The sequence below is a fragment of the Kocuria sp. CNJ-770 genome, from assembly GCF_001942375.1.
In the GTDB taxonomy this organism is placed as follows: domain Bacteria; phylum Actinomycetota; class Actinomycetes; order Actinomycetales; family Micrococcaceae; genus Kocuria; species Kocuria oceani.
In genome coordinates this window covers 1-96,543 of sequence record NZ_MKJW01000089.1, presented here as the reverse complement: position 1 = coordinate 96,543, position 96,543 = coordinate 1, and the positions used below count along the sequence as shown (strand labels likewise).

The following is a 96,543-nucleotide window of genomic DNA, read 5'->3' as shown; positions in this document are numbered from 1 at the left end:
GTGTAGATGAACTTGCGTCCGTATCGGTCGCCCAGCGGGCCGCCGATCATCGCGCCCAGGGCCGCGCCGAAGGCGTTTGGCGCTGAGCGCGGCCACGAGCCGACGGCGAGGTTGGTGAAGCCGAAGTACTCCTGCCACAGCCCCAGGCTGGTGGCCAGGGCGATGATGGACCCCGCTTCGATGTAGTTGGACATGGAGACCGCGATGGTGGCCTTCCAGCCTCCGAGCTTGGTGGTGGTCATGGGTGATCCTTCGACGACGATGACGGTGGTGGCGCGGAGCGCAGGACGGGCGGTGGCGGCCGGGTCAGGCCAGGTGGAAGTACTGCAGCAGCGGTTCCGGCTGCGAGCCCTCGACGAAGTACTGGGCCATCTCGGCCTGCCAGCGCGTGTTGACGGGGTGCTCGGCCATGCGCTGCTCGGTCGCGGCGGTGTCCTCGGCCTCGAAGCAGCCCACGACCAGCCCGTCCTCCGGGCGCAGGAAGAGGGAGTAGTTCCGCCAGCCCGTCTCGTGCAGCGCGTCGAGCATCTCGGGCCAGACCCGCTGGTGCACCTCCACGTACTCGGCCAGCTTCTCGGGACGGACGTGGAGGAGGAAGCACCGGCGGGTGCGTGTGGTCTCCTCGGGCAGCCGGATCAGTTCCTGCAGCTCCGCAGAAGAGGCGTGGGTGCCCATGCGGGACTCCTTCGTGGTGGACGGCCGGAGGGGCCGGAACGGCATGGGAGGCGGTGGTGCTCGCCGGCGGGCCGGGCATCGGACGACCCGCGGCATGTGAGCTGCCTCTCAGTACGCCGCCATCGTAGCGAGTTTTTGAGACGTTTCAATAGCTCGGCATGATCTCTCTTGCACGCCGTAGCGCGAAGCGCCAACGAATCACGCAAGTGATCGGAAGACCGCGCCTTGACGTGACTCAGCTCACGACTTACCGTAGTGAAACGATTCAAGCACGCATCGCGGCCCCGCAGGTCGCGTTCCCGCCTCTCGCACGGAAGACGTGAAGGTCATGACTGCATTCGACGACATCGCGCCCCAGCTCGCCGCCCAGGCCATCGAGCTGCCCTCCTGGGCGTTCGGCAACTCCGGGACCCGGTTCAAGGTGTTCTCCACGCCCGGCACGCCGCGCACGGTGGAGGAGAAGGTCGCCGACGCCGCCGTGGTGCACCGGCTGACCGGGCTCGCGCCGTCCGTGGCGCTGCACATCCCGTGGGACCGGGTCGACGACTACGCGGGCCTGGCCCGGTACGCCGCCGACCAGGGGGTGGCCGTCGGGACGATCAACTCCAACACCTTCCAGGACGACGTCTACAAGTTCGGCTCCCTCACCCACACCGACCCCGCGGTGCGGCGGACGGCGATCGAGCACCACCTCGAGTGCCTGGAGGTCATGGACGCCACGGGCTCGCGGGACCTGAAGATCTGGCTGGCCGACGGCACGAACTACGCCGGCCAGCAGGACATGCGGGGCCGCCAGGACCGGCTGGCCGAGTCCCTGGCGGAGATCTACGCCCAGGTCGGCGCGGAGCAGCGGCTGGTGCTGGAGTACAAGTTCTTCGAGCCGGCGTTCTACCACACCGACGTGCCGGACTGGGGGACGGCCTACGCCCAGGTCGCCGCCCTGGGGGAGCGGGCCGTGGTCTGCCTCGACACCGGACACCACGCCCCCGGCACCAACATCGAGTTCATCGTGATGCAGCTGCTGCGGCTGGGCAAGCTCGGGTCCTTCGACTTCAACTCCCGCAACTACGCCGACGACGACCTCATCGTCGGCGCGGCCGACCCCTTCCAGCTCTTCCGGATCATGGTCGAGGTCGTCCGCGGCGGCGGGCTCGATCCCGCCGCCGGGGTGGCGTTCATGCTCGACCAGTGCCACAACGTGGAGGAGAAGATCCCCGGCCAGATCCGCTCCGTGCTCAACGTCCAGGAGATGACCGCCCGGGCGCTGCTGCTGGACCGGGCGTCGCTGACGGCCGCCCAGGAGGCCGGGGACGTGCTGGGGGCGCACCAGGTCCTGATGGACGCCTTCTACACCGACGTCCGGCCGGCCCTCGCCGCCTGGCGGGAGTCCCGGGGCCTGCCGGCCGACCCGATGGCCGCCTACGCCGCCTCCGGGTACCAGCAGCGCATCAGCGCCGAGCGGGTCGGCGGCACGCAGGCCTCCTGGGCCTCCTGAGCGGCGACCCGGCTCGGGCGAGTTGGTGCCGCCGAGGACGCATGAGCCTGCTGTTCCGACCGTCCTGATCGGCCGATGACTCGATCGGTCTGATTCCTTCACTCCGTCTGATCCATTTGAGCCACTCTCCGAGGAGCATCCTCCCCATGAACGCCCAGCAAACCACCACGAAGACCACTGCGCAGCCCGTCGTCGCCGATCTCATCGCCCGCTCCAACCGGCTGGGCGCCGACCCGAAGAACACCAACTACGCCGGCGGGAACACCTCCGCCCAGGGCACAGCCACGGACCCGGTGACCGGCGCGGACGTCGAGCTGCTGTGGGTCAAGGGCTCCGGCGGGGACCTCGGCACGCTCACCGAGCAGGGCCTGGCCACCCTGCGGCTGGACCGCCTGCGGGCCCTGGTGGACGTCTACCCCGGGGTGGAGCGCGAGGACGAGATGGTCGCCGCCTTCGACTACTGCCTGCACGGCAAGGGCGGGGCCGCCCCGTCCATCGACACGGCCATGCACGGGCTGGTCGAGGCCGCCCACGTGGACCACCTGCACCCGGACTCCGGGATCGCGGTCGCCACCGCCGCCGACGGCGAGCGGCTCACCGCCGAGATCTTCGGCGGGAAGGTCGTGTGGGTGCCCTGGCGCCGTCCCGGCTTCCAGCTGGGCCTGGACATCGCCGCGGTCAAGGAGGCCCACCCGGAGGCGATCGGCTGCATCCTGGGCGGCCACGGGATCACCGCCTGGGGCGACACCAGTGAGGAGGCCGAGGCGAACTCGCTGTGGATCATCCGCACCGCCGAGGCCCATCTCGACCAGTACTCGGTGCCGGAGCCCTTCGGCCCGGTCCTGGAGGGCTTCCAGGCGCTGCCGGAGGGGGAGCGCCGGGCCAAGGCCGCGGCCCTGGCCCCGGTGATCCGGGGGCTCGCCTCGCACGACCGCCCGCAGGTGGGCCACTTCACCGACGACCCCCGGGTGCTGGAGTTCCTGGCCGCCGCCGAGCACCCCCGCCTGGCCGCCCTGGGCACCTCCTGCCCGGACCACTTCCTGCGCACCAAGGTCAAGCCCCTGGCCCTCGACCTGCCGGCCGGCGCCCCCGTGGAGGAGTGCGTGGCCCGGCTCAAGGAGCTGCACGAGGCCTACCGTGCCGACTACCAGGCCTACTACGACCGCCACGCCGGCCCGGACTCGCCGGCGATCCGCGGGGCCGATCCGGCGATCGTGCTCGTGCCCGGGGTGGGGATGTTCTCCTTCGGCAAGGACAAGCAGACCGCCCGGGTGGCCGGGGAGTTCTACCTCAACGCGATCAACGTCATGCGCGGGGCGGAGGGCATCTCCGCCTACGCGCCGATCGACGAGGCCGAGAAGTTCCGCATCGAGTACTGGGCGCTGGAGGAGGCCAAGCTGGCCCGCATGCCGAAGCCGAAGCCCCTGGCCACCCGGATCGCCCTGGTCACCGGGGCGGCCTCGGGCATCGGCAAGGCGATCGCCGCCCGCCTGGCCGCCGAGGGCGCCTGCGTGGTGATCGCCGACCTCGACCTCGAGAAGGCCCGCGCGGCCGCCGCCGAGCTCGGCGGGCCGGACGTGACCGTCGGGGTGGCCGTCAACGTCGCCGACGAGGCCGCCGTGCAGACGGCCGTCGACGAGACGGTGCTGGCCTTCGGCGGGCTGGACCTGGTGGTCAACAACGCCGGGCTGTCGCTGTCCAAGCCGCTGCTGGAGACCACCGAGGCCGACTGGGACCTCCAGCACGACGTGATGGCCAAGGGCTCCTTCCTCGTCTCGAAGGCCGCGGCCAGGACCATGATCGCCCAGGACATGGGCGGGGACATCGTCTACATCTCCTCGAAGAACTCCGTCTTCGCCGGGCCGAACAACATCGCCTACTCCGCCACCAAGGCCGACCAGGCCCACCAGGTCCGCCTGCTGGCCGCCGAGCTGGGCGAGCACCAGATCCGGGTCAACGGCATCAACCCCGACGGGGTGGTCCGCGGCTCGGGGATCTTCGCCGGCGGCTGGGGCGCCAAGCGAGCCGCGGTCTACGGGGTGCCGGAGGAGGAGCTGGGCAAGTTCTACGCCCAGCGCACCCTGCTCAAGCGCGAGGTGCTGCCCGAGAACGTCGCCAACGCGGTGTTCGCCCTCACCGCCGGGGACCTCTCGCACACCACCGGTCTGCACGTGCCCGTCGACGCCGGCGTGGCCGCCGCCTTCCTGCGCTGATGCGCGCCCGGCAGCGGAGGCGACGACCATGACGAGGACCGTGGCGGCGGTGGACCTGGGCGCCACCAGCGGACGGGTGATGCTCGGCGGGATCGAGGACGGGCGGCTGCGGCTGCGCCACGTCGCCCGCTTCCCCAACCGGCCCGTCCGTCTGCACGAAGGGGACCGGGACGGGCTGCACTGGAACATCACCGAGCTCCACCGGTCCCTGACCGCCGGGCTGGCCCAGGCGGTGCGGGAGGACCCCGGGGTGGCCTCGATCGGGGTCGACTCCTGGGCCGTGGACTACGCCCTGCTGCGGGACGGGCGGATGCTCGGGGTGCCCTACTCCTACCGCGACGAGCGCACCGCCGCCGGGGTGGATGCCGTGCACGGGCGGATCCCGCCGGAGGAGCTGCACGCCCGCACCGGGCTGCAGCACCTGCCCTTCAACACGGTCTACCAGCTGGCCGTCGACCGGGTCCGCGGCGACCTGGACGTGGCCGACCGGATGCTCCTGATCCCGGACCTGATCGGCTACTGGCTCACCGGCCGGCAGGTCGCCGAGGCCACCAACGCCTCCACCACCGGGCTGCTCGACGCCCGCACAAGGCAGTGGGACACCCGGTTGATGGACCGGCTCGGCTACCCCCGCGAGCTCTTCGCCCCCGTCGTCGTCCCCGGCACCACGATCGGGGAGCTGCTGCCGGATGTCGCCGTCGAGCTCGGGGCGGCACCGGGGCTCGCGGTGACCGCCGTGGGCTCCCACGACACCGCCTCGGCCGTGGTCGCCGTGCCCGCCGTCGACGGCGAGTCGGCGTTCATCTCCTCGGGCACGTGGTCGCTGGTCGGGATCGAGCTGGACGCCCCGGTCCTGACCCCGGAGAGCCGCGCGGCCAACTTCACGAACGAAGGGGGAGTCGACGGCCGGGTGCGCTTCCTGAAGAACGTCTCGGGGCTGTGGCTGCTCTCCGAGTCGATGCGCACCTGGGACGGCCCCGGCACCACCGACGCCCAGCGCAGCAGCGACCTCGCCGCGCTGCTGGCCGAGGCCGCCGCGGTGGTCCGGCCCGTGCAAGTGGTCGACGCCACCGACGAGCGCTTCACCGCCCCCGGGGACATGCCCGCCCGGATCGTAGCCTGGTGCCGGGAGCACGACGTGGAGCCCCCGCGCACCCGTGCCGAGGTGGTGCGCTGCATCCTGGAGTCGCTGGCGGCCGCCTACGCCGTCACGATCGAGCAGGCCGAGTGGCTGTCGGGGCGGGCGATCCGCACGATCCACGTCGTCGGCGGCGGGTCCCAGAACGGCCTGCTGTGCCAGCTCACCGCCGACCGCACCGGCCGCACCGTCGTCGCCGGACCGGTGGAGGCCACCGCGATCGGCAACGTCCTGGTCCAGGCCCGCGCCGCGGGCCTGGTGAGGGGCGACCTCGAGGCGCTGCGCGGCATCGTGGCCACCACCTTCGAGCCCGTCCGCTACCAGCCGAGGACCGTGACGGCCACCGCGCGCTGAGCAGTCCGCGCCGAGGGCCGGCCCTCGGCGCGGGCTCCGAGTCCTCAGACGCGCGCCGGGACCTGCGGATCGGCGGCGGGTTCGACGCCGGGCCCGGCCGCCGCGCCCGCGCGGACGCGCGGGGTGAACCCCGAGGGCGTCTGCTCTCGGTAGAGGCGGTACAGCTCCAGCCGCTGCGTGTCCGTCTCCGCCTGGGGCCGGGCGGCGGTGAGACCCACGAGCACGTAGGTCAGCCAGCCCAGGGCGCCGGCCAGCAGGGTCGCCCAGCCGTCGAAGGCGCTGGTGACCAGGGTGTTCTCGAGGTGGAAGAGCTCGTTGGGGGCGCCGTAGATCGTGGGCGTCAGCGCGAGGAACACCAGCCGGCTGGTCAGGCCGACGCCCGCCGCGGCCAGGGCGGCGCGGGCGCCGGGCCGCTTCCAGAAGGTGCCCAGGATGAAGGACGCCGACAGGCTCGCCAGCATCAGGTCGAAGGCCAGGGTCAGCAGGATCCCGGTCTGGCTGACCCGCACGGCCAGCAGGATCCCGGTGAGCACCACCGGGAGCATGGCCAGCCGCGTCCAGCGCAGCAGCGGGTCCTGCGCGCCGGTGATCTCGGTGCGCCGCACGTTGAAGACGTTGCGCACGGTCACGGCCGAGGTCGCCAGGATGGCGCCGGAGGCCGTGGAGAAGGAAGCCGCCACGATGCCGGAGAGCACCAGCACCGCGAGCAGCGGCGGAGCGTACTCGCCCAGCAGGGTGTAGAGGATGGGCCCGTCCGCGGCGGAGAGCCCCAGCACGGAGGAGGCGGTGAGGGCCACGAGGGCGAAGATCGTGCCGATCACGGCCGTGGTGCCGGCCGCCAGGAAGCAGGAGCGCTGCGCCACGCGCGGGCTCCTGGCGCCGAATATCCGCTGCATGAAGTCGATCGCCACGAGGTCGCCGATGCCGAGGGCGATCAGTGTGGCCCAGTTGATCGGGGCGCCGGCCTCGGAGCTGGTGAGCTGCTCCAGGTCGAACGGGCCCATCCCCTCCGGCACCACGATGCCGTAGGTCAGCGCCACCCACACGATCAGCGCCACCGCGGCCACCACGGTGATCACGGTCTGCAGCACCGCGGTGTAGGCGTCGGAGAACAGCCCGCCCGCCAGGGTGTAGCTGAGCACCAGGGCGCTGGCCACCAGCACGCCGGCCGCGTACGGCACGTGCGCGAAGTACTCGAGCAGGAACCCGCAGGCCACGAGGTTGCCGGCCAGCAGGAACGTGAAGGCGAAGATCATGATGAGGGACGCCAGGGTCTCCGTGCGCCGGCCGTAGCGGATCCGGAAGAAGTCCCCGAGGGTGAGCAGCCGCATCCGGTTCATGGGCTTGGCCAGGAAGAGCCCGGCCAGCAGGAGGCACACCGCCAGGCCCAGGGCCAGGGACGCCCCGGCCCAGAAGCCGTAGCCGGAGGTGAGGTCCGTGTTGCCCACGGTGGCGTTCGAGTCCACCGCCGCGGCGGTGAGCGAGACCGCGACCAGCGGCATGCCCAGCTGGCGTCCCGCCACGAGATAGTTGGTGCTGTCCCCGTCGACCTTGCGCGCCACCAGCACGCCGATGACGAGCACCGCCAGGACGGTGGTGCCGACCCCGAGAATGATCATGTGCTTCTCCCCGCCTGGACCCCGCCCGAGCGGAGTTTCTGTCAACTGACAGGTAAAGCATGTCGGCGGGGTGCGGCGCCGGAGTTTCCCTTCCGTAACGGTCGTGTTTAACCGCCCGGGGGCGGTCAGCGGGCCGCTGTCCGCCCGTCCGGTGCCTCGGCCCGCGGGTCCCCGGCGACGGGGGAGGTCAGGCGCGGGCGGGGTCGAGCAGCCACGTCTCGAGGGCGGCACCCGTGTCCCGGTACCAGGGCCGGGAGTCCTCGTAGCCGGCCCAGCCGTCCGTCATCACCACGACGACGTGCTCCCGGCCGTCCAGGGTGAGCAGGCCCGCGTCGTGGGAGACGTCCTCGAGCAGGCCGGTCTTGTGCGCGAAGGCCGTGCCCGGCGAGAACCCGGAGGGCAGGGCGTAGTCCAGCTGCTGGTCCTCCAGCAGCTGCCGGAAGAGGGCGGTGGAGGCGGGGGACAGCAGCTCGCCGCGGCGCAGGCGCTCCAGCAGCGCCGCGACGTCGGCCGGGGTGGTCGTCATGGCCACCCGGTCCGCGTCCCCGGTGTCCGGGTCGAAGGTCGTCGCCGGGAAGCCGTGCCCGTGCGCGAACTCCTCCAGCTCGGCCCAGCCGAGCCACCGGCCCAGGGCGGCGCCCGAGGGGTTGTCCGACCAGCTGATCATCGCGGCCAGCGCGGTCCCCACGGTCAGCGCGCTGCCCGGCACCGGGTCGTCGAGGGCGAGCTCGCCCCGGTCCACGCGCTCGAGCACGGCGTGGGCGACGAAGAGCTTGTAGAAGCTGGCGCTCGTGAACGGGCGGTCGGCGGCACGGGACGCCAGCTCGTTCCCGTCCGGGCCCAGCAGGACGAGGCCGAGCTCGCCGGGCACGCCGAGGGCGAGCTGCTCGAGGTCGTCGGCGAGCGTGGGCTCCGCCGCGACCGCCCCGGCGTCCGTGGCGGTGCCGGCCCCCGGCTCCGCGGCGCATCCGGTGATCAGGAGCAGCGCGGTCAGCGCCGCCGCTCCCGCGGCGGGTCCGCGCGGCGGGAGCGGCGTGCTCGGGCGTCGTCGGTCGGGCACGGGGAGCTCCGATCCTGGAGGGCGGAATGGCCGCCCTCCAGCCTCCCCGCCCGTGCCCGGCCGCCAGACGCCGTTGTGGGGGCACCACGGGTGCCGCACAGCGCGCCGCCGCCCGCGTGCGGGGCACGCGGGCGGCGGCGGTGGGAGGGGCGGGTGCCGGGGCGGTCACACGTCCCGGCGGGACCGGTTCACGATCTTGGAGCGCACGGTCAGCGCCAGCACGACGAACAGCAGGCCGTAGAGCACCAGCGGGATGGGCCCGGTCACGAAGATCGAGTAGTCGCCGTTGGAGGAGAGCAGGGCGTCGCGCATGCTCGTCTCGGCCAGCGGCCCCAGGACCATGCCGATCAGCAGCGGGGCCACCGGCACGCCGTGGCGGCGCATGACGAAGCCCAGCACGCCCAGGCCCAGCAGCAGCAGCAGGTCGAAGATCGCGCCCGAGGTCGCGTAGATGCCCAGGCCGCAGAACACCATGATGCCGGCGTACAGGTACTGGCTGGGGATCAGCAGCAGCTTGGCCCAGTACCGGGCGAAGGGCAGGTTGATGACCAGCAGCACGACCATGGCGATGAAGAAGCTGGCCAGCAGGGCCCAGACGAGCTCGGGTGCGCGGTCGAACAGCAGCGGGCCCGGCTGCAGGCCGTACTGCTGGAACGCCGCGAGCATGATCGCCGCGGTCGCCGAGACCGGCAGGCCCAGGGCCAGCAGCGCGCCCATGGCGGTGCCGGTGGTGGCGTTGCCGGCGGCCTCCGGGGCGGCCAGGCCACGGATGGCGCCCTTGCCGAACATCGGGTTCGGGCGGCGGCGGTCGATGCGCCGCTCGAGGTCGTAGGACATGAAGGTCGGGACCTCGGCGCCGCCGACCGGGATGACGCCGAAGGGCAGGCCGATGGCGGTGCCGCGGGCCCAGGCCGGGGCGGCCTCCTTCAGCTCGGCCCGGGACAGGAACGGGCGCCCGCTGAACTTCATCTCGTGGGCCGCGGGGTCGCGCCGGATCCGGGAGGCCACGTGCAGCACCTCGCCCAGGGCCAGGACCGCCACGGAGACGGTGACCAGGGAGATCCCGTCGAACAGGTTCGGGGAGCCGTAGGTGAAGCGCTCCGAGCCGGAGATCGCGTCGATGCCCACCGTTGCGATGCCCAGGCCCAGCACCAGGGACGCCAGGCCCTTGGGCACGGAGTCGGAGACCACCGAGGAGGTCGCGACGAAGGCGAACAGGGCCAGGGCGAAGTACTCGGCCGGGCCGAAGTTCGCGGAGAAGTCGGCGAGCCGGGGCGCCAGGAAGACCACGACCACGGAGGCGACCATGCCGCCGATGAACGCGCCGATCGCGGCGGTGGCCAGGGCCTGCGGGGCCCGGCCGTCCTTGGCCATCTTGTGGCCCTCGAACGTGGAGGCGATCGCGGAGCCCTGCCCCGGGGTGTTCATCAGGATGGCCATGGTCGAGTCGCCGAACAGGCCGCCGAAGTAGACGCCGGCGAAGAGGATGAACGCCGCGGTGGGGTCCAGGGCGAACGTCATGGGCAGCAGCAGGGCCACGGCCATCGAGGAGCCCAGGCCGGGCAGCACGCCCACCGCGGTGCCGAGCAGACAGCCCACCACGACCCACAGGAGGTTCATCGGCGTCAGCGCGCCGGCGAACCCGTCCATCAACAGGTTGAGTGCGTCCATGTCAGAAACCGCCTCCCAGGAGGCCGGACGGGAGGCTCAGTCCCAGGCCGACCGTGAATGCCAGGTAGATCGCGCTGCTCACGAGCAGGGCGAGCGAGATATCGAAGAGGGTCCGGCGGCTGCCGAAGCCACGGGCCACGGCCCAGAAGAGCAGCGCGGCGGCGAGGATCCAGCCGAGCAGCTCGATGCTGAGCGCGAAGGCCAGGAAGCCGCCCGCGCACCACAGCACCGCGGACCAGTCCGAGTGGGTCCGCCAGGTGCGCGCCGAGAGCTCCTCCGGGTGCTCGGGGTGGCGCAGGTAGTGGAGCACCAGCAGCGCGGACAGCACGTAGCCGGCGGCCACCAGGATCAGCGGGTAGAAGGTGGGGCCGGGGAAGTCCGTGCCTCCGGGATCTCCATGGTCAGGGTGCCGACCAGCAGGTAGGTGCTGAACGCGGCCACCACCGCGGGCACCACGAGGCCGCTGCGCCCGCTCCACCAGGACTTCTGCGTCTCCGGCCCGGCCCACGGGGGCTGCGTGCCGGTCTGGTGCTCTCCCGCCGCGGCGGTGTGCGAGGACGTGGGGGTGCTCATCAGGAGATCTCCTCTACCAGCATGGCGATGCGCTCCTGCTCCGAGGCCAGGAACTCGTCGAACTCCTCGCCCGCGAGATACACCTCGGTCCACTTGTTGCGCTCGATGGCCTTCTGCCACTCCGGGGTGGCCACGGACTCCTCGAGCAGCGTGCGCAGCTCGGCGAACTCCTCGTCGGTAATCCCCGGCGGGGCCAGCACCGCGCGCCAGTTCGCCAGGTCCACCTCGTATCCCTGCTCGGTGAGGGTCGGGATCTCCACGCCCTCCAGGCGCTCCGGGGCGGCCATGCCCAGGGCCTTGAGGCGGCCGGCCTCGATCTGGTCCGCGACGTCCATGTAGCCGGAGGTCGCCGCGTCCGCGGTGCCGGTGATCAGCGCCTGGGTGGCCTCGCCGCCGCCGGACTTGGGGATGTAGGTGGTCTCGGACGGCTCGATGCCGGCCGCGAGCGCGAGCTCGGTCATCACGAGCTGGTCGAAGGTGCCGCCCCCGGTCCAGGCCACCTCGGCCGGGTTCGCCCGCCAGGCCTGCACGAGCTCGTCGATCGTCTCGTAGGGCGAGTCGGCGGGGACCACGACGACGTCGTACTCCTCGACCACCCGGGCGATCGGGCGCACGTCGTCGTGCGTCACGGCGGAGTCCAGCTGCGCCACCCCGGCGACGAGCCCGGCGCCGGTGACCATCAGGGTGTTCGCCTGGCCCTCCATGGTGGAGAGCTGGCCCAGGCCGATGGTGCCCGCCGCGCCCGGGATGTTGACCACCTGGGTGTTGTTCACCAGGCTGTTGGCCCGCATCGCCTGCTGCTGCTCCCGCATGAAGGTGTCCCAGCCGCCGCCGGCACCGGCCGGGGCGATGAGCGTCAGGTTCGAGCGGATGTCCGAGCCCGCGGTCGCGGACTGGAAGGAGAAGAAGGCGGCCAGGCCGATCACTGCGGCGGCCACGATGCCGTAGACGGCCATGACGACCGGGTGCTTGCGGCGGGTGCCGGACCGGGTCTGATCTGGTGGTGAACTCACGGGATCAACTGTCCTTGGTCGAGGATGGGGAACACGGGGCTCTGGACGAGCCGCTCACCCGACGATAAGTGACCCCCGTCACGTGGCCGGCGTTGATCGCGCTTTCGTGCGTACTGATCGTTGTGCAGGTTCTGCGCATTCTGCTCACGCCCGGAGAGATGCGCGTCACAGGTTCGGCCGTAGGGTGGACCTCGCTCTGTCCGTCCACCCCACCCACCACGGAGGCCCCCATGACCGTCGTCGTTGCCCGTACCAGCACCCCCGAGGGCGGGGCCGCGCTCGCGGCCTCCATCGAGGAGGCCCGGCGCCGCCAGGAGGACCTGCTGGTCTTCAACCTCGAGGGCGCCCAGCTCGACCCCGAGGGCAGCGAGCTCGACGGCGTGCCGGTCACCTTCCGCACGCCCGACGCCCGCAACCGGGACGCCGTGGGCGAGCTGCTCGACGCCGCCGAGCAGGTGGACGCCTCCGCCGTGGTGATCGGCGTGAAGCACCGCAGCCCCGTGGGCAAGCTGCTGCTCGGCAGCGCGGCCCAGCAGATCCTGCTCGAGGCCAGCGCCCCGGTGATCGCGGTCAAGCCCCGGCGCGACTGAGGGATGCCGGCGTCCTCGGGGCCGCGCTCCGGGGCCTGGCTGTGGTTCCTCGTGGCCGGTGCTCTGCTCACGCAGACCGCGCTGAACCTGGTCCGGCCCGTCACCACCTACAAGCTGCTCGCCCTGGACGCCGACTCGGTGACGGTCGGGCTGGTCACGGCCGCCTACGCGGTGCTGCCCCTGGCCACCGCGATGTGGCTGGGGCGGATGACCGACCGGGTGCGGGACCTGCGGACCATGGTGATCGCCGGCGCCTGGTCCTGGCCCTTGGGGCCATGGGCCTGGCGGTGGCTCCCACGGTGGCCCTGGTCGCCGCGGCGAGCGCCCTGCTGGGGATGGGGCACCTGCTGTTCACCATCGCGGGGCAGTCCGCGGTCGCCCGGTTCTCCCCGGAGGACCAGCTGGACAAGGGCTTCGGCTGGTTCACCGCCGCGTTCTCCGCAGGGCAGCTGCTGGGCCCGCTGCTGGCCGGCCTGCTGCTGGGCACGGGCAGCGACGTCGCCTCCCCCCAGCGGGTCGCCGACATCACCCTGTCGCTGTGGATCGGGGCCGGCCTGTCCCTGCTCGTGGTGCCGCTGATGCTCCTGCGCCTGCGCGCAACGGGCGCGGAACGCGGCCGGGCCCGGCCCGACGACGCCGCGCCCGGTCCCGCCACCGGGGAGCTGGAGGTGGTCGAGGACCCGGTGCCGCGGGCCTCGATGGTGCGGATCCTGCGGGTGCCGGGGATCCCGTCCCACATGCTGGCCTCGCTGGCCCTGCTGGCGATGCTCGACATCCTCACCGCGTTCCTGCCGCTGGTGGGGGAGCGGGCGGGGATCTCCCCGGCGTGGGTGGGCGTGCTCCTGGCCGTGCGCGGCGGCGCGTCGATCCTCTCCCGCGTGCTGCTGCCGTGGCTCGCCCACCGCATGTCCCGGAGGGCCCTGCTGCTGGTGAGCCTCTACGGCGCCGGCCTGGCCCTGGCCGCGCCTCCCCTGGTGATCACCGTGCCGTGGCTGGCGGCGCTGTGCCTGTTCGTGGGCGGGTTCTGCCTGGGGCTGGGTCAGCCGATCACCATGACGCTGGTGTCCACCGCGGTGCCGTCCGCGTGGCGGGGCTCGGCCCTGGCGGTCCGGCTCGTCGGCAACCGGGTGGGGCAGGTGGCCATGCCCCTGCTGGCCGGGCTGGTCGCGGCGCCGCTGGGCCCGGCCGGAGCCATCTGGTCCACCTGCGCGGTGCTGCTGGTCAGCGGGCTGGAGAAGTCGGCGCGGCGGTAGGCCGGCGCACCGGCCCGTCCGGGCCGGCCGCCTCGACAACCGCGGCACAGGATCGCCACAACGGCGGCACAATCGTGCCTGGTCGGATGGAGGACGAGGGCCCGAGGGCCCGGGCCGGCGGGCCGCACCCGCCGGTACGTCCGACCGAAGGAACGCACCAGCATGGCCAACGTCCACCACCCTGTCCCCGGGGCGCCGCCGTCAGCAGAGGGGCCGGGGCTGCCCCTGCTCCGGAAGCCGCGGCTCGTGGGGGTGGACGCCGCACGGGGGCTGGCCCTGATCGGGATGATGTCGATCCACATCCTGCCCGCCTGGAACCCCGAGACCTACGAGCCCACCCTCCAGTGGCAGCTGTTCGCCGGTCGGGCCGCCGCCCTGTTCGCCCTGCTCGCCGGGGTGGGCCTGGGCTTCTCCTCCGGCGGGCGCACGCCCCACCGGGGCCGGGCGATGACCGGCGACCGCGCGGGGCTGCTCGTCCGCGCCGTGCTTGTCACCGCGCTCGGGCTGCTCGTCAACCAGGTGATGCCGGAGGACCCGCCCGCCTACGACATCCTGCTGTACTACGGGATGTTCTTCCTGCTAACCGTCCCGTTCCTGCACCTGCCCGTCCGGACCCTGTTCGTCCTCGCCGGGGTGGCTGCCGTGGCCGGGCCCGTGCTGATGCAGGCGCTGCGGGGCGTGCTCCCCGCGCAGGAGACCTACAACCCCACCCTCACCGGGGTGCTGTCCGACCCCGGGACCGTGCTCTCCCAGGTGCTGCTCACCGGCACCTACCCCGCGGTCCCGTACCTGACCTACCTGCTCGCGGGAATGGGCATCGGCCGGCTCAACCTGCGGTCGCTGCACGTCCAGGCCCGGCTGCTCGGGGCCGGCCTGGTCCTGGCCGTGGGGGCGTGGCTGGTCTACTGGGTGCTGATCCTCCGGTCCGGCGGCTACGACCGGCTGATGAGCTCCACCCCCTGGCTGGGTGAGGACGGGATCGACGAGATCATCGTCTGGGGCCCCGACCCCGTCCTGCCCGACACGTCGTGGTGGTGGCTGCTGATCCCCGGTCCGCACACGAACACACCGGTGGCCCTGCTGTACGACCTCGGCTCCGGCGCGGCCGTGCTGGGGGGCCTGCTCCTGCTCGCGCGCGTCATCGGAGCGTGGCTGCTGCCCCTGAGCGCCATGGGCTCCATGACCCTGACCCTCTACACGGCGCACCTGCTGGCCCTGGCCGCCATGCTGCACTACGAGGTGCCCCTGCTGTGGTTCCTCATCCACGCCGGCGTCGCCGCCCTGTTCGCGGTGGCGTGGCAGCGCGCCTACGGGCGGGGTCCGCTCGAGCGCGTCGTCGCCCGGGTGGCCGGCGCCGCGCGCGGCCGCGTCCTGGCCCCCGGGCGCGGGTCCGCTCCGGGCGGTGAGCCAGGCCCGGGCGGTGGGGCCGGCGAGTCACGGCGGGGTCGCCCATCGGCCGTCCCCGCCCGGGTGGCCGGCGCCGGATGTTCTCGGCGGGCAGTGCCGGCCGGGCCGCCGGATCGGCGAGCACGTCGACGACGTCGACCGGCGGACGCGGGTCAGGCGATGTGCAGCGGCAGGCGGACGGTGAAGAGGGTGCGGCCGGGGCGGGAGTCCACGGTGACGTCCCCGCCGTGGGCGGTGACCACGGAGCGGACGATGGACAGACCCAGTCCGGTGCTGCCCTCCCGGGAGGTGCGGGAGTTGTCCAGGCGGCTGAAGCGCTCGAAGAGCTGGTCCTGGAACGCCGCCGGGATGCCCGGGCCCTCGTCGAGCACGCCGGCCCGGGCCCACCCGTCGTCGGTGGTGCTGACCGTGGCGGTGACCGCGGTGCCGGCCGGGGTGTGCTTGCGGGCGTTGGAGAGCAGGTTGGCCAGCACCTGGCCCAGCTGGGCGGCGTCGGCGCGCACCGGCACGGGCCCGGAGGGGACGTCCAGGAACCAGCGGTGGTCGGGCCCGGCGGCGGAGGCGTCGGTGAGGGCCTCGGCCATGAGCTCGGCCAGGTCGGTCTCACGCAGCTGCGGGGGCCGGCCCTCGTCCAGGCGGGCGAGCAGCAGCAGGTCCTCCACCAGGGCGGTCATCCGCAGGGTCTGCTGCTCGACCCGGGTCAGGGACGCCCGGCCGTTGTCCGTGAGAGGCTCGGTCAGCCGGAGCATGTCGGTGTAGCCGCGCACCGCGGCCAGGGGGGTGCGCAGCTCGTGGGAGGCGTCGGCGACGAACCGGCGCAGCCGGGTCTCGGAGCGCTGGCGGGCGGCCAGGGCGGAGTCGACGTTGTCCAGCAGGCTGTTCAGGGCGTGGCCGACCTCCCCGACCTCGGTGCCGGGCTCGGCCAGGCCCCGCGGCACCTGCTGGTCGGCCAGCGACACCTCCCCGGAGGCCAGGGGCAGGCGGGCGACGCGGGCGGCCGCGGCCGAGACCTGCTCCAGCGGCCGCAGCGACCGGCGCACCACCACCGTGCCGGCCACCGCCGTGGTCAGCAGCGCCAGGACGCTGCCGCCGGCCATGGTGGCCACCAGCTCTCCGACGGTCTCGTCCACGGACGCGGTGGGCAGCCCGACCACGAGCACCTGCTCGGTGCCCCTGCGGGTCCGGGCGACCGACTCCACCCGGTACTCGCCCACCGACAGCTCCACCGTGGTCAGCCGGCCCTGCTCCGTGCCCACGGAGCGGGCCCGGTCCCCGAAGCCGCGCTCGTCCGGGGTCTCGGCCTCGAAGGCGCCCGCCGTGCGCAGGGCCTCGACGTCCGCCTCGGGCAGCGGCTCGGCCTCCCCGGACTCGGCCCGGTAGGACGCCGCGCTCAGCTCGCCCTCCTGGGCGGCCACCACCAGCACGCCCACCGGCTGACCGGGGGCGTCGAGCGGATCCCGGTCCTGGGGCCCGTCGGGGCGGGTGAAGGTGATCGCGCGGCCGGTGGCCTGGCGCAGGGACCCGTCGAGCCGTTCGGCGAGGTCCTGGCGGGTCAGCTCCACGATGGTCGCGCCGAGCACGAGCAGCACCACCGCCAGGATCGTCAGGACGCCGGCGATCAGCCGGGTGGCCAGGCGGCGGCGGGGGGCCGGTGCGGTGCGGTGGCCGGCCGCCATCAGGGGGCGGGCTTGATGACGTAGCCGGCCCCGCGCACGGTGTGGATCATCGGGGCCCGGCCGGCGTCGATCCGCTTGCGCAGATAGGAGATGTAGAGCTCCACGATGTTGGCCTGCCCCGAGAAGTCGTAGTGCCACACCGCGTCCAGGATCTGCGCCTTGGACAGCACCCGGCGCGGGTTCTCCATCAGGTAGCGCAGCAGCTCGAACTGCGTGGCCGTCAGCTCGACCGGCGCGCCGGCCCGGGTGACCTCGCGGCTGTCGATGTTCAGCACGAGGTCGCCCACCACCAGGGTGGCGCTGTCCTGGGCGGCGGCGCCGGAGCGCTGGACCAGCCGGTGCAGCCGGATCAGCACCTCCTCGATCGAGAAGGGCTTGGTCACGTAGTCGTCCCCGCCCGAGGCCAGCCCCTCGATCCGGTCCTCGACGCTGTCCTTGGCCGTGAGGAACAGCACCGGCACCTCCGGGAAGGACTGGCGGATCCTCGACAGGACCTGCAGCCCGTCGAGTCCCGGCAGCATCCGGTCCAGCACCAGCACGTCCGGGGCGAACTCCCGGGCCTGGGTCACGGCGTCGTAGCCCTCGTGGGAGATCCTCGCCTCCCAGCCGCACATGCCCACGCCCATGGCCACGAGGTCGGCCAGGGCGGGCTCGTCGTCCACGACCAGGGCGCGGATGGGCGAGCCGTCCGGGTGGGTCAGGCGGGGCAGGACCTCGGTGAGGACGGTGAAGCTGGAGGCGTAGGACATGGCGGGCTCCCGGTTCCGGGCGGACGGCGGTGACGGTCCCACTCTGCGCCACCAGCGTAGGCGCAGCTCCTGTGCAAGCTGTGTCTCAGCTGTGTCGTGGTGCGCCCGGCCCCGGTCGATCCAGGGACGGGAGGCACGGGCTTCCGAGGGCGGAGCGCGGGGCTCAGCCCGCCGGGAGCGACTGCTGCCGGCGCCGCTGGACGGCGTAGGAGAGGATGAGCAGCCCGGCCAGGGCCAGGCCCACGCCCACCCCGGCCGGGCGCGGTAGCCCCACCCGGCGGAGATCACGGCCCCGCCGAGGAAGGCGCCCACGGCGTTGGCCAGGTTGAAGGCCGCGTGGTTCATGGCGGCGGTGAGGGAGGGGGCGTCCTTGGCCTCGCGCAGCAGGCGCACCTGCAGGGAGGTCGTGAAGATCGAGCCCATGATGCCGATCCACAGCGCGCCGATCACGGCCGCCGCCGGGACGTGGACGAACAGCGCGAAGAAGGCCAGGGCGAGCCCCGAGACGGCGCCGGCGCCCAGGGCGGTCCTCTCGATCGAGCGGTCCACCAGCGGGCCGGCCAGCAGGGAGCCCACGGTCATGCCCACGCCGAACACGGCCAGCACCCACGGGACGGTGCCGATGTCCAGGCCGGAGAGCTCGGTGAGGGTGGGGGAGATGTAGGTGTAGACCGCGAACATCCCGCCGAAGCCCACGGAGCCGGCCAGCAGCGTCAGGGCCACCTGCGGGCGGGCCAGGGCCCGGATCTCCTGGGCCGGGGAGGCCATGCCCTCGTTGCGCGTGCGCGGGACCCAGAGGGCCAGCGCCGCCACGGTCAGGGCGCCCAGCAGCACCACCAGCAGATAGGCGGAGCGCCAGCCCAGGGCCCCTCCGAGGGCCGCCGCGAACGGCACGCCCACGATGTTGGCGATCGTCAGTCCGAGCATCACCCGGGCCACCGCGGTGCCGCGCCGATCGCGCGCCACCAGGGAGGAGGCCACCACCGCGGCCACCCCGAAGTAGGCCCCGTGCGGCAGCCCGGAGAGGAACCGGGCCACGAACAGCCACTCGAGGGAGGGCGCGGCCGCGGAGAGCCCGTTGCCCACGACGAACGTGAGCATCAGCCCCAGCAGCAGCGTCTTGCGCTCCACCCGGGCGGCGAGCGCCGTGATCAGCGGTGCGCCCACCACCACGCCCAGCGCGTAGAGGGAGATGGACTGGCCCACGGCCGGGATCGAGGCGCCGAGGTCCTCGGCGATGAAGGGCAGCAGGCCCATCGAGGCGAACTCGGTGGTGCCCACGCCGAATCCGCCCATGGCCAGGGCGAAGAGCGCGAGGCGGGTGCCGGCGGGACCGGGGGCGTTGACCACCTGGAGCAGAGCGGTGCGGGGTGCGGACACGGAGGGACCTTCCGGAGGGCGGCGGTTCGGGCGACGAGCGCGTCATCGAGCCCGCGACGGAGTGGCGGAACTCTCGATGCTACGCGTGCGTCCCCGGGGCCTCCCAGGGCTTCCGGTGTGATCTTCGTCAGTCCGCCCGGCGGCGGGTGCTCAGCGGAAGGCCGCGTGCCCGGTCAGGTGCTGGCCCAGGATCAGGGTGTGCACCTCGTCGGTGCCCTCGTAGGTGCGCACGGACTCCAGGTTGTTGGCGTGCCGCAGCGGGGAGTGGTCGAGGGTGACCCCGTTGCCGCCCAGCATCGTCCGGGCCTCCCGGCACACCTCGATCGCCACCCGGCAGTTGTTGAGCTTGCCCGCGGAGATCATGTGGTTCTCCAGCCGGCCCTCGTCCTTGAGCCGTCCGATGCGCAGGGCCAGCAGCTGTCCCTTCTGGATCTCCAGGGCCATGTTCACCAGCTTCTGCTGGGAGAGCTGGTAGGCCGCCAGGGGCTTGTCGAACTGGATGCGCTGCTGCGCGTAGGCCAGGGCGGCCTCGAAGCTGTCGCGCGCGGCGCCCAGGGCGCCCCACACGATGCCGTAGCGGGCCTCGTTGAGGCAGGAGAAGGGGCCCCGCAGCCCGGGGTTCTCCGGCAGGAGCGCGTCGGCCGGGAGCCGCACGTCCTCGAGGGTGATGTCGCACTGGATGGAGGCGCGCATCGACAGCTTCGGCTCGATCGGGACGGCCGTGAACCCGGGGGTGCCGGTGGGCACCAGGAAGCCCCGGACCCGCGCCTTCCCGCTCTCGTCCACGGCCTTGGCCCAGATCACGGCCACGTGGGCGATGGAGGCCAGGCCGATCCAGCGCTTGGCGCCGTTGAGCACCCACTCGTCGCCCTCGCGCACCGCGGTGGTCGCCATCGTGGAGGGGTCGGAGCCGGCGGTGGGCTCGGTGAGCCCGAAGCAGCCGATGATCTCGCCGGCGGCCATGCCGGGCAGCCAGCGCTGCTTCTGCTCCTCGGAGCCGTGCTTGGCGATCGCGGACATCGCGAGCGAGCCCTGCACGGAGACGAACGTGCGCAGCCCGGAGTCCCCGGCCTCGAGCTCCTGCATCGCGATGCCGTACTGCACCGCGGACCTCCCCGCGCACCCGTAGCCCTGGATGTGCATGCCCAGCAGACCCAGCTGCGCCATCTCGGGCACGATCTCCTGCGGGAAGACGGCGTCGGCGTACCACCCGGCGATGTTCGGGCGGATCCGGCGGTCCACGAACTCGCGGACGCTGTCGCGGGTCTCGAGCTCCTCGGGGCCGAGGTCCGCGTCGACGTTGAGCAGATCGGTCGCGGCGGCGGTCATGGGTCCTCCTGGGGTGCGGGTGTGCGGCGGGTGCCTCTGTCGAGGATGTCGTACGTGTGACGGGGGCAACACCCACTTCCCGATATTTCCTTCATAGGTATCACTTGGGCACGGATTAGGTATTTGAGGTTTCACAGTGGGTCTGCAAATGTGATGTGCACTACACCCCGACGTTCGGAGGACCCCCGTGCCGGAGCCGCACTCCACCGCCCTCGAGGCCCCGCCGCAGGTGCGCGTCGAGCGTGCCGGCGCCGTGGCCGTCGTGACCCTGGACGACGAGCGCCGCCGCAACGTGCTCGGTGCCGAGCTGCGCGACCGGCTGCGCGCCGTCCTGGCGGAGCTCGCGGTGGACCCCGCGGTGGGCGCCGTGGTGCTCACCGGCGCGGGCGGCTGCTTCAGCGGCGGCGGGGACCTCGCCTCGATGCCCCCGGCCGGCCCCGCGGAGGCGGCCGGCCGGATGGCGGAGATCGCGGGCCTCGTGCGGCAGCTGGCCGCGCTGGACAAGCCCGTCGTCGCCGCGGTGAGCGGACCCGCCGCCGGTGTGGCCGTCGGCCTCGTGTGCCTCTGCGACGTCGTGGTGGCCGGGGAGTCCGCCCGGTTCCTGTTCCCCTTCACCCGCCTCGGGCTGGTTCCCGACGGGGGCCTGGTGCACTCGCTGGCCCAGCGCGTGGGTCCCGGGCGGGCCCGGGCGGTCCTGCTCGAGGGCGCGCCGGTGGGTGCGCGGGACGCCCTGGCCGCCGGGCTCGCCGACCGCGTGGTGGCGGATCCCGGCGTGCTGGACGCCGCGATCGCCGCCGCACAGGACCTCGCGCAGCGGGCGCCGCTGGCGGTCGCCGCGCTCAAGCGGGGCCTGCGGGAGTCCTCCGGCTCCCTCGGGGCGGCCCTCGCCTTCGAGCGGGAGCACCAGCCCGCGCTCTTCGGGACCGCCGACTTCCGGGAGGGCAAGCAGGCCTTCCTCGAGCGGCGCGAGCCCTCCTTCTCCGGGCGCTGAGCGCCCCCACCGCACGACGAAAGGCCGTCATGAGGACAACGAGAACACGGTTCGCCGCCCTGGGCGCCGTCGCCCTGCTGGGCCTGACCGGCTGCGGCGCCGCCGTCGGGGAGGAGCCGGTGGGCCCCAACGGGCTGCCGCAGCAGCTGGTGTGGTCCACCTACAACGTGGGCACCGGCACGTACAACGACCTCGCGGCGATCGCGAACACGCTCACCAACGAGGAGGGCGTGCAGGTGCGCCTGATGACCGCGGACACCGGCATCGGCCGGCTGGCCCCGCTGGTCAACGGCACCGTGGACTACTCCCGGGCCGGGGACGAGTACTACTACGCCTTCGAGGGCGACTACGAGTACGCCAGCCCGGAGTGGGGGCCCCAGGACCTCCGGATGGTGTGGGCGCCGCTGGGCAACTACGGCCTGCTGGTGCGCGAGGACAGCGGGATCGACTCCTTCGCCGACCTGGAGGGCAAGCGGTTCCCGGAGCTGACCGCCAACACCTCGATCAACAACAAGATGGAGGCTTCCTCAACTACGGCGGCCTGACCGGGAGGACGTGCAGAAGGTCCCCGTCTCCTACGGCGAGCAGATCGCCGCTCTGGAGGCCGGGCAGATCGACGCCCTGTACCAGAACGTGGTGGGCTCCAACATCGACGAGCTCGCCTCCACGCACGACGTGAAGTGGCTGGGCTTCGACGACCCGGACCCGGCCCGCTACGAGACCTGGGAGGAGCTCATGCCCATGGTCTCGGTCGGCGAGGTCACCGACGGCGCCGGGATGGAGAAGGGGGAGAGCGCCCGCGTGCTCGAGTACACGATCCCGCTCACCACCCTGGCCTCCCGGGACGCCGACGAGGTCTACCACCTCGTGAAGTCGATGGTGGAGCACTACGAGCGCTACGGGACCACCACCCCGGACACCCACCGGTTCTCCTTCGACGCCGTCCTGAAGGAGCCTCTCGTGGTCCCGTTCCACGAGGGCACCGTGCGCTACTTCGAGGAGCGCGGCGTGTGGACCGAGGAGCTCGAGCGGAAGAACCAGGAGCTCGTCGAGCGCGGCGAGCGGATGCGGGAGGGGTGGCCCGGCGTCGTCGAGTCCTCCTCGGAGGAGACGCTCGCGCAGGACTGGGCGGAGTGGAAGAAGACCGAGCTGGACACCGAGCCGACCGAGGGGACCGACGATGAGAACTGACACCCGGGTGACGACCCCGTGGCGGGCCGCCGTGATCGTGCTGACCGTCCTGGGCGTGCTGCTGGCCATGAACCAGGTCTTCTTCTGGAACGTGGGCGGGCTGTCCCTGCTCACCAACTCCTACCTCTATCTGATCCTGGCCGCCTTCCTGCCGGTCGTGTTCATCGTCAACCCGCTGCGCAAGGTGCCCCTGGCCGCGAAGGTCGGGGCCGGCCGGGACGACGACGACGCACCCGTGCCGCACGAGTCCCCGGTCCGCTGGTACGACGTGCTGCTCATGGTGGTCGCGGCGGCGGTGTGCGTGTACTTCGCGGTCAACGGCACCCGGATCAAGAACTTCGGCTGGGAGTTCATGGCGCCGACCACGGCCACGGTGGCAGCCTTCGTGCTGTGGCTCGTGGTCCTGGAGGCCCTGCGCCGCACCGGCGGGACGGTGGTCACCGTGATCGCCCTGCTCTTCTCGCTCTATCCGCTGGTCGCCGAGAACCTGCCGATCGGGGTGCTGCAGGGCGTGACCTACGACCTGCCCACGCTGGCGCAGGTGCACATCATGGGCGCCGAGGGCGTGCTGGGCCTGCCGATCCAGACCGCGGCGACCATCCTCGTGGGCTTCCTGGTCTTCGGCGTGGCCCTGCAGCACACCGGCGGCGCGGACTTCTTCCACAACCTGTCGATGTCGATCTTCGGCCGCTACCGCGGCGGCTCCGCCAAGGTGTCCGTGGCCAGCAGCGCCGCGATGGGCATGATGAGCGGCAGCGCGGTGTCCAACGTGCTGACCACCGGGCCCATGACCATCCCGGCCATGAAGCGCTCCGGGTTCAGCCCCACCTACGCCGGCGGGATCGAGGCCACGGCCTCCTCCGGCGGGTCCATCACCCCGCCGATCATGGGCACCGCGGCCTTCCTGATGGTCTCCTTCGTGGGGGTGCCCTACACGGAGATCCTGGTGGCCGCCACCATCCCCGCCGTCCTGTACTTCCTGGGCATCTACCTGCAGGTCGACGGGTACGCGGCCCGCAAGGGGCTGAAGGGCGTGCCCGTGAGCATGCTGCCCCGGACCCTCGCCACCCTGGTGCAGGGCTGGCCCTACGTCCTGGCGCTGGCCCTGCTCACCGGGATGCTGTTCCTCACCGGCTCCGAGGCGCAGGTGCCCTACTGGGTGATCCTGGTGCTGCTCGTGGTGGCCGTCCTGCGCCCGGGCCAGACGTTCGGCCTGCGGGAGTTCACCGACTTCCTGGTCGACTCCGGCCGGACGCTGGGCAACATCATCGGGATCATCGCCGGAGTGGGCCTGATCGTCGGCGGGCTCACCGCTACCGGCGTGAGCCTGTCCCTGGCCCGCGAGCTGGTCTCGCTGGTCGGCGACAACGTGATGCTCATCCTCATCGCCGGCGCGGTCACCTGCTTCGTCCTCGGGATGGGCATGACGATCTCCGCCGCCTACGTGTTCCTGGCGATCGTCATGGTCCCGGCGGTGATCGACCTCGGGGTGAACCCGCTCGCGGCGCACCTGTTCGTCATCTACTGGGCGTCCGTCTCCTACATCACCCCGCCCGTGGGCCTGGCCGCCTTCGCCGCGGCGGGCCTGGCCAAGGCCCCCGCCATGGCCACCAGCGTGGCGGCCATGAAGCTGGGCGCGGTGAAGTACATCGTCCCGTTCGGCTTCGCCCTCAACCCGGCGCTGGTCGCCCAGGACTCGCCCGGGCGAATCCTGCTGGCCTTCGCGCTGAGCTTCGTGGGCGTCTACGCCCTGGCCTCGGCGATCGAGGGCTGGACGGTCGGCTTCGACCGCCGGATGCCCGCGCTGTTCCGGGTCGCCGCGGCCGTCGGCGGGTTCCTGCTCTTCCTGCCCACCCCGCTCACCGCCGTCGTCGGCCTGGCCCTCGTGGCCGGGAGCGTGCTGCTGACCTTCCTCACCGTGAGGACCGGGCCCACCGACGACGACGCCCCTGCGGCCCGGGCCGATGCGCCCGCGACCGCGAACGCCTGACCGGAAGGACCAGCCATGAGCGAGACCACCACGGACACGACCACCGGCACGGACGCGGACACCACCACCGGCACGGACGCCGGCACGACCACCGGCGCCGACCCAGCCGCGGACACCACCACCGGCACGACCACCGGCGCCGACCCGGCCGCGGACACCACCACGGGCACCGGAGCGGACACCAGCACCGGCACGGACGCCGGCATCGAGACGGGGACGGGCACCGTCGTCGTCGAGCTGCGGGGCCGCGTCGCCGTCGTCACCGTGACCCGGCCCGACGTGCGCAACGCCCTGAACCTCGGGGTGCTGGACGGGATCGAGGCCGCCCTCGACGCGTGCGAGCGGCGGGCCGACGTCGACGCGGTCGTCTTCACCGGCGCGGGGGAGAAGTCCTTCGTGGCCGGCGCGGACATCTCCCAGCTGGTCGGCTACACGCTGCAGGACGGGCTGCGGGCCCGGATGCAGCGCCTCTGGGACCGGATCCAGGACCTCGAGCTGCCCACGATCGCCGCCGTCAACGGCGTGGCCCTGGGCGGGGGCAACGAGCTGGCGATGTCCTGCGACATCCGGATCGCCGCCGACCGCGCCCGGTTCGGGCTGCCCGAGGCCGGCCTCGGCATCCTCCCGGGCGCCGGAGGCACCCAGCGGCTCTCCCGGCTCGTGGGCCTGGGCCGGGCCCAGGAGATGATCCTCACCGGCCGGATCATCGACGCCGAGGAGGCCCTGCGGATCGGCCTGGTCACCAGCGTGGTGCCCCCCGAGGAGCTGCTCGACGCCGCGCTCGGCACCGCGGGCACGATCCTGGCCAAGGGGCCGCTGGCCGTGCGCCTGGCCAAGCTCGTGGTGCGCGGCGGCGCCGAGACGGACCAGCGCACCGGGCTGCTGCTGGAGCGCCTGGCCCAGTCCCTGCTCTACGCCGCCGACGAGAAGGCCGAGGGCGCGAGCGCCTTCCTGGAGAAGCGGCCCGCGCGCTTCCGCGACGCCTGAGACACCCCACGGCCGGCACCACGGCCGAACCCACCGACCACGATCCACCACCCGAGGCCCCGCGCGGCCTCTCGAAGGAGCCACCATGAACCCCCAGCCGAGCATCGACGCCGTCCACGACGTCCTCGTGGTGGGATCCGGGGCCATGGGCACCCAGATCGGGGCGGTCTTCGCCCTGGCCGGCTATCCCGTCACCACCAGCGACCTCGACCCCGCCGCCCTCGAGCGGTCCCGGGACGAGGTGCACCGCCGCCTCGACCGGCTCGCCGAGAAGGGCCGCCGCAGCCGCGAGGAGGTCGACGCCGCCCTGGCCCGGATGGCCTACACCACCGACTCACTGGAGGCCGCCCGCACCGCCGACTTCGTGCTCGAGGCCGCCGTGGAGCGGCTGGACATCAAGCGGCAGCTCTTCGCCGACCTGGACGAGGCCGCCCCCGAGCACGCGATCCTGGCGACCAACTCCTCCACCATCCCCTCCTCCCTGCTGATGGACGCCACCGGGCGCGGGGACCGGGTGTGCAACATGCACTTCTTCAACCCGGCGCTGGTCATGGCCTGCGTCGAGGTGGTGCGCAACCCGCTGACCTCGGACGCGACCGTGGAGACCACCCTCGAACTGGCCCGCCGGCTCGGCAAGCAGCCGGTGCGGCTCAACCAGGAGGTGCCCGGCTTCGTGGCCAACCGCCTGCTGGGGGCCCTGCGGGACGAGGCGCTGCGGCTGGAGGCCGACGGCGTGGCCAGCTTCGAGGACATCGACGTGGCCGCTCGCACCGCCCTGGGCCACCCGATGGGCCCCTTCGAGCTCATGGACCTGGTGGGCATCGACGTGTCCTACCTGATCCGCCTGTCCGAGCACGAGCAGAGCGGGGACCCCGCGGACCTGCCGCACCCCTCCGTGCAGAAGCTCTACGAGCAGGGCCGCTACGGCCGCAAGACCGGCCGCGGCTGGTACGAGTACGCCGGCTGAGCGCCACCCGCGCGCCGCACCCACCGAACCACGAGGAGAGACGACATGAGCCAGTTCGAGGACCTGCGCGTCCTGCAGGAGACCTTCGGCCGCCCCGGCACCGGCCCGCTCGCCGGGGTGGTGGTCGCGGACCTCAGCCGGGTGCTCGCCGGGCCCTACTGCACCATGCTCCTGGCGGACATGGGCGCCACCGTGATCAAGGTGGAGTCCACCGCCGGGGACGACGCCCGTGCGTGGGTGCCGCCGCACCGGGACGGGGAGAGCACCTTCTTCCTCTCGGTCAACCGGAACAAGCACTCGATCGCCCTGGACTTCGCCGACCCGGAGCAGCTCCAGGTCGTGGAGCAGATCGTCGCCCGGGCGGACATCCTCGTGGAGAACTTCAAGCCCGGCGGGCTGGCCCGCTACGGCCTCGACTACGAGAGCGTCAGCGCGTGGCGCCCGGACCTCGTCTACGCCTCGATCACCGGCTTCGGCACCGCCGGCGGCGCGGACCTGCCCGGCTACGACCTGCTGGCCCAGGCCCTCTCCGGGATGATGAGCCTCACCGGCAGCCAGGACGGTGAGCCGTACCGGGCCGGCGTGGCCCTGTTCGACGTCATCACGGGCCTGCACGCGGCCACCGGCATCCTGGGCGCCTTCCACGAGCGCCAGGCCTCCGGTGCGGGCCAGCACGTGGAGCTGAACCTGCTCACCTCGGCCCTGTCCGGGCTGGTCAACCAGTCCGCCGCCTACGTGGCCGGCGGCAGCGTGCCCACCCGGATGGGCAACGAGCACCCCAGCCTCTACCCCTACGAGCCGTTCCCCGCCCGGGACAAGGACATCGTCATCGCCGTGGGCAACAACGGGCAGTTCGCCCGGCTCTGCCGGTGCCTCGGGGCCCCGGAGCTGGCCGAGGACGAGCGGTTCCGCACGGTGTCCGCGCGCAACGCGAACCGGGTGGAGCTGCGCCGGCTGATGATCGAGCGGCTCGCTGCCCGGGACGCCGAGGACTGGTTCGAGCGGCTCAAGGCCGTGCAGGTGCCCTGCGCCCCGATCCTCGGGGTGGACGAGGGCGTCCGGTTCGCGGAGGGGCTCGGCCTGGACCCGGTGGTCCTCGCCGGGTCCGGGGACCGCGAGATCCCCACGGTCCGCCACCCGGTGGAGTTCAGCCGCACCCCGGTCGACTACACGCAGGCCCCGCCGCGGCTCGACGGCGACCGGGACCGGGTCCTGGCCTGGCTCGAGCGCGGGCGGCCCGCGGTCCGGGAGGCGTCATGAGCGCCGTGCACCGCACCGTGCTGCCCGTGCGCTGGTCCGACCAGGACCTCAACCGGCACGTCAACAACGCCCGCGTGGTGACCCTGATCGAGGAGGCCCGGCTCTCGGCCGTCGCCGCCTGGCTGGGGGAGGACGGCGTCCCGGACCCCGCCCGCCCCCGGGTGGTGGTGTCCCTGTCCCTGGACTACCTGCGGCCCATCGACCACGGCCCGGAGCTCACCGCCCACGTCTGGGTGGCCCGGCTCGGCCGCTCCTCCTACACCGTGGCCTACGAGCTGCGCCAGCACGGCCGGGCCGCGGCCCGGGCCCGCACCGTGCTCGTGCAGACGGACCCGGCCACCGGACGGTCCGTGCCGCTGCCGGAGGGGGTGCGCACGGTCCTGGAGGGCCTGGTCGTCCCGGACCCGGAGCAGGATTCGGAGCGGTCCTCCGGGGCGGACCCGGACCCGGAGCGCGGCCCAGCACCGTCCCCGGGATCGGAGCCGGCCCGGGAACCGGAGCAGCGGGCCGCAGCGGTCCGGGAGTCCGGGCCGGCCCCGGGGACGGGGCGCGGGCCGGCGCCGGATCCCGCCCCGGCGCCGGGCTCCGTGACCGCACGTGCATGAGCGCCGCGGCGGGGCCCGGACGGGGCGCGGGGCGGATCGCCTATCCGGCGCTGCTGGCCACCACCGCGCTGGGGACCATGTCCTCGAACGTCATCAACGCCCCGCTGTGGGTGATCCGCACGGATCTGGGCATGACGGCCCAGCAGTCCGTCCTGGCCGTGAGCGCCTTCACGATCGCCATGGCCACGGCGGTGCCGCTGGCCGGCTGGCTCGGCGACCGGCTCGGGGTGAAGGTCTTCCTCATCGCAGCGCTCGGGGTGATGGTGCTCGCGGAGCTCACGGCGGCCTCGGCCACCGGCCTGGAGACCCTGGTCTCCGCCCGCGCGGTGCAGGGCGCGGCGTGCAGCGCGATCCCGCCGTGCGTGCAGGCCGCCCTCGTCAGCACCTGGCCGGAGCGCACGGCGCAGACCATGGGCGCGTGGGCCTCGGCCATCGGCGTGGGCCAGGCCGTGGGGCCGCCCTTCGGCGGGCTCCTCACCGAGGCGCTGGGCTGGCGCTGGGTCTTCCTCGTGCACGCCGGCTGGTGCTCGTGCTGATGGCCCTGCTCGCGGCGTCCATGCCGAGGGTCGGGCGGCGCCGCCCGCCCATGCACGTGGCCGCGATGGCCTGGCTCGTGGTGGGCGGCGGCTCCACGGCCACCGCCGTGCTGCTGGCCGGGCAGACCGGCCCGTGGACCGCGGTGGCGCTGCTCGCGGCCTGCGCGGTGCTCGGCTGGTGGCTGTTCGCCCACCTCTCCCGGCGCCGGGCCCGCCGGTCGGCGGCGGACGGCACGGCGCCCCGGCCCCTGCTGGACCCCGCCCTGCTGCGGGACCCGGCCTACCTCACGGCCGCGGCCGGGGCGGGGCTGGCCATGGGGACCCTGGCGGTGGCCATCGTGGCCGTGCCGCTGTTCCTCGGCGCCGAGCTGCGGCTGGGCCCGGCGCAGATCGGCGTCGTGGTCTTCACGCTCGCGCTCGCGATGACGGCCACCGGCCCCGCCGCCGCGCGGATCGGCCGGCGGCTGGGCAGCCGGGTGCAGCTGGGCCGCGGCGTCGCGCTGGTCGTGCTGGCCGCCCCCGTGGTCACCGTGGCCATGGCGACCTCCGGACTGGGCGTGGCCCGCTGGGTGGTCGTGTCCCTGGTGGTGCTGGGCCTCGTGCTCGCCGGGATCGGCATCGCCCTCGCCCAGAGCGCGGCGGCCACGGAGCTCGTCCTCTCGCCCGCCGGCCGCTCCGGCGCCGCCGTGGGCATCCACAACATGATCCGCTTCCTCTCCATGGCCGCCGGCTACTCCGCGGTCTCCCTGGCCTGGGCCACCGGCGCCTCCCTGTTCGTCTTTCCCGCGCTCGCCGTGGCCGCCCTGGGCCTGCTCCTGCTGCTGCGGGTCACCCGGGGCCCTGAGCCGGCCCCGGCGCCCCCGCCCCTTCCCACCACCGCGGGTCCTGCGACCCGCCGACGAAAGGACCGACCATGACCACCACCTCCAGCGCTCCCTCGACCGCGTCCCCGGAGGCCGTTCCCGCCGGCACCGCGACCTCCGACTACTTCCGGCTCGACGACGACCTCAGCCCCGAGGAGATCGCCGTGCGCGACCGCGTGCGCGCCTTCGCCGAGCAGCAGGTGCTGCCCCTGATCAACGACTACTGGGAGCGTGCCGAGTTCCCGTGGGAGCTGCTGCCCGGCCTGGCCGAGCTGGGCATCATCGGCACCACCATCCAGGGCCACGGCTGCCCGGGGATGAGCCGGAAAGCCGCCGGGATGGTCGCCCGCGAGATGGCGCGGGTGGACGGCAGCATCAACACGTTCCTGGGCGTGCACGGCAACCTGTGCATGGGCGCGCTGAACATGCTCGGGTCCGAGGAGCAGAAGGACCGCTGGCTGCCGGCCATGGCCCGGCTGGAGAAGACCGGGGCGTTCGCCCTCACCGAGCCCGAGCACGGCTCCGACTCGGTGGCCCTGGAGACCACCGCCCGCCGGGACGGGGACTGCTGGGTGATCGACGGGCACAAGCGCTGGATCGGCAACGGGCACGCGGCCGACGTCGTCGTGCTGTTCGCGCGCAGCACCGAGGACGGGAAGGTCAACGCCTTCGTCGTCGAGAAGACCGACGCCGGCGAGCACCCGGCCGGCTACCGGCCCGAGGTCATCACCGGCAAGGTCGGCAAGCGGGCGATCCAGCAGGCCGACATCGTGCTGGAGGGCCTGCGGGTGCCCGCGGCCAACCGGCTGGAGCACTGCCGGTCCTTCAAGGACGTCTCCCGCGTGCTGCAGGCCACCCGCGGCGGCGCCGCCTGGGAGGCCGTGGGCCACGCGATGGCCGCGTTCGAGATCGCCGCCGACTACGCCTCCCGCCGCAAGCAGTTCGGCCACGCGATCGGCAGCTACCAGCTCGTGCAGTCCCGGCTGGCGAACATGCTCAGCGAGCTCACCGCCATGCAGCTGCTGTGCAACCGGATGGCCGAGCTCGCCGACCGGGGGCAGCTGTCCAACGCGCAGGCCTCGATGGTGAAGATGGCCACCGCGCAGAAGGGCAAGTGGATCTGCAACGAGGCCCGCGACCTGCTCGCCGGCAACGGGCTGCTGCTGGAGAACCACGTCGTCCGGCACATGACGGACATGGAGGTCGTCTCCACCTACGAGGGCACCGACTTCATCCAGGCGCTGCTCGTGGGCCGGGACATCACCGGGATCTCGGCCTTCAGCTGAGCCGCCCGGCACGGGGCCACGGTGCCGGAGTCCCCGGCGGCGCGGCCCCGTGCCGTGTCCCCCGGTGTCGTGTCCCCCGAGCGGGGGGGTCACGGCGCCGGGAGCGGGTCCTCCGGGACCGAGGAGTCGGCCGGTGCGGGGAACACCGTCTCGGAGATCTCGATGACCGACTGCAGGGCGGGATTGGCATCCCCTCGGCGCCAGATGAGCCGGACCTCCACGGGCTTCTGCTCCCGGGTCAGCGGCTTGTAGACCACACCCCGGGAGGGCACGTTGTCCCGCACGCTGGAGAGGATCAGGGAGATGCCCATCCCGGCGCCCACCAGCACCACCAGCGTCCAGGAGTCCGGGGCCACCTGCACGATCCGCGGGACGAAGCCGGCGTTCATCGCCAGGGTGTTCAGCCGGTTGGGCAGCGTGGCCCCGGCCCCTCCGGGCAGGACGATCCAGGCCTCCTCGGCCAGGTCCTCGACGTCGACGGTCTCGCGGTCGGCCAGCGGGTGGCTCTCCGGCAGCGCGATGAGCAGCTCCTCGAGGGCGACCAGCCGGGAGTCGACCTCCGCGGGCAGGAAGTCCCAGCGGCCGATCACCAGGTCGAGGGAGTCGTCCAGGACCTTCTGCAGGCCGAGGTGGGAGAACTGCGAGCTGTAGAGCTCCAGGCTGATCCCCGGGCGCAGCCGGCGGACCTGCCGCGCCAGCTCGCCCACCGCCTGGTTCACGGAGGCCCCGGCGAAGCCGAGCCGGGCCCGCCCGATCTCGCCCTGCTGGGACTTGCGGACCACGTCCTTGATCCGCCGGGCCAGCATGACCAGCTCCCGGGCCGGTTCGAGGAGGGCCTCGCCCTGGGGCGTGAGCGTCACGTGGCGGGTGCTGCGCTCGAACAGGGTGGCGCCCAGTTCGGCCTCCAGCTGCCGGATCAGCCGGCTCAGGGGTGGCTGCGCCATGTGCAGGCGCTGGGCCGCCCGGCCGAAGTGCAGCTCCTCGGCGACGGCGAGGAACGCCTGGGCCTTGTGGACTTCCATCCCGCCAGACTATGGCGTGCCGCGGAGGCGGAAGGGCCGCCTCCTCGTCGCAATCGTCATCTATGGGGCTTGTGCGCCGGTCCGTGGCATGCTTCGTCTCGTTATGGGCGCCGTCACGTCTCGGAAACGTCCCGTGCCCGGTGCAGTAACACGGCTTTCCTACAGTTCGGAGCAGCACCCGCCCCGCCCCCAAGGAGCACCCATGACCGAGCACGCCGGACCAGGACCCGCGCCCTCCCTGCCGCACGCGCGGCGGCGGGCGCTCCGCGTGGTGGGCGGCACCGCGGTGGAACCCGCCGGCACCGTGGAACCCGCCGGCACCGAGGAGGAGCGGGCGCGGGCCCGTGCCGCCGCCGCGCGCGCCGCGCACCCGTCCTCCGGGATCGGCGTGCCCGGGTTCCGGCGTCCCGAGCCTGCCGCCACGGTTCCCGGCGCCCCGGACGTCCCGCCCGCCCCCGCGCCGTACCCGGCGCAGGAGCACGAGGACATCCCCGCCCTCGACGGCGCCGGCCCGCACCTCGCCACGGGCCGGGCGTTCCTCGCCGCCGCCCGGCCCGGGGACGTGCTGCGGGTCGAGGTGCTGGGCCTGGCCGGCGGGAGCGCACCGCTGGAATCCGGATGCACCGCCTACCTGCCGGTCCGCACGCAGGGCACGGCCTTCTGTCCCCGAGAGCTCTGCCGGGCCCTGGGCTCGGCCGAGGGAGACCCGCAGGGCTCCTTCCGTCTCACCGTGTGCCCGGCCGGCACGCAGGACCTGCCCTCCGTGGCCCACCGGCACCCGTTCGCCGAGACCGACGAGCACTGGATCGTCGTCGGGCACTCGCGCGTCGAGGCGCCCGAGGAGCCGGCGGGTCAGGCCGGAGCCGGGGACGACGCGCGGTCCTTCTGCATGACCACGGCCATGCACCGGGCGGTGAGCGCCGGGGTGGAGTTCCTGCAGCGGGACCGCGGCCTGGACCGGCCGATCGCCCACGCCTACCTCTCGGCCACCGCCCAGTTCGCCGTCACCCGTCTGGGGGACGGCACGGTCGGCGCGCACGGACGGATCCGCAAGGCCGACTTCGCCTGAGACCGCCGGAACACGCGCCGATTCCTCGGCGTGTGCAGTTGCAATGGTCATATTGCGCATGCACTCACCACGACCGCGCCCGAGCCCCTACTGTGGGTGACGCAGGTCACGCGGGCGTCCGTGCGCGGTTCCGACGACGAGGTCGGGCTGCCTGCCGCCGGTCGGAGCACCACGGCCGGGGCGCCCGGTGACCTGTCCAACCCCCGCGCCGTCACGGTGCCGAAACACGGGGGCGCCGAACCCGTAACACCGTCTCCCTAAGGTCGTAGTCATTCGACGCACCCGCATCCGACCTCGGGAGACCACCCATGCGTGAGCACCTGGCACGACGAGCCGCCGACGAACTCCAGCGCGGCCTCGGGCGGCGCACCTTCTTCCGGGCGGCCGCCGGCGTGGCCGCCGCCGGCGCCGACGAACTCCAGCGCGGCCTCGGGCGGGTGCCCACCATCAGCACACCGGTGCTGCAGACCGGGACCTCCGTGGAGTTCTTCGGCCGTGTCGGCCCGCTCCGCTTCCCCTACGTCACGATCGTCTCCGCACAGGAACCGGGGCGGAAGCTGGCGCTCCGGACCACCCGGGGGATCGTGGATCTCCTGGCGGTCACCACGTGGGCGGCGGTGGACGGGGGCACCGAGGTGCGGACCACCGTCGACGGCCGGCTCACCGCGGCGAGGGCCGGCCTCGCCGCGTGGGCCGAGCGGATCGTGCGCCGCAACCTGGGCGCCGAGCTCGGGGACCTCAAACGGCTGCTGGAGACGGGGCAGTTCGAGTTCACCGTGCCGTCCCAGCTCACGGCGCACCCGCCCCGCTGCACGCTCGAGACCCCACCCGACTTCTTCTGAGCCCCGGCACGGCGCGCCCGCGGGCACCGTACGCTGGTGGCGGAACCTCCTTGACCCCTGCGCGCGCGCGGGACGAGTGTGGAACCACACGACAGCTATCGAAAGGTTTCTCCTATGGCCGAGAAGTACACCCTTCCCGATCTCCCCTACGACTACGCGGCGCTCGAGCCCCACATCTCCGCGAAGATCATGGAGCTGCACCACGACAAGCACCACGCCACCTACGTGGCCGGTGCGAACACGGCCCTCGAGAAGATGGCCGAGGCCCGCGCCAACGACGACGGCGCCGGTGCGGCGAAGCTGTCCAAGGACCTCCAGTTCAACCTCGGCGGCCACGTCAACCACTCGATCTTCTGGAACAACCTCTCCCCGGAGGGCGGCGACAAGCCGACCGGTGAGCTGGCCGCGGCGATCGACGACCACTTCGGGTCCTTCGACGCCTTCCGCGCCCACTTCACCTCCGCGGCGACCACGATCCAGGGCTCCGGCTGGGCGATCCTCGCCTTCGAGCCCATCGGCGGCAACCTCGTCATCGAGCAGATGTACGACCAGCAGAACGGCGTGCCCGTCGCCACGATCCCGCTGCTGCAGCTGGACATGTGGGAGCACGCCTTCTACCTCGACTACCAGAACGTCAAGGCCGACTACGTCAAGGCCTTCTGGAACATCGTGAACTGGGCCGACGTCCAGCAGCGCTTCGAGAAGGCGCGCACCGGAGGCACGTCGATCGTCTGATCCCCACCCCGCTCGGTCGGCGCGGAGCGCGCCGCCCACCGCGAGCAGGACCCCCGGACCGCACGGTCCGGGGGTCCTGTGCTGTCTGCGCGGCCCCGGCCGGGCCCACGGACCCCGGCCGGGCTCCGCCTCTCCCGCCGGAGGCGCGCCCCGCGGCCGGTCGTCCCCGGGCGCGGCCGCACGGCCGGGCATGTCGTCCCATGTCATGGCGGGGTCACAGGTCGATCACGGAACTCGATCCACCCCCGCCCATCCATTAGCGTTCGGAAAGGCGCCGGGGGAGCGGCGCCGGGGACCAGGGGAGACGGGGCGGCACATGCAGAAGGTCATCGCGGTACTGGCGGCCCTGGCGGGGGTGGCCCTCGGGGCGGCGGCGCCGCCGTGGGCGGACGCGGGACTGCGCGAGGACGGCACGGGGTTCGTGACCGGGAACGCCGTCCGGGCCGCGCTGGGCTGGGACGACGCGACCCTGCGGGCCGAAGCCCCGTCGCTGGAGTTCGTCGCCGAGTCCGAGTCGGTCACCGGCATCTCCTGGTCGTGCGTCCACACCGGGACGGCGGAGGTCGTCCCGCAGCGGACGGACCTGGTCGTCACCGAGTCCCGGGCGGTCACGAGCCGGCCGCAGACCACGTGGTGGGGGGCGGTCACCGGCTTCCGGCTGCAGGGCTTCGACGGCCGCGGCGCCTCGAGTGCCGTGCCCGAGGGGCCGGCTCCCGGCTCCTGTCCCACGGGTCCGTGGTCACCGGTCGAGGGCAGCACGCGGACCGTGGAGACGACCGGCGAACCGGTGCTCATGGTGCGCCACGACGGGGCGCAGCACCCGGTGCCGGTGGGCTCAGCCGCGGGCTCAGCCGTGCGGTGAGCCCAGTCGTCGCACGACGTCCCGCGTGGCCGCGACGATCCCGTCCACCTGCTCCGGCGTGATGTCGGCGGAGAGGGTGAAGCGCACCGCGGTGGTGGCGACCTCCGGCGGGTAGCCCATCGCCGTGAGCACGTGCGAGGGCGCGGTGTCCCCGGCCGAGCAGGCCGACCCCGAGGAGACGAGCAGCCCCCGCGACTCCAGGTCCACCAGGACCGTCTCGCCGTTGACCCCGGGGAAGCAGAAGGACGCGTGCCCGGGCAACCGGGACTCCGGGTGCTCCCGCGGGTCGGGGCCGGTCAGGAGGGCCGTGGGCACCTCGGCCAGGACCCCGGTGATCAGCCGGTCCCGCAGCCCGGCCAGGCGCACCGCCTTCGCCGGCCGCTCCTCGGCGGACAGCCGCAGGGCCGTGGCGAGACCGACGGCGCCCGCCACGTCGGAGGTGCCCGAACGCCGGCCGCGCTCGTGCCCGCCTCCGCTCATCAGAGGGCGCAGGGGCGTGCCCCGGCGCACGTAGAGCGCTCCGACGCCCTTCGGCGCCCCGATCTTGTGCCCCGCGAGGCTCAGCGCCGCCACGTCGAGCGCTTGTACGTCCAGCTCCAGCGACCCGGCCGCCTGGACCGCATCCGTATGGAACGGGACTCCCCGAGCCCGAGCCACCGCAGCCAGCTCGGCGACCGCCTGGACCGCACCCGTCTCGTTGTTCGCATGCATCACGGATACCACCGCCGTGCCCGGACGAACAGCCCCGGCCAGGTCGGCGGGGTCGACGAGGCCCTCGGCCGAGACGCCCAGCTCGGTCACCTCGAAGCCGTCCCAGCGGGCCAGGTCGCGCCCGGAGTCCAGCACGGCGTGGTGCTCCACGGCGCTCGTCACCACGTGGGTCGTCGAGGCGTCCCGGTCCCGGCGGGCCAGGGCGATGCCCTTGACCGCCAGGTTGTCCGCCTCGGTCCCCCCTGAGGTGAAGACCACCTCCGCGGGCCGGCAGTTGAGCACCTCGGCCACGGCCTGCCGAGCCGCGTCCAGCCCGGCCCGTGCCCGGCGGCCCACCTCGTGGTGGCTGGAGGCGTTGCCGAACTCCTGGGTGAGGTAGGGCCACATGGCCTCCAGGACCTCACGCCGCACGGGAGTGGTCGCGGCCGCGTCGAGGTACAGCACGGTCAGCCCTCCCGGACGTCCAGGACGACGTCGAGTCCCAGGTCCAGATTGCGGGCCGAGTGGGTGAGCGCGCCCACCGAGATGACGTCGACCCCGGTGGCGGCGATCTCCCCGACGGTCTCCAGACTCACCCCGCCGGAGGCTCCACCGTCGCGCGGCCGTCGATGATCGCCACGCCGCTCACGAGGTCGTCCACCGAGAAGTTGTCCAGCAGCACGGTGTCCGCGCCTCCGGCCAGTACGGCCTCGATCTGGTCCAGCCGGTCGACCTCGACCTCGAGGTGCACCGTGTGGGGCAGACGACGGCGCAGCTGCCGCAGCGCGCCGGTCAGGTCGGTCCCGTCGGCGGTGAGCAGCGCCAGGTGGTTGTCCTTGGCCATCACGGCGTCGGAGAGCGAGTGCCGGTGGTTGTGCCCGCCGCCGCTGCGCACGGCGTGCTTCTCCAGCGCCCGGAGCCCCGGGGTGGTCTTGCGGGTGTCCGCCACCCGGGTCCGGGTGATCGTGCCGGGCGGGAGGTTCGCCGCCTGCTCGACGCGGGAGACGGTCTCCTCGACGGCGGCGACGTAGCGGGCCGTCAGCGTGGCGATCCCGCACATCCGCTGGGTGAGGTTCAGGGCCACGCGCTCGCCGGTCAGCACGGACCGGGCGGGGCCGGCCACCACGGCCAGCGTGTCCCCCGCGGCGAAGGAGTCCCCGTCGGCGGGGATCAGCTCCACGGCCACGGCAGGGTCCACGGCGGCGAACGCCGCGGCGAAGACCTGGCCGCCGGAGAAGACGCCGTCCTCGCGCGCGACGAGCTCGGCCCGCGCGAGGGCGGTGGCGGGAATGAGCAGCTCGGACGTGATGTCGCCCCAGGGCGCGTCCTCGGCGAGGCCCCGTTCCACGACCTCGGTGATGGCGGCTCGGGTCAGCATGCGGAGATCCTCTCGAACATGTCGTTGTGCGTATATGAACTCGGAGTGGTCAGATGGCCGTTGCGGGGTGCCGACCGCGCCCGGCGCCAGAAGGTGCGCCCGGCGCGGGCGGGCTCGGGAACCGGGCAGTCCTCCCGGAAGTGGGCGCCCCGGGACTCGGTGCGGTGCAGGGCCGCGGCGGCCACGGCGCGTCCCACGGTGAGCAGGTTCCGGTCCTCGACCGCGGGGCGGGAGAGCGCGCCCGGCGGCCGGAGCGCGGCCAGCCGGTGGACCAGCGCCTCGAGGCCGGAGCCGTCCCGCAGGACGCCGGCGCCGGCCCACATCGCGGCCTGGAAGGCCTGCCGGTCGAACGGCACGCCCGCCCCGGCGGGGTCCGGCAGGGTCAGCACGCCACCGGGCGCGAGCCGGGCGGGGTGCCGCCGGACACCGCGGGTCGGAGCGGGATGCGTCCGGTCGGTGCCGTCGGCCCGGAGGTCCGCGGTCGCCGCGGCGCCCGCCCGGGTCGGGCGCGGCCGGGTCCAGTGCGGCCGACGGACGTCGTCGGGCCGCAGGTCCCCGGCCAGGGCCTCGGCGGTGCGGGCACCGAACACGGCGCCCTCCAGCAGCGAGTTGGAGGCCAGCCGGTTGGCGCCGTGCACGCCCGTGGCCGCGCACTCGCCCACGGCGTACAGGCCCGGGACGCTCGTGCGGCCGCGGTCGTCGGTCGCGATCCCGCCCATCAGGTAGTGCGCCGCCGGGGTGACGGGCACCGGTTCCCGGGACCAGTCCAGGCCGTGCGCCCGCACGGCGGCGTCGATCGTGGGGAAGCGGCGCGCCAGGTGCTCGGCGGTGTCCGGCTCCGCGTGCCCGGCGCCGGCCGGAGCGGTCATGGCGGTGCAGTCGAGCAGCACCGGCAGGCCTCCCTGGGCGAGCGACCGGCGGACGATCTCCCGGGCCACCACGTCCCGCGGGGCGAGCTCGGCGAGCGGGTGCGCGCCCTCCAGGAAGCGCCGTCCGGTGGCGTCCCGCAGCACCGCCCCTTCACCGCGCACGGCCTCGGAGACCAGGAAGCAACCGGGAGCGGCGAGGGCGGTGGGGTGGAACTGCACGAACTCGAGGTCCGCGACGACGGCTCCCGCGCGCAGGGCCGCGGCGATGCCGTCGCCCGTGGCCACCGCGGGATTGGTGGTGTGGGGATAGAGCTGCCCGGCACCGCCGGTGGCCAGCACCACGGCGTCCGCCCGCAGCTCGCGCAGCCGGTCGCCGTCGAGGACGAGCGCCCCCCGTACGCTCCCGTGGTGGTCCGCGACCAGGTCCACGAGCATCGTGTGCCGGAGGACGTCCAGGCGCCCGGAGGCCTCGGCGTCCAGCGTCGCCGCCACGAGGGCGCGCTGGATCTCCCGCCCGGTCGCGTCCCCGCCGGCGTGCAGGATGCGGGGCACGGAGTGGGCACCCTCGAGGCCCTCGACCCACGGGGAGTCCGGGCCGTCAGCGCGGTCGAACGCGACGCCGTGCTGCACCAGGGCGGTGACGGCGGCGGCCGAGTCCTGCACGAGCACGCGCACGGCGTCGTCGTCGCAGGTGCCGGCCCCGGCTCCGAGGGTGTCCCGGACGTGCAGGGCCACGGAGTCCCGGACCTGCCCGCCTGGCAGGTCCGCCGTCATGGCGGCGATGCCGCCCTGGGCTCGGACGGTGTTCGTCTCGTCCAGGACGTCCTTGCTCAGCAGCACCACGTCGAGCCCGCGGCCGGCGGCCGCGAGGGCGGTGGTGAGCCCGGCGATGCCGCTGCCCACCACGAGCACGCGCGGGAACGGGGGCGTGCTCACCGCGGAAGCGCCGCCAGCATGCGCTCGAGCGCCACCTCGGCGTCCCGAGCGGTCGCGGCGTCCACCGCGATCCGGTTGATCACCCGGCCGGCCACGAGCTCCTCGAGCACCCAGGCGAGATAGCCGGGGTGGATCCGGTACATCGTGGAGCACGGGCAGATCACCGGGTCCAGGCAGAAGATGGTGTGCTCGGGGTGCTCGTCGGCGAGCCGGTTGACCAGGTTGATCTCGGTGCCGATCGCGAAGGTGCTGCCGGGCTCGGCGGCCTCGACCGCCTTGCGGATGTGGTCCGTGGAGCCGGACTCGTCCGCGGCGTCGACCACGGGCATGGGGCACTCCGGGTGCACGATCACCCGCACGTCCGGGTGCTCGGCGCGGGCCTGCTCGATCTGGGCCACGGTGAAGCGGCGGTGCACCGAGCAGAAGCCGTGCCACAGGATGACCTTGGCGTCGGCCAGCTGGTCCGCGGTGCTGCCGCCCAGGTCGTGGCGGGGGTTCCACATCGGCATCTGCTCCAGCGGGATCCCCATGGCCTTGGCGGTGTTGCGGCCCAGGTGCTGGTCCGGGAAGAAGAGCACCCGCCGGCCGCGCTGGAACGCCCACTCCAGCACGGTGGCGGCGTTGGAGGAGGTGCAGACGATGCCGCCGTGGCGGCCGCAGAACGCCTTGAGCGCCGCGGACGAGTTCATGTAGGTCACCGGGATCACGCTCTGCCGACCGTCGTCGTCGGTCTCCCCGAGCACGTCCATGAGCTGCTCCCAGGCCTCCTCGACGGAGTCCTCGTCGGCCATGTCCGCCATGGAGCAGCCGGCGGCGAGGTTGGGCAGGATCACGGACTGGTGGTCGCCGGAGAGGATGTCGGCGGTCTCGGCCATGAAGTGCACGCCGCAGAAGACGATGGCCTCCGCCTCGGGGCGGCTGCGCGCGGCGCGGGCCAGCTGGAAGGAGTCGCCGAGGAAGTCGGCGTGCTTGACCACCTCGTCGCGCTGGTAGAAGTGGCCGAGCACCACCACGCGGTCGCCGAGGGTGGCCTTGGCGGCGGCGATGCGGCGGTCGAGCTCCTCCGCGGACGCCTGCTGGTACTCGGCGGGGATGACCGGCTGGGCGGGCGAGCCGGCGGGCACGGCGTCGTCCTGGGACGCGCCGGGGCCGTAGCCGGCCGAGACGGTGGGGGCGAAGTCCCACGGGCTCGTCCCGAGGGCGGTGCTGCACGTGCTCGGGGCCGGGGTGGCGCCGGGCAGGTTCGCGGGCTTCTCGGTCAGCAGGTCGATGCGGGTGGCGACGGAGGTCATGTCTGCTCCTGGGTGCTGCGGCCGGCCGGGGTGCGGTCGGCGAGGTCGAGGTCGGAGTCGTGGCGGTAGAGCCGGGGCGGGCGGTGCCGGGTGCCCTCCAGGCGGGTGCCGGTGTCGAGGACGGCGCCGGAGGCCAGCACCTGGCGCCGGAAGTTGGCGGGGTCCAGGACGGTGCCGAGGATGGCCTCGTGCACCTCCCGGAGCTCGGCGAGGGTGAACGTCTCGCCGAGGAACGAGTGGGCCACGCGGCTGTAGGTGATCTTGTTGCGCAGCCGGTAGATCGCGTAGTCCACGATGTCGCTGTGGTCGAAGGCCAGCGGCGGCAGGTCCGCCACGCGCATCCACGTGACGTTGAGGTCGACGTGCAGGTCGGCGGCCTGGTCGGCGCGGATCGAGGCCCAGTAGACGATCGAGACCACCCGTTCCTCGGCGCTGGCCGAGCGGGTGAGCCCGCCGAAGGCGTAGAGCTGCTCGAGGTAGCCCGGTTGCAGGCCGGTGGTGAGCTGCAGGGAGCGGGCGGCGGAGGCCTCGAGGTCCTCGTGCTCCTGGAGCGGTCCGCCGGGCAGGGCCCACATGCCCCGGAAGGGGTCACGGATGCGGCGGACCAGGGGCAGCCAGAGCTCCTTGCGGCCGTCGGGTCCGGTGTCCCGGGCGGCGAAGATGACGGTCGACACGGCCAGGGCCACGTTCTGCGCGGTCAACATCACCTCCAAGCACCTCGAACCTTCAGGTTGCAGTGACTATAACACCGTTCTGGTCAGTCTGACGTTAACGGAGCTGTGACCATATCGCTCCTGACCAGGCCGCATGCAAACGCGTCTTGATTGCCTCCACAGGGGTTGCTCGAGCACAGCGCGCGCGGTCTAGCATCTGACCCATCCGACCGGGGCGTCCGGCCACGGCACAGCGAAGCGGGGAATCCATGGTGCGGTCCTGTCCACTCCCGGCGGCAGCCGGCGGAGCCCTCCTCGTGGCCCTCGTCCTCACCGGCTGCGTCCCCGACGACGACGGCGCCGCGGCGTCGCCTTCCAGCCCGGCATCGGCAGGTGTCGCCGCGGAGGAGACGGGCGGTGGTTCGCCGCCACCGTCGTCCACGTCCGGCCCCGCCGACGCGTCCGCCGAGTACGTGCCCGCCTCGCTGGACGGGCCGGCGCAGAACGTGCCGAAACCGGTCATGCCCGAGCTCGCGCGGGAGGAGTCCCGGGAGGGGGCGCAGGCATTCCTCGACTACTGGTCCGACGCGATGTGGTACGCGAATCAAACCGGCGATACAACGTATGTGCGTGCCATAGTGAGTGAATCGTGTGAAGTGTGTATCGACCAGTTCAATGTAGTCGAAGATGTTTATGAGCAAGGGGCGTGGTTTGTCGGAGGCAGGGAAAGCATATTATTGCAGGAATCGGTTATCACACCAACGAGTGACGGAGTTTACAAGCCTATTGCTTTGTCTGATTCCGAAGGCATAAAGCTGGTTGAACAGGGGCGGGTGACTTATGAGGCTCAGCCGCGAACGGGGAAGGGAGATCCATTTCCGATCTACCTTGACTTCGACCAGGATGCTTGGATCTACATCACTGCGGCAAATATGCCCGGAGTAGGCGTGTCAGATGAATAGACCTTTTCATGTCTGGGTTCTCTTGATGGGCCTCATGTGTATTCCTGTCGATTTAGCCTCGGCGAACTCTGCACCTCCGTCAGAACTGGCAGATCGAGTATCTCGGGCAGGGAGCGGTCATTCCGTTCCCAGTCAGCGCGGCGTAGACCTGTCGAGGGAGACGACGGCTGTTGCGGACGGAAATAAGATGAAATTGGAAGTCAGAATCGAGGAGGGGCCCCCGGTTGTCGCCGACAGCAGCGAAGAGGCCGTAGTCGCAGTGGGAGCCGGCCCGGTCGCCTATGACCCCGACGAAGATCCTGCCTTCCAGAAAGCGCTCCGCCAGTACCTGAGCGACCAAGGGATCGACCGGCCGTTCAACCCGGACACGATCGCGCAGTCGAAGTCGCAGACGTTCGGCCTGCAGAACCCGTGCACCAACCGGAGGGGCGCGGTCCTCGACGACTGCCTCGCCGAGCGGGTCTGCACCACGGACGGGGGTGGCGAAGGCGTCTACATGAACGTCGTCGTGCGCCAGGGGGAGGGCCCCAGCACACCGTGGGGAGAGCCCATGTGCGTGGCGGCCGCCGAGGCGGAGGGCGACGAGGAGATCGTGGAGCTGCCGACCTTCACCCTGCAGGATTTCAGGACGCTCGCCGTCGCGCCTGCGGCCAGCGCGGTCCAGCCGGCGCCGGACACCTTGAAGGGCATGCACACCAATGTCTACGCGGAGGCCCAGGGCCAGCAGTTCGCGACCGAACTGGGTGGTTTCCCCGTGCAGGTGCGTGCCGTCCCGGTGCAGTACGCCTGGGACTACGGGGACGGGGGCGCGCTCGGGCCCACCGAGCTGAGCGGCGCCCCGCTCGAAGAGGGGGCGTGGGACGTCGAGACCGACACGAGCCACGTCTACACCGAGACCGGGGACTACGCGGTCACGCTGACCACCTGGTTCTACGGCGAGTACTCCGTGGCGGGTGGGCCGTGGTTGCCCGTGGCCGGGTTGAACGACGTCGCGAGCGCCCCCGTCCCGATCAGCGTCTGGCGCTCCACGGTGCGCAACTACGCGGACGACTGCCTGCAGAACCCGCAGGGCGCCGGCTGCTGATTCCAGATCCGAGACGGGTCGCCGCCCCACGGCCGGATCACCGCGGCCGTGGGGCGTCCGCTGCTAGGCCCGCGCGCGGAAGCGCTCGAGCAGGTCGAGGTCGATGCCCGCGTGCCGCCGCGCCAGGTGCCCGGCGGCATCGGCGTCACGGGCGGTGATCAGTGCCACCAGCTGTTCGTGGTCCTGCAGGGCGCGCTCTTCCATGTCGGCCTGGTCCTGAGGATCGCCCCACAGGTGCACCGGCGCCGAGAGGGCGAGCTGCTGCTCGGCCCGGAAGAGGATGTCGGCCAGCACCGGGTTGCCGGCGGCCTCTGCGATCGCGAGGTGGAGAGCGGCGTCGGCGGCCTGCTTGGCGCGCCCGGACGGTGCGGCGCGGAACTCCTCGAGCCGCTCGTGCAGCAGGTGCACGTGCTCCTCGGTGCGGTTCTCGGCAGCGGCGCGCACGATCGTGTCCTGGAGGCGGCACATCGCATCGGAGGCGTGCACCAGGTCCTGCCAGGACGTGCCCAGGACACGGACCGCGACGTCGCGGAACTGCTCGTGGGAGTTGCCGGTCTCGGCCACGAAGGAGCCACCCGTCCTGCCGAGACGCTTGATGAGCACGCCGGTCTCCTCGAGCTGGGCCATGGCCTCGCGGAGGGTGGCCCGGCTGACTCCGAGGGTCTGCGCCAGGTCACGCTCGGGGGGCAGCTTGGTGCCAGGAAGGTACTGGCCGACCGCGATGGCAGTGATCAGGCGCTCGCGGACCGCGTCCGCTTTGCACTGCGGGGCCAGTGGCCTGTCCAGGGGGCCGGGGGCGCCCGGGCTGGATCCGGTCATGCCACCTCTTTCAGGGCTCGATGCTCGACGGAACACAGATTTAACAAAAAGGTCTACTTTTCAGACCTTTTGGTGGCTACGATGACCGCAACGAAAGGAGGGACGCTGTGTCTGTTGTCACCTCACTGGACGTTCCGTTCACCGACGGGTCCACCTGGGTCCAGGTTACGACCCCGGATGCTCCCCGACCGGGGGCCCTCCCACTGGTCGTCCTGCATGGAGGGCCAGGCTTCTGTCACGACTACCTGCGCAGCCTCTCCGCGCTCGCGGACGAGACCGGCCGGACGGTTGTCCTGTACGACCAGTTCGGGTGCGGCCGATCCTCCCACCGCCCGGAAGCTTCCCCGGACTTCTGGACTCCCCAGCTGTTCGTGGACGAGTTCTTCACGGTGATCGATCATCTCGGTCTGGAGGCCTACCACGTGCTCGGGCAGTCCTGGGGCGGGATGCTCGGGGCCGAGATCGCCGTGCGTCGTCCCCAGGGCCTGGCAGGTCTCGCAATCTGCAACTCTCCGGCCTCCATGGAGCTGTGGGCGCAGGCGGCTGAGCGCCTGCGGGCCGACCTGCCCGACGACGTCCGCACTGCGCTGGAGTCCCACGAGGCGACCGGGGCCTTCGACCACCCTGACTATGTCACGGCCACCAAGGAGTACGACCGCCGCCACGTGCATCGGACGGCGGAGGTGCCCGAGGACTATCTGGACTCGGAGCGCCTCGTGGAGCAGGACCCGACCGTCTACCACACCATGAACGGCCCCAACGAGTTCCATGTCATCGGGACCCTGCGGAACTGGTCGATCATCGACCGTCTTGCTTCCGTCGACGCGCCCACTCTCGTGGTCGCCGGGGAGTTCGACGAGGCAGCTCCCGAGACGTGGGCACCGTTCGTCGAGCGCATCCCAGATGTTCGTTCGCACGTGTTCGCCGGGGCGAGCCACTGCACGCACCTCGAGCAACCACAGGAGTTCCGGGCGCTGATCGCCGAGTTCCTGAAGGAGCACGACGCGCCCCCGGAGTGATCCTCCGCCCGTTGCTCAGCGGTTCTCCGCACACCTCTTCCTGTTCTTCCTCGTACTCCTCCTCTGTTCTAGGAGCCTGCCGTGTCCGAACCCGTCATCTCCACCGCGCTCTCCTCGCAGCAGCAGCTCGAGCGCCTCGGCTACAAGCAGGAGCTCAGCCGCTCCGTCACCACCTTCGACCTCCTCGTCTACGGCCTGATCTTCATGGTTCCGATCGCTCCTTGGGCGATCTTCGGCACCGTCTACAACGAGGCCCAGGGCATGGTGCCGCTGGTCTACCTCGTCGGACTGGTCGCCATGATCTTCACGGCGCTGTCCTACGCCCAGATGGCCAAGGCCATCCCGCTCGCCGGATCCGTCTTCTCGTACGTCGGCAAGGGGATCCACCCCAACCTGGGCTTCTTCGCCGGCTGGCTCATGCTCCTGGACTACCTCCTGGTGCCCACGCTGCTGTACGTCTTCGCCGCGGAATCCATGATCGGCATCTTTCCCGGCAGCGAGCGCTGGATGTGGGCGCTGCTCTTCGTGGCCGTCAACGTGGTGATCAACATGTCGGGAGTCAGCTCACTGAAGTGGATGAACCGGGTCTTCCTCGTCATGGAGCTCGCCTTCATCGTGGCCTTCTTCGTGATCGGCATCCGTGCCCTGACCGACGGGGCGACTCCGGGCTCCTCGTTCAGCATCACGCCGCTGTGGGATCCCGCGACCGTCAGCGCACCGCTGCTGGCCACGGCCCTGTCGATCGCCGTGCTCAGTTTTCTCGGCTTCGACGGGATCTCCACCATGGCGGAGGAGTCCACCGGTGGACGCGGCTCCGCCGGCCGCGCCATGGTCCTCGCCCTGGTCATCGTCGCGACCCTGTTCATCACCCAGACCTGGCTGGCCAGCCTGCTCGCCGGGCCGTACCAGCCCATCCCCGAGGACCGGGTCGGCAACGCCTTCTTCGACATCATCGGCACCATCGCCTCCACCCCGGTGATGAACGCGTTCTTCGTCTGCAACGTCCTGGCGGTCGGCATCGCCAACGCCATGGCCGCCCAGGCCGCCACGAGCCGTCTGCTGTACTCGATGAGCCGCGACGGCCAGCTGCCGAAGTTCCTGCGGCACATCAACACCCGCAAGGTCCCCAGCTACGCGATCCTCTTCGTCGGCGGTCTCTCTGCCGTGCTCGTGCTGTTCTTCGTGGGCCAGATCAGCCTGATCTCCTCCATGGTGAACTTCGGCGCGCTCACCGGATTCCTGCTGCTCCACCTGTCCGTGGTCGTCTTCTGGATCGGCCGGCGGAAGTCCCGGAACTACCTCGTCCACCTGGCCTTCCCGGTGATCGGGTTCGCCATCATCGGCTACGTCCTGCTCAACGCGGAGACCCAGGCCAAGATCGCGGGGCTCGTGTGGATCGGGGTGGGCGCGCTCGTCTTCGCCTACTACCGCAGGACCGGGCGCAGCACCGAGCTCGCCGAGGACCACGAGGACATCACCGTGTCCAGCCACTGACGCCCACGACGACGACCCCTCAGCACGAAAGGCACCCTCTCATGGACCACTTCCTCAGCAAGGCGCACGGCCGAACCTCCTTCTCCGCCGAGCACGAACCGGTGCTGCGGGTCCGTCCGGGCACGGGCGAGGTGATCGGGTTCGAGACCAATGACGCCGAGTACGAGGAGATGGACCGGTTCAAGGACCTCGACAAGGTCACCACTCCGTTCAATCCCGTCACGGGCCCGGTCCACGTCGAAGGCGCGCAGCCCGGTGACGCGCTCGCCGTCACGGTGCACGGCATCGACTTCAAGGAGTACGGCTGGTCGGTGTCCATCCCGGGTTCCGGGGCGCTGACGGACGTGATGGGCGAGGAGATCTTCACCCGGAAGATCCCCATCGACGAGGCCGGTGCTCACCTGACGGACACGCACGTGGTTCCACTGGCTCCCATGATCGGCTGCATCGGCACCGCTCCCGCCACCGGGGGCAACGACACCGTGATGCCGTCCTACGCGGAGGGCGGGAACATCGACATCACGGACGTCGGGCCGGGATCGACCGTCTACCTGCCCGTGCGGGTGGAGGGGGCGTACCTGTTCGTCGGAGACCTCCACGCCGTGATGGCCCAGGGGGAGTCGACCTTCGTGGCCATCGAGACCGAGGGGGTGGCCAAGGTCAGCGTCGACGTGGTGAAGGACCTGCCGCTGCGCGCACCGCGGATCGAGACGGCGACCGAATGGATCTTCGTGGGCATCGGAGACACGGTGCAGGAGAGCATCAAGCGCGGTTACGAGGACGCGTTCTGCTTCCTCACACAGGAGCACGGCTTCAGCAAGGAGGACACGTACGTGCTCATGAGCGCCACTGTGCACTCCCAACTCGGTGGGCCCACGGGATCGCAGGACCCGGACCCGCTGCACCCCTTCCAGGCGATCGGCAGCGTGACCATCCACCGGGTGCCCAAGAGCATCCTCTGAGTTCCCACGGCGGGGCAGGGCGCCGGCTGCTGACCCACGCGGCGGCTGTTGGGCCGTCCGACCCGAGTGGCACGATCGGTGCACAGCGGTTCCCGGCCCCGCCGACGAACCGGTGATCGGCCCCCGGGCGGACGCCCGGGGGCCGCCACGGCGACGCAGTGGTGCCACGGGTGGCGAGGTCCAGTGACCGGCAGCCGCTCCAGCACTCCTGTGCCACAGGAGGAAAGGGGTGGGACGGTGGCGATCTCCGGTACCTGGGTGCTCCACTACAGCTGGGGCTGCACCGGGAACTACGGGCGGACGAGCCTGGACTTCCGAACCGAGGGCACCTTCTCGGGCGGCGGCTGCTCGGGTTCCTGGCGGCAGCTGGACGGGATCCTGCTGCTCCGCTTCACCGACGGGCCGGCCCAGTACGGCGGGACGGTCACCGGCCGTGTGGGCACGGGCGCCATGTCCACCCTCGACGGTTCGCTGAACGGCTGCTGGTACCTGATCGAGCAGGGCGCGGCGGAGCCGTCGGACCGCGGCGCCGAGCAGCCCGCCGACGTCGCCGGCCGGAGGGCCGAGCCCGGCGAGGCCGCACCCGGCGAGCTGGACGCCGCGGGGAACCGGATCTGATGCGCGAGCGTCGGGAGGAGAGCGCGATGCAGCACGCACACGGAGCCCTCTGCGGTGTCATTCCGCCGTTCGTGCACGAGCACATGGCCGAGCACGGTGACGAGCAGACCCGCAGGAACGCCTTGTCCGCCCTGTCCGTGGACACGACCGTCCGGGCCGAGCGGCTGATCACCGATCTGACCGCGGGCGGTGTCGTGGCGCGGGTGGCGGCCCACACGGGGCGCACGGTCCACACGGCCCGCAACACCGGGGAACTGCCGGGCACCCCGGTGCGCTCCGAGGGGGAGCCGCCCACCGGGGACCTCGCCGTCGACGAGGCGTACGACGGGCTGGGTGCCACGGTCGACCTGCTGCGCGAGGTCTTCGGGCGCCACTCGCTCGACGACGCCGGCATGCCGCTGCTCGCCACGGTCCACTACCGGGAGAGGTACAACAACGCGGCCTGGGACGGTCGGCAGATGATCTTCGGCGACGGGGACGGCCAGTACTTCAACCGCTTCACGGCCGCTGTGGACGTCATCGGCCACGAGCTGGGCCACGGTGTCACCACGCACGAGTCCGACCTCCTGTACATGCACCAGCCGGGCGCTCAACGAGCACTTCTCCGACGTCATCGGGGCCATGGTCAAGCAGTACGTCGCGGTGCCCCGGCAGACCGCCGCGGAGGCCGACTGGGTCATCGGGGCCGGGCTGTTCACGAGCGCCGTCAACGGCGTCGGCCTGCGCTCCATGAAGGCGCCCGGAACGGCGTTCGACGACGCGGTGCTCGGCAAGGACCCCCAGCCGGACCACATGTCCCGTTTCGTGGAGACGCTCAGCGACAACGGCGGCGTGCACATCAACTCGGGCATCCCCAACCGGGCCTTCTACCTGGCCGCGGCCGGGCTGGGCGGATACACCTGGGAGAAGGCCGGTCGCATCTGGTACGCCGCGATGCGGGACCTCGAGCTGCGGCGCCTGCGCCGGGTCGCCCGCTTCCAGGACTTCGCGCGGCTCACGATCAAGCACGCCGCCGCGCTGCACGGACCCGCCGAGCGGGCGGTGGTGGAGGGCGCCTGGCAGCAGGTCGGCATCGCGGCGGAGATCGCGCCCGCCGCGGAACCGGCCGCGGACGTGTGGGTGCTGCACTACAGCTGGGGCTGCACGGGCTCCTACGCACGCGCGTCCCTGGCGTTCCACGAGGACGGCTCCTTCAGCGGTGATCTCACGGGCAGATGGCACCAGCAGGACGGCACGCTGCTGCTGCGCTTCGACGACGGTCCGGCCCAGTACGCCGGCACCCTGGCCGGTGACGCCGCCACCGGTGCCATGTCCACCTTCACGGGGGCGGACGGGTGCTGGCACCTGACCCGGCAGGGTGCCGCGAGTAGACTCGGGAAGTGATCCGGCCCGCGCTCGCCGGCCTTCCACGGGGAGGCGCCGGGCCCCATCCGCGTCCGAGGAAGGGACGGTGCCCTCCATGGCGAGAGTGCGCTACCACGTGGAAGGCGGCATCGCCTACTTCCCGGGCCTGGCCGCGGAGCGGGCCTTCGAGACGGAAGCCCTGCCCCCGGCCCGGCGCGACGAGCTGCTCGGCCTCTTCGACACCGTCTGCACGCACCGGCTGTCGTCGGCCGGCCCGACCATCCCGGACGGCGCGGCCGACCAGCAGACCTATGTCATCGAGATCCAGGAGGACTCCGGGGTGCGACGCCTCGTGGTGGGCGAGTTCGACCAGGACCCCGTGGCCCGGGAGCTCCTGGCGCGGCTGCGCGACTGCGCCGACCAGTGCGAGGCCGGCGGCGAGCAGTGAGGCGGTCCCGGACGGCCCGGCGCACCAGCGTGTGCACCACCTCCGGACACCACTGCTGCGCCAGGCAGCCGCCCATGCAGTAGAACGGGGTCATGACTTCCTTGGACCTGCCCCCTGACCTCGTCGACGACCTCGGCGTCGGCCGCGCGCGCCCGCTCGGCGGCGGCGACACCGCCGCCGCGTTCCGCCTCGAGACGGCCCGCGGTCCCCTGTTCGCGAAGACGATGGCGGACCCGCCCGCCGGGATGATGGCGGTGGAGGTCGCCGGGCTGCAGGCCCTGCGGGAGCACGCACCGGAGTCCCTCGGGGTGCCGGAGGTGGTGCGCTGGTCGGAGGACGGCATCGTCCTCGAGTGGATCGAGGAGTCGACCGGCCCCCGCGGGGCCGGGACCGAGGAGGCCTTCGGGCGGGGTCTGGCGGACCTGCACCGCGTCCACGGACCAGCATTCGGCGCGCTGGCCCCGGAGCTGCCCGGGCGGATCGGCTCCTTCGAGGTGGACCTGTCCCCGACGCAGGACTGGGCGGAGTTCCTGCTCGAGCGGCGGATCCGTCCGCTGATGCAGGACGCGGTCGCGTCCGGCCGGATCGACAAGCGTGCCGCTGACCTCCTGGAGGAGCTCGCGCCGCGGGCCCGCGAGTTCGCCGGGCCAGAGGAGCCGCCGACGCTCGTGCACGGCGACCTCTGGGCCGGCAACCGGCTCGTGGACGCCGCAGGGCGCAACTGGCTGATCGACCCGTCGGCGTACTGGGGGCACCGGGAGATCGACATCGCGATGATGCTGCTCTTCGGCGGCTTCGGCGAGGACTGCCTGGCCGCCTACCACGCGCAGCACCCGCTCGCCCCGGGCTGGGAGGACCGGGTGCCGTGGTACCAGCTGCCCCCGCTGCTGGTGCACGCCGTGCGGTTCGGCGGTGGGTACGGGGACGCGACGACGAGGGCGCTGCTGCGGCTGCGCGGCTGAGCCGCGGCGTGGCAGGAGACCCGTGACGTGCCGCTTCAGGTGCGCTTCAGCCCGCGGTGGTTGTCTGGGTCCTGCGGGGTTCCCGGGACACCAGGGAGTGCTGGTGGTCGCCGATCGCGGGCTGGAGGGCCGGTGGCCGGTGATGCGTCCCGGGAACCGGGCCCCGTGGGCGGTGCTGAGGAGTCCGCGCACGGGGCCCGGACCCGGTGCCCGGCGGAAGGGCCCGGTGCCCCGCGCCCCCGCCCGGACACGATGTGCCCGGGAACGGGTGTCGGGGTCACTCCTGGCCGGAGGATGCCGCCCACTCGGCCACGCGAGCGTTGCTCTCCTCGTCGGAGAGGTCCTCGACGCGCGTCATGATCGACCAGCGGATGCCGAACGGGTCGCGGATGCTGCCGTACCGGTCCCCGGAGACGAACGTGCTGACGGGTTCGCGCACCGTGGCGCCGGCCGCGACGGCACGGGCCACCACGTCGTCGACGTCCGGGACGTAGAGGCCCAGCGAGCAGCACGCCTCGTCGCCGCCCGGCGGCGGGACGAGGTGGAAGGCGGGGTTCGCCTCGCCGAGCTGGAAGCGCCCGTTGCCGAGGTCGAGGGTCGCGTGCACCACGACGGGCGTCCCGTCCGGGCCGGGCATGTCGGTGCGGTCGACGAGGACGGCCCCGAAGACGCTGGTGCAGAAGTCGATCGCCGCGGCGGCGTCCACCACGGCGAGGAACGGGGTGAGGGACGTGAAACCGTGCGGAGTGCCGTCGGTCGTGTGCGTCCCGGTGACGCCGCGGACGCTCTGTTCTGTGCTCATGCCGCGAGCCTAGGACGCGGGTCCGGCGCGGTCTTGAAGATTCCCGACATCCCGGAGGGAGCGGTGGCTACGCTCGGGTCATGAGCGAGCCGCCCACCACGCGGGGCCACCTCACCCCGGGACCGCACGCCACGGTGGCGCGCCTTCCCGCGCCCGACGACGTCGCCCACCTCGTCCGGCAGCTGTGGATCCCGGAGTGGAGCCTGCCGCCGGGGGAGCGCGTCGAGCAGCTGGTGCTGGGGTATCCGGCGAGCAACGTGGTGGTCGAACCCGACGGGGTGGCGCTGCACGGGCCCACGACCCGCGCGTCCACCCGGGTGCTGACCGGGCAGGGCTGGGCGGTCGGCGCGCTGCTGCGCCCGGCGGGGGTCCTGCTGTTCACGGAGCGCCCGGCCGGTCTGCTCGACGGGTCGGTGCCGCTCGAGGCGCCGGGACTGCACCGTGCCGTGGCGGAGTCGATGGCCGGTGCGGGGCCGGGCCGGGACGCCGCCGCCCGGCGGGAGCGCGCCGCGGCGCTGGTCGTGGAGCACGTCCGTGCCCGGGCGGCGGGACTGCCCTCGGAGGCCGCGCGGGACGGCGTCCTGGCCAACCGGCTGGTGGATCTGGTCGAGTCGGGCACCGGGGCACGGAGCCCGGACGACCTGGCGCGGGAGCTGCACGTGTCCGTGCGCTCGCTGCAACGGCTCGCGGCCCGGTTCGTGGGGATGCCGCCGCAGCTGCTGCTGCGCCGTCGTCGGCTCCAGGAGGCCGCCGAACGGATGCGCGCGGACCCGGACACGGACCTGGGGGTGCTCGCCGCGGAGCTCGGGTTCGCGGACCAGGCCCATCTCACCCGGGAGTTCCGCTCGGTCCTGGGGGCCACGCCGCGCGGCTACGGCCGATCGCGCGCGGGATAGGACGTGTTCGCGGCGTCGCACCCCGCCGGAGTCCGCCCCCGGTGACGGTCGCCGACCGGGAATGTGAGGCAGGAGACACCGGAGGCGAAAATATCTGGGCCCCCGATCCCGTTGACACGGAAAGAAGCAGTTCCCTGATGAAAGGTTTCCCCGTGCCGAAGTCCTCCCTGACCACCCCGCTCGATCTCGGTTCCCTGCGGCTGCCGAACCGTCTCGTCATGGCCCCGTTGACCCGGATGCGCTCCGGCCGCGACGGCGTCCCCGGCGAGCTCAACGTGGAGCACTACACCCAGCGCGCCTCGATGGGCCTCATCGTCACCGAGGGCACCTACCCCGACGTGGTCGGGCAGGGCTTTGCCTTCCAGCCCGGCATCCAGACGCCCGAGCAGGTCGAGGGCTGGCGGCGCGTGGCCGACAGCGTGCACGACGCCGACGGGCGGATCTTCATGCAGGTCATGCACGCCGGCCGGGTCTCCCACCCGGACCTCAACGGCGGCGCCCAGCCGGTCGCGCCCAGCGCGGTCGCCATCGAGGGCGAGATCCGCACCTACCGCGGCAAGTCCGCGCTGCCCGTGCCGCACGCCCTCACCACCGAGGAGCTGCCCGGCGTGGTGGACTCCTTCGTGCGGGCCGCCCGCAACGCGGTCGAGGCCGGGCTGGACGGAGTGGAGCTCCACGGCGCCAACGGCTACCTGCTGCACGAGTTCCTCGCCCCGGGCGCCAACCAGCGCACCGACGAGTACGGGGGCACCCCCGAGAACCGCGCGCGCTTCGTGCTCGAGGTGGTGCGTGCCGTGGTCGACGAGATCGGCGCGGAGCGGGTCGGCCTGCGGATCTCCCCGGAGCACAACATCCAGGACGCCTGGGAGCTCGAGCACGAGGACGTCGTGGCCACCTACACCGCCCTGGCGACCGGCCTGGCCGATCTGGGCCTGGCGTACCTCTCGGTCCTGCACCGTGAGCCGGAGGGCGAGCTGGTGCAGGGGCTGCGCCGCGCCTTCGGCGGGGTGTTCCTCGCCAACAGCGGCTTCGGGACCCCCACCAGTCGTGAGGAGGGTGTCCGGCTGCTCGAGGAGGACGTGGCGGACGGCGTCGTCGTCGGCCGTCCCGCGATCGCCAATCCCGATCTGGTCCGCCGGTGGGCCGAGGGCCTCGCCGAGAACGAGCCGAACCCGCGGACCTTCTACTCCCAGGGCGCCGAGGGCTACACCGACTACCCGTTCGCGGAGGCCTGAGCCGGAGGCGGCGCCCGCCCTGTGACGGGCCGGCGCCGCTGAGCCTCTCCGTTCGGTGAGGCGGATCGCGGCTCGGGCTGTCCGAGCGGCCTGGGACCATGAACCATGACCAGCACCACCGCCGGGCAGCGGAGCCTGGAGAACGCCCTCCGCGAGGAGACGGACCTGGCCGAGATCGGCCGGGAGTTCTCCGAAGGAGTGCAGGAACCGGTCGAGGAGTCCCGTGCCGGTACCAGGAGCCGTCCCACCGGGAGAGGAGCCTCTCGTGACCACCCCGTCGCCCGCCGAGATGCGCTCGGTGCTGCTCGATCTGGTGCGCCGGCGCGGCGCGGAGAAGACCGTCTGCCCCTCCGAGGCGGCTCGAGCACTGGCCCCCGTCGGCTGGCGGGACCTGATGGAGGACGTGCGTCAGGAGGCGTACCGGTTGGCCGACGACGGGCTCGTGGACATCACTCAGCAGGGCCGCGTGGTCGACGGCCGGTCGGCTCGCGGACCGATCCGCGTCCGTCTCCGCTGACCGCCCGGGCGTCCACCGCGGGTACCGTGTGCCCATGACGACCGTCCCCATCAGTGCCCTGCTCGGTTCCGCACTCCGCGTGCCGTTCGTCCTGCTCAAGCAGTTCCGGCCGCAGCGGCCCATCCACTCCGAAGGCGTCGGACTCGAGGGGGTCCTGACCCGCACCGGCGGCGGATCCAGCGGCATCCGCTGGATCGACGAGGCCGGCGAGGACCCCGTGCGCGTCCGGTTCTCCCGCTCCGCCGGCCTCCCGCACGGGTGGCCCGACATCCTGGGCCTCGCCCTGCGCTGCCCCGTGCCGCCCTCCGGCCAGATCGACGGCCGCAGCGACGGCCGCGCCGACATCCTTCTCGCCACCGCCGGCAGCGGGCGGCTCTCCCGGTTCGCGCCGACTCTCCACCGGTACGTCCCGGAGAGCCCGTTCACGTCCTTCATGCCCTACCGCGGCCTGAAGGGCCCGGTCCTGCTGGCCGCGCACCCCGAGCCCCGTGCGGAGCGGCTTCCTGCCCGCCCCGACCGGTTCCGGGCCTCCGTCACGGCCGAGCCGTGGCGACTCGGCCTGTCCTGGGCCACCCCTCTCGGTCCGTGGCGCCGCTTCGCCACCGTGGAGCTCTCTCCGGGCGTGCCGTTCGGGGACGACGAGCGCTTCGACCCCTTGCTCAACGTCCCCGCGGGCGCCGAGAACTACGACTGGACCTGCCGCCTGCGGGAACCGTCCTACAGCCTCGCCCGCAAGCCGCGGGAGGAATTGCGTGCGACATAGAATTGCGCCATGGGACTGAGACTGAGCCCGGCATCTTCCGCCTCGACCACCCGCCGCCATGCGCTGGTGGAGTCACCCATCGGCCCGCTGGCTCTCGTGGAGGAGAACGGTGCGCTTGCAGCGCTGTCCGTCGAGGGGGCGCGGCAGGGGCCCGTCCCCGACTCCTTCGGTGCCCGGGACGACGACGTGCTGCCGCACGTGCGCGAACAGCTGGACGACTACTTCGCCGGCCGGCTGCAGGAGTTCGACGCCGATGTCGTGCTCCACGGCACCCCGTTCCAGGTGCGGGTGTGGAACGCCCTCGCGCAGGTCCCGTACGGGACGACCGGCACCTATGGACAGCTCGCCCGCACGATCGGCGCGCCCAGGGCGGCCCAGGCGGTGGGCGCGGCGAACGGCCGCAATCCCGTCAGCCTGCTCGTCCCCTGCCACCGGATCATCGGCGCCAACGGCCGGCTCACCGGCTACGCCGGAGGCATGGCACGCAAGGAATACCTGTTGCGCCTCGAGGGCGCTCTGCTCTGACCACGCCCGGCCGCCGCCCCACCAGGAGGACCCATGCCCCGCCTCGACGACCTTGTCGGCACCAACCTGGCGAAGGCCCGCACGGCCGGCAGCGGACGCAGCACGGAACTGGTGGTCCACGACGGCGTCCTGCGCCAGACGATCATGGCGCTGTGCGCCGGCCGGGAGCTCGCCGAGCACGTGGCCCCACCGGCCGCGACGCTCCAGCTGCTGCGCGGGCGGATCCGGGTGCTCAAGCGCGGCCAGCTCGCCGAGGAGCTCACCTCCGGGGACCTGCTGTCCCTCACCGACTCGCGGCACTCCGTGGAGGCCCTGGAGGACTCGGTGTTCCTGCTGACCACGGTCTCCCGGCCCTCGGACGGCTACGACCCCCGGGTCGCCTGACGCCGGGTCGCTCCCGGCGCCAGAGGCTCGGCACGCGCAGCTCAGAACGCGTAGCGGACCTCGCAGTACGGCAGCCTGTGGTGCAGCAGGTCGAGGAACTGCTCCAGGCAGCGCTGTTTGTCCCGGAACCGGTAGCGCACGTTCAGCGCCCCGTTCTGTGACCGCTTCGCCTCCTGGAGGTCCGGGCGCCACAGCACCTCCTCGGCCTTGGGGTGCCACTGCGTGTTGACCTCGTGCAGCTGGGCGTTGTGGGTCAGGAAGATGACCTCCGAGGCGAGCTGCTCCTTGGCCGCCGGGCCCAGGCCGGCGTCGAGCTGGTCGAAGAGCTCGGCCCAGTCCTCCAGCCAGGTGTCCGTGACGATCACCGGGGAGAAGTTCACGTGCACCTCGTACCCGGCCGCCACGAAGTCGTCGATCGCCGCGATCCGTTCGGGCACCGGGGTCGTGCGGATGTCCGTGAGCTTGGCCAGACGCTCCGGCATCAGCGAGAACCGCACCCGGGTCCGTCCCTGCGGGTCCCAGTCCAGCAGCTCGCGGTTGACGTACTTCGTGGCGAACGAGGCCTTCGCCGTGGGGTGGCCGCGGAACAGGTCCACGAGGTCGTGCACGTTGTCGCTGAACAGCGCGTCCGCCGAGCAGTCGCTGTTCTCCCCCAGGTCGTAGACCCACGCGGCCGGATCGCACTGGTTGGGCTCCGGCTTCACGCCCTGCCGGCGGATGTGCCGGTCCAGGTATCCGCTGATCTGCTCGATGTTGGCGAAGACCGTCACCGGGTTGCTGTACCCCTTGCGGCGGGGCACGTAGCAGTAGGCGCAGGCCATGGCGCACCCGTTGGCCGTGGACGGCGCGATGAAGTCCGCCGACCGGCCGTTGGGCCGCGCCGCCAGCGACTTCTTCACGCCCAGGACCAGTGCCTCGCGCTTGATCCGCACCCACCGCCGCACGTTGGTCTCGTCCCCGTGCAGCTCCGGGATCTGCCAGTGGCTGGGCACCTCCACCAGGGTGGCGTCCGGCCACCGTTCGAGCACCTCCCGGCCGCGGGGCAGCTCGGCCGCCGCCGGTTCGTAGTAGATGCGGGTGATGTCGACCAGTGACGGATCCGGGGGCATGCGGACGAGTCTAGGGACCCCCTCCGACAGTGGACTTACCACTCCGAGGCGGACAGGATGGCACCATGGCCGCCCGCGAGAACGGCCGTGCCGTCCGCACGGCCTCCTCACGGGCGCCGCGCCGACCCGGGGCCGGCCGCCCCGCGGCCCGTCCGCCGACCCGCACCGACCAGAGGGAGCAACCCCATGAAATCCGTATGGCTCGACACGTACGAGGTCCCGTCCGCGGCGTCGGACCAGTTCGTCCCCGGCGCGCACTACGACACCGTCGTCGCCGGTGCCGGGCTGACCGGGCTGACCACCGCGGTCCTGCTGGCCCGCGCGGGTCAGCGCGTCGCCGTCCTCGAGGCGCGCTCCGTGGGCGCCGTGACCACGGGCAACACCACGGCGAAGCTGTCCCTGCTGCAGGGCACCACGCTCTCCCAGATCCGCCGGCACCAGTCCGACAAGGTGCTCCGCGCCTACGTGGAGGGCAACCGGGAGGGCCAGTCCTGGCTGGTCCGCTATCTGGAGGAGCGCGGCGTCCCCTTCCAGCGCCGTGCCGCCTACACCTACGCCACGACGTCGCAGGGCGCCGAGCAGCTCCGCAAGGAGCTCGAAGCCGCCCGTGCGGCGGACCTGCACGTGAACTGGACCAGCGACACCGGTCTGCCCTACGAGGTCTCCGGGGCGATCACGCTGCCGGACCAGATCCAGTTCCACCCCATGGAGGTGCTCGGCGCCCTCGTCGCCGAGCTGCGGGAACGCGGCGGCACGCTCGTGGAGGGCGTCCGGATCACGGGCGCGGGACTCCGCTCGCCCCTGACCGTGCGCACCTCGGAGGGCTCGGTCCGGGCCGACCGGCTCGTGCTCGCCACCGGCATCCCGGTCCTGGACCGCGGCGCGTACTTCGCGAAGGTGTCCCCGAACCGGTCCTACGCCCTGACCTACCGGGTCCCCGGCGCGCCGGGCTCCATCCCGGAGGGGATGTACATTACCGCGGACAGCCCCACCCGCACGCTGCGCACCGTGCCGATCGACGGCCAGGAGCTGCTGCTCGTGGGCGGCAACGACCACGTGGTGGGACGTTCCGCCTCTCCGCAGGCGGCGGTCGACGACCTCGAGGAGTGGACCCAGCGGCACTTCCCGGGCGCCGAGCGCACCCACGCGTGGGCCGCCCAGGACTACGAGTCGATCAACGTCATCCCGTTCATCGGCGCCCTGCCGCGCGGCGGCGGCAACATCTACCTGGCCACGGGCTACAACAAGTGGGGGATGAGCAACGCCGTCGCCGCCGCGATCGCGCTCAGCAGCGAGATCCTCGGCGGGAACGTCCCGTGGGCACGGACCCTCGGCCGGCGGGTGACCTCGCCGTCGGACGTGCTCACCGCCCTGAAGTTCAACGCGAGCGTGGGCTTCAACGCCCCGAAGGACTGGCTCAAGGCCGAGCTGAAGGAACTGCCCACGGAGACGCCGGCGGAGGGCGCCGGCGTCGTCGGCCGTGAGGGCGGGCGGCCCGTGGCCGTGTCCACGGTCGACGGGACCACCTGCCGGATCTCCGGGGTGTGCACCCACCTCGGCGGTGTGCTGCGCTGGAACGACGCCGAACGGTCCTGGGACTGCCCGCTGCACGGCTCCCGCTTCGCCGCCGACGGCGCCCTGCTGGAGGGCCCCGCGGTCAAGGACCTCCCGCGGATCGACGGCTGACGCCCTCGCGCGGACACGACGACGGCCCCCACCTCGCTCGGTGGGGGCCGTCGGTGCTCCTGCGGGCGGCGGGAACGGTGCCGCGCCGGACGGGGAGCCTACTTCTTGGAGGAGCTCTCCTCGAGCTTCAGGGCGATGCCGATCGCGAAGAAGGTCGGCGTCCACTCGCCCACGAACAGGCCCCAGCGGTCGGCCTGCGGCTTGGACTTGCTCTTGCCGAGGCTGGCTGCCCAGGACAGGACGGACAGGCCGATGGACGCGAAGCCTGCCGCGTAGGCGTGCTCGCTGCGGACACCAAGGTTCTGGATCGTGCTGATCATGGAAATACCTCTTTCCTGTGGTGGTCACCATCGAGGGTGAGCTCGTCGAGCCGTGTTCGCCCAGTCTCACACGAAACAGGTGAATAGGAAAGCAGGCTGACGATAAAAGTGGTGGCCGCCCGCGGGGTCCACCCCGGTTGTGGACAGTTTTGTGGTCCCCGGAAACCCCGTTAACCGATGCAAAAATGTGTTTCCTCATGCAAACTGATCGGTACCCGACGCACCGGTCACCACCGGCGTCGGGTGGACGCCGAACCGGTCGGGGGGCCGGTGGCGTCGACGGCCCGGGCGCGACGGAGTGCCCGGGTCGCGCTGATGATCTCTGGGGGGAAACATGCTGCCATCCGTCGTGGGCGCTCTGCTGAGTGCCATCGTCCTCGCCTACGTGCTGCCGGACGCGAACTACAAGCGCCACAAGCGTTTCATCGTCGGCGCCAGGGGGCTGCGCCGGGCGATCGTGATCGTCTACTCCGTGCTGCTGGCGCTGAACCTGTGGTGCGCCACGATCATGCCCGTGACGCTGGTCTGCGACGCGATCGCGGTCTCCACGCTGGTCGCCACCGGCGTCTTCGGCTTCGCCATCGCCGAGCGGCGGATCCCGGCGGCCACCGTGGTGCAGCGCCGCCGGGTGCTGGCCGTGGGCGCGCACCCGGACGACCTCGAGCTGGCCTGCGGGGCGACCCTGGCCAAGCTGGTCGACACCGGCCACGAGGTCCGCGGACTGGTGATGAGCTCCGGGGAGGTCGGCGGCAACGCCGGCCTGCGCCCGGCCGAGGCCCAGCGCGGCGCCTCGTTCCTCGGGCTGTCGGGACTGCGGGTGCACGACTTCCCGGACACGAAGCTGGAGACGGTGACCAACGACCTGGTGCGCGCGATCGAGGCCGCGATCAAGGAGTTCCAGCCCGACGTGATCTTCACCCACTCGGCCCACGACCAGCACCAGGACCACTACGCGGTGCACCAGGCCACCCTGCGCGCCGCACGGGCCCACCACTCGATCCTGTGCTTCGAGTCCCCCTCGGTGACCCGCGACTTCGACCCGTCCGTGTTCGTGGACATCGACGGCTACGTGGACGTGAAGGTCGAGGCCGTGCTCTCCCACCGCGACCAAGCGGGCAAGCCCTACATGACCCCGGGACGGGTGCGGGGCATGGCCGCCTTCCGCGGCGCTCAGGCGAAGAACACCAACGCCGAGGCCTTCGAGCCGGTCCGCCTGCTCGGCTCCGCCATCGGCGACCTGTGACCGGGTCTTCCGGGCGGTGAGATCCGGGCCGGCCCTCAGACCGGCCCGGAGCTGCCCGCGGGGTAGTCGAGCAGCGGCACGCGGCCGTCCTCGAAGGCGGCCAGCACCTCGTCGACGATCCGCCACCCCTGCTCGGCCGCGTCACCGCGGACACTGAAGGTGTGGTCGCCCTCGAGGATGCCGCGCAGCACGCTGCCGTAGGCGGTCAGTCCCGGCCGGGCCATCCCCGAGGAGAGCGTCACCCGCGTCATCCCGCGGGAGTCGAAGGGCCCGCCCACGTTCAGCCCCAGGGACAGCTGCTCCTCCTCGAGACCCATGCGCAGCACGTTCGGCGCGACGTCCCCGGAGTGCGGCAGCTGCTCGTAGTCGTGCGGCGGGCGGCGGAACGTGATGGCGATCTCCTGGCGCGGGTTGCCCACGGCCTTGCCCGAGCGCAGGGTGACCGGCACGCCGTTCCAGCGCCAGGTGTCGACCTCGAGGACGACCTGGGCGAACGTCTCCGTGCCGCGGCTCGGGTCCACCCCCTCCTCGGCCGTGTAGTCGGGCAGCTCCCGGCCGTCCACGGTGCCGGCGGTGTACCGGCCGCGGACCGCGGCCCCGGCGGGGTCGCCCCGCCAGGGCTTCGCCGCCCGCAGCACGTGGCTGGTCAGCGTGGGGATCTCGACCTGGTCGAAGGAGGACGGCGGCTCCATCATGACCAGGGCCATCACCTGCAGCAGATGGGACTGGACCATGTCCCGCAGCGCCCCCGTGGAGTCGTAGAACCCCGCGCGCCCCTCCAGGCCCAGGGTCTCGTCGAACACGATCTCCACGGACTCCACGTGCTCCCGGCTCATCAGCGGCTCCAGCAGCCGGTTGGCGAAGCGCAGCCCCACGAAGTTGAGCACCGCCGGCATGCCGAGGAAGTGGTCCACCCGGAAGGTGCGCTCCTCGGGCACGAGCCGGCCCACGAGACGGTTCAGCTCCCGGGCGGTCTCCGTGTCCGAGCCGATCGGCTTCTCCAGGGCCAGCACCAGGTCGTCCGGCAGGTCCATCCCGGCCATGGCCTCGCAGGCCCGGGCGGTGACGGCCGGCGGCAGGGCGAAGTACAGGCAGACCGGGCCCTCCGCGTCGTCGAGCAGAGCGGCGAGGTCCCCGGCGTCGGTGACGTCGCCCGCCACGTAGCGGGCCGTCTCCCGGGTGTGCGCGGCGGCGGGCCCGGAGGCGCCGACGGCGTCGAAGGCCTCCGCCACCACCTGCGCCCACCCGTCCTCGGACTGGCGGGAGGAGCCGACGACGTCGATCCGCAGCTCCGGCTGCGAACTGAGCAGCGTGCCCAGCCCCGGCAGGAGCAGACGGGAGGTGAGGTCGCCGGTGGCGCCGAGAATGATCAGGGTCCTGATGGGCGTCATACCAGCACGCTACCCCGGCGCCGCGCGGTCACGCCTCCACGGCCACGTCCGCGGCGAGGTCCCGCTTGCGGATCTTGCCCGTGGCCGTCTTCGGCAGCTCGGCGAGGACGACGACCTCCCGGGGGTACTTGTAGGCGGCCAGCGAGCGCCGGGCGTGCGCCACGATCTCCTCCGCGCTGACGGCCGTGCCGGGGCGGGGGCTGACGACCGCGACGATCTCCTGTCCGTGCCGGGGGTGCGGCCTGCCGACCACGGCCACCTCGGACACCGCGGGATGCGCGGCGATCACCTCCTCGACCTCCCGGGGGTAGACGTTGTACCCGCCGCGGATGATGAGCTCCTTCTTGCGGTCCACCACGAAGACGAAGCCGTCCTCGTCCATCCAGCCCAGGTCCCCGGTGTGCAGCCACCCGTCCCGCAGCGCCGCCGCCGTGGCCTCGGGGTCCCCGTAGTAGCCCTTCATGATCGTGGGCCCCCTGTAGAGCAGCTCGCCGACGTGCTCGGGGCCGGGAGGCAGGACGGCGCCCTCGTCGTCGACCACGCGGCACTGCGTGCCCCACAGGGGCCTGCCGATGGAGAGCGCCTTGCGCTCCTCCCGCGAGACGTTGACGGAGACGGAGCTCGTGGACTCGGACAGCCCGTAGCCCTCCAGGACCGTGGCGTTCGGGAACTCGGCCTCGAAGCGGCGCAGGACCTCACCCGGCAGGGCGGCGCCCCCGGAGGTCACCCGCTCCACGCTGGAGAGGTCCCGGCCCGCGGTGCCCGCCTCCAGCATGGCGATCAGCATGGTGGGGACGGCGGAGAACCGCACCACCCGGTGCCGCTCGATCAGGTCCATCGCCGCGACGGGATCGAACCGCGGCAGCAGGACCAGCGTCACCCCGTGGCGCACCCCGATGTTGAGCACGCTGGTGAGCCCGTACACGTGGAAGAACGGCAGGACCGCCAGCACCGTGCCGTCCGGGTCCACGGGCACGCGCTCCGCGGAGGCCGTGGAGTTCATGTAGATCCCGAAGTGGGTCAGCTCCGCGCCCTTGGGCGCGCCGGTCGTCCCGCTCGTGAAGACGATCACCGCCGTGTCGTCGGCCGCGGTCGCCGCCGTGTCCACGGGCGGGCGGCGCTCGAGCAGCTCGGCGAAGTCGCGGGTGCCCTCCGGGCGGGGACCCGCACCGGTGCCCACGACGTACACGGCGACGTCCCCGGCCCCGCGGGCACCGGCGAGGGCCTCGGCGGCCACCGCGTCCGTGGTCACCAGCAGCTCGCAGTCCGCGGTGCGCAGCTGGTGGGCGACCTCGCGGGCCGTGAGCAGCGGGTTCATGGGGACCATGACGCAGCCCGCCCGGGTGATCCCGAAGTACGCGAAGAGGAACTGCGGGACGTTGGGCAGCTGGACCCCGACCGCCGTGCCCGGTGCGAGCCCGAGGGCGCGCAGGTTCGCGGCCACGAGGTCGGCGGCCGCGTCCACCTCGCGGAAGCTCCAGCTGCGCCGCCCGAGCACCACGCACGCCTTCTCGGGCGTGGCCGTCGCGGTCTCGCGCAGCATCACGGACACGTTGAAGCTCATCGGCTGCTCCTGACGTCGGTCGAGGGATCGGTCACGGGCGCAGCAGCGAGACGATCTCCGCCACGCAGGCGGGCCGGTCGGAGTCCTCGACCTCGACCGTGACCCGCACGGTGGCCCGCGCTCCCTGGGGGCCGCGCTCGAGGCCGATCAGCTCCGCGCCCGCGCGGACCCGGCAGCCCACGGGCACCGGGCGGGGGAATCGGACCGTGTCGGAGCCGTAGTTGACCACCATGGACAGGCCCTCCACCCGGTAGATCTCGCGCAGGAACGCCGGCACCAGCGAGAGGGTGAGGTATCCGTGCGCGATCGGCCCGCCGAAGGGCCCGGACCGGGCCCGCTCCGGGTCGGTGTGGATCCACTGGTGGTCGTCGGTGGCGTCGGCGAAGAGGTCCACCTGCTCCTGCGTGACGGTCCGCCACGGGCTGTGGCCCAGGTGCGTGCCGAGCGCCGCGGCGTACTCGTCGATCCCGGTGTAGGTCTGCATCTGCTCTCTCCTGCTGTCTGGACAGTGTGTCGTCTGGACGGTCTGCCGGTGGCACGGCCTGCGACCGGTGCCGCGGTGGTCGGTGCCGCTGCGGCCGGGGGCCGGTCGTCAGGCGCGGGGCCCGCCGGCGACGTAGAGCACCTGCCCGGAGACGAAGGACGCGTCCTCGCGGGCGAAGAAGGACGCCGCCGCGGCGATGTCCTCGGGGGTGCCCGTCCGGGCCACCGGGATCTGCTGGGCGGCCTTCTCGACGAACTGCTCGTAGGGCACGCCCATCCGCTCCGCGGTGGTCCGCGTCATCGCGGTCTCGATCAGCCCCGGGGCGATCGCGTTGACGGTGACGCCGAACTTCCCGAGCTCGATCGCGAGGGTCTTCGTGAAGCCCTGGATGCCGGCCTTGGCGGCCGCGTAGTTGGCCTGCCCGCGGTTGCCCAGGGCCGAGGTCGAGGAGATGTTGACGATCCGCCCCCAGCCCTGCTCCGTCATGTGCGCCTGCACGGCGCGGGACATGAGGAAGTGCCCGCGCAGGTGCACGTTCATCACCGTGTCCCAGTCGTCGGCGCTCATCCGGAACAGCAGGTTGTCCCGCAGCACGCCGGCGTTGTTGACGAGCACGGTGGGCGGGCCGAGCTCGGCGGCCACGGCCTCGACGAGCCCGGCGACGGACGCCTCGTCGGCGACGTCCGCGGCGTAGGCCCGGGCCGTGCCCCCGGCCGAGGTGATGGCCTCGACGACGTCGGAGCATGCCTCGGCGGAGAGGTCGACGGCGGCGACGGCCATCCCGTCGGCGGCGAGCCGCTGTGCGAGCGCGGCGCCGATGCCGCGGGCCGCGCCGGTGACGACGGCGGTGCGCTGGTGCGTGGTCATGGGTCCTCCTGGAGTCGGCCGGACGTGCCGGTCGGGTGGGTCCGTCGGTTGAGTCCGGCGGGTGGGTCCGGCATGGTGGTCCGGCGGGGTGGTCCGGCGGGGTGGTCCGGCCGGACGACCGCGGTGGTCGATCGGCGCGGTGCGGGCGCTCAGAGCGGGCCGTTGAGGCCCGATCCGCCGTCGAGCACGAGGGTGCGCCCGGTGATCCAGGACGCGTCCTCGGAGAGCAGGAAGGCGGTGGCGGCGGCGACGTCTTCGGGGGTGCCGATCCGGCCGAGGGGATAGCCCGCGGCGACCTGCTCCTCGCCCCCGGCCAGCAGCGCCGCCGCGAACCGGGTGCGCACGATCGCCGGCGCCACCGCGTTGACCCGCACCTGCGGGGCCAGCTCGAGGGCCAGCTCCTCGGGCTCCCGGGCGGTCAGGCAGACCCGGGCGCCCTCGGCCACGAGACGCTCCGCGATGCCGAGGCCGATGCCCCGGCTCGCGCCGGTGACCACGGCGACCCGCTCCTCGAAGCGCCGGCAGCCGGCCGTCCCGCTCACGAGAGCCGCTCCACGATCATCGCCATGCCCTGGCCGCCGCCCACGCACATCGTCTCCAGGCCGATCTGCCGGTCGTGCTGGCGCAGGCCGTTCAGCAGCGTGGTGGTGATCCGGGCGCCGGTCATGCCCCACGGGTGGCCCAGCGCGATGGCCCCGCCGTTGACGTTGAGCTTGTCCTCGGGAATGCCGAGGTCCTCGGCGGAGGGCAGCACCTGGGCCGCGAAGGCCTCGTTGAGCTCCACGAGGTCCACGTCGTCGATGCTCATCCCCGCCCGGGCCAGCGCCTGCCGGGACGCCTCGACCGGGCCCAGGCCCATGATCTCGGGCGAGAGGGCGGACAGCCCCGTCGAGACGATCCGGGCGAGCGGGGTGAGCCCCAGCTCCTTGGCCCGGGTGTCGCTCATGATCACCAGCGCCGCGGCGCCGTCGTTCATGGGGCACGCGTTGCCGGCGGTGACCGTCCCGTCGGGCCGGAACACCGGGTTCAGCTGGGCGACCGCCTCGAGCGTGGTGCCGGCGCGGGGGCTGTCGTCGCGCGTCACGAGCGTGCCGTCCGGGAGGGTGAGGGGGGCGATCTCCCGGTCCCAGAAGCCGCTGGCCTGGGCCTGCTGCGCGCGGTGCTGCGAGCGCACCGCGTAGGCGTCCTGCGCCTCCCGGGACACGCCGCGCAGCTGGGCGACGTTCTCCGCGGTCTGGCCCATGGCGATGTAGATGTCCGGCACCTCGCCGTCGTCCCGGGGGTCCTGCCACGTCCCGGCGCCGCCCGCGGCGCGCCGGTCCGAGCGCTCCCACGCCTGCCGGAACCACGGGTTGCGGGTGTCCTCGTCGGAGCGGCCCCGGCCGAGGCGGCTCGTGGCCTCCACCCCGGCCGAGAGGAACACGCTGCCCTCACCGGCCCGGATCGCGTGCATGGCCATGCGGGTGGTCTGCAGGCTGGACGAGCAGAAACGGGTGATCGTGGTCCCCGGGACCTCGTCGAGCCCGGCGCGGACGGCCACGAGACGGCCGAGGTTCTGTCCGGACTCGCCCTCGGGGACGCCGCAGCCCAGGATCAGGTCGTCGATCTCCGAGGGGTCGAGCTCGGGCACCTCGGCGAGGGCGGCGCGGACCATCTGGGCCGCCATGTCGTCGGCGCGCATCTCGCGCAGGGAGCCCTTGCGGGCGCGCCCGATGGGGGAGCGGACGGCGGAGACGATGACTGCTTCGGGCACGGGGTTCCTTCCGGTGGGGTGAGGGGGGCGGCGGCGCTCAGGCGAAGGCCGAGACGCCGGTGATCGCGCGGCCGACGATGAGGGACTGCATGGAGTCGGTGCCCTCGTAGGTGTAGACCACCTCCATGTCGGTGAGGTGGCGGGCGACGTCGTTCTCGAGCAGGAGCCCGTTGCCGCCCAGGACGTCGCGGGCGGTGGAGACGACCCAGCGGGCCTTCTTGGCCGCCGTGAGCTTGGCCAGGGAGGCCATGGGGCCGGTGAGGGCGCCCTCGTCCTGGAGCTCGACGAGCCGGAAGCAGATCAGCTTGATCGCCGTGGTCTCGGCGAGCATGTTGGCCAGGTTGTTCTGCACGAGCTGGTAGCTGCCGATCGACCGGCCGAACTGCTTGCGCTCGCCGGCGTAGCGGACGGCGATCTCGTAGGCGGCGATCGCGTGGCCGAGGGCCTCCCAGGCCACCCCGCCGCGGGTGGCGTTGAGGACCTTGTTGACGTCCTTGAAGGAGTCGCAGCGCTGCAGACGGTTCGCCTCGGGAACGCGCAGGTCCTCGATGACGATGTCCGGCTGCAGGATCGCGCGCTTGCCGATCTTGCCGGTGATCACGGTGGGGCGGAACCCGGCGGGGAACTCCGCGTCCGGTTCGCGTTCGAGCACGAAGGCCTTGACCTGGCCGTCCTCGACGTCCCGGGCGTAGATGACCACGACGTGGGCGTAGGAGGCGTTGCCGATCCAGCGCTTCGCCCCGTCGAGCACCCAGGTGTCGCCCTCGCGGCGGGCGCTGGTCTCGAGGGCCACGGAGTCCGAGCCGTGCTCCGGCTCGGTGAGCGCGAACGCGCCGATCCGCTCGAGGCGGGCCATGGCCGGCAGCCACCGCTGCTTCTGCTCCTCCGAGCCGAGGGTGTTGATCGAGCCCATGGCCAGGCCGGAGTGCACGCCGAAGAACGTGTTGATCGAGCCGTCCCCGCGGGCCAGCTCGAGGGACACCTGGGCCCCGGCCATCCGGCTCATCCCCGGGCAGCCGTGGCCCTCGATGACCGTGCCGGCCACGCCGAGCTCGGCGAGCTTCGGGACGAGCTCGAAGGGGAACTCCGCGCGCTCCCAGTAGTCGTTGATGACAGGGCGGACCTCCGCGTCGACGAAGGCGCGCACCCTGTCGCGGATCGCGCGCTCCTCGGCGGTGAGGCGGGCGTCGAGCCGGTAGATGTCGTGGTCCTCCAGCACGGAGGTCCGGGGTGCGGTCGCGGTCTGGGTCATGGGGTGCTCCTGGGCTCGGGCGGGCATCGGCGCTCGCCACCATCCTGTGCGCCGCGTCACAGCGGGTACATGGGCGCGGTGCACGAAGATCCTTGTGCAGCAGCGGCCGTTCTGCGGTCCGGACTGTGCACCGCGTGCGATCGTGGAGGAATGGAGCACAGCGAGGCGCAGGACACGGCGCAGGAGCCGGCGCGGCCCGGCGGGCAGGACCGGCTCCGCCGGGCCTGGACCGGGATGCTGGCGGACGCCGACCGGATCGCCGACGGGATCACCGCGGTGCTGCTCGGGAAGGGCCCGGCCGGCGGCGGCTGGTCCACCCCGGAGCTGCAGGCGCTGCTGCGCCGGAGCACCCGCGAGCACGTCGGCCGGGGCCTGCGCATCCTCGCCGGGCGCGCGGACGACGACGGCGGCACGGCCCGCGCGGTCGACGTGTGGCGGGACACGGGCATCGAGCGGGCCCGCCAGGGTGTTCCGCTGGAGGCGGTGCTGTCCGCCTACACCACCGGCAACCTGCTGCTCTGGGAGGCGATGACCGACCGGGTGCGGGACGGCCGGGCCGAGATCACCGCCGAGGAGCTCGTCACCGCCGGCCGCCGGCTGTGGCACGACCTGGGGGTGCAGAGCGAGGTCATGAGCGAGGCCTACCGGCGCGAGACCGCCCGGCAGGAGCTGCGGGACCTGCGCCGGCAGGAGAACTACCTGGCGGGCCTGCTCGAGGGCCGCGCCGCCGACCCGGAGTTCGCCGGCCAGGCCGAGCAGATCCTCGGGATCCGCGCCGACGCCCCGGTCGCCTGCGTCGTCGCGGTCGTGGAGGACCCGCACAGCGAGCCCCTGCACCACCCCGAGGACCGGGTGGAGCGGATGGGCGGGACCTCCCGCTGGGGCGTGCGCGACGGCGCCCTCTACGGGGTGGTCGCCATGCAGGGCGCCGACGAGGCGTGGCTGAGCGACCTGCTGCGCCCGGCCGTCGAGGGCCGGGTGGGGGTGGCCCTCGCCCGGCAGGGCATGGCGGACACCGCGGCCGCCTTCCGGCTGGCCGCCCGGGCCGCCGCGACCCTGCCGGTGGGGGCGCGGCGGCTCGTGTGGGCCTCGGCCCGCCTGCCGGAGCTGCTGCTCGAGACGAGCCCGGAGGTGGGCTCGATGATCGTCGAGCAGGTCCTGGCCCCGGTGCTCGCCCTGCCGGCCCACCAGCGCACCACGCTGCTGGACACCCTGCGCGCGCTCCTGCGGCACAGCGGCTCGCCGACGTCCGCGGCCGAGGAGCTGTTCTGCCACCGCAACACCGTGATCTACCGCAGCCGCCGGCTCGTGGAGCTGACCGGGTGCAGCCCGCAGGAGCCGCGGGGCCGGCTGCTGCTCGAGCTCGCCGTGCTCGCCCACGACCTGGCCGTTTCGGGGGGCCGGAGCGCACCGGCTGGTTGAATGGGCCCATGAGCGACGAACCCCCGCGGCCCCCGTCCACGCCCCTGGAGGACTACGCCCTCCTCTCCGATCTGCACACCGGTCCGCTGGTGTCCCGCGAGGGCAGCATCGACTGGCTGTGCTTCCCCCGGTTCGACTCCCCGTCGGTCTTCGCCGCCCTGCTCGGCGGCCCCGAGGACGGGCGGTGGAAGCTCTCCGCCGTCGGCGGCGAGGTCGTCTCCCGCCGCTACCTGCCCCGCACCTTCGTGCTCGAGACCACGTGGCGCACCCCCACCGGCACCGCCGTGGTCACCGACTTCCTGCCCCCGGGCGGGTCGGAGGGCCACCCCGACCACGCCGACCTGGTGCGCCGGGTCGAGTGCACCGCCGGGACGGTGGAGGTGGAGCACGACCTGCGGATCCGCTTCGACTACAACCGCGCCCTGCCCTGGACCCGACGGGTCCAGGTGGACGCGGACGGCACGTGCGGGCTGCTCTCGATCGCCGGCCCCGACGCCCTGCTGCTGACCGGGCCCATGCTGCACGCCCACGGGGCCGCGCCGGCCGAGCCGCCGCAGGATGCGGCACCGGAGGAGCCCGGCCGGCCCGACGACGACGCGGGAGGGGTCTCCGACCGGCTGGCCGGGCGCTTCGCGCTCTCCGCCGGGGAGTCCCTGGACTGGGCGCTGACCTGGTACGAGTCCCACCACCCGCTGCCCCGGGCGGTGGACCCCGCCCGGACCCTGGACCAGGCCGTCACGTTCTGGACCGAGTGGTCCTCGCACGTGAGCACGCACAAGCGCCACGAGCAGGCCGTGCTGCGCTCCCTGCTCGTGCTGCGGGCGCTCACCCACCGGGGCACCGGCGGGATCGTGGCCGCCCCCACCACCTCCCTGCCGGAGGAGTTCGGGGGAGTGCGCAACTGGGACTACCGCTACACCTGGCTGCGCGACGCGGCCCTGACCATCGAGGTGCTCGTCGCCCACGACTTCACCGACGGCGCGCTGCACTGGCGCAACTGGCTGCTGCGGGCCGTGGCCGGGGACCCCGACCAGGTGCAGATCATGTACGGGCTGGCGGGGGAGCGGCGGCTGGCCGAGAACGAGCTGGGCCATCTCGCCGGGTACGAGGACTCGGCCCCGGTGCGGATCGGCAACGGGGCCGTGGGCCAGTACCAGGCCGACGTCGTGGGCGAGGTCATGCTGGCGCTGGCCGCCCTGCGCGACGCCGGGATCGAGGAGGACACGTCCTCGTGGGAGCTGCAGAAGAACCTGCTGCGCTTCTGCGAGCGCAACTTCGAGCGCCCCGGTCACGGCATCTGGGAGATGCGCGGGGACCCGGCCTTCTTCGTGCACGGCCGGGCCATGATGTGGGCCGCCTTCGACCAGGGCATCCGTGCGGTGGAGGAGCACGGGCTCGGCGGGCCGGTGCAGCGGTGGCGCGAGCTGCGGGAGCAGCTGTGCACCGAGATCATGGAGCGCGGCTTCGACGCGGAGCTGAATACCTTCACCCAGACCTACGGCAGCACCGAGGTCGACGCCTCGCTGCTCCAGCTGCCGCACACCGGGTTCGTGGCCTACGACGACCCGCGGATGCTCGGCACCGTGGCCCGGATCGAGGCGGACCTGCGCGGCGAGCACGGGCTGGTGCACCGGTACCGGACGGCCTCCGGGCTGGACGGGCTGGAGGGCGGGGAGTACCCGTTCCTGATCTGCACGTTCTGGCTCGTGGAGCAGTACGCGCGCAGCGGGAGGGTGGACGACGCCGGGGCGCTGCTGGAGCAGCTGGCCGGCTACGCCAACGACCTGGGCCTCTACGCCGAGGAGTTCGACCCCGACACCGGGCGGCTGGCCGGGAACTTCCCGCAGGCGTTCAGCCACCTGGGCTTCATCCGCGCCGTGGACGCCGTGGTGCGGGCGCGGGCCGGGGAGGACCTCCAGGAGCGGTCCGCGTCCTGACCCTGGGCGGTCCGCGTCCTGGCCGCGTGCGGGTGCGGTCCTGCTCCTGTGCGGGTGCCGCTCCAGCCTCGTGCGGGTGCCCTCCTAGCGCCGCGCGGTCACCGCCGGCGCACCGTGATCCGTGCGCCGCGCCGCGTGCGGGGCCGCCCCGGGTGCCGGGGCGCGTCCGCGCGCGAACGCCGTGGCGAGCACCACCAGCACGGCGGCGAGGACCGCGCCGTAGGCCAGGGTCAGCGACTGGGGCTCGTCCAGGGCCCGGCCGACCGCGATCCAGGACAGGCCCCACGCCGAGGCGGCGGCCACGGCCCAGCGCCCGCCGACCCGGTGCTGGATCCACGCCAGCACCGCGGCCAGCACGAGCACCACGGCCACGCCGATCCACTCGGCGCCCGGCCCCTCCTGGCGCACGCCCGAGGCGACGAGGGCGGCCGCGACGTTGGCCGCCGTCGCGACGGCGACCCAGCCCAGGTACAGCCCGAAGGTGCCGTCCACCACGAGCTGGTCCAGCCGGGTGCCCGGGTCCGGCAGCTCGGCCAGGCGCTGCACCAGCAGGCCCAGGACGAGGGCCAGGACGACGATGACGCCGACGCTGACCCAGATCCACCCCTGCTGGGTGACCAGCAGCCAGCCGGCGTTGAGGAGCATGGAGACCGCCGCGAGCCAGCCGGTGGCGCGGGCGCGCGGGTCCGCGGCGCGCGAGGGCAGCCACTGCCAGACGGTGTACGCGAACAGGCCCAGGTAGATCACCGACCAGATGGAGAACGCGGTGCCCGCCGGGGCGAGCAGGGTGGCGTCCGCGGCGAGGCTGCCGCCGGAGGACTCCTCGACCCGGGTGCCGAACAGGCCGATCCCCACCAGGGTGCCCAGCACGCACGCGATCTCGCTGACCGTGACCACGACCTGGCGGGTGCGGTCCGCGGCGGTCGGCCGGGCGGGTCCGGCGGGGGCGCGGACGGGGGAGGTGCTCACGGGAGGACCTTTCTCGAAGGGCGCGGATCCTTGCCCACCAGGGTAGGAGACGGACCTGGGAGCCGGCTTCGGAAGAGGTCCGCCCCGGAGGGTCCCCTAGAGTGACCGGATGGACTGCATCCAGAACCCCCGGCCCGTCGTGGGCCTGCTCGGGGCCACCGGCATCACCGGGCGCGTGGCGCTGGCCCACCTCGCGGCGCGGGCGGCCGAGGCGGGGGTCGGCGTCGTCGTCGGCGCCCGGGACCCCGAGCGCGTGCGCGCCCTGTGCGCCGAGCGCGGGATCCCCGTTCCCGAGATCGTGCCCGCCGACGTGACGGACCCCGGATCCCTGCGCGCGTTCGTGCGGCGGAGCGACGTCCTGGTCAACCTGGCCGGCCCCTACACCCGGCTGGCCCCGCCGGTGCTGGCCGCGTGCGTCGCGGAGGGCGTCCACTACCTGGACCTGACCGGGGAGTCGCAGCTGGCCCACCGCACCGACCGTGACCTGGACGCGCCCGCGCGGGCCGCCGGGGTGGCTCTCGTGCACACGGCTGGCTTCGAGGCCCTGCCCGCCGACGTGCTCGTGGACGCCGCCCGCCGGCACGCCGCCGCCCACGGCGAGACCCTGCGCACCGCGGACCTCGTGACCTCCGTGCGCACCCCACCGGGGACGGGGTTCTCGGAGTCGGTCTCGGGCGGGACCCTGCAGAGCCTCGTCGAGGTCCTGCGGGACCCCGACCCCGCCCGGATGGGGGACGTGGCCGCACGCCTTCCCGCGCCGGCGCCCGGCACCGGCACCGCCGCCGACCCCGGTGCGGTGCGCCGCACCAGCCCGCTGCGCCTGCGCGCCCGGACCGCCGGCGGCCGGGTGCTGGCCCCCATGAGCCCCCTCGCGGCGATCAACCCGCCGGTGGTCCACCGCACCCAGGCCCTCAGCCCCGTGCCGGGGGCCGCCGCGCACCCCCTCGCGTTCCGGGAGGCCGCGGACCTGGGCCGATCGGGAGGACTCCCGGGCGCCGGGCGGTTCGCCGCGGCCACGGCGGTCACCGCCGTCCAGTTCCTGGCCGGGCTCGCCGGCCGCCTGCCGCACCCGGTGCGCGCCCGTCTCGCGGGCGTCCTGGCGGCGCGGCTGCCGCAGGCGGGCACCGGCCCGACGGGGGACGTCCTCACCGGCCGGTCCTGGACGACCCGTGGCGTCTTCACCACCCACCAGGGCAGCACCTTCCCCGCGGTGCTGAAGGCGCAGGGCAATCCCGGCTACGGGACCACCCCCTGGCTGACCACGGAGCTGGCCCTGCGGATGGCGGTGCACGGCGTCCCGGACGCCGCGCTCGGCTCCTCCACCCCGGCCCTCGCCCTGGACGGGGATCTCGACGCGCTGCTGCCGGCCCGGGTGCGCATCACGGTCGGCTGAGCAGGACCGGCCGGGCAGAACCGGCCGGGCAGGACCGGCCGGGCAGGACCGGCCGGGCGCAGGGCACGACACCGCCCGGGCACGCAGCGAGCCCCGGCCCTCGGAACGAGGACCGGGGCTCACCGGGACGGCGCGCGGGGCGCTACGGCTTCAGCACCACCTTGATGCACCCGTCCTGCTTCTTCTGGAACTTCTCGTACATCTCCGGCGCCTCGTCCAGGGAGGCCGTGTGGGTCTTCAGGTCCAGGACGCCCAGCGGGTCCGAGGGGTCGTCCACCAGCGGGAGCAGGTCGTCGATCCACCGCTTCACGTTGCACTGCCCCATGCGGAACTGGAGCTGCTTGTCGAACATCGTCAGCAGGGGCAGCGGGCTCTTCGAGCCGCCGTACACGCCGCTGAGCGAGATCGTGCCGCCGCGGCGGACCGCGTCGATCGCGGTGTAGACGGCGTTGAGCCGGTCGCTGCCGGCGGTCTCCATGGCCTTGCGGGCCAGCGGGTCCGGCAGCAGCCCCACGGCCTGCTGCGCCAGGCCCGCCACGGGCGAACCGTGGGCCTCCATGCCGACCGCGTCCACCACGGCGTCGGGTCCGCGGCCGTCCGTGCTCTCGCGCAGCTCGTCGGCCACCCCCGAGTGCGAGTCCAGCGTCTCCACCCCGTGGCGCTCGGCCATGGCGCGGCGCTCCGCGACGGGGTCCACCGCGATCACGCGGTAGCCCAGGTGCCGGCCGATCCGCGCCGACATCTGGCCGATCGGGCCCAGCCCGAGCACGGCCAGGGAGCCGCCCTCCGGGGGCGCGGCGTACTGCACGGCCTGCCACGCGGTGGGCACCACGTCGGAAAGGTACAGGTAGCGCTCGTCCTCACCGGTGTCCGGGACCTTGATGGGCCCGTAGTCGGCGTGCGGCACCCGCAGGTACTCCGCCTGACCGCCGGGCACGGACCCGTACATGCGGGAGTAGCCGTAGATGGCGCACCCGCTGTTGTACTCGCGGACCTGGGTGGTCTCGCACTGGGACTGCAGGCCGTGCCGGCACATGAAGCAGTGCCCGCAGGAGATGTTGAAAGGGATCACCACGCGGTCACCTGGCTTGAGGTCCGTGACCGCGGAGCCGACCTCCTCCACGATGCCCATGGGCTCGTGGCCGACCACGTCGCCCTTGTCCATGAACGGGCCCAGCACCTCGTACAGGTGCAGGTCCGAGCCGCAGATGCCCGACGAGGTGATCCGCACGATCGCGTCCGTGGGCTCCTGGATCCTCGGGTCCGGAACCTCCTCCACGCTCACCGAGCGCTTTCCCTGCCATGTCAGAGCCTTCATCGATCCTCCTTCTCAGGGCCGGGGTCGCCGCCGTCGACGGGACCGTCAGCCTGCTGATCTGTTCGGTCGGGACCGATCCTACCCGCCGGGCTCGTCCCGGGGATAGGCCGCGGCCTGCCGGGGGGCGTTCCCGTCCCGCAGGAAGTAGGCCCCCACGGAGCCGGCCAGGGTCGCGAAGACGCCCACCGAGTACACCGCCAGCACGACCTCCAGGACCCGGGGGAAGCCGCCCTGCGCCCCGAGCTCCCGCCCCGTGATCGTGGACATCGCGGCGTCGGAGAGCGCCGGCCCGTAGTCCGGGTAGGCGCCCAGGACGTAGAGCAGCTGGCTCGAGACCAGGACGACGACGCCGGTCAGCGCCGCGAGCCAGCCGATCCTGCTGGACAGCAGCCGCCCGGCGGAGCGGGAGCCGCGGACCCCGGCCGAGAGCACGCTGCCGGCCCGGGTCAGGCGGGTGAGCCGGATCAGCCGGGCCGCCTGCAGCGCCCGGAAGAAGCGCAGGAAGGGGAGCAGGAGGAAGAGCACCTGCCACCAGTTGCGCTTCCAGAACGCCGCCGAGAACCGGGCGACGTAGGCGCGCAGCAGGAACTCGCTCACGAAGACCGCCCAGAACAGCCACCCGACCACGTTGAGGAAGGCCAGCAGGCCGGGGTCCTCCGCGAGCAGCTGGCCGAGCACCACGAACAGGAAGAGCACCCCCAGGATGCCCATCGGCCGGTCGAGCCGCCGGGCGAGCCCCTCGGCCAGGCCCAGCTGCTCCGCCTCCCGCGCGGCCGCGCCGGTGGAGCCCGTCCCCGGGGCCCGCTCCTCGTCCTCGGATCTCGTCACGTCGCCCGCCTGTCCCGTTCCCGTCGCTGGTTACTTCCGCGGTCCACGCTATGCGACCGGGCGTGCGGGGGCCGGTCTTGACCCACAGCGCAGGCCGGTTGCCAGCGGGTGCACCCCGGTGCCGGATCCGGTCCGCGCCGCCGTGACCTGCCCCACACTGATCGTCAACGGGTTCCGGCCCGCACCGATCCGCAGGGCCCGCCGCGCCCGCTTCCGGACCACCCGAGGAGATCCGCCATGCAGGAGACCACGCTCGCCACCCCGCCGTCCGCGCTCGGGGTCACCCACCCGCTCGACATGCTCACCCCGGCGGAGATCAGCGCCGCCCGCAGCATCCTCGAGGCCGCCGGCCTGCTGGGGCCGGACACCCGGTTCCCGCGGGTGCTGCCCGTGGAGCCGCCCAAGTCCGTGGTGCTCGGCCACCGGGAGGGCGCGGACGACTTCGACCGCTCGGTGGACGTCACCCTCCTGGACACGGGCACCGGCCGCACCCGCCGGGCGGTCGTGTCCGTGACGGCCGGGCAGGTCCGCTCGGTGGAGACCCTGCCCACGGGGGAGCACCCCTACGGGCAGGCGCAGTACCTGTTCGAGGAGTACGACCGGGCGGCGGAGATCGTGAAGGCGGATCCGCGCTGGCAGGAGGCCATGGCCCGCCGCGGCATCGAGGACACGACCCACACGTTCGTGGCCCCCCTGGCTCCGGGATTCTTCCCGCGGGAGGACGAGACGGGCAAGCGGGTGATCCGCTCGCTGACCTTCCACCGCCGCTTCGAGGGGGACAACCCGTGGGGGCACCCGGTGGAGGGCCTGATCGCGCACGTGGACCTCACGGCCGGGGAGGTCGTCCGGTTGGAGGACGAGGGCGACGTGCCGGTGCCCATGGCCGACGCCAACTACACCCCCGAGCACGTGGGCCCGGCCCGCACCTCGCTCAAGCCGCTGGACATCGTCCAGCCGGAGGGCCCGTCCTTCCAGGTGGAGGGCTCCCACGTCACGTGGGAGAACTGGAAGCTCCGCATCGGCTTCAACGCCCAGGAAGGACTGGTGCTCAACCAGGTCACGTTCCGCGACGACACCGGCGAGGAGCCCGAGGACCGCTCGGTGCTCCACCGCGGTTCCGTGCCGGAGATGGTGGTTCCCTACGGCGACACCACGAACACCCGCTTCTGGATCAGCTACTTCGACGCCGGGGAGTACCTGCTGGGCAAGAACGCCAACTCCCTGAAGCTGGGCTGCGACTGCCTGGGGGTGATCCGGTACTTCGACGCGTTCGTGGCCGACGACGAGGGCCACCCGATGGAGATCCCGCACGCCGTGTGCATGCACGAGGAGGACTACGGGATCCTGTGGAAGCACACCGAACCGGGGGAGGCCCCGCAGGTGCGCCGCTCCCGCCGGCTGGTGATCAGCTACTTCGCCACGATCGGCAACTACGAGTACGGCTTCTTCTGGTACTTCTACCTCGACGGCTCGATCCAGGTGGAGGCCAAGGCCACCGGCATCGTCTTCGCCGGGGCGTGCGAGCCCGGCCGGCCCAACCGGCACGCCGCCGAGGTCGCCCCGGGCGTGCAGGCCCCGGTGCACCAGCACCTCTTCTGCGCCCGTCTGGACGTCGCCGTCGACGGCACGGGGAACACCGTGCAGGAGGAGAACCTCGTGGCCCTGCCGATGGGGGAGGACAACCCCTACGGCAACGCCTTCACGTGGTCGCGCACCGACGTGACCCGGGAGTCCGAGGGGATCCGGGACGCGAACACCGAGACCGGGCGGAAGTGGTTCGTCACCAACCCGAACCGCCGCAACCACGTGGGAGAGCCCACCGCCTACCACCTGATCCCCATGCCCGGTCCGCGGCTGCTGGCCGCCGAGGGCTCCTCGGCGCGCCGGCGCGCGGCGTTCGCCACCCACCACCTGTGGGTCACCGCCTTCGACGCCGAGGAGAGGTTCCCGGCCGGGGACTTCCCCAACCAGCACGCCGGGGGCGGCATCGCCGACTGGGTCGCCCAGGACCGGCCGCTGGAGAACACCGACGTGGTGCTGTGGCACACCTTCGGCCCCACCCACATCCCGCGCACCGAGGACTGGCCGGTCATGCCGGTGGACTACTACGGCTTCTGGTTCAAGCCCTACGGCTTCCTCGACCGCAACCCGGCCCTGGACCTGCCCGACTGGTCCACCGCCGGCGGACGCTGCTGCGGCACCGAGGTCGGCCACGCCGATGCGGTCCCTGCCACGGAAAGCGCCCATGCCGTCACCGGCACCGGCGACCACCCGTCCCACGACTGCCACTGCGAGGGCTGAACCATGAGCACCAGCACCACATCGTCCGGAAACCTGCCCGCCTCCGGCGGGGCACCAGCACAGGGCCACCTCAGCGAGCACGGGGGCCTGGACCGTCGGACGCTGACCGTCCCCGCCCTGGTCTTCCTCATCATCGCCGCCTCGGCCCCGCTGACCGTGCTCGCCGGTGGTGTTCCGACGACCTACGCCGTCGCCGGCCTGACGGGGGTGCCCCTGGCCTATGTCCTGCTGGGGGTGCTGCTGGCCGTGTTCGCGGTGGGGTACGGGGCGATGTCCGCCCGGATCACCAACGCCGGCGCCTTCTACGCCTACATCGCCGACGGCCTGGGCCGACGTCAGGGCATCGGCGCGTCCTGGCTGGCGCTGGTCAGCTACAACGCCATGCAGATCGGGCTCTACGGGCTCTTCGGCTTCGCCCTGTCCTCCTTCCTGGAGGCCCGGCTGGGCCTGACCCTGCCCTGGTGGGCCTGCGCCCTGGCCGGGCTCGTGCTGGTCGGTGTGCTCGGGGTCAGCAGGGTGGACCTCTCCGCGAAGGTGATCGCCGTCCTGGTGGCCCTGGAGTTCCTGGTGGTGATCGTCGTCGACGTCGTCTCCCTCACGGTGGCCCCCGAGGGGATCAGCGCGCAGCCGCTGACGCCCTCCGAGTTCCTCGCTCCGGGCATCGGGGCGTTGCTGGCCTTCGGGATCGCGGCGTTCATGGGCTTCGAGTCCGGCGCGATCTACAGCGAGGAGGTCAAGAACCCTGCCCGTTCCGTGCCGAGGGCCACGTTCATCGCGGTGCTGATCATCTCGGTGTTCTATGCCGTGTCCGCCTGGGCCCTGGCCATGGGGGTCGGGCCCGGTCAGATCGTGGCCGCCTCCCAGGAGCTCGGCCCGGACCTGGTGTTCGTGTTCCTGGGAGAGCACGGCGGGGTGCTGCTGACGGACATCGCCCAGGTCCTGTTCATCACCAGCCTGCTCGCCGCGCTGATCGCCTTCCACAACGCCGTGGCCCGCTACTTCTTCTCCCTGGGCCGCGAGTCCGTGCTGCCCCGCCGGCTGGGGGCCGTGGGGCGGCGCAACCACGCCCCGGTGGCCGGTTCGCTCACGCAGAGCGGACTGGCCGTGGTGCTCGTGGCCGTGTTCGCCGTCGCCGGGCTGAACTCGGAGCTGGGCCCCCTGTTCCCGGTGCTGACGCTGTTCACCTGGCTCACGAACGCCGGGGCCTTCGGGCTGATCTTCCTCCTGGCCCTCACCTCCCTGGCCGTCATCGGGCACTTCCGGCGGGACCCCGGCGGGCACTCCGCCTGGGTGCGCTGGATCGCCCCCGCCGTCTCGGGCCTGGGCCTGGGCACGGTCTTCGTGCTCATCCTCGTGAACTTCGACGTCCTCATCGGTGCGGAGGGCCCCAGCCCGCTGGCGGTCGTCATGCCCGCGATCATCTTCGCCACCGGAGTCCTCGGACTGGTCTGGGGCGAGTACCTCAGGCGCCGTCGCCCCGCGGTGTTCGCCGGGGTGGGCTCCGGCCGCGCCGTCGGGGACGGCCGGCCGGGGGCCGGCCCGCAGGAGGACGCGGAGCCCGAGCAGACGGTGCAGCTCGAGCAGACGGTGGAGCCCGAGCGCACCGCGGAGCACGGGTGAGCGCGGCGGGGGCCGCGGTCGCGGTGCCGGCCCGGACGCCGCGCCTGCTGGGCGACCCCCTCCGGGGCGCGCTCGCCCTGGGGACCGGTGTCTCCGTGGTCCTGCACGCACAGATGGCCCTCGGCGGCACCCACGGGCGCGGGTGGTCCGTGCTCATGGGCCTCATGGCGGTGCTGTGCCTCCCCTGCCTGGTCGCCCTCGTCCGTCCGGCGGCCGTGCACCCGGCGGCCGGCACGGTGCGGATGGCTCTGGGGACGGCCCTGGCCATGGCGCTCGGCCACGTCCTGCTGCTGCCGCTGATGAGCGGCGTCGGTGGTCATGCCCAGCACGGCACCCCGTCCGCCGGGACGGTGCCGGCCGCCGCAGGAGGCGCCGCCCACGGAGCCGGAGTGCTGCTCGTGGTCGGCGTCGAGCTGGCCGTGGCCGTCCTGGCGGTCGTGTGGCTGCGCCGTTCCGAACGGCGGCCGGTCTGCCGCCCGGTCTAGGATGGGACCACCGTTGTGATCGCAGTCACGGCGGGCCGGCCCGGTGCGGCCCGCCGCCGTTCCGGAGAGGGGGACTCCCGCATGGCCTCGACACCGCTTCCGCCGCGCCCCGCGCCGGCGGAGCCCGTGCTGGCCGAGACGATCCAGGACTGGACCCGGCTCGCCTCGCAGTCCTTCGTGCCGCTGCGGTGCACCACCACGGCCCGGCGGACCTTCCGTGCGAGCCTCGTGGCGCGGGACGCCGGGAACCTGCACGTCACCCACATGCGGGTCGGCCCCCACGCCGTCGAGCGCGTGCCCGGCACGGCCGACGGCGAGGGGTGCTTCAAGGTGAACCTGCAGCTGGAGGGCCGCTGCTCCGTGGAGCAGGCGGGCCGCCGCAGCGTGCTGGCGCCGGGTGACCTGGCGCTCTACGACACCTCCGCCCCCTACCGGCTCGAGTTCACCGAGGACGCCCGGCTGCTGGTGCTCATGTTCCCGCACGGCGTGCTCGACCTGCCCCCGGCGGCGGCCGGGCAGCTGCGGGCGGCCCGGCTCGGGTCGGAGACCGCCGTGCACGGGATGGTCTCGAGCTTCCTCGCCTCGATGGCCGAGCGGATGGACGCCCTGACCGGCATGAACGGGCAGCGCCTGGGCAACTCGGCCCTGGACCTGCTCACCACCTCGTTCAACCTCGAGCTCGACGACCAGGTGGCGGCCTCGGCCCACGAGGCGGACCGGCTGCGCGCCACGGTGCACGACTGGGTCGAGGCGAACCTCTCCCGCCCGGACCTCGATCCCACGACGATCGCCCGCGCCCACTTCATCTCGGTCCGGCGGCTCCACCAGCTCTTCCACGAGGAGGGCACCACCGTCTCCGCGTGGGTCCGCACCCGCCGGCTGGAGCGGTGCCGGCGGGCCCTCGAGGACCCCGTGAGCGCCGGGGTGCCCGTCGGGCGGATCGCCGCCCGCTGGGGGTTTCCCGACGCCGCCCACTTCTCCCGCGTGTACAAGGCCGCCTACGGCGTCTCCCCGTCCGAGGCGCGCGCCCGGGCGCTCACCGGCTGACGCGCCCACCTGTCCGGCAGGCCGCACCCGCCGGCGCTCGCGGCGTGGTTCGGGCTGGAGTGGGAGGCTTCCGGGGCGCCCCGCGGGCCCTCGAGGAGCAGATGCGCGGCACCGAGGACCTCTGGGCGCGGATCGCCGAGCAGCACGGGCTGGTCGAGCCCGACCTCGCGCGGGTGGCCTCGTGGTGGCACACGGACGCGGACCTGGGCCGGCCGATCGAGGTGGTCGCGGACATGTCCAAGAGCCGGCCGGCCGGGTTCACGGGGTACCGCCGCACCCAGGACTGCTTCACCCGCCTGTTCGACCGCTACCGGGCCGAGCGCGTCATCCCCTGACCTGGTGGGGCCGTCAGCCGCCGAGGAGCGGTGCGACGGCCTTCACCAGCTGCTGGGCGCCCAGGATGCCGAAGAGCAGGGCGGTGATCCCCAGCGCGGTGTTGGTGTGCCACCTGTTGGCCCACTCCTTGGGGATCCGGCGTCCGTTGAGCAGGCCCAGCAGGGTGAGCGCCAGGAAGGGCATGAACAGCGAGCCCAGGACGCCGTAGGCGAGGATCAGCCGATGGGCTGGCCCAGGGCGAAGAGGAGCATGGGCGGGAACGTCAGCCAGAGCACGTAGAAGCGGAAGTACTTGCCGCCGACCCGGGTGTCGGGGTGGCCGGACTCCTTGCCGCGGATGTTGCCCCAGAAGTCGGCGAACATCAGGGACACGCCGTTCCACACGCCGATGATCGAGGAGAAGGAGGCGGCCCAGAAGCCGACGAGGAAGCCGGTGCCGACCACGTCGCCGTACTCCGCGCGGAGCACGGCGTAGAGGTCCAGCAGGCCCTCGTCCCCGGAGCTGAGCGCCACGCCGGCGGATCGGACCACCTCGGCGCCGACGATCAGCATGGCGATGACGAAGATGCCCGTGACCACGTAGGCCACGGAGTTGTCGATCCGCATGACGCGCATCCACTTGGGCGTGTACCAGCCCTTCTCCCGCAGCCAGTAGCCGTAGGCGGCCAGCGTGATGGTGCCGCCGACCCCACCGGCGAGAGCCAGGGTGTAGAGCACCCCGCCCTCCGGGATGACCGGCACGAGGCCCCCGATCATCTCGGGGACGTTGGGGGTGGCGATGACCGCCAGCCCCACCACGGTGACGAACATCAGGCCGACCAGCGCGGCGGTGATCTTCTCGAAGGTGGCGTACCTGCCGAACCACACCATGACGAACCCGAGCAGGCCCATGACGATCGCCCAGGCCCACAGGGGCAGGACGGGGAAGACAGCGGCCAGCGGAAGGGCGGCGGAGGACATCGCGGTGGCGCCGTAGACGAAGCCCCAGATCATGATGTACGGCCCGAAGTACCATGTGGTCCACCGGCCCAGCGAGCGCCAGCCCTCGAAGATGGTGCGGCCCGTGGCGAGCGTGAAGCGCCCGGCGCCCTCCACCAGGATGATTTTCAGGACCACGCCGAGGACCACGGCCCACAGCAGCCCGTAGCCGTAGCGGGACCCGGCCACCAGGGTGGCGACCATGTCCGCGGCGCCCACGCCGGTGGCCGCGACGACCAGTCCCGGGCCCACGATCCGCCATTTGGCCGGCGACCCGCCGTCGTCGTCCGTGCGGGCGGCGTGCGCCCCGAAGCCGGGGTCGTTCTCTGTGCGCAATGCGTGTCCTCGTCGTCGCGTCCGATGCGCGTTCCGTGGCGGAACCGGACGGCGAGCGCGCTGCGGTGCCGACGTCCGCACCGGAGTCGCTGTGCTCCGAGACACAGTACATGGTGGGCGGCACCGGAGACGGCCGGCGCACCGGCCGACGGCCCCGGTGCGTCCGACCGCGGTGGAGCCGTCCGCGCCCGGGTCAGGAGATGCCGTTCTCCTGCAGCCACATCTCGAGCAGCCCCAGCTGCCACAGCACGTTGGAGCGCAGCGGCGTGTGGTGCCGGTTGGGGTCCGCCAGCAGGGACTCCACCACCTCGGAGTTGTAGAGCCCGCGCCGCACCGCCGCCGGATCGGTCAGCGCCGCCTCGACCCGGTCCAGGGTCCCGCCCTCCAGGGTGCGGATCGCCGGGACCGGGAAGTAGCCCTTCTTCCGGTCGATGACCTCGTCCGGGACGATCCCGCGCGCGGCGCGCTTGAGCACGCCCTTGCCGCCGTCGGCGAGCTTGAGCTCGGGCGGGATGCGCCCGGCGAACTCCACGAGCTCGTGGTCCAGGAACGGCACCCGGGCCTCGAGGCCCCAGGCCATGGTCATGTTGTCCACCCGCTTCACCGGGTCGTCCACGAGCATCACCGTGGAGTCGGTGCGCAGCGCGGCGTCGACGGCCGTCTCGGCCCCGGGGCGGCCGAAGTGGCGCTCGATGAACGCCGTGGGCGCGTCGTGGGTCGCCATCCACTCCGGGGACAGGACCTTGGCCAGCCGCGACCACGGGCGGTCGAAGAACGCCTCCGAGTAGGTCTGGCGCGCGTCGTCGCGCGCGACGTCGGCCAGCGGCGGGTACCAGTGGTAGCCGCCCAGCACCTCGTCGGCGCCCTGGCCGGACTGGACGACCTTGACGTGCTTCGAGACCTCCTCGCTGAGCAGGTAGAAGGCCACGCAGTCGTGGCTGATCATCGGCTCGCTCATCGCGGCCACGGTCCGGTCGATCGCCGGGACCAGCCGGGCGTCGTCGATCGCGATCTGGTGGTGGTCGGTGCCGAAGCGGCGCGCCACGCGGGAGGAGAACTCGAACTCGTCCCCGGACTCCTCGCCCCGGGACTCGAAGCCGATGCTGAACGTCTGCAGGTCCTCCTGCCCGCTCTCCGCGAGCAGGGCCACCACGAGGCTGGAGTCGATCCCGCCGGACAGCAGCACGCCCACCGGCACGTCCGCCACCATGCGCCGCTTCACCGCGGTGCGCAGCTTCTCGACGAGGCCGTCCTGCCAGTCCTGCGCCGACCAGTCCGAGCGGTCCTCGTCCCGGGTGAACTGCGGGTTCCAGTACTCGTGGTCGGAGGCCGACCCGTCCGGCTCGATCGTGCGCACGGTTGCCGGCGGCATCTTCCGCACGCCCTTGAGGATGGTGCGCGGGGCCGGGACCACCGAGTGGAAGGTGAGGTAGTAGGACAGGGCGGTGCGGTCGATCGAGGTGTCGACGTCGCCGGCGGCGAGCAGCGCCTGCACCGTGGAGGCGAACCGCAGCCGCGCCCCCGTGTGGTCGACGTAGAGGGGCTTGATCCCCAGCCGGTCCCGGGCGAGGACCGTGCGCCCGCTCGTGTGCTCGGTGATCGCGAAGGCGAACATGCCGTGGAAGTGGTAGACGCACTCCCGGCCCCAGCGGTGGTAGGCCTTCAGGGCGACCTCGGTGTCCGAGGTGGAGAAGAACTCGTAGCCCATGCCGCGCAGCTCCTCGCGCAGCTGCCGGTAGTTGTAGATCATGCCGTTGAACACGATCGACAGGCCCAGGCGGGAGTCCACCATCGGCTGCCCGCCCGAGGGGCTGAGGTCCACGATCTTCAGCCGGCAGTGGCCCATGGCCACCGCGCCCTGGGCCCAGACGCCCGATCCGTCCGGCCCGCGGCCGGACTGGGCGCAGGTCATGCGGTGGATCGTGCCCGGGTCCGCGGTCGCGCCGTCGAACCGGATCTCACCGGCGATGCCGCACATCAGCGCTCACCTCCGCCGCAGGTCCAGGAACTGGTCGGGTGGGACGAGCCGTGGCGGGAGAGCATCTCCCCAGTCTAGGCGTTCGGCGCGGATCGGCGGTCGGTGTCCTGCGCCAGACCGTCCACCAGTGCCAGCGCCCGGTCCCGGGTCGTCCCCGCGACGTGCTCGGGGGTGCCCGCGACCCGCAGGGCCGTGTCCGCGATGCGGTGCGCCGCGTCGTCGGGCAGGCGCGGCGCACGGCGCTGGCGCTGCAGGATGACGTTCTCCACGAGCCCCATGACCACGGCCGCGTCGAACGGTGTCGCCGGGCGCCCGCTCGTGCGCTCCAGCAGGGTTCCGTAGATCCGCTCCAGCGCGTCCCGGTTCTCGTGGAACTCCTCGAACCCTTCGCCGCGCAACTCCGGGGCGAAGTAGAGCGCCCCGAGGTTCTGCGGGTCCTCGAGCAGCAGCCGGGTGTCCGCGAAGCACAGGGCCCACAGCAGTACGTGCCCGGGGGCGTCGGCCGCCAGCAGCCGCTCGGCGAGGCGGCGCGAGGGCACCACCGTGCCGAGCACCAGGCGCAGCAGGACCTCCTCCTTGGAGCGGAACCAGTGGTAGACGCTCGCCTGCTGCAGGCCCGCGGCCTCCGCGATCGCGCGGGTGCTCGTCCGGGCGAAGCCGTGGCGCACGAACAGGTCCCCGGCGGCGTGGAGGACGTCCTGCTCGGCCCCGCGCCCCGTGGGGGAGGCGGGATTCTTGCGCGGGCGTCCTCGGCTCTTCGTCACGGGACAGAACCTACCAATCCCGCCCGCCGCTCGGCGGGGCGAGCAGGGGGCGTGGAGTTACCTCCCCGAAACGCCCGCCTGACCCGGGGGAAATCCCGCCCTGCTCTAATACCTGTCAACCGACAGAAAATCCGTCCGAGAAGGAGCCGGCCATGACCGTCACCCAGACCACGTCCGCCACCGGGACGACCGCCGGGGCCCGGGCCCACGCCCGCGCCCAGGAGGGCACCGTCGTCGCGTGCAGCCCCACCGTGCCCGCCACGACCTACGAGGACGCCCCGGCCCGGGTGGCGCCGGAGGACATCGTGTGGGCCGAGCGCGTGGCGGGCGGCAACTACACGCACAAGGTCCTGGCCCGCGGCACCGCCGTCCGGCTCACGGACGTGACCGGCGACGCCTGCGCCTCGGTGCTGCTCTACAACGCCGCGGAGCCGTTCGAGCGGCTCAACGTGGCGGACACGATGAAGATCCAGTGGCAGGTCCGCAGCGGCGCCGGGCAGGTGCTGCTCTCCGACCAGGGCCGTGCGCTGGCCACCGTGGTGGAGGACAGCTCGGGCCACCACGACGCCCTCTACGGCGCCAGCTCCCGGGCCCGCAACGAGGAGCGCTACGGGGACGGGCAGCCCCAGGGCCCCAGTCCGGCCGGGCGCGAGCTGCTCGTCCTGGCGGGCGCCAAGCACGGGCTCTCCCGGCGGGACGTCCCGCCCTGCGTCTCGTTCTTCCAGGGCGTGGAGGTCGGCCCCTCCGGCCGGCCGGTGTTCACGGGCTCCGCCGGGGCGGGCGCCTCCCTGACCCTGGTCACCGAGATGCCGTGCGTGCTGCTGCTCGCCAACGCCGCCCACCCCCTGGATCCGCGTGAGGAGTACGTGAGCACTCCGCTCGACGTCGTCGCCTGGCGCGCCCGGGCGACCGCCCCCGAGGCCCCCGCCTGGAACTCGGCGCCCGAACGCCGCCGCGCCTACCAGAACACCGCCGAGTACCTCCGCGCCCGCGGCCTGGTCTGAGCTCCTGCAGCGACGAGGAAAGGAACCCATCATGACTGCTCCCACCACCACTCCGGTCCCCGCCGACCGCGCGGCCGACCTCGCGTCCCGGTTCGGCCCCGAGCTGCGCCGCGAGACCGTGGCCCCGCTCGCCCCCTGGTCCACCGTCCTGCGGGCCGGCCAGGTGCTCACCATCGTGGACGTGGACGGCAACCAGGCCGTCGACTTCCTGGTCTACGACGCCGCGGACACCGCCCGCGCCTACAGCGCGCAGGCCACCCTGCAGGGCCAGGACAGCGTCTACCTGAGCGCCGGGTCGATCCTGCGCAGCAACGAGCACGACCCGCTGCTGACCGTCGTCGGAACGGACGTCGAGCGCCACGACACCCTCGGCGGGGCCTGCTCGAAGGAGTCCAACACCCTGCGCTACGGCCACCACACCTGGTCCCAGCACGGGTGCGCGGACAACTTCCTGGCGGAGCTCTCCCGGTACGGCATGGGCAAGCGGGACCAGGTCTCCAACATCAACTGGTTCATGAACGTCCCGGTGGACCCGGACGGCGCCCTGGGCATCGTGGACGGCATCTCCGCCCCCGGACTCTCGGTGAGCCTGCGGGCGGAGCGGGACGTGCTGGTGGTGGTCTCCAACTGCCCGCAGGTCAACAACCCCTGCAACGGCTTCGACCCCTCCCGCGCCGAGATGATCGTCTCTGCCGGCACGGCGGTCCCGGCCGGTCAGGAGGCGTGAGCATGAGCGTCTTCGACACCGTCCTCGTGGCCAACCGCGGCGAGATCGCCGTGCGGATCATCCGCTCCGTGCAGGCCCTCGGGCTGCGCGCCGTGGCCGTGTACTCGGACGCCGACCGCGGCTCCCTGCACGTGGCCGCCGCCGACGAGGCCGTGCACCTGGGGGCCTCGCCCGCCGCGGAGAGCTACCTGGACATCGCCGGGATCCTCGCCGCGGCCGAGCGCACCGGGGCCGGGGCGATCCACCCCGGCTACGGGTTCCTCTCCGAGAACACGGACTTCGCCGCGGCCTGCGACGCCGCCGGGATCGTGTTCGTCGGCCCCACCGAGGAGCAGCTGCGCGTCTTCGGTGCCAAGCACACCGCGCGCGACGCCGCCGTGGCCGCCGACGTGCCCCTGCTCGCCGGCACCGGGCTGCTCGGCTCCCTCGAGGAGGCGCTGGCGCAGGCCGAGGGCATCGGCTGGCCGGTCATGCTCAAGGCCACCGCCGGCGGCGGCGGGATCGGCATGCAGGAGTGCCGCGACGCCGGAGACCTGCGCGCGGCCTGGGAGAGCGTCCGGCGCGTGGCCGGGGCGAACTTCTCCTCCGCCGGGGTCTTCCTGGAGCGGCTCGTGGACCGGGCCCGGCACGTCGAGGTGCAGGTCTTCGGCGACGGGCGCGGCGACGTCCTCGTCGTCGGGGACCGGGACTGCACCCTGCAGCGCCGCCACCAGAAGGTGGTCGAGGAGGCCCCGGCCCCGGACCTGCCCGAGCACGTGCGCGCCACGATCCACGACGCCGCCCGGCGGCTGTGCGCCTCCGTGGACTACCGCTCCGCCGGCACGGTCGAGTTCATCTACGACCCCGGCCGCCAGGAGGCGGCGTTCCTCGAGGTCAACACCCGCCTGCAGGTCGAGCACCCCGTCACCGAGGCCGTCTACGGCGTGGACCTCGTCGAGTGGATGCTCCGCCTGGCCGGCGGGGACCGCACCATGGTGGACGCCGAGCTCACCGCCCGCGGCGCCGCCGTGGAGGCCCGGGTCTACGCGGAGAACCCCGACCGGGACAACCTGCCCAGCGCCGGCACCGTCACCGGCCTCGTGGTCCCGGACGGCGTCCGGGTGGACTCCTGGATCGAGGTCGGCTCCGAGGTCAGCGCCTTCTACGACCCCCTGCTGAGCAAGTTCGTCGCCCACGGCGCGGACCGGGAGCAGGCCTGGGCGCGGCTGGGCGAGGCCCTCGAGCAGGCCCGGGTGCACGGGGTGGCCACGAACCTGGGCGTGCTCCGGGCGATCCCGCAGCTGCCCGCGGTCCGCGACGTCGAGCACTCCACCGCCACCCTGGAGGGCGTGCGCAGCGCCCAGCCGCGCCTGGAGGTCCTGAAGTCCGGGCTGCTGACCACCGTCCAGGACCGGCCCGGGCGGATCGGGTACTGGCCGGTGGGCATCCCGCCGTCGGGCCCGATGGACGAGCTGTCCTTCCGGCTGGGCAACGAGGCGCTGGGCAACCCCGAGCGCGCCGCCGGCCTCGAGGTGACGATGGCCGGGCCGACCCTGCGCTTCCACACACCGGCCCGGGTGATGGTCACGGGCGCCCCGGCCGAGGTGCTGGTGAACCGGCGGCCGGCGGCGCAGTGGGCCGTGCTCGAGCTCGCCGCCGGGGACGTGCTGGCGATCGGGCGCGCCGAGCAGGGCATGCGCGCCTACCTGCTCGTCGAGGGCGGGCTGGACGTCCCGCTGGTGCTGGGCTCCGCGGCCACCTTCGTGCAGGGCGAGATCGGCGGGGCCGCCGGCCGCGCGCTCGCTCCCGGCGACGTCCTGGGGATCAGCACCCCGGCCGTGCCGCACGAGGTCGCCGACGTCCCGCTCGCCGAGCGCCCGCAGGTCGGCGCCTACTGGGAGGTCGGGGTGCTCGAGGGCCCCCACGCCGCCCCCGAGTTCTTCACCGCCGCCGACATGGAGGAGTTCTACGCCGCGGACTGGGAGGTCCACTTCAACTCCGACCGCACCGGCGTGCGCCTCGTCGGCCCCCGGCCCCAGTGGGCCCGCCGCGACGGGGGCGAGGCCGGGCTGCACCCCTCCAACATCCACGACACCCCTTACGCCGTGGGCGCGGTGGACTACACCGGCGACATGCCCATCCTGCTCGGCCCCGACGGTCCCAGCCTGGGCGGGTTCACCTGCCCGGCCACGGTGGCCGAGGGGCAGAAGTGGAAGCTGGGCCAGCTGCGCGCCGGGGACCGGGTGCGCTTCGTGCCCATCACCCAGGCGCAGGCCGCGCAGCTGCGCCGTGAGCCCCGCGCCCGGGTGCTCGCCGACCGCGCGGCCGTGGTCGACGGCGGCGTGGTCACCGCCGTGGCCGCCACCGGCGACCGCCCGTCCCTGACCGTGCGGCGCAGCGGGGACGCGAACGTGCTCGTCGAGTACGGCGAGATGACCCTGGACATCGCCTCCCGGATGCGGGTCGAGGCGCTGCGCCGGGCCCTGCAGGAGCAGATCGACGACGGCGCGCTCCCCGGGGTGCTCGAGCTGACCCCGGGCATCCGGTCCCTGCAGATCCACCTCGACCCGGAGCTGCTCGGCCTGGACGAGGTCCTGGCGCGGGTGCTGGCCCTCGACGCCGCGCTGCCCGCCACCCACGACCTCCGGCTGCCCAGCCGCACCGTGCACCTGCCGCTGTCCTGGGACGACCCCGCCACCCGCGAGGCCATCCGCCGGTACGAGAAGGGCGTGCGCGACGACGCCCCGTGGTGCCCCTGGAACATCGAGTTCATCCGGCGGATCAACGGCCTGGACTCGGTCGAGGACGTGCGCTCGGTGCTCTTCGAGGCCGAGTACCTGGTCCTGGGCCTGGGCGACGTCTACCTCGGGGCGCCCGTGGCCACCCCGGTGGACCCCCGGCACCGGCTCGTGACCACGAAGTACAACCCGGCCCGCACGTGGACGCCGCAGAACGCCGTGGGCATCGGCGGCGCCTACCTGTGCGTCTACGGCATGGAGGGCCCCGGCGGCTACCAGTTCGTGGGCCGGACCACGCAGGTGTGGTCCACCCACCGGCAGCGCGGGCCCTACGAGGAGGGCACCCCCTGGCTGCTGCGCTTCTTCGACCGGATCAAGTGGTACCCGGTCTCCTCCGAGGAGCTCGAGGGCATGCGCGCGGACATGGCCGTGGGCCGGCTGCCGCTGCGGATCGAGGAGGGCGAGTTCTCCATGGCCGAGTACGCGGCCTTCCTCGCCGAGCACCGGGAGGGCATCGACGCCTTCGAGGCGCGCCGCCGCTCCGCCTTCGACGCCGAGCGGCAGGCCTGGGAGGACGCTGGGGAGTTCGAGCGCGTGGCCGCGCTCGCGGAGGTCGCCGCGGAGGAGGACGTCGCCGTGGAGATCCCGGACGGCTGCGAGGGCGTCGAGGCGCAGTTCGCCGCCAACGTCTTCCGGGTCGACGTCCGGGCCGGGGACCGGGTCCGGGAGGGCCAGACCCTCCTGGCGGTCGAGGCCATGAAGATGGAGGCGCCCGTGATCGCCCCCGCGGACGGCGTGGTGCACAGCGTCGTCGTCGAGCCGGGGGCGCACGTGGGCCCGGGGGCGGTGCTGGCCGTGGTCCGCCCGGACAAGAACGACCCGGACACGGGCGGCCCGGACGTCGTCGGTGCGGACACGGCCGTGCCGGATGCGTCCGTCGCGGAGGCGGCCCCGCAGGCGCCGGCCACCACGGCAGACGAGCCGGCCGCGGACGTGAACGGACCGGCCGCACCCGCGGACGAGCCCGCCGTGACCCGGACCGTCTGAGCCGCGGCGCGGATCCCGAGAACGAGGAGGACAGAGATGACGACCACCACCACCGCCGCCCCGGCCCCGACCGGACCGGCCACGAACGGGGCCGAGCCTGCGGAGCGCGCCGCCCACGAGCTCGTGGCGCAGCGCTATCGGCTGATCGAGGAGGCGGACCGGCCCGAGGTCTGGATCGGCCTGCGCCCGGAGGCCGACGTGGCCGCGGACGTCGCCCGGGCCCTGGCCGCCCGCGCCGCGGGCGGGCACCTGCCGCTCGCGGGCACGCTGTTCGCGGTGAAGAACAACATCGACGTGGCCGGGCTGCCGACCACGGCGGCCTGTCCCGCCTTCGCCTACGAGCCCGCGGCCGACGCCACGGTGGTGCGCCGGCTCAAGGACGCCGGTGCCGTGGTGCTGGGCAGCACCAACCTCGACCAGTTCGCGACCGGGCTCGTCGGCACCCGCAGCCCGTACGGCGCCGTGCGGCACGCCGAGGACCCCGCGCGGATCTCCGGCGGGTCCAGCAGCGGCTCCGGCGTGGCCGTGGCCCTGGGCTTCGCCGACTTCGCCCTCGGCACGGACACCGCCGGCTCCGGCCGGGTGCCCGCCGCCCTGCACGGACTCTACGGCGTCAAGCCCACCAAGGGCGTGGTGCCCGCCACCGGGGTGGTGCCGGCCTGCCGCAACCAGGACGTGGTGACCACCATGGCCCGCGAGCTCCGCCTGGCCCGGCTCGCGGCGGACGTCATGTCCGGCGTCGACGACGGCGACGCCCGCTCCCGCGCCTGCGGCCCGCGCCGCGCAGCCGGCCTCGACCGCGTCATCGGGTACGCCGTGCCCGAGCAGCTGGGCGAGCTCGCCCCCGGCTGGACCGAGGCCTACGCCGCCGCGGTGCGGCAGTTCCGGAACCGGGGGTTCCGCACCGAGCCGGTGGACGTCGAGCCGTTCCTGGCCGCGGCGGCCCTGCTCTACGACGGCGCCTTCGTCGCCGAGCGCTGGACGGCCGTGGGCGCCTTCGTGGAGGCCCACCCGGACGAGGTCGACCCGACGGTGGGGCGGATCATCGCCGCGGCCGGGCGGATCCCGGCCCACCGCGTCTTCGCCGACCAGGAGTTCCTGGACGGCTGCGCCCGCACGGCCCGGCAGGTGTTCGGCGCGGTGGACGCCCTCGTGCTGCCCACCACGACCTTCCACCCCACCCTCGCCGAGCTCGAGGCCGACCCCGTGGGCGCCAACAGCCGGATGGGCCGCTTCACCAACTTCGCCAACCTGCTCGACCTCGCCGCGCTCGCGGTGCCCGCCGGCCGGGTGGACGGCCTGCCGTTCGGCGTGCAGCTGGTGGGGGACACCTTCGAGGACGCCCGGCTCGTGGACGTGGCGCGGGAGGGCGGCTTCGGTGGCTGCTGAGACCGCGTCCTCGCGCGCTGCGTCTGCGGCCGCTGCTCGCTCCGCCCCCGCGTCCCCGGCTGCCGTGCCCGCCGTCGGCGCGTCCACGGCGACGGCGTCCTCGGCCGCCGGATCCGGCGCCCCGGAGCTGCTGCTCGTGGTCGCGGGGGCGCACCTGCGCGGCCAGCCGCTGCACCACCAGCTGGCCGAGCGCTCCGCCCGGTTCGTGCAGGCCACCAGCACGGCCCCCGAGTACCGGATGTTCGCCCTCGACACCGTGCCGGCCAAGCCCGGGGTGCTCCGCGTCCCGGAGGGCGGGGCCGCCCTGGCCGTGGAGGTCTGGGCGCTGGACGCCGCGGCGTTCGGCACTTTCGTGGCCGGGCTGCCCGCGCCCATGGCCATCGGCAGGGTCCGCCTCGCCGGCGGCCGGGAGCTGCCCGGGTTCCTCGTGGAGCCGTTCGCGCTCGAGGGCGCCCAGGACATCACGGCCCACGGCGGCTGGGCCGCCTACCGCGAGGCCACGGCCTGACCGGGGCGGGACCACCGCCCCGGTGCCGGGCGGGCTCAGGCGGCGGCCTCCAGCACGAGCAGCGCCTGCTTCGCCTCCAGTCCGCCGATGTACCCGCCCAGGCCGCCGTCGCCACGCAGCACACGGTGGCAGGGGACGACCACCGGCAGCGGATTACTGGCGCAGGCCGTGCCCACGGCCCGCACCGCCTGCGGGCGCCCGACCGACCGGGCCACCGCGCCGTAGGACTGCGTGCTGCCGTAGTCGATCTCCGGCAGGTGCTCCTGGACGAGGCGGCGGAAGCCCCGGGAGAGCGAGCGGTCCAGGGGGAGCTCGAAGCGGGTGCGGGTCCCGGCGAAGTACTCCCGCAGCTGCTGCGCCGCCGGCTCCAGCCGGGCCGGGGCGTGCAGGATGCGCGGACCGAGCCGGTCGGCCAGGTCCGCCAGGACCTGCTCGTGGTCCTCCCGGGCGTAGGCGACCCGGGCCAGGCCCCGCTCCGTGGCGGCGAGCAGCAGCGTCCCCACCGGGGTCTCGAGCGTGGTGTACGCGACATCGAGGACGCCCGCGGCTGCGGCGGCGTCCTCCAGCCGCCGGTGCAGGCGCTCGAGGGTGCTGCCCGGCACGGGGACGGAGGTCAGCAGGGCTTCCGGCCGCGGGGTGTCCTGGTGGGTGCTCATCGGTCCTCTCCTTCGAGGTCGGTCGTGGTCAGGGTCCGGCGCAGGGCGGCCAGGCCGTCGGCGGCGGCCCGGCGGGCGGCCTCCGGGGTGCCGCCCAGCAGCTCGGCGATCTGCCGGTAGGGCAGCCCGCCCAGGTAGCGGTAGGCCACCACGTGGCGCTGCCGGGGCGGCAGGGCGGCCACCGCCGCCCACACCGGGGAGTCGTGCTCGGGCACCGCGTCCCGGTGCGCGGGCGGCTCCGGCAGGACGGCCACCGGCACCGCGGTCCTCGCCCTCGCCCGGACCACGTCCACCGCCTTGCGGTGGGCGATGGTGACCAGCCACGCCTGCACGTTGGCCGTGTCCGGGAGGTCGGGATAGGCACGCATGGCGGCCACGAACGTCTCCGACCACGCGTCCTCGGCGTCCGCGGGAATGCTCAGGACCGCCCGGCAGACCCGCCACACGACCGGTCCGTGCTGGGTCACCAGCGTCTCGAAAGGCTGTTTCGTCGTCATCACCCCGTAGACGTCGGAGGGGGCCGGAACGTGAGATCGAATCGTGGATCGATCCGCGCGAGTCGCGATGAGCGTGTGTGAGGCGCGGGCGCGGTCCCGTGGATCCGCCGCGCTCGAGCCGGTGGGAGCGCTATCCGTCCCCCGGATCCACCGCCCCGCCTCAGGCGGGAGGTCGCGTGGAGTCGCGGACGACGAGTTCCGGCGGGAAGCTGACGTGGCGGTGGCGATGCTCGGGGTCGGCGACCTCGTCCGCGAGCAGCTCCACGGCCGTGCGGCCCATGAGTCGGCTGGGCTGACGGATCGAGGACAGGGGGACGACGGCCGAGGTCGCGAAGTCGATGTCGTCGTAGCCGATGATCGCGACGTCCTCGGGCACCCGGAGGCGGTGGGTGAACACGAAGGCCTGGAGCAGACCCAGGCCCAGCAGGTCGTTGGCCGCGAACACCGCCTCGGGACGGCGCTCCGCGGGGCGGGAGAGCATCGCCGCCCCGGCGCGCCGGCCCTCCAGCACGGTCAGGGCGTCGGTCGGTACGACCTCGAGCGACGCCCCGGGCACCTGCGCCACGGCCTGCTCGGCGCCCGCGTGCCGGTCCACGACCTGGTGCAGCGTGGCGGGGCCGCCCACGAAGGCGATCCGGCGGGCGCCCCCGGCCAGCAGGTGCTCGACGGCCATGCGCCCGCCCTCGACGTCGTCCACGGCCAGCGAGCAGTAGCGGGACGGGGGCGCGTGCTCGTCCACGAGCACCACGGGGATGCCCCGGGCGCGCAGGGTCTCGATCCGTGACCGCTCCGGGGTCTGCGGGGTGACGAGCACGCCGCGCACCCGCTGTTCCTCGAACAGGTCCAGGTAGAGGTTCTCCCGGTCCGGGGACTGCCCGGCGTTGCCGATGATCACGGCCTGCCCCAGTTTCTCGGCGGCCGCCTCCGCGCCCAGGGCGATCTCGTTGTAGAACGGGTTCGCCGAGTCCTGCACCACGAGTCCCACGGTGCGCGAGCGGCCGGCCTTGAGCTGCCGGGCGACGTCGTTGCGGACGTACCCCAGGTCGTCGATCACCTGGAGCACCCGGCGCCGGCGGTCGGCGGAGACGGCCTCCGGGCGGTTGAGGACGTTGGACACGGTGCCGATGGAGACCCCTGCCTCCCGGGCGACGTCCTTGATGCTCACCGTCGGTCGCTCAGGAGCCACGTCGTCACTTTCCCTCGGGTACGTGCGGAGCCTCGATTCTAGCGAGCACGGCGCGGAGGGCGGGCGCGGTCCGCCTCGCCACGCAGGGACGGGCTCCCGCCCATCCGCGTCCCCGCCGACGGTCCGGAGCCCTGTGTTCCCGCCTGGTCAGACCGCCGTCCGGTCCGGCCGGGGGAGGGTCCTGCCGTAGCGCTCCTCCTCGATCTGCTCCAGGCTCTTGCCCCGGGTGTTCGGGGCGCCGAGGACGCCGATGAGCAGCGCGGCCACGAGAGCGCCGATCATGATCATCCCCACGAACGGCACGCCGTGCTCGGCGAGCAGGGTGGGGAACCAGTAGCTGAGCAGACCCACGACGATGCGCGCGACGAAGAAGAGCACGCCCTGCGCGCTGGCCCGGTAGCGGGTCGCGAACATCTCCGCGGCCCAGAGGGCGTAGAACGCCTGGGCACCGATGCCGGCGGACACACCCCAGAGGACGGCGAAGAGGATCAGCACCGGCATGGTGACGTGGGCGAACACGAGCAGGAGCCAGGCGACGATGCCCAGTAGAGCGCCGATGCCGTAGAGCAGGCGGCGGTCGACGCGGTCGCCGTACCGCATGAAGCCGAACCAGGTGGCCAGCACCGTGCAGCTCCACAGGAGCACCTGGAGCAGGTTCTGCTGGGTGGCCGACTCCACACCGGCGGTCTCGTACACCCGCGGCATGAAGATGCCCATCTGGCCGGCGACGAGGTTCCACAGGGCGTAGACGCCGATGAGGAAGAGCAGGGCCTTGAGATTGATCGAGCTGGTGAGCAGCTCGCGGTAGTTGCGTCGCTTGATCCCGGTGGCCTCCGAGGCGCGCCGCTCCTCGTCGGACTTCTTCCAGGTGTGGGACTCGGAGAGCCCACGGCGGACCCACCAGGTGATGAAGGCGACGACGAACAGGTGGGCGAAGACGATGCGGCTGCCCAGCAGGCCCAGCGGGACCACGAAGGTGGCGAACAGGAACACGAGCGCCGGGGCCAGCGACCAGGCGAACTGGGCGGTGCCCACGTGTTTCGCACGGTCCTCCGAGGGTGCCTCCTCGGCGATGTAGGTCCAGGCCACCGGCACCCCGGCGCCCACGGCGATGCCGGTCAGGATCACTCCGAGCACCAGCATCCACGGGGCGACGGCGAAGATCACGAACGCGGTGCCGACCATGTAGAGGATCAGGTCGTAGGTGTAGATGAACTTGCGTCCGTATCGGTCGCCCAGCGGGCCGCCGATCATCGCGCCCAGGGCCGCGCCGAAGGCGTTGGCGCTGAGCGCGGCCACGAGGCCGACGGCGAGGTTGGTGAAGCCGAAGTACTCCTGCCACAGCCCCAGGCTGGTGGCCAGGGCGATGATGGACCCCG

At 73.1% G+C, this 96,543-nt stretch carries 85 protein-coding genes and 6 pseudogenes; 52 read left to right on the top strand and 39 right to left on the bottom strand.

The features are described from left to right. Window positions 1–242, bottom strand: a pseudogene (locus tag BJF77_RS08510) (MFS transporter); the annotation flags it as partial. Window positions 243–306: 64 nt separating this feature from the next. Further along, window positions 307–675, bottom strand: a complete 369-nt coding sequence (locus BJF77_RS08505; protein ID WP_047802303.1) for an L-rhamnose mutarotase — start codon at window positions 673–675, stop codon at window positions 307–309. Between the two features lie 328 nt (window positions 676–1,003). Between BJF77_RS08505 and rhaI the strand changes: the two genes are divergently transcribed. The 3 genes from rhaI to BJF77_RS08490 all read left to right on the top strand — a co-directional run bounded on the left by rhaI (window position 1,004) and on the right by BJF77_RS08490 (window position 5,875). Next, on the top strand, window positions 1,004–2,170 hold the full coding sequence (gene rhaI, locus BJF77_RS08500; protein WP_075871902.1) for an L-rhamnose isomerase: 1,167 nt from the start codon (window positions 1,004–1,006) through the stop codon (window positions 2,168–2,170). A 146-nt stretch (window positions 2,171–2,316) separates the two neighbouring features. Further along, window positions 2,317–4,383, top strand: coding sequence for a bifunctional rhamnulose-1-phosphate aldolase/short-chain dehydrogenase (locus tag BJF77_RS08495; protein ID WP_075871876.1), 2,067 nt, complete (start codon window positions 2,317–2,319; stop codon window positions 4,381–4,383). Window positions 4,384–4,411: 28 nt separating this feature from the next. Beyond that, complete coding sequence (locus BJF77_RS08490; RefSeq protein ID WP_075871875.1) at window positions 4,412–5,875, top strand: rhamnulokinase family protein; 1,464 nt, start codon at window positions 4,412–4,414, stop codon at window positions 5,873–5,875. A 44-nt stretch (window positions 5,876–5,919) separates the two neighbouring features. Here BJF77_RS08490 and BJF77_RS08485 read toward each other — a convergent pair whose 3' ends face one another. The 6 genes from BJF77_RS08485 to BJF77_RS08465 all read right to left on the bottom strand — a co-directional run bounded on the left by BJF77_RS08485 (window position 5,920) and on the right by BJF77_RS08465 (window position 11,754). Continuing rightward, window positions 5,920–7,494: a sodium:solute symporter family protein gene (locus tag BJF77_RS08485; RefSeq protein WP_075871874.1), complete on the bottom strand. Its 1,575-nt coding sequence runs from the start codon at window positions 7,492–7,494 to the stop codon at window positions 5,920–5,922. Window positions 7,495–7,681: 187 nt separating this feature from the next. Next, a complete protein-coding gene (locus BJF77_RS08480) occupies window positions 7,682–8,554 on the bottom strand; it encodes a serine hydrolase (RefSeq protein ID WP_075871873.1) in 873 nt (290 codons plus the stop codon). A gap of 165 nt (window positions 8,555–8,719) precedes the next feature. Then, the gene (locus BJF77_RS08475) at window positions 8,720–10,225 is read right to left on the bottom strand and encodes a tripartite tricarboxylate transporter permease (RefSeq protein ID WP_075871872.1); all 1,506 of its coding nucleotides are present in this window, start codon (window positions 10,223–10,225) and stop codon (window positions 8,720–8,722) included. A gap of 1 nt (window position 10,226) precedes the next feature. Then, window positions 10,227–10,568 (bottom strand): tripartite tricarboxylate transporter TctB family protein, encoded by a 342-nt coding sequence (locus BJF77_RS22585; RefSeq protein ID WP_369821379.1) that lies wholly within the window; start codon window positions 10,566–10,568, stop codon window positions 10,227–10,229. Between the two features lie 5 nt (window positions 10,569–10,573). Next, window positions 10,574–10,798: a hypothetical protein gene (locus tag BJF77_RS22580; RefSeq protein WP_369821378.1), complete on the bottom strand. Its 225-nt coding sequence runs from the start codon at window positions 10,796–10,798 to the stop codon at window positions 10,574–10,576. Beyond that, window positions 10,798–11,754 carry a tripartite tricarboxylate transporter substrate binding protein gene (locus BJF77_RS08465; protein WP_047802297.1) on the bottom strand — a complete coding sequence of 319 codons (957 nt, stop codon included), beginning with the start codon at window positions 11,752–11,754 and terminating at the stop codon, window positions 10,798–10,800. The genes BJF77_RS22580 and BJF77_RS08465 overlap by 1 nt, the downstream gene beginning before the upstream one ends. A gap of 287 nt (window positions 11,755–12,041) precedes the next feature. On the opposite strand from BJF77_RS08465, the gene BJF77_RS08460 reads away from it, so the two are divergent. From BJF77_RS08460 to BJF77_RS21580, 3 genes and pseudogenes are all read left to right on the top strand, one after another. Next, window positions 12,042–12,401: a universal stress protein gene (locus BJF77_RS08460; RefSeq protein ID WP_075871871.1), complete on the top strand. Its 360-nt coding sequence runs from the start codon at window positions 12,042–12,044 to the stop codon at window positions 12,399–12,401. A gap of 275 nt (window positions 12,402–12,676) precedes the next feature. Beyond that, window positions 12,677–13,654, top strand: a complete 978-nt coding sequence (locus tag BJF77_RS08455) for an MFS transporter (RefSeq protein WP_255396192.1) — start codon at window positions 12,677–12,679, stop codon at window positions 13,652–13,654. Window positions 13,655–13,816: 162 nt separating this feature from the next. After that, window positions 13,817–14,488, top strand: a pseudogene (locus tag BJF77_RS21580) (heparan-alpha-glucosaminide N-acetyltransferase domain-containing protein); the annotation flags it as partial. 725 nt (window positions 14,489–15,213) lie between these two features. Here the strand turns inward: BJF77_RS21580 and BJF77_RS08445 are convergent. From BJF77_RS08445 to BJF77_RS08430, 4 genes and pseudogenes are all read right to left on the bottom strand, one after another. Then, window positions 15,214–16,737, bottom strand: coding sequence for a HAMP domain-containing sensor histidine kinase (locus BJF77_RS08445; protein ID WP_075871870.1), 1,524 nt, complete (start codon window positions 16,735–16,737; stop codon window positions 15,214–15,216). Next, on the bottom strand, window positions 16,737–17,486 hold the full coding sequence (locus BJF77_RS08440) for a response regulator transcription factor (protein ID WP_075871869.1): 750 nt from the start codon (window positions 17,484–17,486) through the stop codon (window positions 16,737–16,739). The genes BJF77_RS08445 and BJF77_RS08440 overlap by 1 nt, the downstream gene beginning before the upstream one ends. Window positions 17,487–17,849: 363 nt before the next feature. After that, window positions 17,850–18,743: pseudogene (locus tag BJF77_RS08435) on the bottom strand (MFS transporter); the annotation flags it as partial. Window positions 18,744–19,016: 273 nt separating this feature from the next. After that, window positions 19,017–20,195: an acyl-CoA dehydrogenase family protein gene (locus tag BJF77_RS08430; RefSeq protein WP_075871868.1), complete on the bottom strand. Its 1,179-nt coding sequence runs from the start codon at window positions 20,193–20,195 to the stop codon at window positions 19,017–19,019. A gap of 187 nt (window positions 20,196–20,382) precedes the next feature. Here BJF77_RS08430 and BJF77_RS08425 point away from each other — a divergent pair, with 187 nt between their 5' ends. From BJF77_RS08425 to BJF77_RS08380, 11 genes are all read left to right on the top strand, one after another. After that, complete coding sequence (locus BJF77_RS08425) at window positions 20,383–21,186, top strand: enoyl-CoA hydratase/isomerase family protein (protein WP_053004745.1); 804 nt, start codon at window positions 20,383–20,385, stop codon at window positions 21,184–21,186. Between the two features lie 29 nt (window positions 21,187–21,215). Beyond that, window positions 21,216–21,731 (top strand): TAXI family TRAP transporter solute-binding subunit, encoded by a 516-nt coding sequence (locus tag BJF77_RS21575; RefSeq protein WP_255396191.1) that lies wholly within the window; start codon window positions 21,216–21,218, stop codon window positions 21,729–21,731. 10 nt (window positions 21,732–21,741) lie between these two features. Continuing rightward, complete coding sequence (locus tag BJF77_RS21570; protein ID WP_255396190.1) at window positions 21,742–22,377, top strand: TAXI family TRAP transporter solute-binding subunit; 636 nt, start codon at window positions 21,742–21,744, stop codon at window positions 22,375–22,377. Continuing rightward, window positions 22,367–24,367: a TRAP transporter permease gene (locus tag BJF77_RS08415; RefSeq protein ID WP_255396189.1), complete on the top strand. Its 2,001-nt coding sequence runs from the start codon at window positions 22,367–22,369 to the stop codon at window positions 24,365–24,367. Before BJF77_RS21570 ends, BJF77_RS08415 begins: the two co-directional genes overlap by 11 nt. Before the next feature lie 15 nt (window positions 24,368–24,382). After that, the gene (locus BJF77_RS08410; protein WP_255396188.1) at window positions 24,383–25,354 is read left to right on the top strand and encodes an enoyl-CoA hydratase/isomerase family protein; all 972 of its coding nucleotides are present in this window, start codon (window positions 24,383–24,385) and stop codon (window positions 25,352–25,354) included. An 85-nt stretch (window positions 25,355–25,439) separates the two neighbouring features. Continuing rightward, complete coding sequence (locus BJF77_RS08405) at window positions 25,440–26,321, top strand: 3-hydroxyacyl-CoA dehydrogenase family protein (protein ID WP_075871866.1); 882 nt, start codon at window positions 25,440–25,442, stop codon at window positions 26,319–26,321. 45 nt (window positions 26,322–26,366) lie between these two features. Beyond that, window positions 26,367–27,581: a CaiB/BaiF CoA-transferase family protein gene (locus BJF77_RS08400; RefSeq protein ID WP_075871865.1), complete on the top strand. Its 1,215-nt coding sequence runs from the start codon at window positions 26,367–26,369 to the stop codon at window positions 27,579–27,581. Beyond that, window positions 27,578–28,186: a thioesterase family protein gene (locus BJF77_RS08395; protein WP_075871864.1), complete on the top strand. Its 609-nt coding sequence runs from the start codon at window positions 27,578–27,580 to the stop codon at window positions 28,184–28,186. The genes BJF77_RS08400 and BJF77_RS08395 overlap by 4 nt, the downstream gene beginning before the upstream one ends. After that, entirely contained in the window at window positions 28,183–28,722 is a 540-nt protein-coding gene (locus BJF77_RS08390; protein ID WP_075871863.1) for an MFS transporter, read from the top strand. The genes BJF77_RS08395 and BJF77_RS08390 overlap by 4 nt, the downstream gene beginning before the upstream one ends. After that, the gene (locus tag BJF77_RS08385; RefSeq protein ID WP_075871862.1) at window positions 28,710–29,639 is read left to right on the top strand and encodes an MFS transporter; all 930 of its coding nucleotides are present in this window, start codon (window positions 28,710–28,712) and stop codon (window positions 29,637–29,639) included. Before BJF77_RS08390 ends, BJF77_RS08385 begins: the two co-directional genes overlap by 13 nt. Further along, a complete protein-coding gene (locus BJF77_RS08380; protein WP_075871861.1) occupies window positions 29,636–30,871 on the top strand; it encodes an acyl-CoA dehydrogenase family protein in 1,236 nt (411 codons plus the stop codon). Before BJF77_RS08385 ends, BJF77_RS08380 begins: the two co-directional genes overlap by 4 nt. An 89-nt stretch (window positions 30,872–30,960) precedes the next feature. Here the strand turns inward: BJF77_RS08380 and BJF77_RS08375 are convergent, their stop codons facing one another. Then, window positions 30,961–31,893, bottom strand: a complete 933-nt coding sequence (locus BJF77_RS08375; RefSeq protein ID WP_075871860.1) for a LysR substrate-binding domain-containing protein — start codon at window positions 31,891–31,893, stop codon at window positions 30,961–30,963. Between the two features lie 202 nt (window positions 31,894–32,095). On the opposite strand from BJF77_RS08375, the gene BJF77_RS08370 reads away from it, so the two are divergent. The 4 genes from BJF77_RS08370 (at window position 32,096) to BJF77_RS08355 (ending at window position 35,401) form a co-directional block, all read left to right on the top strand. Beyond that, a complete protein-coding gene (locus BJF77_RS08370; RefSeq protein WP_075871859.1) occupies window positions 32,096–32,962 on the top strand; it encodes a hypothetical protein in 867 nt (288 codons plus the stop codon). 308 nt (window positions 32,963–33,270) lie between these two features. Next, the gene (locus tag BJF77_RS08365) at window positions 33,271–33,804 is read left to right on the top strand and encodes a hypothetical protein (protein ID WP_075871858.1); all 534 of its coding nucleotides are present in this window, start codon (window positions 33,271–33,273) and stop codon (window positions 33,802–33,804) included. Window positions 33,805–33,918: 114 nt separating this feature from the next. Beyond that, a complete protein-coding gene (locus tag BJF77_RS08360) occupies window positions 33,919–34,539 on the top strand; it encodes a superoxide dismutase (RefSeq protein ID WP_047802353.1) in 621 nt (206 codons plus the stop codon). 316 nt (window positions 34,540–34,855) lie between these two features. Next, window positions 34,856–35,401: a hypothetical protein gene (locus BJF77_RS08355; protein ID WP_075871857.1), complete on the top strand. Its 546-nt coding sequence runs from the start codon at window positions 34,856–34,858 to the stop codon at window positions 35,399–35,401. Here the strand turns inward: BJF77_RS08355 and BJF77_RS08350 are convergent. The 5 genes and pseudogenes from BJF77_RS08350 to BJF77_RS08330 all read right to left on the bottom strand — a co-directional run bounded on the left by BJF77_RS08350 (window position 35,387) and on the right by BJF77_RS08330 (window position 41,270). Continuing rightward, window positions 35,387–36,556 carry a cysteine desulfurase family protein gene (locus BJF77_RS08350; protein ID WP_075871856.1) on the bottom strand — a complete coding sequence of 390 codons (1,170 nt, stop codon included), beginning with the start codon at window positions 36,554–36,556 and terminating at the stop codon, window positions 35,387–35,389. The two genes, BJF77_RS08355 and BJF77_RS08350, sit on opposite strands and share 15 nt — an antisense overlap. A gap of 2 nt (window positions 36,557–36,558) precedes the next feature. Continuing rightward, window positions 36,559–37,469, bottom strand: a pseudogene (gene nadC / locus BJF77_RS08345) (carboxylating nicotinate-nucleotide diphosphorylase). Next, complete coding sequence (locus tag BJF77_RS08340) at window positions 37,463–39,274, bottom strand: L-aspartate oxidase (protein ID WP_075871855.1); 1,812 nt, start codon at window positions 39,272–39,274, stop codon at window positions 37,463–37,465. Before BJF77_RS08340 ends, nadC begins: the two are co-directional and overlap by 7 nt. Beyond that, window positions 39,271–40,566 carry a quinolinate synthase NadA gene (gene nadA, locus BJF77_RS08335; RefSeq protein WP_075871854.1) on the bottom strand — a complete coding sequence of 432 codons (1,296 nt, stop codon included), beginning with the start codon at window positions 40,564–40,566 and terminating at the stop codon, window positions 39,271–39,273. The genes BJF77_RS08340 and nadA overlap by 4 nt, the downstream gene beginning before the upstream one ends. After that, entirely contained in the window at window positions 40,563–41,270 is a 708-nt protein-coding gene (locus BJF77_RS08330; RefSeq protein ID WP_158041212.1) for an NUDIX domain-containing protein, read from the bottom strand. Before BJF77_RS08330 ends, nadA begins: the two co-directional genes overlap by 4 nt. A 266-nt stretch (window positions 41,271–41,536) precedes the next feature. Between BJF77_RS08330 and BJF77_RS19985 the strand changes: the two genes are divergently transcribed. Beyond that, window positions 41,537–42,181, top strand: coding sequence for a DUF6318 family protein (locus tag BJF77_RS19985; protein ID WP_139318487.1), 645 nt, complete (start codon window positions 41,537–41,539; stop codon window positions 42,179–42,181). Window positions 42,182–42,368: 187 nt separating this feature from the next. Continuing rightward, window positions 42,369–43,265 carry a PKD domain-containing protein gene (locus BJF77_RS19420; RefSeq protein WP_255396187.1) on the top strand — a complete coding sequence of 299 codons (897 nt, stop codon included), beginning with the start codon at window positions 42,369–42,371 and terminating at the stop codon, window positions 43,263–43,265. A gap of 63 nt (window positions 43,266–43,328) precedes the next feature. Here BJF77_RS19420 and BJF77_RS08320 read toward each other — a convergent pair whose 3' ends face one another. Beyond that, window positions 43,329–44,084: a FadR/GntR family transcriptional regulator gene (locus tag BJF77_RS08320; RefSeq protein WP_075871853.1), complete on the bottom strand. Its 756-nt coding sequence runs from the start codon at window positions 44,082–44,084 to the stop codon at window positions 43,329–43,331. A gap of 107 nt (window positions 44,085–44,191) precedes the next feature. Between BJF77_RS08320 and BJF77_RS08315 the strand changes: the two genes are divergently transcribed. From BJF77_RS08315 to BJF77_RS08280, 8 genes and pseudogenes are all read left to right on the top strand, one after another. Next, on the top strand, window positions 44,192–45,103 hold the full coding sequence (locus BJF77_RS08315) for a proline iminopeptidase-family hydrolase (RefSeq protein WP_075871852.1): 912 nt from the start codon (window positions 44,192–44,194) through the stop codon (window positions 45,101–45,103). Between the two features lie 81 nt (window positions 45,104–45,184). Further along, entirely contained in the window at window positions 45,185–46,597 is a 1,413-nt protein-coding gene (locus BJF77_RS08310; protein WP_082157237.1) for an APC family permease, read from the top strand. A 41-nt stretch (window positions 46,598–46,638) separates the two neighbouring features. Continuing rightward, window positions 46,639–47,559, top strand: coding sequence for an acetamidase/formamidase family protein (locus BJF77_RS08305; protein WP_075871851.1), 921 nt, complete (start codon window positions 46,639–46,641; stop codon window positions 47,557–47,559). Between the two features lie 237 nt (window positions 47,560–47,796). Continuing rightward, entirely contained in the window at window positions 47,797–48,177 is a 381-nt protein-coding gene (locus tag BJF77_RS20505; protein WP_075871850.1) for a hypothetical protein, read from the top strand. Then, window positions 48,177–48,665, top strand: a pseudogene (locus tag BJF77_RS22575) (peptidase M4 family protein); the annotation flags it as partial. The gene BJF77_RS20505 and the pseudogene BJF77_RS22575, both read left to right, overlap by 1 nt. A 52-nt stretch (window positions 48,666–48,717) precedes the next feature. Continuing rightward, window positions 48,718–49,560 (top strand): M4 family metallopeptidase, encoded by an 843-nt coding sequence (locus BJF77_RS22570; protein WP_075871849.1) that lies wholly within the window; start codon window positions 48,718–48,720, stop codon window positions 49,558–49,560. Between the two features lie 76 nt (window positions 49,561–49,636). Next, complete coding sequence (locus tag BJF77_RS08285) at window positions 49,637–49,969, top strand: protealysin inhibitor emfourin (RefSeq protein WP_139318485.1); 333 nt, start codon at window positions 49,637–49,639, stop codon at window positions 49,967–49,969. 92 nt (window positions 49,970–50,061) lie between these two features. Continuing rightward, window positions 50,062–50,931, top strand: a complete 870-nt coding sequence (locus tag BJF77_RS08280) for a fructosamine kinase family protein (RefSeq protein ID WP_075871848.1) — start codon at window positions 50,062–50,064, stop codon at window positions 50,929–50,931. A 277-nt stretch (window positions 50,932–51,208) separates the two neighbouring features. On the opposite strand, the gene BJF77_RS08275 is transcribed toward BJF77_RS08280, so the two are convergent. Next, entirely contained in the window at window positions 51,209–51,733 is a 525-nt protein-coding gene (locus BJF77_RS08275) for a VOC family protein (RefSeq protein ID WP_075871847.1), read from the bottom strand. Window positions 51,734–51,813: 80 nt separating this feature from the next. On the opposite strand from BJF77_RS08275, the gene BJF77_RS08270 reads away from it, so the two are divergent. The 6 genes from BJF77_RS08270 to BJF77_RS08245 all read left to right on the top strand — a co-directional run bounded on the left by BJF77_RS08270 (window position 51,814) and on the right by BJF77_RS08245 (window position 56,053). Next, window positions 51,814–52,629, top strand: a complete 816-nt coding sequence (locus BJF77_RS08270) for a helix-turn-helix domain-containing protein (protein WP_047802339.1) — start codon at window positions 51,814–51,816, stop codon at window positions 52,627–52,629. Between the two features lie 137 nt (window positions 52,630–52,766). After that, a complete protein-coding gene (locus tag BJF77_RS08265; protein WP_047802338.1) occupies window positions 52,767–53,864 on the top strand; it encodes an alkene reductase in 1,098 nt (365 codons plus the stop codon). 265 nt (window positions 53,865–54,129) lie between these two features. Continuing rightward, a complete protein-coding gene (locus BJF77_RS08260; protein ID WP_222844982.1) occupies window positions 54,130–54,381 on the top strand; it encodes a DUF3253 domain-containing protein in 252 nt (83 codons plus the stop codon). Between the two features lie 34 nt (window positions 54,382–54,415). Then, window positions 54,416–55,144 carry a hypothetical protein gene (locus BJF77_RS08255; protein ID WP_083665033.1) on the top strand — a complete coding sequence of 243 codons (729 nt, stop codon included), beginning with the start codon at window positions 54,416–54,418 and terminating at the stop codon, window positions 55,142–55,144. Between the two features lie 9 nt (window positions 55,145–55,153). Next, window positions 55,154–55,669 carry a methylated-DNA--[protein]-cysteine S-methyltransferase gene (locus tag BJF77_RS22315; RefSeq protein WP_047802336.1) on the top strand — a complete coding sequence of 172 codons (516 nt, stop codon included), beginning with the start codon at window positions 55,154–55,156 and terminating at the stop codon, window positions 55,667–55,669. 33 nt (window positions 55,670–55,702) lie between these two features. After that, a complete protein-coding gene (locus tag BJF77_RS08245; protein ID WP_047802335.1) occupies window positions 55,703–56,053 on the top strand; it encodes a hypothetical protein in 351 nt (116 codons plus the stop codon). A gap of 41 nt (window positions 56,054–56,094) precedes the next feature. Here BJF77_RS08245 and BJF77_RS08240 read toward each other — a convergent pair whose 3' ends face one another. Then, window positions 56,095–57,162 carry a spore photoproduct lyase family protein gene (locus BJF77_RS08240; RefSeq protein WP_075871846.1) on the bottom strand — a complete coding sequence of 356 codons (1,068 nt, stop codon included), beginning with the start codon at window positions 57,160–57,162 and terminating at the stop codon, window positions 56,095–56,097. Between the two features lie 186 nt (window positions 57,163–57,348). Between BJF77_RS08240 and BJF77_RS08235 the strand changes: the two genes are divergently transcribed. Further along, window positions 57,349–58,848: an FAD-dependent oxidoreductase gene (locus BJF77_RS08235; protein WP_075871845.1), complete on the top strand. Its 1,500-nt coding sequence runs from the start codon at window positions 57,349–57,351 to the stop codon at window positions 58,846–58,848. 98 nt (window positions 58,849–58,946) lie between these two features. Here BJF77_RS08235 and BJF77_RS08230 read toward each other — a convergent pair whose 3' ends face one another. Further along, window positions 58,947–59,168: a hypothetical protein gene (locus BJF77_RS08230; protein ID WP_047802332.1), complete on the bottom strand. Its 222-nt coding sequence runs from the start codon at window positions 59,166–59,168 to the stop codon at window positions 58,947–58,949. Window positions 59,169–59,502: 334 nt separating this feature from the next. On the opposite strand from BJF77_RS08230, the gene BJF77_RS08225 reads away from it, so the two are divergent. After that, on the top strand, window positions 59,503–60,411 hold the full coding sequence (locus BJF77_RS08225; RefSeq protein ID WP_083665032.1) for a PIG-L deacetylase family protein: 909 nt from the start codon (window positions 59,503–59,505) through the stop codon (window positions 60,409–60,411). Between the two features lie 35 nt (window positions 60,412–60,446). Here BJF77_RS08225 and BJF77_RS08220 read toward each other — a convergent pair whose 3' ends face one another. The 7 genes from BJF77_RS08220 to BJF77_RS08190 form a co-directional block, all read right to left on the bottom strand. Further along, window positions 60,447–61,802: a glucose-6-phosphate dehydrogenase gene (locus BJF77_RS08220; RefSeq protein ID WP_075871844.1), complete on the bottom strand. Its 1,356-nt coding sequence runs from the start codon at window positions 61,800–61,802 to the stop codon at window positions 60,447–60,449. A 28-nt stretch (window positions 61,803–61,830) separates the two neighbouring features. After that, the gene (locus tag BJF77_RS08215) at window positions 61,831–63,366 is read right to left on the bottom strand and encodes an AMP-binding protein (protein ID WP_075871843.1); all 1,536 of its coding nucleotides are present in this window, start codon (window positions 63,364–63,366) and stop codon (window positions 61,831–61,833) included. A gap of 31 nt (window positions 63,367–63,397) precedes the next feature. Then, window positions 63,398–63,850 (bottom strand): MaoC family dehydratase, encoded by a 453-nt coding sequence (locus tag BJF77_RS08210; protein WP_047802328.1) that lies wholly within the window; start codon window positions 63,848–63,850, stop codon window positions 63,398–63,400. Between the two features lie 108 nt (window positions 63,851–63,958). After that, window positions 63,959–64,717, bottom strand: coding sequence for a 3-oxoacyl-ACP reductase FabG (fabG, locus tag BJF77_RS08205; RefSeq protein WP_047802327.1), 759 nt, complete (start codon window positions 64,715–64,717; stop codon window positions 63,959–63,961). Between the two features lie 149 nt (window positions 64,718–64,866). Then, window positions 64,867–65,259 (bottom strand): SDR family oxidoreductase, encoded by a 393-nt coding sequence (locus tag BJF77_RS08200; protein ID WP_075871842.1) that lies wholly within the window; start codon window positions 65,257–65,259, stop codon window positions 64,867–64,869. Then, window positions 65,256–66,470, bottom strand: a complete 1,215-nt coding sequence (locus tag BJF77_RS08195; protein ID WP_075871841.1) for an acetyl-CoA C-acetyltransferase — start codon at window positions 66,468–66,470, stop codon at window positions 65,256–65,258. Before BJF77_RS08195 ends, BJF77_RS08200 begins: the two co-directional genes overlap by 4 nt. A 37-nt stretch (window positions 66,471–66,507) precedes the next feature. Then, on the bottom strand, window positions 66,508–67,722 hold the full coding sequence (locus BJF77_RS08190) for an acyl-CoA dehydrogenase family protein (protein WP_047802325.1): 1,215 nt from the start codon (window positions 67,720–67,722) through the stop codon (window positions 66,508–66,510). 150 nt (window positions 67,723–67,872) lie between these two features. Between BJF77_RS08190 and BJF77_RS08185 the strand changes: the two genes are divergently transcribed. Next, complete coding sequence (locus tag BJF77_RS08185; protein ID WP_083665031.1) at window positions 67,873–69,144, top strand: CdaR family transcriptional regulator; 1,272 nt, start codon at window positions 67,873–67,875, stop codon at window positions 69,142–69,144. 8 nt (window positions 69,145–69,152) lie between these two features. Further along, window positions 69,153–71,081: a glycoside hydrolase family 15 protein gene (locus tag BJF77_RS08180; RefSeq protein ID WP_075871840.1), complete on the top strand. Its 1,929-nt coding sequence runs from the start codon at window positions 69,153–69,155 to the stop codon at window positions 71,079–71,081. Window positions 71,082–71,165: 84 nt separating this feature from the next. Here BJF77_RS08180 and BJF77_RS08175 read toward each other — a convergent pair whose 3' ends face one another. Continuing rightward, complete coding sequence (locus tag BJF77_RS08175; RefSeq protein WP_075871839.1) at window positions 71,166–72,050, bottom strand: tryptophan-rich sensory protein; 885 nt, start codon at window positions 72,048–72,050, stop codon at window positions 71,166–71,168. Window positions 72,051–72,159: 109 nt separating this feature from the next. Between BJF77_RS08175 and BJF77_RS08170 the strand changes: the two genes are divergently transcribed. Beyond that, a complete protein-coding gene (locus tag BJF77_RS08170) occupies window positions 72,160–73,443 on the top strand; it encodes a saccharopine dehydrogenase NADP-binding domain-containing protein (RefSeq protein WP_075871838.1) in 1,284 nt (427 codons plus the stop codon). A gap of 142 nt (window positions 73,444–73,585) precedes the next feature. On the opposite strand, the gene BJF77_RS08165 is transcribed toward BJF77_RS08170, so the two are convergent. Together BJF77_RS08165 and BJF77_RS08160 are read right to left on the bottom strand one after the other, a co-directional pair. Beyond that, complete coding sequence (locus BJF77_RS08165; RefSeq protein ID WP_075871837.1) at window positions 73,586–74,761, bottom strand: zinc-dependent alcohol dehydrogenase; 1,176 nt, start codon at window positions 74,759–74,761, stop codon at window positions 73,586–73,588. 78 nt (window positions 74,762–74,839) lie between these two features. Next, entirely contained in the window at window positions 74,840–75,589 is a 750-nt protein-coding gene (locus BJF77_RS08160; protein ID WP_255396185.1) for a hypothetical protein, read from the bottom strand. Window positions 75,590–75,826: 237 nt separating this feature from the next. Between BJF77_RS08160 and BJF77_RS08155 the strand changes: the two genes are divergently transcribed. The 5 genes from BJF77_RS08155 to BJF77_RS08135 all read left to right on the top strand — a co-directional run bounded on the left by BJF77_RS08155 (window position 75,827) and on the right by BJF77_RS08135 (window position 81,377). Further along, window positions 75,827–77,890: a primary-amine oxidase gene (locus tag BJF77_RS08155; RefSeq protein ID WP_083665030.1), complete on the top strand. Its 2,064-nt coding sequence runs from the start codon at window positions 75,827–75,829 to the stop codon at window positions 77,888–77,890. Window positions 77,891–77,893: 3 nt separating this feature from the next. Further along, complete coding sequence (locus tag BJF77_RS08150) at window positions 77,894–79,510, top strand: APC family permease (RefSeq protein ID WP_075871836.1); 1,617 nt, start codon at window positions 77,894–77,896, stop codon at window positions 79,508–79,510. Then, window positions 79,507–79,995 carry a hypothetical protein gene (locus tag BJF77_RS08145; protein WP_047802319.1) on the top strand — a complete coding sequence of 163 codons (489 nt, stop codon included), beginning with the start codon at window positions 79,507–79,509 and terminating at the stop codon, window positions 79,993–79,995. The genes BJF77_RS08150 and BJF77_RS08145 overlap by 4 nt, the downstream gene beginning before the upstream one ends. A gap of 81 nt (window positions 79,996–80,076) precedes the next feature. Then, on the top strand, window positions 80,077–81,042 hold the full coding sequence (locus BJF77_RS08140) for a helix-turn-helix domain-containing protein (RefSeq protein ID WP_075871835.1): 966 nt from the start codon (window positions 80,077–80,079) through the stop codon (window positions 81,040–81,042). A gap of 101 nt (window positions 81,043–81,143) precedes the next feature. After that, window positions 81,144–81,377: a hypothetical protein gene (locus tag BJF77_RS08135; protein ID WP_222844981.1), complete on the top strand. Its 234-nt coding sequence runs from the start codon at window positions 81,144–81,146 to the stop codon at window positions 81,375–81,377. 13 nt (window positions 81,378–81,390) lie between these two features. On the opposite strand, the pseudogene BJF77_RS08130 reads toward BJF77_RS08135, so the two are convergent. From BJF77_RS08130 to BJF77_RS08120, 3 genes and pseudogenes are all read right to left on the bottom strand, one after another. Further along, a pseudogene (locus BJF77_RS08130) lies at window positions 81,391–82,691 on the bottom strand (Nramp family divalent metal transporter). A 193-nt stretch (window positions 82,692–82,884) separates the two neighbouring features. After that, window positions 82,885–84,669 carry an N-acetylglutaminylglutamine amidotransferase gene (locus tag BJF77_RS08125; protein ID WP_075871834.1) on the bottom strand — a complete coding sequence of 595 codons (1,785 nt, stop codon included), beginning with the start codon at window positions 84,667–84,669 and terminating at the stop codon, window positions 82,885–82,887. A gap of 74 nt (window positions 84,670–84,743) precedes the next feature. Further along, entirely contained in the window at window positions 84,744–85,433 is a 690-nt protein-coding gene (locus tag BJF77_RS08120) for a TetR/AcrR family transcriptional regulator (RefSeq protein ID WP_047802314.1), read from the bottom strand. Window positions 85,434–85,585: 152 nt separating this feature from the next. On the opposite strand from BJF77_RS08120, the gene BJF77_RS08115 reads away from it, so the two are divergent. From BJF77_RS08115 to BJF77_RS08095, 5 genes are all read left to right on the top strand, one after another. Continuing rightward, window positions 85,586–86,437 (top strand): urea amidolyase associated protein UAAP1, encoded by an 852-nt coding sequence (locus tag BJF77_RS08115; RefSeq protein WP_075871833.1) that lies wholly within the window; start codon window positions 85,586–85,588, stop codon window positions 86,435–86,437. A gap of 31 nt (window positions 86,438–86,468) precedes the next feature. Further along, window positions 86,469–87,164, top strand: coding sequence for an urea amidolyase associated protein UAAP2 (locus BJF77_RS08110; protein WP_083665029.1), 696 nt, complete (start codon window positions 86,469–86,471; stop codon window positions 87,162–87,164). Window positions 87,165–87,166: 2 nt separating this feature from the next. Then, the gene (gene uca, locus BJF77_RS08105) at window positions 87,167–90,928 is read left to right on the top strand and encodes an urea carboxylase (RefSeq protein WP_075871832.1); all 3,762 of its coding nucleotides are present in this window, start codon (window positions 87,167–87,169) and stop codon (window positions 90,926–90,928) included. Window positions 90,929–90,964: 36 nt separating this feature from the next. After that, window positions 90,965–92,317, top strand: coding sequence for an allophanate hydrolase (locus BJF77_RS08100; protein ID WP_075871831.1), 1,353 nt, complete (start codon window positions 90,965–90,967; stop codon window positions 92,315–92,317). A 64-nt stretch (window positions 92,318–92,381) separates the two neighbouring features. Further along, complete coding sequence (locus tag BJF77_RS08095; protein ID WP_047802312.1) at window positions 92,382–92,825, top strand: hypothetical protein; 444 nt, start codon at window positions 92,382–92,384, stop codon at window positions 92,823–92,825. A gap of 35 nt (window positions 92,826–92,860) precedes the next feature. On the opposite strand, the gene BJF77_RS08090 is transcribed toward BJF77_RS08095, so the two are convergent. The 4 genes from BJF77_RS08090 to BJF77_RS08075 all read right to left on the bottom strand — a co-directional run. After that, window positions 92,861–93,481, bottom strand: a complete 621-nt coding sequence (locus tag BJF77_RS08090; protein WP_083665028.1) for a methylated-DNA--[protein]-cysteine S-methyltransferase — start codon at window positions 93,479–93,481, stop codon at window positions 92,861–92,863. After that, window positions 93,478–93,978, bottom strand: a complete 501-nt coding sequence (locus BJF77_RS08085) for an RNA polymerase sigma factor (RefSeq protein ID WP_075871830.1) — start codon at window positions 93,976–93,978, stop codon at window positions 93,478–93,480. The genes BJF77_RS08090 and BJF77_RS08085 overlap by 4 nt, the downstream gene beginning before the upstream one ends. Window positions 93,979–94,138: 160 nt before the next feature. Then, the gene (locus BJF77_RS08080; RefSeq protein WP_047802305.1) at window positions 94,139–95,164 is read right to left on the bottom strand and encodes a LacI family DNA-binding transcriptional regulator; all 1,026 of its coding nucleotides are present in this window, start codon (window positions 95,162–95,164) and stop codon (window positions 94,139–94,141) included. A gap of 147 nt (window positions 95,165–95,311) precedes the next feature. Beyond that, the coding region (locus BJF77_RS08075; RefSeq protein ID WP_075871829.1) for an MFS transporter at window positions 95,312–96,543 on the bottom strand (1,232 nt) is incomplete at its 5' end.

Coding starts and splice junctions, on each gene's coding strand:
- BJF77_RS08505 (WP_047802303.1), bottom strand. CDS start 675: ATGGGCACCCACGCCTCTTCTGCGGAGCTGCAGGAACTGATCCGGCTG.
- rhaI (WP_075871902.1), top strand. CDS start 1,004: ATGACTGCATTCGACGACATCGCGCCCCAGCTCGCCGCCCAGGCCATC.
- BJF77_RS08495 (WP_075871876.1), top strand. CDS start 2,317: ATGAACGCCCAGCAAACCACCACGAAGACCACTGCGCAGCCCGTCGTC.
- BJF77_RS08490 (WP_075871875.1), top strand. CDS start 4,412: ATGACGAGGACCGTGGCGGCGGTGGACCTGGGCGCCACCAGCGGACGG.
- BJF77_RS08485 (WP_075871874.1), bottom strand. CDS start 7,494: ATGATCATTCTCGGGGTCGGCACCACCGTCCTGGCGGTGCTCGTCATC.
- BJF77_RS08475 (WP_075871872.1), bottom strand. CDS start 10,225: ATGGACGCACTCAACCTGTTGATGGACGGGTTCGCCGGCGCGCTGACG.
- BJF77_RS22580 (WP_369821378.1), bottom strand. CDS start 10,798: ATGAGCACCCCCACGTCCTCGCACACCGCCGCGGCGGGAGAGCACCAG.
- BJF77_RS08465 (WP_047802297.1), bottom strand. CDS start 11,754: ATGGCCGTCTACGGCATCGTGGCCGCCGCAGTGATCGGCCTGGCCGCC.
- BJF77_RS08460 (WP_075871871.1), top strand. CDS start 12,042: ATGACCGTCGTCGTTGCCCGTACCAGCACCCCCGAGGGCGGGGCCGCG.
- BJF77_RS08455 (WP_255396192.1), top strand. CDS start 12,677: ATGGGCCTGGCGGTGGCTCCCACGGTGGCCCTGGTCGCCGCGGCGAGC.
- BJF77_RS08445 (WP_075871870.1), bottom strand. CDS start 16,737: ATGGCGGCCGGCCACCGCACCGCACCGGCCCCCCGCCGCCGCCTGGCC.
- BJF77_RS08440 (WP_075871869.1), bottom strand. CDS start 17,486: ATGTCCTACGCCTCCAGCTTCACCGTCCTCACCGAGGTCCTGCCCCGC.
- BJF77_RS08430 (WP_075871868.1), bottom strand. CDS start 20,195: ATGACCGCCGCCGCGACCGATCTGCTCAACGTCGACGCGGACCTCGGC.
- BJF77_RS21575 (WP_255396191.1), top strand. CDS start 21,216: ATGAGGACAACGAGAACACGGTTCGCCGCCCTGGGCGCCGTCGCCCTG.
- BJF77_RS08415 (WP_255396189.1), top strand. CDS start 22,367: ATGAGAACTGACACCCGGGTGACGACCCCGTGGCGGGCCGCCGTGATC.
- BJF77_RS08410 (WP_255396188.1), top strand. CDS start 24,383: ATGAGCGAGACCACCACGGACACGACCACCGGCACGGACGCGGACACC.
- BJF77_RS08405 (WP_075871866.1), top strand. CDS start 25,440: ATGAACCCCCAGCCGAGCATCGACGCCGTCCACGACGTCCTCGTGGTG.
- BJF77_RS08400 (WP_075871865.1), top strand. CDS start 26,367: ATGAGCCAGTTCGAGGACCTGCGCGTCCTGCAGGAGACCTTCGGCCGC.
- BJF77_RS08395 (WP_075871864.1), top strand. CDS start 27,578: ATGAGCGCCGTGCACCGCACCGTGCTGCCCGTGCGCTGGTCCGACCAG.
- BJF77_RS08390 (WP_075871863.1), top strand. CDS start 28,183: ATGAGCGCCGCGGCGGGGCCCGGACGGGGCGCGGGGCGGATCGCCTAT.
- BJF77_RS08380 (WP_075871861.1), top strand. CDS start 29,636: ATGACCACCACCTCCAGCGCTCCCTCGACCGCGTCCCCGGAGGCCGTT.
- BJF77_RS08375 (WP_075871860.1), bottom strand. CDS start 31,893: ATGGAAGTCCACAAGGCCCAGGCGTTCCTCGCCGTCGCCGAGGAGCTG.
- BJF77_RS08370 (WP_075871859.1), top strand. CDS start 32,096: ATGACCGAGCACGCCGGACCAGGACCCGCGCCCTCCCTGCCGCACGCG.
- BJF77_RS08365 (WP_075871858.1), top strand. CDS start 33,271: ATGCGTGAGCACCTGGCACGACGAGCCGCCGACGAACTCCAGCGCGGC.
- BJF77_RS08360 (WP_047802353.1), top strand. CDS start 33,919: ATGGCCGAGAAGTACACCCTTCCCGATCTCCCCTACGACTACGCGGCG.
- BJF77_RS08355 (WP_075871857.1), top strand. CDS start 34,856: ATGCAGAAGGTCATCGCGGTACTGGCGGCCCTGGCGGGGGTGGCCCTC.
- nadA (WP_075871854.1), bottom strand. CDS start 40,566: ATGACCTCCGTCGCCACCCGCATCGACCTGCTGACCGAGAAGCCCGCG.
- BJF77_RS08330 (WP_158041212.1), bottom strand. CDS start 41,270: ATGTTGACCGCGCAGAACGTGGCCCTGGCCGTGTCGACCGTCATCTTC.
- BJF77_RS19420 (WP_255396187.1), top strand. CDS start 42,369: ATGAAATTGGAAGTCAGAATCGAGGAGGGGCCCCCGGTTGTCGCCGAC.
- BJF77_RS08320 (WP_075871853.1), bottom strand. CDS start 44,084: ATGACCGGATCCAGCCCGGGCGCCCCCGGCCCCCTGGACAGGCCACTG.
- BJF77_RS08305 (WP_075871851.1), top strand. CDS start 46,639: ATGGACCACTTCCTCAGCAAGGCGCACGGCCGAACCTCCTTCTCCGCC.
- BJF77_RS08285 (WP_139318485.1), top strand. CDS start 49,637: ATGGCGAGAGTGCGCTACCACGTGGAAGGCGGCATCGCCTACTTCCCG.
- BJF77_RS08280 (WP_075871848.1), top strand. CDS start 50,062: ATGACTTCCTTGGACCTGCCCCCTGACCTCGTCGACGACCTCGGCGTC.
- BJF77_RS08275 (WP_075871847.1), bottom strand. CDS start 51,733: ATGAGCACAGAACAGAGCGTCCGCGGCGTCACCGGGACGCACACGACC.
- BJF77_RS08270 (WP_047802339.1), top strand. CDS start 51,814: ATGAGCGAGCCGCCCACCACGCGGGGCCACCTCACCCCGGGACCGCAC.
- BJF77_RS08265 (WP_047802338.1), top strand. CDS start 52,767: ATGAAAGGTTTCCCCGTGCCGAAGTCCTCCCTGACCACCCCGCTCGAT.
- BJF77_RS08255 (WP_083665033.1), top strand. CDS start 54,416: ATGACGACCGTCCCCATCAGTGCCCTGCTCGGTTCCGCACTCCGCGTG.
- BJF77_RS22315 (WP_047802336.1), top strand. CDS start 55,154: ATGGGACTGAGACTGAGCCCGGCATCTTCCGCCTCGACCACCCGCCGC.
- BJF77_RS08245 (WP_047802335.1), top strand. CDS start 55,703: ATGCCCCGCCTCGACGACCTTGTCGGCACCAACCTGGCGAAGGCCCGC.
- BJF77_RS08240 (WP_075871846.1), bottom strand. CDS start 57,162: ATGCCCCCGGATCCGTCACTGGTCGACATCACCCGCATCTACTACGAA.
- BJF77_RS08235 (WP_075871845.1), top strand. CDS start 57,349: ATGAAATCCGTATGGCTCGACACGTACGAGGTCCCGTCCGCGGCGTCG.
- BJF77_RS08230 (WP_047802332.1), bottom strand. CDS start 59,168: ATGATCAGCACGATCCAGAACCTTGGTGTCCGCAGCGAGCACGCCTAC.
- BJF77_RS08225 (WP_083665032.1), top strand. CDS start 59,503: ATGCTGCCATCCGTCGTGGGCGCTCTGCTGAGTGCCATCGTCCTCGCC.
- BJF77_RS08220 (WP_075871844.1), bottom strand. CDS start 61,802: ATGACGCCCATCAGGACCCTGATCATTCTCGGCGCCACCGGCGACCTC.
- BJF77_RS08215 (WP_075871843.1), bottom strand. CDS start 63,366: ATGAGCTTCAACGTGTCCGTGATGCTGCGCGAGACCGCGACGGCCACG.
- BJF77_RS08210 (WP_047802328.1), bottom strand. CDS start 63,850: ATGCAGACCTACACCGGGATCGACGAGTACGCCGCGGCGCTCGGCACG.
- fabG (WP_047802327.1), bottom strand. CDS start 64,717: ATGACCACGCACCAGCGCACCGCCGTCGTCACCGGCGCGGCCCGCGGC.
- BJF77_RS08190 (WP_047802325.1), bottom strand. CDS start 67,722: ATGACCCAGACCGCGACCGCACCCCGGACCTCCGTGCTGGAGGACCAC.
- BJF77_RS08185 (WP_083665031.1), top strand. CDS start 67,873: ATGGAGCACAGCGAGGCGCAGGACACGGCGCAGGAGCCGGCGCGGCCC.
- BJF77_RS08180 (WP_075871840.1), top strand. CDS start 69,153: ATGAGCGACGAACCCCCGCGGCCCCCGTCCACGCCCCTGGAGGACTAC.
- BJF77_RS08170 (WP_075871838.1), top strand. CDS start 72,160: ATGGACTGCATCCAGAACCCCCGGCCCGTCGTGGGCCTGCTCGGGGCC.
- BJF77_RS08165 (WP_075871837.1), bottom strand. CDS start 74,761: ATGAAGGCTCTGACATGGCAGGGAAAGCGCTCGGTGAGCGTGGAGGAG.
- BJF77_RS08155 (WP_083665030.1), top strand. CDS start 75,827: ATGCAGGAGACCACGCTCGCCACCCCGCCGTCCGCGCTCGGGGTCACC.
- BJF77_RS08150 (WP_075871836.1), top strand. CDS start 77,894: ATGAGCACCAGCACCACATCGTCCGGAAACCTGCCCGCCTCCGGCGGG.
- BJF77_RS08140 (WP_075871835.1), top strand. CDS start 80,077: ATGGCCTCGACACCGCTTCCGCCGCGCCCCGCGCCGGCGGAGCCCGTG.
- BJF77_RS08135 (WP_222844981.1), top strand. CDS start 81,144: ATGCGCGGCACCGAGGACCTCTGGGCGCGGATCGCCGAGCAGCACGGG.
- BJF77_RS08125 (WP_075871834.1), bottom strand. CDS start 84,669: ATGTGCGGCATCGCCGGTGAGATCCGGTTCGACGGCGCGACCGCGGAC.
- BJF77_RS08115 (WP_075871833.1), top strand. CDS start 85,586: ATGACCGTCACCCAGACCACGTCCGCCACCGGGACGACCGCCGGGGCC.
- BJF77_RS08110 (WP_083665029.1), top strand. CDS start 86,469: ATGACTGCTCCCACCACCACTCCGGTCCCCGCCGACCGCGCGGCCGAC.
- uca (WP_075871832.1), top strand. CDS start 87,167: ATGAGCGTCTTCGACACCGTCCTCGTGGCCAACCGCGGCGAGATCGCC.
- BJF77_RS08100 (WP_075871831.1), top strand. CDS start 90,965: ATGACGACCACCACCACCGCCGCCCCGGCCCCGACCGGACCGGCCACG.
- BJF77_RS08090 (WP_083665028.1), bottom strand. CDS start 93,481: ATGAGCACCCACCAGGACACCCCGCGGCCGGAAGCCCTGCTGACCTCC.
- BJF77_RS08085 (WP_075871830.1), bottom strand. CDS start 93,978: ATGACGACGAAACAGCCTTTCGAGACGCTGGTGACCCAGCACGGACCG.